Annotated in this window: 107 protein-coding genes and 1 pseudogene (2 of these 108 only partly in view); 47 read left to right on the top strand and 61 right to left on the bottom strand. The window is 69.7% G+C overall.

Annotated features, from left to right (window positions below; genetic code table 11):
• Together AC07DF_RS00815 and AC07DF_RS00810 are read right to left on the bottom strand one after the other, a co-directional pair.
• Nucleotides 1–443, bottom strand: the 5' portion of a protein-coding gene (locus AC07DF_RS00815; protein WP_478965700.1) for a prepilin peptidase. It extends 286 nt beyond the left edge of the window; 443 of the gene's 729 nt are visible here — the first part of the coding sequence; it begins with the start codon at nt 441–443; the stop codon falls past the left edge of the window.
• Complete coding sequence (locus AC07DF_RS00810) at nt 440–3433, bottom strand: BTAD domain-containing putative transcriptional regulator (protein ID WP_478965698.1); 2994 nt, start codon at nt 3431–3433, stop codon at nt 440–442. The genes AC07DF_RS00815 and AC07DF_RS00810 overlap by 4 nt, the downstream gene beginning before the upstream one ends.
• Before the next feature lie 318 nt (nt 3434–3751).
• On the opposite strand from AC07DF_RS00810, the gene AC07DF_RS00805 reads away from it, so the two are divergent.
• The 8 genes from AC07DF_RS00805 to AC07DF_RS00770 all read left to right on the top strand — a co-directional run bounded on the left by AC07DF_RS00805 (nt 3752) and on the right by AC07DF_RS00770 (nt 10527).
• Complete coding sequence (locus tag AC07DF_RS00805) at nt 3752–4399, top strand: hypothetical protein (protein ID WP_478965696.1); 648 nt, start codon at nt 3752–3754, stop codon at nt 4397–4399.
• Nucleotides 4399–5478 carry a hypothetical protein gene (locus AC07DF_RS00800; protein ID WP_478967530.1) on the top strand — a complete coding sequence of 360 codons (1080 nt, stop codon included), beginning with the start codon at nt 4399–4401 and terminating at the stop codon, nt 5476–5478. The genes AC07DF_RS00805 and AC07DF_RS00800 overlap by 1 nt, the downstream gene beginning before the upstream one ends.
• Before the next feature lie 146 nt (nt 5479–5624).
• Nucleotides 5625–6272, top strand: a complete 648-nt coding sequence (locus AC07DF_RS00795; RefSeq protein WP_478965694.1) for a hypothetical protein — start codon at nt 5625–5627, stop codon at nt 6270–6272.
• Nucleotides 6269–7321 carry a hypothetical protein gene (locus AC07DF_RS00790; RefSeq protein WP_478965693.1) on the top strand — a complete coding sequence of 351 codons (1053 nt, stop codon included), beginning with the start codon at nt 6269–6271 and terminating at the stop codon, nt 7319–7321. The genes AC07DF_RS00795 and AC07DF_RS00790 overlap by 4 nt, the downstream gene beginning before the upstream one ends.
• A gap of 177 nt (nt 7322–7498) precedes the next feature.
• Entirely contained in the window at nt 7499–9079 is a 1581-nt protein-coding gene (locus AC07DF_RS00785) for a putative T7SS-secreted protein (RefSeq protein ID WP_478965691.1), read from the top strand.
• A gap of 26 nt (nt 9080–9105) precedes the next feature.
• On the top strand, nt 9106–9501 hold the full coding sequence (locus AC07DF_RS00780) for a hypothetical protein (RefSeq protein ID WP_478965689.1): 396 nt from the start codon (nt 9106–9108) through the stop codon (nt 9499–9501).
• Between the two features lie 30 nt (nt 9502–9531).
• A complete protein-coding gene (locus AC07DF_RS00775; RefSeq protein ID WP_478965685.1) occupies nt 9532–10137 on the top strand; it encodes a hypothetical protein in 606 nt (201 codons plus the stop codon).
• A 27-nt stretch (nt 10138–10164) separates the two neighbouring features.
• Nucleotides 10165–10527, top strand: coding sequence for a hypothetical protein (locus AC07DF_RS00770; RefSeq protein ID WP_478965681.1), 363 nt, complete (start codon nt 10165–10167; stop codon nt 10525–10527).
• A 66-nt stretch (nt 10528–10593) separates the two neighbouring features.
• Here AC07DF_RS00770 and AC07DF_RS00765 read toward each other — a convergent pair whose 3' ends face one another.
• From AC07DF_RS00765 to AC07DF_RS00710, 12 genes are all read right to left on the bottom strand, one after another.
• Nucleotides 10594–10821 carry a hypothetical protein gene (locus AC07DF_RS00765; protein ID WP_478965679.1) on the bottom strand — a complete coding sequence of 76 codons (228 nt, stop codon included), beginning with the start codon at nt 10819–10821 and terminating at the stop codon, nt 10594–10596.
• A 290-nt stretch (nt 10822–11111) separates the two neighbouring features.
• On the bottom strand, nt 11112–12161 hold the full coding sequence (locus AC07DF_RS00760) for a hypothetical protein (protein WP_478965677.1): 1050 nt from the start codon (nt 12159–12161) through the stop codon (nt 11112–11114).
• On the bottom strand, nt 12161–12826 hold the full coding sequence (locus tag AC07DF_RS00755; RefSeq protein WP_478965675.1) for a hypothetical protein: 666 nt from the start codon (nt 12824–12826) through the stop codon (nt 12161–12163). The genes AC07DF_RS00760 and AC07DF_RS00755 overlap by 1 nt, the downstream gene beginning before the upstream one ends.
• A gap of 53 nt (nt 12827–12879) precedes the next feature.
• Nucleotides 12880–13350: a pilus assembly protein TadG-related protein gene (locus AC07DF_RS00750; protein ID WP_478965674.1), complete on the bottom strand. Its 471-nt coding sequence runs from the start codon at nt 13348–13350 to the stop codon at nt 12880–12882.
• Nucleotides 13347–13787 carry a TadE/TadG family type IV pilus assembly protein gene (locus AC07DF_RS00745; RefSeq protein WP_478965672.1) on the bottom strand — a complete coding sequence of 147 codons (441 nt, stop codon included), beginning with the start codon at nt 13785–13787 and terminating at the stop codon, nt 13347–13349. The genes AC07DF_RS00750 and AC07DF_RS00745 overlap by 4 nt, the downstream gene beginning before the upstream one ends.
• Nucleotides 13787–14221, bottom strand: a complete 435-nt coding sequence (locus AC07DF_RS00740; protein ID WP_478967528.1) for a TadE family protein — start codon at nt 14219–14221, stop codon at nt 13787–13789. Before AC07DF_RS00740 ends, AC07DF_RS00745 begins: the two co-directional genes overlap by 1 nt.
• 82 nt (nt 14222–14303) lie before the next feature.
• The gene (locus AC07DF_RS00735) at nt 14304–14555 is read right to left on the bottom strand and encodes a hypothetical protein (protein ID WP_010041603.1); all 252 of its coding nucleotides are present in this window, start codon (nt 14553–14555) and stop codon (nt 14304–14306) included.
• A 70-nt stretch (nt 14556–14625) separates the two neighbouring features.
• Nucleotides 14626–15549 (bottom strand): type II secretion system F family protein, encoded by a 924-nt coding sequence (locus AC07DF_RS00730; protein WP_478965669.1) that lies wholly within the window; start codon nt 15547–15549, stop codon nt 14626–14628.
• Entirely contained in the window at nt 15546–16502 is a 957-nt protein-coding gene (locus AC07DF_RS00725; protein WP_478967526.1) for a type II secretion system F family protein, read from the bottom strand. Before AC07DF_RS00725 ends, AC07DF_RS00730 begins: the two co-directional genes overlap by 4 nt.
• A 44-nt stretch (nt 16503–16546) precedes the next feature.
• A complete protein-coding gene (locus AC07DF_RS00720) occupies nt 16547–17854 on the bottom strand; it encodes a CpaF family protein (protein ID WP_478965667.1) in 1308 nt (435 codons plus the stop codon).
• Nucleotides 17851–18735: a hypothetical protein gene (locus AC07DF_RS00715; protein WP_382489149.1), complete on the bottom strand. Its 885-nt coding sequence runs from the start codon at nt 18733–18735 to the stop codon at nt 17851–17853. Before AC07DF_RS00715 ends, AC07DF_RS00720 begins: the two co-directional genes overlap by 4 nt.
• 17 nt (nt 18736–18752) lie before the next feature.
• Entirely contained in the window at nt 18753–19478 is a 726-nt protein-coding gene (locus AC07DF_RS00710; RefSeq protein WP_478965665.1) for a hypothetical protein, read from the bottom strand.
• Between the two features lie 441 nt (nt 19479–19919).
• Here AC07DF_RS00710 and AC07DF_RS00705 point away from each other — a divergent pair, with 441 nt between their 5' ends.
• The 4 genes from AC07DF_RS00705 (at nt 19920) to AC07DF_RS00690 (ending at nt 25302) form a co-directional block, all read left to right on the top strand.
• Nucleotides 19920–20642, top strand: coding sequence for a hypothetical protein (locus AC07DF_RS00705; protein ID WP_478965663.1), 723 nt, complete (start codon nt 19920–19922; stop codon nt 20640–20642).
• Between the two features lie 167 nt (nt 20643–20809).
• Entirely contained in the window at nt 20810–22810 is a 2001-nt protein-coding gene (locus AC07DF_RS00700) for a hypothetical protein (RefSeq protein WP_478965661.1), read from the top strand.
• A complete protein-coding gene (locus AC07DF_RS00695; protein WP_478965659.1) occupies nt 22800–24065 on the top strand; it encodes a PIN domain-containing protein in 1266 nt (421 codons plus the stop codon). Before AC07DF_RS00700 ends, AC07DF_RS00695 begins: the two co-directional genes overlap by 11 nt.
• 31 nt (nt 24066–24096) lie before the next feature.
• Nucleotides 24097–25302 carry an acyl-CoA dehydrogenase family protein gene (locus AC07DF_RS00690; RefSeq protein WP_478965656.1) on the top strand — a complete coding sequence of 402 codons (1206 nt, stop codon included), beginning with the start codon at nt 24097–24099 and terminating at the stop codon, nt 25300–25302.
• A 13-nt stretch (nt 25303–25315) separates the two neighbouring features.
• Here AC07DF_RS00690 and AC07DF_RS00685 read toward each other — a convergent pair whose 3' ends face one another.
• Both AC07DF_RS00685 and AC07DF_RS00680 read right to left on the bottom strand, forming a co-directional pair.
• Entirely contained in the window at nt 25316–26272 is a 957-nt protein-coding gene (locus tag AC07DF_RS00685) for an LCP family protein (protein WP_478965651.1), read from the bottom strand.
• A 313-nt stretch (nt 26273–26585) separates the two neighbouring features.
• Entirely contained in the window at nt 26586–28511 is a 1926-nt protein-coding gene (locus AC07DF_RS00680) for a bifunctional polysaccharide deacetylase/glycosyltransferase family 2 protein (RefSeq protein WP_478965649.1), read from the bottom strand.
• Nucleotides 28512–28899: 388 nt separating this feature from the next.
• Here AC07DF_RS00680 and AC07DF_RS00675 point away from each other — a divergent pair, with 388 nt between their 5' ends.
• The 3 genes from AC07DF_RS00675 (at nt 28900) to AC07DF_RS00665 (ending at nt 31942) form a co-directional block, all read left to right on the top strand.
• A complete protein-coding gene (locus AC07DF_RS00675; RefSeq protein ID WP_478965647.1) occupies nt 28900–29814 on the top strand; it encodes a hypothetical protein in 915 nt (304 codons plus the stop codon).
• Nucleotides 29815–30257: 443 nt separating this feature from the next.
• Complete coding sequence (locus AC07DF_RS00670; protein WP_478965645.1) at nt 30258–30905, top strand: hypothetical protein; 648 nt, start codon at nt 30258–30260, stop codon at nt 30903–30905.
• Nucleotides 30902–31942: a hypothetical protein gene (locus tag AC07DF_RS00665; protein ID WP_478965643.1), complete on the top strand. Its 1041-nt coding sequence runs from the start codon at nt 30902–30904 to the stop codon at nt 31940–31942. The genes AC07DF_RS00670 and AC07DF_RS00665 overlap by 4 nt, the downstream gene beginning before the upstream one ends.
• A gap of 77 nt (nt 31943–32019) precedes the next feature.
• On the opposite strand, the gene AC07DF_RS00660 is transcribed toward AC07DF_RS00665, so the two are convergent.
• Nucleotides 32020–32313 (bottom strand): hypothetical protein, encoded by a 294-nt coding sequence (locus AC07DF_RS00660; protein WP_478965641.1) that lies wholly within the window; start codon nt 32311–32313, stop codon nt 32020–32022.
• Nucleotides 32314–32975: 662 nt separating this feature from the next.
• On the opposite strand from AC07DF_RS00660, the gene AC07DF_RS00655 reads away from it, so the two are divergent.
• The 4 genes from AC07DF_RS00655 to AC07DF_RS00640 are packed head-to-tail and all read left to right on the top strand — an operon-like array spanning nt 32976 to nt 36125.
• A complete protein-coding gene (locus AC07DF_RS00655) occupies nt 32976–33281 on the top strand; it encodes a hypothetical protein (protein WP_471552276.1) in 306 nt (101 codons plus the stop codon).
• Nucleotides 33278–34540, top strand: coding sequence for a putative T7SS-secreted protein (locus AC07DF_RS00650; RefSeq protein WP_478965639.1), 1263 nt, complete (start codon nt 33278–33280; stop codon nt 34538–34540). The genes AC07DF_RS00655 and AC07DF_RS00650 overlap by 4 nt, the downstream gene beginning before the upstream one ends.
• A gap of 17 nt (nt 34541–34557) precedes the next feature.
• Nucleotides 34558–35436 (top strand): hypothetical protein, encoded by an 879-nt coding sequence (locus tag AC07DF_RS00645; RefSeq protein WP_478965637.1) that lies wholly within the window; start codon nt 34558–34560, stop codon nt 35434–35436.
• A 2-nt stretch (nt 35437–35438) separates the two neighbouring features.
• Nucleotides 35439–36125 carry a hypothetical protein gene (locus AC07DF_RS00640; RefSeq protein ID WP_478965635.1) on the top strand — a complete coding sequence of 229 codons (687 nt, stop codon included), beginning with the start codon at nt 35439–35441 and terminating at the stop codon, nt 36123–36125.
• Between the two features lie 393 nt (nt 36126–36518).
• Here the strand turns inward: AC07DF_RS00640 and AC07DF_RS00635 are convergent, their stop codons facing one another.
• The 6 genes from AC07DF_RS00635 to AC07DF_RS00610 form a co-directional block, all read right to left on the bottom strand.
• The gene (locus tag AC07DF_RS00635; protein ID WP_478965633.1) at nt 36519–36992 is read right to left on the bottom strand and encodes a hypothetical protein; all 474 of its coding nucleotides are present in this window, start codon (nt 36990–36992) and stop codon (nt 36519–36521) included.
• A 208-nt stretch (nt 36993–37200) separates the two neighbouring features.
• The gene (locus AC07DF_RS00630; RefSeq protein WP_478965631.1) at nt 37201–37809 is read right to left on the bottom strand and encodes a hypothetical protein; all 609 of its coding nucleotides are present in this window, start codon (nt 37807–37809) and stop codon (nt 37201–37203) included.
• Nucleotides 37802–38443, bottom strand: coding sequence for a hypothetical protein (locus tag AC07DF_RS00625; protein WP_478965629.1), 642 nt, complete (start codon nt 38441–38443; stop codon nt 37802–37804). Before AC07DF_RS00625 ends, AC07DF_RS00630 begins: the two co-directional genes overlap by 8 nt.
• Nucleotides 38444–38452: 9 nt before the next feature.
• Entirely contained in the window at nt 38453–39811 is a 1359-nt protein-coding gene (locus AC07DF_RS00620) for a hypothetical protein (RefSeq protein WP_478965627.1), read from the bottom strand.
• A 6-nt stretch (nt 39812–39817) separates the two neighbouring features.
• Complete coding sequence (locus tag AC07DF_RS00615) at nt 39818–40135, bottom strand: hypothetical protein (RefSeq protein WP_478965625.1); 318 nt, start codon at nt 40133–40135, stop codon at nt 39818–39820.
• Between the two features lie 358 nt (nt 40136–40493).
• Nucleotides 40494–40796 (bottom strand): WXG100 family type VII secretion target, encoded by a 303-nt coding sequence (locus AC07DF_RS00610; RefSeq protein WP_030840100.1) that lies wholly within the window; start codon nt 40794–40796, stop codon nt 40494–40496.
• A gap of 363 nt (nt 40797–41159) precedes the next feature.
• Here AC07DF_RS00610 and AC07DF_RS00605 point away from each other — a divergent pair, with 363 nt between their 5' ends.
• Nucleotides 41160–45818 (top strand): FtsK/SpoIIIE domain-containing protein, encoded by a 4659-nt coding sequence (locus AC07DF_RS00605; RefSeq protein WP_478965623.1) that lies wholly within the window; start codon nt 41160–41162, stop codon nt 45816–45818.
• Nucleotides 45819–45896: 78 nt separating this feature from the next.
• Here AC07DF_RS00605 and AC07DF_RS00600 read toward each other — a convergent pair whose 3' ends face one another.
• Entirely contained in the window at nt 45897–47630 is a 1734-nt protein-coding gene (locus AC07DF_RS00600; protein WP_478965621.1) for a serine/threonine-protein kinase, read from the bottom strand.
• 91 nt (nt 47631–47721) lie between these two features.
• Nucleotides 47722–48570 carry a menaquinone biosynthetic enzyme MqnA/MqnD family protein gene (locus AC07DF_RS00595; protein WP_478965619.1) on the bottom strand — a complete coding sequence of 283 codons (849 nt, stop codon included), beginning with the start codon at nt 48568–48570 and terminating at the stop codon, nt 47722–47724.
• Nucleotides 48571–48890: 320 nt separating this feature from the next.
• Here AC07DF_RS00595 and AC07DF_RS00590 point away from each other — a divergent pair, with 320 nt between their 5' ends.
• The 3 genes from AC07DF_RS00590 to AC07DF_RS00580 all read left to right on the top strand — a co-directional run bounded on the left by AC07DF_RS00590 (nt 48891) and on the right by AC07DF_RS00580 (nt 50602).
• On the top strand, nt 48891–49094 hold the full coding sequence (locus AC07DF_RS00590) for a cold-shock protein (protein ID WP_003992177.1): 204 nt from the start codon (nt 48891–48893) through the stop codon (nt 49092–49094).
• Between the two features lie 187 nt (nt 49095–49281).
• Nucleotides 49282–49581 (top strand): hypothetical protein, encoded by a 300-nt coding sequence (locus AC07DF_RS00585; RefSeq protein WP_478965617.1) that lies wholly within the window; start codon nt 49282–49284, stop codon nt 49579–49581.
• A 358-nt stretch (nt 49582–49939) separates the two neighbouring features.
• Nucleotides 49940–50602: a class I SAM-dependent methyltransferase gene (locus AC07DF_RS00580; protein ID WP_478965615.1), complete on the top strand. Its 663-nt coding sequence runs from the start codon at nt 49940–49942 to the stop codon at nt 50600–50602.
• Between the two features lie 42 nt (nt 50603–50644).
• Here the strand turns inward: AC07DF_RS00580 and kstD are convergent, their stop codons facing one another.
• The 4 genes from kstD to AC07DF_RS00560 form a co-directional block, all read right to left on the bottom strand.
• Nucleotides 50645–52363 (bottom strand): 3-oxosteroid 1-dehydrogenase, encoded by a 1719-nt coding sequence (gene kstD / locus AC07DF_RS00575; RefSeq protein WP_478965613.1) that lies wholly within the window; start codon nt 52361–52363, stop codon nt 50645–50647.
• Between the two features lie 165 nt (nt 52364–52528).
• Nucleotides 52529–53620, bottom strand: coding sequence for a sugar ABC transporter substrate-binding protein (locus AC07DF_RS00570; protein ID WP_478965611.1), 1092 nt, complete (start codon nt 53618–53620; stop codon nt 52529–52531).
• A 154-nt stretch (nt 53621–53774) separates the two neighbouring features.
• Nucleotides 53775–55694, bottom strand: a complete 1920-nt coding sequence (locus tag AC07DF_RS00565) for an AMP-dependent synthetase/ligase (RefSeq protein ID WP_478965609.1) — start codon at nt 55692–55694, stop codon at nt 53775–53777.
• Nucleotides 55695–55926: 232 nt separating this feature from the next.
• Nucleotides 55927–57210: an acetyl-CoA C-acetyltransferase gene (locus tag AC07DF_RS00560; protein ID WP_478965607.1), complete on the bottom strand. Its 1284-nt coding sequence runs from the start codon at nt 57208–57210 to the stop codon at nt 55927–55929.
• A 95-nt stretch (nt 57211–57305) separates the two neighbouring features.
• Here AC07DF_RS00560 and AC07DF_RS00555 point away from each other — a divergent pair, with 95 nt between their 5' ends.
• Together AC07DF_RS00555 and AC07DF_RS00550 are read left to right on the top strand one after the other, a co-directional pair.
• Nucleotides 57306–58622, top strand: coding sequence for a 3-oxoacyl-ACP reductase (locus AC07DF_RS00555; RefSeq protein ID WP_478965605.1), 1317 nt, complete (start codon nt 57306–57308; stop codon nt 58620–58622).
• Nucleotides 58622–59512, top strand: coding sequence for a MaoC family dehydratase (locus AC07DF_RS00550; RefSeq protein WP_478965603.1), 891 nt, complete (start codon nt 58622–58624; stop codon nt 59510–59512). Before AC07DF_RS00555 ends, AC07DF_RS00550 begins: the two co-directional genes overlap by 1 nt.
• Here the strand turns inward: AC07DF_RS00550 and AC07DF_RS00545 are convergent.
• The 8 genes from AC07DF_RS00545 to AC07DF_RS00510 all read right to left on the bottom strand — a co-directional run bounded on the left by AC07DF_RS00545 (nt 59500) and on the right by AC07DF_RS00510 (nt 66011).
• On the bottom strand, nt 59500–60228 hold the full coding sequence (locus AC07DF_RS00545; RefSeq protein WP_478965601.1) for a TetR/AcrR family transcriptional regulator: 729 nt from the start codon (nt 60226–60228) through the stop codon (nt 59500–59502). The genes AC07DF_RS00550 and AC07DF_RS00545 overlap by 13 nt on opposite strands.
• Before the next feature lie 75 nt (nt 60229–60303).
• Nucleotides 60304–61617: a dicarboxylate/amino acid:cation symporter gene (locus tag AC07DF_RS00540; RefSeq protein WP_478965599.1), complete on the bottom strand. Its 1314-nt coding sequence runs from the start codon at nt 61615–61617 to the stop codon at nt 60304–60306.
• A gap of 327 nt (nt 61618–61944) precedes the next feature.
• Complete coding sequence (locus AC07DF_RS00535) at nt 61945–62244, bottom strand: DUF4229 domain-containing protein (protein ID WP_478965597.1); 300 nt, start codon at nt 62242–62244, stop codon at nt 61945–61947.
• An 88-nt stretch (nt 62245–62332) separates the two neighbouring features.
• Complete coding sequence (locus AC07DF_RS00530) at nt 62333–62857, bottom strand: N-acetyltransferase family protein (RefSeq protein ID WP_478965595.1); 525 nt, start codon at nt 62855–62857, stop codon at nt 62333–62335.
• Nucleotides 62858–62873: 16 nt separating this feature from the next.
• A complete protein-coding gene (locus AC07DF_RS00525; protein ID WP_478965593.1) occupies nt 62874–63524 on the bottom strand; it encodes a UdgX family uracil-DNA binding protein in 651 nt (216 codons plus the stop codon).
• A gap of 70 nt (nt 63525–63594) precedes the next feature.
• Nucleotides 63595–64758: an aminofutalosine synthase MqnE gene (gene mqnE / locus AC07DF_RS00520; RefSeq protein ID WP_478965591.1), complete on the bottom strand. Its 1164-nt coding sequence runs from the start codon at nt 64756–64758 to the stop codon at nt 63595–63597.
• Between the two features lie 46 nt (nt 64759–64804).
• Complete coding sequence (locus AC07DF_RS00515) at nt 64805–65260, bottom strand: Lrp/AsnC family transcriptional regulator (protein WP_031103084.1); 456 nt, start codon at nt 65258–65260, stop codon at nt 64805–64807.
• Nucleotides 65261–65318: 58 nt separating this feature from the next.
• Entirely contained in the window at nt 65319–66011 is a 693-nt protein-coding gene (locus AC07DF_RS00510) for a UbiX family flavin prenyltransferase (RefSeq protein ID WP_478965589.1), read from the bottom strand.
• A gap of 91 nt (nt 66012–66102) precedes the next feature.
• Here AC07DF_RS00510 and AC07DF_RS00505 point away from each other — a divergent pair, with 91 nt between their 5' ends.
• The gene (locus AC07DF_RS00505; RefSeq protein WP_478965587.1) at nt 66103–66711 is read left to right on the top strand and encodes a rhomboid family intramembrane serine protease; all 609 of its coding nucleotides are present in this window, start codon (nt 66103–66105) and stop codon (nt 66709–66711) included.
• On the opposite strand, the gene mqnP is transcribed toward AC07DF_RS00505, so the two are convergent.
• Together mqnP and AC07DF_RS00495 are read right to left on the bottom strand one after the other, a co-directional pair.
• Nucleotides 66712–67614, bottom strand: coding sequence for a menaquinone biosynthesis prenyltransferase MqnP (gene mqnP, locus AC07DF_RS00500; protein WP_478965585.1), 903 nt, complete (start codon nt 67612–67614; stop codon nt 66712–66714).
• On the bottom strand, nt 67611–69062 hold the full coding sequence (locus AC07DF_RS00495; RefSeq protein ID WP_391103189.1) for a menaquinone biosynthesis decarboxylase: 1452 nt from the start codon (nt 69060–69062) through the stop codon (nt 67611–67613). The genes mqnP and AC07DF_RS00495 overlap by 4 nt, the downstream gene beginning before the upstream one ends.
• Before the next feature lie 67 nt (nt 69063–69129).
• Between AC07DF_RS00495 and AC07DF_RS00490 the strand changes: the two genes are divergently transcribed.
• Complete coding sequence (locus AC07DF_RS00490) at nt 69130–69447, top strand: PLD nuclease N-terminal domain-containing protein (RefSeq protein WP_403882206.1); 318 nt, start codon at nt 69130–69132, stop codon at nt 69445–69447.
• Between the two features lie 15 nt (nt 69448–69462).
• Here the strand turns inward: AC07DF_RS00490 and AC07DF_RS00485 are convergent, their stop codons facing one another.
• Genes AC07DF_RS00485 through AC07DF_RS00475 form a run of 3 tightly spaced genes read right to left on the bottom strand, consistent with a single transcriptional unit; the run spans nt 69463 to nt 72141 of the window.
• Nucleotides 69463–71133 (bottom strand): protein kinase domain-containing protein, encoded by a 1671-nt coding sequence (locus AC07DF_RS00485; RefSeq protein ID WP_478965582.1) that lies wholly within the window; start codon nt 71131–71133, stop codon nt 69463–69465.
• On the bottom strand, nt 71121–71234 hold the full coding sequence (locus tag AC07DF_RS00480; protein ID WP_478967524.1) for a DUF397 domain-containing protein: 114 nt from the start codon (nt 71232–71234) through the stop codon (nt 71121–71123). Before AC07DF_RS00480 ends, AC07DF_RS00485 begins: the two co-directional genes overlap by 13 nt.
• Nucleotides 71197–72141 (bottom strand): helix-turn-helix domain-containing protein, encoded by a 945-nt coding sequence (locus AC07DF_RS00475; RefSeq protein WP_478965580.1) that lies wholly within the window; start codon nt 72139–72141, stop codon nt 71197–71199. Before AC07DF_RS00475 ends, AC07DF_RS00480 begins: the two co-directional genes overlap by 38 nt.
• 104 nt (nt 72142–72245) lie before the next feature.
• Between AC07DF_RS00475 and AC07DF_RS00470 the strand changes: the two genes are divergently transcribed.
• Nucleotides 72246–72851: a DUF7848 domain-containing protein gene (locus tag AC07DF_RS00470; RefSeq protein WP_478965578.1), complete on the top strand. Its 606-nt coding sequence runs from the start codon at nt 72246–72248 to the stop codon at nt 72849–72851.
• A gap of 10 nt (nt 72852–72861) precedes the next feature.
• On the opposite strand, the gene AC07DF_RS00465 is transcribed toward AC07DF_RS00470, so the two are convergent.
• Together AC07DF_RS00465 and uvrA are read right to left on the bottom strand one after the other, a co-directional pair.
• Nucleotides 72862–73284 (bottom strand): DUF6281 family protein, encoded by a 423-nt coding sequence (locus AC07DF_RS00465; protein ID WP_478965576.1) that lies wholly within the window; start codon nt 73282–73284, stop codon nt 72862–72864.
• A 75-nt stretch (nt 73285–73359) separates the two neighbouring features.
• Entirely contained in the window at nt 73360–75816 is a 2457-nt protein-coding gene (gene uvrA / locus AC07DF_RS00460) for an excinuclease ABC subunit UvrA (protein ID WP_478965574.1), read from the bottom strand.
• Between the two features lie 82 nt (nt 75817–75898).
• Here uvrA and AC07DF_RS00455 point away from each other — a divergent pair, with 82 nt between their 5' ends.
• The 3 genes from AC07DF_RS00455 (at nt 75899) to AC07DF_RS00445 (ending at nt 78636) form a co-directional block, all read left to right on the top strand.
• Nucleotides 75899–76630, top strand: a complete 732-nt coding sequence (locus AC07DF_RS00455) for a MerR family transcriptional regulator (protein WP_478965572.1) — start codon at nt 75899–75901, stop codon at nt 76628–76630.
• Entirely contained in the window at nt 76627–77091 is a 465-nt protein-coding gene (locus AC07DF_RS00450; protein WP_478965570.1) for a nucleoside deaminase, read from the top strand. The genes AC07DF_RS00455 and AC07DF_RS00450 overlap by 4 nt, the downstream gene beginning before the upstream one ends.
• Before the next feature lie 135 nt (nt 77092–77226).
• The gene (locus AC07DF_RS00445) at nt 77227–78636 is read left to right on the top strand and encodes a condensation domain-containing protein (protein WP_478965568.1); all 1410 of its coding nucleotides are present in this window, start codon (nt 77227–77229) and stop codon (nt 78634–78636) included.
• Nucleotides 78637–78728: 92 nt separating this feature from the next.
• Here AC07DF_RS00445 and ccsB read toward each other — a convergent pair whose 3' ends face one another.
• The 7 genes from ccsB to hemL form a co-directional block, all read right to left on the bottom strand.
• A complete protein-coding gene (gene ccsB / locus AC07DF_RS00440) occupies nt 78729–79808 on the bottom strand; it encodes a c-type cytochrome biogenesis protein CcsB (protein ID WP_478965566.1) in 1080 nt (359 codons plus the stop codon).
• Nucleotides 79805–81547 carry a cytochrome c biogenesis protein ResB gene (gene resB, locus AC07DF_RS00435; RefSeq protein WP_478965564.1) on the bottom strand — a complete coding sequence of 581 codons (1743 nt, stop codon included), beginning with the start codon at nt 81545–81547 and terminating at the stop codon, nt 79805–79807. Before resB ends, ccsB begins: the two co-directional genes overlap by 4 nt.
• Nucleotides 81548–81550: 3 nt before the next feature.
• Entirely contained in the window at nt 81551–82324 is a 774-nt protein-coding gene (locus tag AC07DF_RS00430) for a cytochrome c biogenesis CcdA family protein (protein WP_478965562.1), read from the bottom strand.
• Between the two features lies 1 nt (nt 82325).
• Nucleotides 82326–82982, bottom strand: a complete 657-nt coding sequence (locus AC07DF_RS00425; protein WP_478965560.1) for a TlpA family protein disulfide reductase — start codon at nt 82980–82982, stop codon at nt 82326–82328.
• 66 nt (nt 82983–83048) lie between these two features.
• Nucleotides 83049–84338 (bottom strand): polysaccharide deacetylase family protein, encoded by a 1290-nt coding sequence (locus AC07DF_RS00420; protein ID WP_478965558.1) that lies wholly within the window; start codon nt 84336–84338, stop codon nt 83049–83051.
• 129 nt (nt 84339–84467) lie between these two features.
• A complete protein-coding gene (locus AC07DF_RS00415; RefSeq protein ID WP_478965556.1) occupies nt 84468–85169 on the bottom strand; it encodes a histidine phosphatase family protein in 702 nt (233 codons plus the stop codon).
• Nucleotides 85166–86482 carry a glutamate-1-semialdehyde 2,1-aminomutase gene (gene hemL / locus AC07DF_RS00410; RefSeq protein WP_478965554.1) on the bottom strand — a complete coding sequence of 439 codons (1317 nt, stop codon included), beginning with the start codon at nt 86480–86482 and terminating at the stop codon, nt 85166–85168. The genes AC07DF_RS00415 and hemL overlap by 4 nt, the downstream gene beginning before the upstream one ends.
• A gap of 600 nt (nt 86483–87082) precedes the next feature.
• Here hemL and AC07DF_RS00405 point away from each other — a divergent pair.
• Both AC07DF_RS00405 and AC07DF_RS00400 read left to right on the top strand, forming a co-directional pair.
• Nucleotides 87083–87520 carry a hypothetical protein gene (locus AC07DF_RS00405; protein ID WP_149512092.1) on the top strand — a complete coding sequence of 146 codons (438 nt, stop codon included), beginning with the start codon at nt 87083–87085 and terminating at the stop codon, nt 87518–87520.
• Nucleotides 87521–87719: 199 nt separating this feature from the next.
• The gene (locus AC07DF_RS00400; protein WP_478965551.1) at nt 87720–88361 is read left to right on the top strand and encodes a hypothetical protein; all 642 of its coding nucleotides are present in this window, start codon (nt 87720–87722) and stop codon (nt 88359–88361) included.
• On the opposite strand, the gene AC07DF_RS00395 is transcribed toward AC07DF_RS00400, so the two are convergent.
• Complete coding sequence (locus tag AC07DF_RS00395) at nt 88308–88973, bottom strand: helix-turn-helix transcriptional regulator (protein ID WP_478965549.1); 666 nt, start codon at nt 88971–88973, stop codon at nt 88308–88310. The two genes, AC07DF_RS00400 and AC07DF_RS00395, sit on opposite strands and share 54 nt — an antisense overlap.
• 226 nt (nt 88974–89199) lie before the next feature.
• Here AC07DF_RS00395 and AC07DF_RS00390 point away from each other — a divergent pair, with 226 nt between their 5' ends.
• Entirely contained in the window at nt 89200–89826 is a 627-nt protein-coding gene (locus AC07DF_RS00390; protein ID WP_478965547.1) for an NAD(P)-dependent oxidoreductase, read from the top strand.
• A gap of 323 nt (nt 89827–90149) precedes the next feature.
• Here AC07DF_RS00390 and AC07DF_RS00385 read toward each other — a convergent pair whose 3' ends face one another.
• The gene (locus AC07DF_RS00385) at nt 90150–90827 is read right to left on the bottom strand and encodes a TetR/AcrR family transcriptional regulator (RefSeq protein WP_478965545.1); all 678 of its coding nucleotides are present in this window, start codon (nt 90825–90827) and stop codon (nt 90150–90152) included.
• 100 nt (nt 90828–90927) lie between these two features.
• On the opposite strand from AC07DF_RS00385, the gene AC07DF_RS00380 reads away from it, so the two are divergent.
• The 3 genes from AC07DF_RS00380 to AC07DF_RS00370 all read left to right on the top strand — a co-directional run bounded on the left by AC07DF_RS00380 (nt 90928) and on the right by AC07DF_RS00370 (nt 93832).
• Nucleotides 90928–91317: a VOC family protein gene (locus tag AC07DF_RS00380; RefSeq protein WP_478965543.1), complete on the top strand. Its 390-nt coding sequence runs from the start codon at nt 90928–90930 to the stop codon at nt 91315–91317.
• 50 nt (nt 91318–91367) lie between these two features.
• Nucleotides 91368–91967 (top strand): dihydrofolate reductase family protein, encoded by a 600-nt coding sequence (locus tag AC07DF_RS00375; RefSeq protein WP_478965541.1) that lies wholly within the window; start codon nt 91368–91370, stop codon nt 91965–91967.
• Nucleotides 91968–92101: 134 nt separating this feature from the next.
• On the top strand, nt 92102–93832 hold the full coding sequence (locus AC07DF_RS00370) for a sensor histidine kinase (protein ID WP_478965539.1): 1731 nt from the start codon (nt 92102–92104) through the stop codon (nt 93830–93832).
• A gap of 778 nt (nt 93833–94610) precedes the next feature.
• On the opposite strand, the gene AC07DF_RS00365 is transcribed toward AC07DF_RS00370, so the two are convergent.
• The gene (locus AC07DF_RS00365; RefSeq protein WP_478965537.1) at nt 94611–95312 is read right to left on the bottom strand and encodes a response regulator; all 702 of its coding nucleotides are present in this window, start codon (nt 95310–95312) and stop codon (nt 94611–94613) included.
• A 243-nt stretch (nt 95313–95555) separates the two neighbouring features.
• On the opposite strand from AC07DF_RS00365, the gene AC07DF_RS00360 reads away from it, so the two are divergent.
• On the top strand, nt 95556–96461 hold the full coding sequence (locus AC07DF_RS00360) for a universal stress protein (protein ID WP_478965535.1): 906 nt from the start codon (nt 95556–95558) through the stop codon (nt 96459–96461).
• 77 nt (nt 96462–96538) lie between these two features.
• The gene (locus AC07DF_RS00355) at nt 96539–97033 is read left to right on the top strand and encodes a flavodoxin domain-containing protein (RefSeq protein WP_478965533.1); all 495 of its coding nucleotides are present in this window, start codon (nt 96539–96541) and stop codon (nt 97031–97033) included.
• Here the strand turns inward: AC07DF_RS00355 and AC07DF_RS00350 are convergent.
• Entirely contained in the window at nt 97015–97425 is a 411-nt protein-coding gene (locus AC07DF_RS00350) for an STAS domain-containing protein (protein WP_478965531.1), read from the bottom strand. The genes AC07DF_RS00355 and AC07DF_RS00350 overlap by 19 nt on opposite strands.
• A 150-nt stretch (nt 97426–97575) precedes the next feature.
• Between AC07DF_RS00350 and AC07DF_RS00345 the strand changes: the two genes are divergently transcribed.
• Nucleotides 97576–98649 (top strand): zinc-dependent alcohol dehydrogenase family protein, encoded by a 1074-nt coding sequence (locus AC07DF_RS00345; protein WP_478965529.1) that lies wholly within the window; start codon nt 97576–97578, stop codon nt 98647–98649.
• A gap of 117 nt (nt 98650–98766) precedes the next feature.
• Here the strand turns inward: AC07DF_RS00345 and AC07DF_RS00340 are convergent, their stop codons facing one another.
• A complete protein-coding gene (locus AC07DF_RS00340; RefSeq protein WP_478965527.1) occupies nt 98767–99225 on the bottom strand; it encodes a Crp/Fnr family transcriptional regulator in 459 nt (152 codons plus the stop codon).
• A gap of 227 nt (nt 99226–99452) precedes the next feature.
• On the opposite strand from AC07DF_RS00340, the gene AC07DF_RS00335 reads away from it, so the two are divergent.
• Entirely contained in the window at nt 99453–100328 is an 876-nt protein-coding gene (locus AC07DF_RS00335; RefSeq protein WP_478967522.1) for a universal stress protein, read from the top strand.
• A gap of 92 nt (nt 100329–100420) precedes the next feature.
• On the top strand, nt 100421–102808 hold the full coding sequence (locus tag AC07DF_RS00330) for a glycoside hydrolase family 65 protein (RefSeq protein WP_478965525.1): 2388 nt from the start codon (nt 100421–100423) through the stop codon (nt 102806–102808).
• A gap of 11 nt (nt 102809–102819) precedes the next feature.
• On the opposite strand, the gene AC07DF_RS00325 is transcribed toward AC07DF_RS00330, so the two are convergent.
• From AC07DF_RS00325 to AC07DF_RS00315, 3 genes are all read right to left on the bottom strand, one after another.
• On the bottom strand, nt 102820–103311 hold the full coding sequence (locus tag AC07DF_RS00325) for a hemerythrin domain-containing protein (RefSeq protein ID WP_478965523.1): 492 nt from the start codon (nt 103309–103311) through the stop codon (nt 102820–102822).
• 63 nt (nt 103312–103374) lie between these two features.
• Nucleotides 103375–104562 carry a M20 family metallopeptidase gene (locus AC07DF_RS00320; RefSeq protein ID WP_478965521.1) on the bottom strand — a complete coding sequence of 396 codons (1188 nt, stop codon included), beginning with the start codon at nt 104560–104562 and terminating at the stop codon, nt 103375–103377.
• A gap of 67 nt (nt 104563–104629) precedes the next feature.
• On the bottom strand, nt 104630–106183 hold the full coding sequence (locus AC07DF_RS00315) for an AbgT family transporter (RefSeq protein WP_478965519.1): 1554 nt from the start codon (nt 106181–106183) through the stop codon (nt 104630–104632).
• Nucleotides 106184–106332: 149 nt separating this feature from the next.
• Here AC07DF_RS00315 and AC07DF_RS00310 point away from each other — a divergent pair, with 149 nt between their 5' ends.
• From AC07DF_RS00310 to AC07DF_RS00300, 3 genes and pseudogenes are all read left to right on the top strand, one after another.
• Complete coding sequence (locus AC07DF_RS00310) at nt 106333–107367, top strand: Lrp/AsnC ligand binding domain-containing protein (protein ID WP_478965517.1); 1035 nt, start codon at nt 106333–106335, stop codon at nt 107365–107367.
• A gap of 424 nt (nt 107368–107791) precedes the next feature.
• Complete coding sequence (locus AC07DF_RS00305) at nt 107792–108211, top strand: SHOCT domain-containing protein (RefSeq protein WP_478965515.1); 420 nt, start codon at nt 107792–107794, stop codon at nt 108209–108211.
• A 140-nt stretch (nt 108212–108351) separates the two neighbouring features.
• Nucleotides 108352–108981 (top strand): annotated as a pseudogene (locus AC07DF_RS00300) (NADPH-dependent F420 reductase); the annotation flags it as partial.
• 7 nt (nt 108982–108988) lie between these two features.
• On the opposite strand, the gene AC07DF_RS00295 reads toward AC07DF_RS00300, so the two are convergent.
• Nucleotides 108989–109225 (bottom strand): hypothetical protein, encoded by a 237-nt coding sequence (locus AC07DF_RS00295; protein ID WP_478965513.1) that lies wholly within the window; start codon nt 109223–109225, stop codon nt 108989–108991.
• Between the two features lie 161 nt (nt 109226–109386).
• Between AC07DF_RS00295 and AC07DF_RS00290 the strand changes: the two genes are divergently transcribed.
• Nucleotides 109387–110187 (top strand): GNAT family N-acetyltransferase, encoded by an 801-nt coding sequence (locus AC07DF_RS00290; protein WP_478965511.1) that lies wholly within the window; start codon nt 109387–109389, stop codon nt 110185–110187.
• Here AC07DF_RS00290 and AC07DF_RS00285 read toward each other — a convergent pair whose 3' ends face one another.
• Nucleotides 110188–111234 (bottom strand): LacI family DNA-binding transcriptional regulator, encoded by a 1047-nt coding sequence (locus tag AC07DF_RS00285; protein ID WP_478967520.1) that lies wholly within the window; start codon nt 111232–111234, stop codon nt 110188–110190.
• Between the two features lie 273 nt (nt 111235–111507).
• On the opposite strand from AC07DF_RS00285, the gene AC07DF_RS00280 reads away from it, so the two are divergent.
• Nucleotides 111508–112047: the beginning of an ABC transporter substrate-binding protein gene (locus AC07DF_RS00280; protein WP_478965509.1), read on the top strand. The gene runs 747 nt beyond the window's last position; 540 of the gene's 1287 nt are visible here — the first part of the coding sequence; the start codon lies at nt 111508–111510; its stop codon lies beyond the right edge, outside the window.

Below are 112047 nucleotides of genomic sequence, written 5' to 3'. Positions count from 1 at the left end.
AGCAGGGCGGTCGTCCACTCCCCCGCGTGCTCGGGCACCAGCGCGGTGAGGCCGAGCAGGGCGAGCGCGGACCCGGCGAACGGGAGCGTGAGCGGGTCGGGCAGCCGCCGCACCCGGAAGTCGACCACCGTCAGCAGGACCCCGACGGGGGCGAGCAGCAGCCAGACGCCGAGCTCGGGGCGGGTGCCGGTGGCGGCGGCGAGGGCGGCGCACACGAGGGCGGTGGCGATCACCAGAGGGGCCGTACGCGGCCCGTATCCGATCCCCGTGCACTCCGGGCACCTCGCCCGGCCGAGCCACCCCTTGAGGGCGTGCCCGCCGGGGCAGCTGTCCCGCCACGGCTCGCCCGCCGGGGCCGAGAAGCGATAGGCCGCGCGCGGCAGGAACGACCCCGCCGCCGCGCCCCAGAGCGCGGCGGCGACGATCAGCAGACCGGTGTTCATCCCACCGCGGCGATCGCGTCGCGCCACGTCGGCAGCAGCTCGTCGAGCAGTGCCTCGGTGCGCGGCGGCAGGCCCCGGGCGCCACTGCGGCCGATGAGATCGGTGGCGAGCGCGGTGAGCTGGGACGTGTCGCCGGTGGCGTGGGTGGCGCGCAGCAGCTCGTGCCACAGGCGCTCGTCGGCCGGGGCGGTGCGCAGCGCCGCGTTGAGGGCCTCGATGGCCTTCTCCGCGCGGTTCTTCTCCATGTGGAACTCGCACAGCGCGAGTCCGGTGTCCGCGACGAGCAGGGGGAGCTGGGCGTCGACGATCTCGTGGGTGAGCCACCGGTAGCGGCCCTCGGGCCGGTCGGCGAGCAGCGGCCCGCGCACCAGCACGAGCGCGTCGGTGAGCAGCCGCCCGCGCACGGCCCGGCTGTCGGTGCCCTTGCCCTGCGTGGCCTCGTGGTAGAGCGAACGCAGCACGTCCAGGTCGGAGACGACGGACTTGGCGAGCGTGAGCCGCCCCGTCCGGTCCCGGCCGAGGCGGGGCGTGCCGTCCGGGTCGGCGCCGAGCCACACCCGCAACCGGTCAAGGAGCGCGTCCCGTACGTCGTCGGTGACGCCGCGCGGCCACAGCGCGGAGGCCAGCACCCGCGGGTGCACGCCCTCGCGGTGCAGGAGCAGCAGGGCGAGCGCCTCGTGCAGCAGCGCGCTGCGCTCCCCGTCCGGGGTGTCCAGGCCGATGATCTCGTACGGCCCGACGAGCCGGGCGTAGACGGCGGGCCGGCCGTGCTCGCTGATGTCGACGAGGAACGGCGGCGTGGTCACGGGCCCGTTCGTCTCGCGCTCGGGGTCGGCGTCGGTGAACAGCTCGACCACGGCGCGCTGTTGGGCGGCGGGCAGCAGCTGGGCGTCGAGTTCGAGCCCGAGGAGCGGCGCGAGGAGCTTGCCCTGGCCGGTGATCTCCATCTCCCAGGCGGCGCCCGGCAGATCGCCGGTCTCGGTGCCGACGAGGTAGCCGATACCCAGACGCCCGGCGTCGGCGGCCAGTTCGGCGAGTGTGACGGCGTCCTCGGCGGACGGCTGGGCGGCGAGCAGGACGAGGTGCGGGGCCCAGCGGGTGTGCTGGGCGGGCCCGGTGCGGCCGGTGAGCACGGAGTCGTGCCCGGCCGCGCCCAGCGCGCCCCGCCGCTGCCACGTCTCGGCCTCCATGGTCTCGACGAGCGCCTCGATGTCCTCGAGGTGCCGGATCCGGTTCGGGGCGAGCGGCGTCAGGTCCTCGCCGAAGCCGACGAGGGTGATGGTCATGCGGTCGGACCACCCGTTGGTCGCCAACTCGGCTGCGACGGACGCGAACACGGCGGCCCGGTCGGCCTCCCGGCCGCTCAGCGAGACGATGCCGGGCACCGCCTCCAGGTTGAGCAGCAACCGCGAGTCGTCCATGGTGCCGAGGCTGACGAGCCCGGGGTAGGGCGCGGCCGTGTCCGTGTCCTCGTAGCGCTCGGCGTCGGTCCTGGCCAGCATCCAGAAGGTCTGGTCCTGCCCCTGCTGCCAGGGGGCGGGCGGCTTCCCGGCGGGCTGGGCGAGCTGGAGGTGCAGGTCGCCGTTGCTCAGCCAGGCCGCGTAGACGACCGGCAGCGCGCGCGACTCCTCGGCGAGGGAGGCGGCGAGCCCCCGCAGACTCCGGTCGAGCAGCCGTACGCCCTCGGGGTCGGCGCCGACGAGCAGCGCGTCCTGGACGTCCTGGGCGTCGCCGGTCGGCGTGGGCGGCTCCATACCGCGCCGCCCGCCGACGGCCCCGAACGCCGACTGCCACAGCGCCTGCCGGCGCCGCCGCCCCAGGGCGCCGAGGAGACCGGCCGCGAGGAGAGGGGCCGTGAGCAGGGCCTCGGGGAGGCCGAAGGAGCTGTCGGACTCGGCGTCGACGCTGGTGGCCTGCTGGTGGCCGGTGTCCGGGGCGGGCCGCTGCTCGGGCAGGGACACCTGGGAGGCGCCGCCGCCGACGTGCTCGTTGCCGCCGCCCTGGGCGCCGGAGCCGCCTCCGCCCTGGGCGTGATCGCCGCTCTGGGCGTAGTCGCTGATCTGCTGCTGCACATCGGGCGACACGGCGGGAGCCTCGTCGGGCATCTCGACGAGGTCGCCGCCGCGCGCGTCGCCCGGCATCTCCATGATCCAGCCGGGCCGGATGAGGCTGGCCTCGGAGAGCTTGGACCCGTCCGGCTGGACCCGGTCCTTGTTGAGCTCGAAGATCTCCTTGTAGCGACGCCCGTCACCGAGGTGGCGGTCGGCTATCTCCCACAGGGAGTCGTGGTGACGCCCCTCGGGCGGCTGGATCCGGTAGTACTTCGTGTCGCCCTGCTTGGCGGTGCTGCCGCCGGCCTCGGCGTGCGAGGCGGCGTGCGAGGCCTGCTCGGCGAGGGCGGACGCGGTGTCGGCGGCCTGCTCCTGCTGCTGGGCGAAGAGACCGCCCGGGGTCTGCTGGGCCGAGGCCACGGTGGGCTTCTGGTTGCCGTCGTACGTCTGCCCGAGCTGCGACAGTCCGGGCGCGAAGCTGGCGGCCGTGGCGCCGACGAGCAGCAGCGCGGCGACGAGCTGCCGCGCGAGCAACTGGCTGGGCCCGGCGCCGGGTACGCGCCCCGGCACGCCGACACCGGACAGCGCGGCCTTCATCTCGACGAGCACGCAGGCGGTGAACTGGGCCCACGCCAGCCACACCACGACGGTGAGGATGTTCAGAAACGTCTGAACGGTGATCTCTTGCTGCAGCCAGTCGAGGCTCGGCACCCCGTTCGGCAACGGCCACCCGATCTGCGTGGCCAGCGCGCCCGGCACGCCGACGAGCAGAACGGCCAGGGCGACAAAGGCGAAGAACGCCTTGACGAAGTCCCCGAACGACCGCCGCCGGATCCTCACCGGCTGCGGCGTCCGATTCCTCGGGGCCGTGGTCGGGGCCGTCGCTCCCGTCGTACTTCCCGTCGAGCTTGACGAGCTTGAGGTGCGGCGTCGCGGCATGGCGGGTGTCCTGGGGTCGTGTGTGGAGTGCCGTGAGGCAGAGCTGTGAAGTAAGGGGTGTGCTGAGCCTACAGAGATCTTATGGACTCGTATTGAGGTCGTCGAAGGGCGGCGGGGAGGAAGGCTGTTGACTTCCGTTTTGCCCCTGTTGCTGCTCGAGGCGACACGGCCGGACGGAACACCAGGATCACCCCCTTCGCAACTGCCACGCACACCCCTCACGTACTCCACACAATCCCCCAAGGCCACCCAAGGGGGCCCACCCGGCCCCTGATAGCTTCGTTCCCTGTCGCACACGCCAACCTCGGGGGAGAAACAGTGGCCCGCCGCGCCCTGACCACCACAGCTGCCGCGCTGACCGCGACAGCAGCCCTGCTGCTCACCGCCTGCGGCGGGGGCGAGGAAAAGTCATCGGGTGGCATCGAGGGAGCGGACACGGGTGCGAGCCCGTCAGCTTCCGTCTCGGCGTCAACGCCCTCCGGAGTAAAGCGGCCCGAGGTCACCCTTCCGAGCAGCTTCCAGTTGACCTTCAAGGACTGGACGAGCAGCGACCCGGCGGAGCAGGCGGTCCTCAACGACGGCAAGGAACAGCTCCGAGCCGGCTACGCGGCGATCATCGAGAACAAGCCCGACGGCGGCAACGCCCTCGCCTTCTACGACACGGAGGCCGGCCTCTCCCAGGACCGTGAGTGGCTCAAGTCCTACACCGACAAGAACGTCACCGTCATCGGCGAGCTACCTGTCTTCGATCCTGAGACCACGCTTTTCGCGAAGAAGACGAAGGCCCAGCTCAGGTACTGCACGGACGAGAGCAAGGCGCAGACGAAGCACCGGAAGACGGGCGAGGTCGTCGGAAATCCTCCAGGGACTGACCCCCACGTGGCCTACATCGTCACGATGCAGAAGAGCGAGCAGGGCGTGTGGCAGACCGTGTCCACGAACTCGAAGAGGGGCGGTTGCTCCTGATGACGCGGTGCAAGGGAGCCCTGACCACGATGGTCGGGACGGCTTTGACGGTCGCGCTCTCCACCACGCCCGCTCATGCCGTCGGCGTGGGAAACGACAAAAAGCCTTCCAGCGTCGACACCTCGGGAAACGCCGGCAGCGACGGAACCCTTTCGGCATCCGTCTCCGGCATCCAAGTCTCCTACCCCGAGGGTGGAGACGGCGGCGGCAAGAAGGGGAACCTCGGCGCCGTTGACCCCAATTGGGAACCGCCCGCCTGCTGGTACGAACCCGCCATGACCTCCGAGCAGCTCAAGAGGTTCGTGGACACGGACAGCGGCGGCGACGTCGGAATCCACCATTCCTGGTGGGGCAAGGGTCTGTGGACCGACCACTACAGGGACGGCAAGCCCGCAGAGAATTTCGATCTGCACTCGCCCAAGAACAGCGTCTCCGAGGGATACAAGAACTACAACCTCGGCAAGGACGGCTACTTCTGGCGCGGGGTGGCACCGGACCCGAATGCCTCCGACTCCTGGGACTGCGGCCGCATCATGTTCTGGGTGGACGCCGGCGAAGTCCCGGACGACCCGAACACGCCCACCCCGAAGACGCTCGCCGAGTACTCCTACGACAAGGTCAAGGTCCCGGAAACGAAGGTCGACCTGAAGCCAGCGGCCAAGTCCACGGTCAATCTGCCCACTTGGGTGTGGCTGGACAAGGGCACCTTCCAGGACGTCAAGGTCCGCGCCGAACTCCCCAACACAGACCTGTGGGCCGAGACGACCGCAAAGCCGGTCGCCCTCCACCTGGAGCCGGGCACGGACGACGCCGAGACCTTCCCCGCCTCCGGCGACTGCCAGATCAACGACGACGGCAGTATCGGCACCCCGTACAGCAAGGGCAGCGGCGACAGGACCCCGCCGTGCGGCATCCGCTACCTCCGCGCCACCAACGGCACCCCGTACCAACTCTCCGCCAGCGTCACCTGGCAGATCACCTGGGAAGGCTCGGGTGGCACCGGCGGCGACCTGCCCGACGGCACCTTCGAGACCACGCAGGAGATGAACGTCCAGGAAATCCAGTCGATCAACCGCTGACCACCGGATCCCAAGTCGTTCGCAACCGCCACGCCACACTCCTCACCTTCCCCACACAATCCCCTCCTGCCTCTCAAGGGCCCAATCCCCTCCCCTGGTAGCTTCGTTCTCTGTCGCGTACACCGAAACTACGGGGGAGATCAACTGTGGCCCGCCGCGCACTGACCACCGCTGCCGCAGCGTTCGCCACGACGGCGGCGCTGCTCCTGACCGCCTGTGGCGGGGGCGGCGATTCGCCATCGGACGACATCAAGGGAGCAGGCAACGGCTCGAGCAGCCCGTCGGCGTCGGCGTCGTCCGCGGCCCCCGGCGTCAAGCGCCCGGTGATCAAGCTCCCCAGCAGCTTCCAGCTGACCTTCCAGAACTGGACGAGCAGCGACCCCGTCGAGCAGGCCGTGCTCAACGACGGCAAGGAACAGCTCCGGGCGGGGTACGCGGCGATCATCGAGAACGACCCCGACAGCAAGGCCCGCGCCTTCTACGACACCGAGAACGGCTTCTTGCAAAGCCAGCAGTGGATCAGGACCTACACGGACAAGAACCTCACCGTCGTCGGCAAGTTGCCCGTGTTCGACCCCAAGGTCACCCTCGCCAAGGACAAGGCGGCGGCGTCCCTCTCCTACTGCACCGACGAGAGCAAGGCCTCCACGAAGAACCGCAAGACCGGCGAGGTCAAGGGGAACCCGGCAGGCACGGACCCCGAGGTCCTCTACGTGATCTCCATGGGCAAGAACGCCCAGGGCGTGTGGCAGGCAGTGTCCGCCCACTCGGAGAGGGGTGGCTGCGCCAAGTGAGGTCCTCACACGTCTCCCGGCCTCTCACGGTCTTCTCACTCACCGCCGCTCTCCTCGCACCCGTCCCTGCCCTCGCCCTCGGCGGCGAGGGCAGTTACGGCGGCGGAGCCAAGAACAACGAGATCTCCGCTTCCGCCTCGCAGTCCCGGATCAAGGTCACGCAGACCAGCGGCCCCACCGGCGGCAAGCAGGGCACTGTCGCGTCGACGGACGTGAACTGGGAGCCGCCGCCCTGCTGGTACGAGCCTGTCTTCACCCCGGAGCAGCTGAAGAACTTCTCCGAGAACGACGGCAGCGGCGACGCCGGTCTGCGTGACGGCTGGTACGGCTCGGAGCTCTGGACCGACCACTTCAGGGACGAGAAGGACGCCACCACCATCTTCACTAAGCCGGCCACAGTGAAGGGGTACACGAACTACAACCTCGGCAAGAAGGGCTACTTCTGGCGCGGAGTGTCACCGGATGTCACCAAAGTCGACGACACCTCGCTGTGCAGTCGGCTGATGTTCTGGCAGGACGCCGGCGACATCCCCGACGAACCCAACGCCCCCACCCCGGAAACCCTCGCCGACTACGCCTACGACAAGGTCAAGGTCCCCGAGACCAAGGTGGAGTTGAAGCCGGCGGCCAAGTCGACGGTGAACCTTCCCACCTGGGCGTGGCTGGACAAGGGAACCTTCCAGGACGTCAAGGTCCGCGCCGAACTCCCCGGAACAGGCCTGTGGGCGGAGACGACGGCCAAGCCGGTCGCTCTGCACCTGGAGCCGGGCACGGACGACGCCGAGGTCTACCCCGCCTCCGGCGACTGCCAGATCAACGACGACGGCAGCATCGGCACGCCCTACACCAAGGGCAACGCCGACAAGACCCCACCCTGCGGCATCCGCTACCTCCGCGCCACCAACGGCACCCCGTACCAACTCTCCGCCAGCGTCACCTGGCAGATCACCTGGGAAGGCTCCGACGGCTCCCGCGGCGACCTCCCCAACGGCACCTTCGAGACCACTCAGGACATGAACGTCCAGGAAATCCAGTCGATCAACCGCTGATACCCACGACAGCGCCTCGGCTGCCGCGCGATGCCGTCGCGCGCGCAGTCGAGTCGCAACTCGGCTTCCCTCATAGCCCTGTCGCGGAACCGACTGTCCCGCGGACCTCGACCTGCCGTGCGATAAGTTCGGCACACGCTCTGATGAAGACGTTGCGGGTGCTATGGGGGAACACACGTGTCACACAGGCCGACCGACTGGCACATAATCGACCTGGACGCGGACCCGACTCCGGGCGACCCACAGCGCATCCGCAAACTCGCCGGTACCCTGCACGACTTCGCCGACGATGTCGGCGATGCCCTGCGTGACCTCAGAGGCATCGCCAAGGAGGACGAGATCCTCTCATGGGCGGGGAAGACGGCGGATGTGTTCGCGGAAGAGTTCGCGGACGCCCCGAAGAGGCTGCGGAAGCTGAAGAAGTCGTACGACCTCGCAGGCGACGCCCTGGCCTCCTTCTGGCCGGACCTGGAGACCGCGCAGGACAAGGCCGACAAGGCACTGCGCGACGGGCGAAAGGCGCGCGCCGAACTCACCACCGCTCAAACGGCCCTGTCCGGTGCCAACGACTGGGTACGGACGGCGACCGAGAAGACCGACTCCTACGACCCGTCGAAGAACGGCGGCAGGGAGGTCCCCAAGCCGGACGAGTCAGAGGTCCGCCGCGCCACCCGGAACGCCCAGCACGCCAAGGCGCGCCAGGACGCGGCCGAGCGCGAGGTCCAGACCGCGCAGAACGCCCTCGACGCGGCGAAGAAACTCGCCGGCCAGGCGAAGCGGATGCGCGAGGAAGCCGCCGGCCGCACGGTCACCAAGCTGCGGGAAGCCTCCGACGCCGGGATCCCCAACCGCCACTGGTGGGAGGAGATCGGCGACTGGGTCTCCGACAACTGGGACGAGATCGTCACCGTCTGCAAGTGGATCGTGACCGTCGTCGGCATCATCGTGATGATCATCGGCGGCCCACTGGGATGGCTGGTCTTCGCGGCTGCCCTGATCGTTCTCGCGGACACGCTGAGAAAAGTCATCAAGGGGCAAGCCGGCTGGGGTGACCTGCTATGGGCGGCACTGGACTGCATTCCTGCCACGAAAGGATTCACGAGTCTCGCCAAGCTGGGCAGTCTGTGGAAGGCCGGGGGACTGAAGGCGCTCGGCACCGGCTTCATGGGCGGCATCGGTGGCGGCTTGAATAATGTCGGGAACAGCGTGCGCGCGCTCAAGGATGTCCGGCTCCTGACCTTCAGCATGATGGGAAAGAGTCGGTGGTGGAAGGCCGACTCCCCTCGCGTGAGTTCTCCCACCAGGGCGGCGGACGACGCTCTCCCCTCAGATATTCCCGTGTACCACAGGGACGGGGCGACGGCCATTGGGTACGACCCCGCCACTCTCAGGAACTTCGATGTGGCGGAGCGAATTCCGGGCTATCAGGACGTCATCATTCACGGAACGACAGACGGACGCATGATTGCCGGGGAGGCGAACAGAGCAGGACTGAGGGCGGGTGGTCACACCGTCCACCCGAACCATGTCCTCGATACGATCAACCAAATACCCGGCTACAATGGCGAGCCCGTCCGGATGCTCACCTGTCATTCCGGGGCCGCCCAGCCGCAAGTAATCCAAGAGATGGCGAACTCCTTGGGAGTTCCCGTCAAGGCTCCTACCAACGCAGTCGGTGTGCCGAGCTTCGGCGAGGGCCCCTTCACACCACACATCAGGGACGGCGGAGTGTGGCTCACTTTTCTTCCCATGGCCTGAAGACGGCGGCACTACAAGGAGTTTCGATGATTCGGCCCGTAGGATTCTTTTCCGAACTCTCTCCCGGCTGGGGGCTGGCCGAGACCGGCTCGATCAGGGATGCCGTAAGGCCCTCAGGCGAGTCGGACGAGAACAGCATCCTCGAGTACCTCAGAAAGGGAACCGGGATCTGGAGCGAGATGAGTGCCGGACCGGACGTCCTGGACCCTGACGCAGCGGACCTGCCCGGCGTGGGATCGCTCTTCACCGATGGCACGTGGCTCTGGCGCGAGGATCTGCCTTATTACGTGGCTAAGTACCATGTGTCGCTGCCTGACGAGTTCGTCGAGCACATCAGGGCCCGGAGCTACGAGGCACCGCCAGTACCCGAAACCAGGCTGATCGAAATTGCGACACAGGACCTCGGAATCAGCATGGGATAGGAACACTGACCAACAAGATAGGTTGCATTGATGCCCAGTTTCTCGCTGGCGGTCCCAGAGTCTTGGTGGGAGTTCGACGTCCGCCCCGAAGGCCGTGAGGCCACGATCAGGTCCCTCGTCGACGAGCGGGTCCGGAAGATGCCCGAACTCGCCGCGTATCGCACCGAGATGAACTCCATGCTCCGCAAGATGGCCAAGGACGCCCACGACTCCGGTGCCCTCTACCTGGGCTGCATGGCGGAGAACTTCGACGGCATCCCGCTGTCCGCGACCGTCACGGTCTCGGTCCTCGGCGCGAGGAACAGACAGGGCGTGGCTCTGTCCACGGACCCGCGTGCCATCGCCGACAGCCTGCGCACCATCACGCCTCGCCGCGAAGGCGACGCCTGGCGCAAGGTCACGACCGTGGAGATCCCGGAAGTCGGTCCGGCCGCGCGCACATACGGTGTCGAGGACGTTCCCGTCGCCGACGGGGACAGCCGTACGCTGCGTATGGTGCTGTCCCAGACGTACGTGCCCGTACCAGGAACCACCGACCAGGTCGTGCTCGTCTCGGGTGCGAGCCCCGTGCTGGACCTGGCCGAGGCGTTCCATGACATCTTCGACGCTGTGACGGGCACGTTCCGTTTCATCTGAGTCGTCCGACCGGCTGGGGGAATCCACATGGGCAAAGGCAAGAGCGACCTCGCGCTCCCGCTGAGCGAGCTGGAGGGCTACGGGCGCCGGCTTCGTTCCATCAAGACCCGTCTGAATCACACAAAGAAGCTCTTCGAGTCCTACAAGGACGACATCGGCGACGGCAGTGTCAATGACGCGCTCGGGGATTTCGAGTCCAACTGGGAAGACGGGCGCGAGGACATCACGCAGCAGCTCGATGCGTTGGCGAGTATGTCCGATGCCGTTGTTCGCGAGTTCAAGAAGCTTGATGACGAGCTTGCCAAGAAGGCGAACGACGCCATGAAGACCGAGGACAAGCGGGGCGGTAAGGGCGGTAAAGGTGGCAAGGGGGACGGCGGGGGTAAGTAGCCCGCTGTCCTGGAGGCATGGAAAAGGCCCCGGATCCGGAGATCCGGGGCCTTTCGCGTGCCTTCGTCAGGAAGCGACCGCGGCGTTGAGGTGCAGGTCCGCCGCGATGCCCTGGGGGGAGACGGCGAGGCCCGCGCCGCCGCCGATGCCGGCGTTGAGGCCGGCGGCCGAGGTCTCGACGTAGAGACCGGCCGCGGCGCCGGCGCCCGCGGCGGCACCCGCCTGGCCGCCGGCGATGGTGTCCAGCTCGGCGTCGGACATCTGGGCGGTGTCGATCTGCGGGGTGAAGGCCATGGGGGGCGGTTCCCTTCGTTCAATAATTCGAAGTGCTCGAGCGCAACCGATCCAAGCACGTCGGGAGAAGGGACGGCCAGTCAGTGGTTATGGGGGTGCGGTGGATTTCGGGGGCCGAATTCATGGGTGTGACCGTTCGGTCACCGGGGAACCCGCCCTCTTCACATCTTCCGCCACTTCGCGATACAGGAATGTATTGCGCGGCGATGGAAATGAGCCGAGAGCGGGTCCTGCCCGGGATGCCTACGACGCCGCGGTGAACGGTGTGCAGATCCGTCGAATGTTCCGGATCAGCGGTTCACCGACTGGATCTCCTGCACCGTCACGTCCTGTGTCGTACCGAATGTGCCGTCGGGGAGGTCGCCGCCGTCGCCGTTCGTGCTCGTCCAGTTGATCTTCCAGGTGATCGTGGCGCTCAGCGGGTAGGACTCGTCGTCGCCCGTGGAGCGCAGGTAGCTCACGCCGCAGGGAGGTGTCTCGCCGGCCTTGCCCTTCGCATACGGTTCGCCGATGCTGCCGTCCTCGTTGATCGCGCATTCACCGGAGGCGGGATAGGTCTCGGCGTCGGCCGTGCCCGGTTCGATGTGCAGGGAGAGGGGTTCGGCGGTGGTGGTCGCCGACAGGCCCGTGCCGGGGAGGCTCGCCGTCACCGAGAGCTTCTTGAACTTGGCCTTGTCGAGCCAGATCCAGGTGGGCAGATTGACGGTCGACTTGCCTGTCGGCGCCATCTTGATCTCGGTGTCGGGCACGGGGAGTTCGTCGTAGGCGTACTCGGCGAGGACCTGAGGGGAGACGGCCAGGGGTTCCTTGGGGGGTTCACCCTCGTCGACCCAGAAGGGCTGCTTGTCGCAGGAGTTGGCTTCCGGGTCGTCCTTGCGCTTCGGGTTCTTCACCGCCGCCCAGAACATTCCCTCGCCCTGTTTGTCGAGGTTGTAGTCCTTGTAGGGGTGGCCGTTCTTGTAGCGGTGGTCCATCATGTCGCCGACGAAGTTGCCGACCCCGCGGAGCACGAACCCGTCGATACTCCGCCACGCGTTCACCGCTGTCTCGATCTCCTTGGGCGAGAACGAGGGCTCGTACCAGCAGGCGGGCGGTGTCCAGTTGCTGTTCGAGGGAGTCAAGGTGCCCGTGGAGGGCCGGGAAGCGCCGTCGGTGTTGACCGTGACCCTGGTCTTGGCCCTGATGACACCGTCCTTCGAAGAGCCCTCGGCGCTGCCTTCGTAGCCACCCTTCTCGCCGCCGCCCCTTCCGCCACCCGCTGTGGCCGTGGACGGCACGGCCGCAACAGCGACCGCCAGAGCCGACGCCGCGACGGCGCGCAGCACAGTCGTACGGCTCATCACATGCACCTCTTGGCGGCCTCCGTGGACGAGACCGTGACGGTCTGCCACACGCCCTTCGCGTTCTTCTCCAGGCGGGTGCTGTAGAAGACGTAGTCGCTGGGGGACGCCTTGACCGACTTGTCGACCTTGTCGGTCGTGCCGTCCTTCGGGTACGTCCGTGTCGCGTCCATGCAGTACGTGACAGAGGCGGCGCCGTCCTCGTGGAACGTGACCTCGCGGTCGTAGTACCGGGTCTCGCCGGTGAAGCTCCGGTTCTCCTCACGGAAGGACTTGATGTAGGACGCCGCCGAGGCCAGCGCGTCGTCCTGGGAGTAGAACTTCAGGGCGGGGTACTTCTTGGCGTCGGCGGTGATCGCCTCGTCGATGGAGTTGATGCGCCGCTCGTTGTCGGCCAGGATCGCGTCCTTCTTCGCGTCACCGGTCGCGCCGCCCTCGAAGACGTTCTGCACATCAGCCGGCAGCTTGATCTCCGGTCGTTCGATGTTGTCGGCCGGGGCCGACGCCGACGGGTTCGCCGTCCCCGACCCCGTGTCCGCGCCCGCGATCTTGTCGCCGTCGCCGTCCTTCTTGTCCGCCGTGTCCGAGCCTCCGCAGCCCGTCAGCAGCAGCGCCACCGCCGCGGTCAGGGCGGTCGCGGCCGCCGTGGTCGTGCGTGTGCGCATGGGGGTGTACCTCCAGTGGGGGGGGATCGGTGCTCAGGGAAGCCCAGAGGGCCTCACTGGACCTCGTTCTGTGCCACCGCCTGCCCGTGGACGACCACGTCGCCGCCGTAGAACATCCCCGTGAAGACCGGGGAGTAGGTGAGCTGTACGTCGACCTCCACCTGCTCGGCGTCCGCCGCCACGCAGTGGGTCGCCGCGATGTCCGCGCCCGTCATGTCCATCTCGCGGGCGAAGGCCTTCACGCGGGCGTTGCAGTTCTGGAAGTTGATCGGGGCGGGGCCGCCCTCGTTCTCGTAGAGGGCGTCGCGGTCGATGTCCTGGGCGGCGAAACGGGCCGCCTGTTCCGCGATGTCGGCCGCCCGTTCCCGCTTGGAGATGGACAGACCGCCGTCGATGACGAACGCGGAGAGGGAGAGGAAGACCAGCGTGAAGATGATGACCGCGCCGGCGCCCGAGCCGCGGTCGTCCAGACGCGCGCTGCGGGACGCCCACCAGGAGCGCGGGGAGGGGCGGTGGTGGCTCACGCCGACCTCCGGAACGGGTCCAGCGGAGAGCTGAAGCTCGCCGTCAGCGTGGTCGGGACGTCGAGGCCGAGCATGGCGAGGCCTCGCACCTCGCAGCTCACCTCGACCGTGAAGATGGTGTCGGGCTCGAAGCCCTGGCTCGTCTGGACGACCGACACGGGGCCCGCGCAGACGTCTGCCAGGTTCGCCTCCGCGGCCTTCTTCGCCTCGGCCATGGCGGTGGCGTGGTCCTTCTGGATCGAGCCCGCGCGGGCCGCGTCCCTGGCCGCTCCGTCGAGCGCCCCGCGGCCGTCCACGAGCTGGCCGAAGGCCACCAGGACGAGGATGAACAGGATCATCACCGGTGCGAGGATCACGACCTCGACCGTGGACAGGCCCCGGTCGTCGCCCATGGACCGGCCCTTCTTCCGGAAGAAGGCAGGAGGGGAGAGTGTCATCAGTTCTCCTCCTGTACGAACCGTTCCACCGGGCCCGCCGACTGCGCGTGCACCGTCAGGTTCAGCCCGGGGAACACCGTCGGCACCCGCGCCGCGATCTCCACGCCCACCGTGTTCTGGTCCGGCTGGAGCATCGTCACGTCCGGCCCCAGCACCAGTTGCGGGCCCAGCTGGCGGATGTACGCGTCCACCACGTCCTGCGCCTCGCCCCGCCAGGCGCCCGGGCGTTCGTCGGCCGTGGCACGCGCCTTGCGGGCTCCCGCCTGGGCCGCGGCCTGGGCGACGTGGTCCGCGAAGAAGTACAGGGCGAACTGCACCGTCGCGAAGATCATGAAGAAGAGGACAGGGGTGAGCAGCACGAACTCGATCGCGGTCATGCCGGAGTCGCCGCGGGCCGCCGCCGCTCTCCGCGCGGCCCGCACCCTGCGGCACATCCGTCTGCTCACATCCGTCAGCATCCCCGTGACCCCGTTGTCCCTGTCCGTCCCTGTGCCTGTCTCTACGACGATCAGGCGATCAGCAGGTCTTGCCGGCGTCCGCGCCCTTGATGCAGTCGCCGACCTTGTTGGCGCCCTCGCTCAGCGCGGCGTTGATGATGGCGGCCACGACACCGACGATCGCCACGACGACCGCGGAGATGATGACCCACTCGACCGCGGAGGCACCGCGGTCCAGCTCGCCGGAGCGGGCCCGCTCGGTGCGGGCCTGCAGGAAGGTGACCAGGAAGTCCACGGCGGGGATGCCGGTGTGGAAGTTGCGTCCGTTCATGACGTCTTGTCCTTTCGAAATCGGATCCGGGAAGTTCTGGAGTTGTGAAGGTCGGCGAACTGCGGGCGGTTCACTGCACCTGGAACACCCGCATCGCCGCCGGAAAGATCAGGAACACCAGGAACCCGGCGCACAGCAGCAGCTGCGCCACGAGCATCGACTGGGACTTCTCACCCGCGCTGCCCTCGATCTCGGCGAGTTCGCGGTGCCGCATGGTCTCGGCGCGGGAAGCGAGGGACTCACGGACCTTCGCTCCGTCGTCCGCGACCAGGGCAAGGGAGGCGGAGAGGTCCTTGAGCTCCTCGACGCCGATCTCCTCGCCGAGCTGGCCGAGCGCCTGCCACTGGCTGAGGCCGGTGATACGGGCGTCGGACAGGGCGTTGCGGATGCGCTGGTTGGCCCAGCCGTCCGACACCTCCGCCGCCGCCATCAGGGCCTCCGGCAGACCGCGTCCGCCGGCCAGGCTCATCGACACCAGGTCGAGGTACGCGCCGATCACGCGCCGCAGGTCACGCCGCTTGTCCGCGGCGTCCCGCCGTACCTCGAGGTCGGGCAGGAAGAAGAAGACCACCGCGAACAGCAGCGCCAGCCACACTGGGATGATCGGGCTCTTGCCGACACCCAGGGTGTAGACGATGGCGAACAGGAACGGGCCGAAGAACAGGCCCGCCACACCCAGCAGCACCTTCGTCGCCAGGAACTTCTCCCAGCTGCGCTCCAGCACCGCCAGGTCCGCGCGCAGCGAGCGCTGCTCCCAGCCCTGCTGCAGATAGAACTCGGAGACCCGCAGGCCGACTTCGGCCCGCAGCGCGCCGAGGCGCCCCTTCTCCCGTTCGCGGCGCGCCGATTCGTACGCCGAGCCGCGCGCCCGCATCGCGTCGATCCGCGCGACCTGCGAGATCGCGCTCCGCTTGCTGGGCATGAGGGCGCGGACCAGGGCGTAGATGCCCAGGCCGATGACGGCGCCGACGACGAGCGGCATCGTGAGGTTCATCGGCGTGCCCCCTCTTCCTGCGGCAGTTGCTGGGACTGCTGCGACTGCTGCGACGGCGTCCCGGGACGGACGAACTGGACGGCTGCCTCGTCCCGCACCAGGAAGCGCTCGGGCGTCTCGATGGTGGACAGCTTGCGCAGCCACCAGAAGCCGAGCGCGAACAGGCCGCAGACACAGGCCAGGACGAGCTGGCCGGCGGGAGTGCCGTACGGCTCCACGAATTCACGGTTGAAGATCGACAGGCCGAGGACGAAGGAGATCGAGACCGCTACGACGATCTGCACCGACCGCCGCGTGGACGACCGCTGCGCCATCACGCGCTGCCGCATGTCGACCTCCTCGCGGGCCGACTTGGCGAGGGCGCCGAGCACCTGGCGCAGACCGGGGCCGCGCAGGCGGGCGTTGAGGATCAGGGCCGCGACGATGATGTCGGCGGAGGCGTCGTCGATCTCGTCGGCGAGCTGCTGGAGCGCCTCGGGCAGCGGGGTGCGGGCGCGCAGGCGGTCGACGAGGGCGTCGAGGTGGGGGCGCAGGACCGGGGCGGCGGCGCGGGCGGAGGCCGGGATGGCCTGTTCGAGGCCCACCGCGCCGGCGATGGTGTCGCGCAGGGACTCCGTCCAGGAGGCCAGGGCCTCCACGCGGCGCATGGCGGCCCGTTCCTCGCCGGCGCCGCCGAACAGGCGGTCCCAGAAGAATACGAGGACACCGGCGGCGATGCCCGCGACCGCCCAGCGGGTGAGGAGCAGGACGACGAGGCCGACGATGGCCGCGAGCGAGCCGCGCTGTCCGGCGAAGCGGATGAGTTCGCTCGCCCGCTCGGCGGCCTTCTGCTTCTCGTGGTCGGGCTTGGCGGGCAGGCCGCGTACGGCGACGAGCAGGAGCGCGATGCCTCCGCCGACGGCGACGCCGCTGCCCATCGAGTACAGAACGGTGGTGGAGAACAGGCCGCCCATGGAGCCGAGCGAGCCGAGTGCGGCGAGTGTCGTGTGCATCCCCGTCACCCCCAGGTCCCGGTCGGCCGGTAGCCGTGTGCCATCAGTTCCTCCAGGCAGGCGATGGGGGCGTGCGGCACGACCCGGCCGTCGGGAGCCTCCGCGAACACCTCGCTGGACAGGACGCGTCCGTCCACGCCGTTGACCTCGCGGACGGAGGTGACCATGCGCTGGAGGCGGCCGCCGTTGCCGTAGTTGTTGCGCCGCTGGATGAAGACGACGAAGTTCACCGCGCCCGCGATCAGCATCTGGCTGGCCTCGATGGGCAGCCGTTCGGAGGCCTGCAACGCGTAGGTGGAGATACGGTTGAAGACCTCGTGCGAGCTGTTGGCGTGGATCGTGGACAGCGAGCCGTCGTTGCCCTGCGACATCGCGTTGAGCATCGTGACGATCTCGTCGCCGAGGACCTCACCGACGATGACGCGTGAGGGGTTCATACGCAGCGAGCGTCGCACCAGCTCCGCCATCGAGATCATGCCCTGACCCTCGGAGTTGGGCAGGCGTTCCTCGAAGGCGACGACGTTGGGGTGCAGGTCGGAGAAGGTGTCGAGGCCGAGCTCCAGGGCCCGCTCGACGGTGATGAGGCGCTCGTTCGGGGGGATCTCGTTGGCGAGGGCCCGAAGGAGCGTGGTCTTGCCGGCGTTGGTGGCGCCCGCGATCATGATGTTCTTGCGGGCGCGGACCGCGCAGGCCATGAAGTGGGCGACCTCGGGCGTCACCGTGCCGTTGCCGACGAGGTCGGAGATGAACACCTTGCCCATGCGCGCGCGGCGGATGGACAGGGCGGGGCGCCGGGTGACGTCCATGACGGCCGACAGACGCGAACCGTCGGGGAGCCGGAGGTCGAGCTGCGGGTTGGCCGAGTCGAAGGGGCGGGAGGACAGACCCGAGTACGCGCCCAGTACCTGGATGAGCTCGATGAGCTCCTCGTCGGTCTCGGCGACGGGGTCGCCCTTCACCTCGCGGCCGTCGGCGTATCCGACGAACACCTGGTCGTAGCCGTTGATGTCGATGTTCTCGACGTCGGGGTTGTCCAGCAGCGGCTGGAGCCGGCCGACGCCGAACAGCGCGGCGTGCACGGCGGCCGCGTACTGCTCCTCGGTCTCGGCGTCCAGCGGCGTACGGCCCGCGTTGATCTCGGCGCGGGCGTACTCCTCCAGTATCTGGGCTATGACGGCACGCGCGTAGTGCCGCTCGTCCTCCGTGGACATCGGAGTGACGTTGTTGACCTGGTCCTGTCGGCGCTGCTCGGCGATACGGTCGCCGGCGTCCTGGCGGAACCGCTTGACCAACTGGTGGTCGACAGCGGTCATGCGCCGGCCCCCGCGTGGCCCTGCATCTGGCCCGGGTGGTGGTGCTGGGCCTGGTGGGCCTGGTTCGCCTGGGCGGAGGCGGCCCAGGCGGCGCCGTACTGCTGGTAGATGTCGGCCGAGACCTTGCGGGCCGAGCGGATCAGCAGCGACTTGTCGAGCCGGCCGCGCCTGCGGCCCGCCAGCTGGTCGGCGCCGGCCGGGTCGTCGGCGATGGTGCCGACCACGCGGGCGCCGGTCTGGGCGTGCACGAGCATGTCGTTGACCTGCGAGGCGAGCTTGGCCGCCGTGCCCGTGTCGGCGATCAGGACGACGCCGATCATCGGGGTGCCGAGGCTCGCGGCGCCGCGCGATCCGCCGTGCAGCTTGCCGGCGAGGGCGGCGGCGCGGTCGCGGACCCGGGCGATGGCCTCCGGCTCGGTGCGCGAGATGAGCAGCACGAGCGAGGCGTGCGGGAACAGTTCGACGGCGGGGGTGTCCCCGCTGACGCGTCCGCAGTCGGCGATGACGTCGGCGGCGGCGTTCGGGGAGTCGGCGAGGGAGGCGAAGGCGTGCCCGAGGGTCGGCCACAGTCCCGCGAGTCCGGCCGCCTGCTCGGCGATACCGAGCCCGACGAGCACCTCGAGGCCGCCGCTCAACGGCTGGACGTGGTCCCAGAGCTGGTCCGGCACGAGTCCGCGGCGCGCGGTGGCGGCGATGGACAGCATGCCGGTGTTGGGATTGAGCGGTCCGCCGTGCGCGGCGGCACTGCGGTAGACGAGGTCACCGCCCGCCGGGTCCGCCTCGGCGAGCAGGACACGGCGCGGCCAGACCGCCGAGAGAGCGACGGCCGCGGTGGTGACGCCGGGGGAACCCTTGTCGGCGGCGAGAGCGATGAGCGCCATGGAATGGGTGCCGCCTTCTAGTTGCCGGGGACGTGCACGATGGCGACCTGGTTCGCGGCCGCCGCGGAGGCGAGCGCGGCCGCGTCGGCCTCGTCGACGAGGACGGTGAGCGAGAGGTTGCCGGTGCTCACGGTCGCGTCGTCGTCCTCGGCCACGTTGTTCACGCGCGCGTCGTCGACGATGGCACCACCGGAGGACGAAGTGCCGCCCGAACCGGTGCTGTCGCCGGTGCTGTTCGAGGGGGAGCCGCTGGTGCTGACGCGGTAGGCGGCGACGACGTCGCCGGCCTTGATGTCGGCGGGGTACTGGCCCTCCTTGAGGGCGAGCCCGACGGAGGCCTTGCCGGCGGGGAGGCTGGCCTTCTTGGCGAACATCTCACCGACCGCGAGGGTCCCCGGGTAGATCGTGGACTTGGCCTTGTAGCCCTGGATGGTCTTCAGCTGCGACCACTCGACGTAGTGGATGCTCTCGTCCTTGGCGACCATCACGGAGGTCACGTCGGCGTCCTCGAGGGACTCTCCGGCCTGGACCTCGTTCTTCACCTTGACGACCTCGATCCGGTCACCGGCCTGCAGCACGAGCATCGTCGCGCCCAGCGCACCCACCAGGATGAGCAGCACCGCGAGCGCGGCGAGGGCCGGTTTGCGCTCGCGAGGCGGTGCGGGAAGGCGGTCGCCGACCGACGGCTGAGCCGGAGAGGCGGAACGTCCCGCGCCCGCCCCCGTACGCTCTTGGATCTTCACGCAACCGCTCCCCGTACACCCAAGATGATGTCTGTCAATTTGCCTTCAAAATTGGACACTTCACCCGCGCCTGCTCCGCACGGAATCCACGGAACGGGCCGGACGCACCCGCCCTACCTGGGCGAATAGCCAGCGCTGGGGGTGAGTGTCAAGCCATCGCACCGTATCAGCCGCACATAAGCCCCTCAAGGCGCGTCCTACGTCCTGAACCTCACTGCGCGCACCGTTACCCATCTGCAACTTCCGGCCAGGACAAACCCGTTGATGGCGGCACACGGACGGGCCGTTCGCTGTGCGGCAGCGAATCCACCACGGGCCGACGGGCGCACGGCCACCGGCGCTTTCGTCACGCCACGGACATGAGGCCCACACGATTCACTCACGTGGGACCGCAACCGCCGTGCCATGATCGTCGGCCTGTCCCCCCAACGAGGAGCCTCCATGAAGCGAGCCGTGCTCGCCGCGTCCACCCTGTCCCTGCTCTCCCTCGCCACGCTCACGGCGTGCGGCGGGAACGCCGACTCGGATGCGGCAACCGGTGAGCCCGAGCCCACCGCGTCCCGGGCGAAGCAGGTGACTCCGGCCGAGCGGCTGGCGAAGCTCATGATCACGTCGGCGGACGTGCCCGGCCTGGAGGTGAAGCCCCCGTCCAAGCAGGACGACAAGTACGTCTTCGCCAAGTCCCCCGAGGACGTCAAGACCGACAAGCCGGTCTGTGCGCCACTGGCCCTCGCGATGAACCAGCTGGCCCTCGGCGAGCCGCGGGCCGACCTGACCCATCATGTTCCGCAGAACAGTGAGTTCACGTACATCTCGCTCATGTCCTACGACTCCCCGGACAAGGCCGAGTCGGCGTTCGCCGGGCTGTCCAAGGGCGTCGACGCGTGTGGCGACGGCTTCACGGCGAAGGCGAAGGGGAGCATCACATACGGTTCCGTCACCGCCGAGAAGCCGGTCGCACAGGGCGGGGACGAGTCGCTCGCGTTCCAGGCCACGACGCCCTTCCGCGGTGTCACCCACACCCTGCACGCCCAGGCGGTCCGCAGCGGCGACGTCGTCGCCGTCTACTTCGCCGTCAACGGCTCGGCCATGGTCCAGAACAGGCCCGGCAACGCGAAGCTCCCGGCAGCGCTGGTGAAGGCCCAGAACGCGAAACTGGGCTGAGCCGCCGGCTTCCGCTCCCACGCCCCCGGGCCCGAGCCGCAGCCCGGCGACCTGTAGCACTCGCGAATCCCCGAGTAGAGTGCCGCCCGGGCAGCGATCGGAACACGGGGGGCACACCGGTGAGAGCAGTCACGACAAACAGGGCATACGCAGTGCGTCTACCGGAGTTGAGCAGTGACCGGCTGCGAGTACTCCGGCTGCTGCTCGCCCTCTGTGCCGTAGCGGGTGTCTTCGCAACCGCCACCCCGGCCCGGGCGGCGGAGGCCGCGCCCGTCACCCAGGCCGCCTATCTCGCCGAGCGTCTGCGCGAGAACCCGGTCCACGTCACCGACCAGCTCCCCCGCGAGGTCCCGCGGTCCACCGCCCCCGCCTTCGCCGGGATCGCGAAGAAGACCGGCGTGCCGACCTACGTCCTGGTCCTGCCCATGCAGGTCGGCACGGACGGCGAGCAGTTGCTCGGCGCGGTGCACGACCGGCTCGGGCGCGACGGACTGTACGTCCTGTTCGAGGGGGCGGACCTCGCGGCGGCCACGGCCTACGGCGTCCGCGTCCCCGCCGACGCGGCCATCACTGTCACGCGGTACGAACTCCCTTACGACGCGGGCCCGTTGCGCAGCTTCGAGCGGTTCGCCGAGGTCATCGCCCTGGGCAGCGACAAGGCCGGCGCCCGTGCCGAGGCGGCTCGCGAGAAGTACCAGGACGACGAGCCCGCCGACATGTACATCGGTCCCTCCGACCGCAACAACCAGTCGTTCCTCACGGGCATCCTGCTGACCGGCGTACCGCTGATGATCGTACTGACGGCCTGGTACGCGCGGCGCCACCGCCGGCGTTCCGGAGCCGAGCGGCGCGTCCCCCGGTGGGTCGTGCCCGGCGCGGCCGCCCTCACCGCCGCGACGATCGCCCTCGCCGCCCCCGTCGTCTTCGACCAGACCAGGTCGAGCGCGGCGAAGCCACCCACCCCCGCCGAACTGTCCGCCCGTGTCGAACGCGTCGCGGCGGGCCTGAAGCAGGACGCCGTCTACGCCGACCCGGAGAGCCCGCGCGTACTCGACTCGCGCCAACTGGCCCGGCTGCACGAGCGGATCCGGGACTTTCGGCGTTCCGACGGCGGCGGCCCGGTGTACATCACCCTCGTGCCGCAGACACCCGCGAGCGAGTCGGCCGGAGACTCGTGGCTGTTCGCCGCCGCTGTGCACGCGGCGTCGCGCCAGGACGGTCTGTACGTCGTGGCCGACCCGGAGGACGGCACGATCGACGTCTACAACTACGGCGTGCGCCTCACCGAGAGCCTGTCCTACGACCTGCCGGACGCGGTCACGCTCGGCGACAGCAGGGCGGACGAGGCCGACGACCATCTCCTCGGCGAGCGCCTCGACACGCTCATGACCTTCCTCGACAAGGCCCCGCGCACGGACCGTCCGGTATTCGAGTCCACGCCGGCCGCCGCCCCGAACGCCGAGGAGGAGTACGCCCTTCCGCCCCTGTTCGCCACCGACTTCTGGCCCGGCCTGTTCGTGGGCGCCTTCGCGGCACTCCTGCTGTCCGGTGTCGTGGCGGGCGGGATGTGGATCGTCGGCGGCCTGACCGGACGGCGCCGGACGGCACCCGAACCGGCGCACCTGCTGCCCGTCACGGCCCCCACCGAGCCGTCGGTCTCCTACCTCCGGCGCACCGCCCACACCGAACTCACCTCCCTGGTCGGCGCGTTCAGCGACCCGGACGACCGCACCCGCGCCTGGGACCACCTCGACGCGGCGATGCTCCTGGTCGACGGCGACCCCGACCGCGCCCGGAGATCCGGGACCGACCCCGCGACCCTGGTCGCCGTCATCGTGCTCGCCCGGGCGGGCCGTGCCGCGCTCACCGGCGACGAGACCGACCTGTGCTGTGGCGTCAACCCCCTGCACGGCCCCGGCGTGCGCCTCTCCCACGTGCGGGTCTCCGCCGAGGGCACCAGCCGGCGGCTGCTTCCCGTCTGCGCGCTGTGCCGCGACGCGGCCATCGCCGATCCGCTCGGGATGCCGGACCGGCTGATGAGGCTGCCCGCCCCTTCGGGCAGCGGCCGCCTGCCCTACTACGACGCGACCGACGGTCCGCTGACCGCCCTACCCAAGGGAATCGCCCGGCTGATCGACAAGGTGAGGGAGACCGCAGGTGTCCACTGACGTCAAGCGCCTGACCACCGTCCTCGCGGCCCTGCTGCTGACCGCGCTCACCACCACAGCGAGTCCCGCCCGGGCGGCGGACGGCGACGCCCCGAGCGCCGGGCAGCGCATCGCGAGCGCCCTGCGCAGCTCCCCCGTCTACGTCGACGAGGCGTACGCCGATGCCGTACCGCCGTCCCGGCAGCGGGAGCTGGCGCAGCAGATCCGCCGGACGGGCCTGCCGATCAAAGTGGTGCTCAGGCCCCTCGCCAAGGGCGACGCCTTCGACGGCGACTCAGGCGTCCTCGCCGCGACGGTCCGCGACCGGCTGCCGGACCAGCGCGAGCTCGTCCTCATCACCACGGACGGCGACTTCGCGGACTCCCTTGAGGGTTACGAGTGGCCCGCCGACACCCACCAGACGCGGGACGCCGTGGCCGCCGCCGGCTTCCTGGACGAGACACGGGACGCGGGACTCGCCGACCTGACCGGCAAGGCCGTGGAGCTGGTGGCGGAGGGGAAGGGCACGCAGCGGTACGAGGAAGCGACGAAGGACCTGGGCGGCTCGGCGTCGCCCTCCACCCCGTCCGACCCGGACGGCTCGGAGGCGTCCTCGGACGCGTCGTACTCGGTCGGCTCCGCCTGGTGGCTGCTCGTCGGCGTACCGGCCCTGGCCCTGGCGGCGGCCCTCGCGGCCCGCGGCGGCATCCGTTCCCGCAGGACGGCCCCGGCCGTTCCCCAGCTGGTGTTCGCCACGGCCCGCGCGGCCGACGAGGCGGAGCTGCGGCGCCGGGCGGAGGCGGAGGTCCTGGCGCTCGGCGAGGCCACCCGGGCCGCAGACCTCACCACGACACCAGGACTCCAGCACGCCCTCGACGCGTACGCCGCCGCCGGCACGGTCCTCGACGAGGCCCGGGGCCTGCCGGACCTGGCGGGCGTCCTGGCCCTGGCCCAAGAGGGCCAGGACTCCCTGACCGGCTCGGACACGGCCCTCCCCCGCTGCTTCTTCCACCCCCTGCACGGCCGCGCCGCCCTGCGCACCGGCTGGCGTCCGCTCGGCCGCCGGGAGCGGCTGGACGTGGCGGTGTGCCAGGAGTGCGCGGACGCCCTGCGGGACCGCCGCGCCCCGGAGGTGCTCACCGACACCGACGAGGACGGCCGTACCGTCCCCTACTTCGAGCTGCCGGCCGAGCGGAGCGTGTGGGCCGCGACCGGGTACGGCTCGCTGACGGCGGTGCTGGCCGGGATCAACTCCCGACGGGTCAGGGCCCGTTGACACCGGGCCGGTGGGAGGTCACCGTGCAGCCATGACTTCGGGCACGCGAGACACCGTTCTGCCTGTACCTCCCACCGACGCCGGCCTGGTCGAGCGCGTCCGCGAGCTCGCGCCCCTCGTCCGCGGGCACGCCCTGCGGACCGAGCGGGAGCGGCGGGTGACGCGGGAAGTCGTGGAGGCACTGACCGGGACCGGCATCCAGCGGATGAACGTGCCCCGGCGGTACGGCGGTTACCAGAGCAGCCTGCGGACCCAGGTCGACGCGCTGGCGGAGCTCTCCGCCGCTTGCGGTTCGGCCGGTTTCATGACGCTGATCCAGGCCGGATGCGCGTACGTCGCCGCGCTCTTCCCGGACGAGGCGCAGGACGAGATCTTCACCAGCCCCGACGTGCGCGTCGGCGGCAGCCTGGTCCCGAGCGCGACAGCGGTCCCGACGGGTGACGGCGGCTACGTCGTCAACGGGACCTCCCCCTTCGCCACCGGCTGCCGGGACGCCGACTGGCATCTGCTCACCGCCCGGGTCGAGGGACGGCCCGAGTCGGTGTGGACCGCCGTGCCCGTGTCCGAGCTGGAGATCCTCGACGACTGGCGGGTGTCGGGTCTCGCGGGCAGCGGCAGCAACAGTGTCGTGGCGCGCGATGTCGTCGTACCGGCCCATCGCGTGCTGCCGGTCGCCCCGCTGCTCGGCGGTGAGTTCGCGTCGAAGGCCAACGCCGACGACCCGTTCTACCGGGTGCCGGTGCTGCTGATGTTCTGCGCCTGGGCGACCCCGAACGCCCTCGGCCTCGCCCGCTCGGCGCTGGCGGAGTTCCGCGAGCGGATCCACCGGCGGGGCATCACGTACACCTTCTACGAGCGGCAGAACGAGGCGCCCGTCACACATCTGCAGACGGCCGAGGCGGCGTTGAAGATCTCCTGCGCCGAGCATCTGACGGACGAGATCGTCACGCTGCTCGATACGCGGGCGGCGAGCGGCGGTCCGTCCACTCCGTACACGACCGAGGAACGGGCCGGGGTCCGGGCGCGCAGCGGCTATGTGGCCAGGCTCTGTCTGGAGGCAGCCGACCTGCTGGGCTCGGCCTCGGGCGCCTCCTCCCTCCACGAGGAGGTGCCGATCCAGCGCGCCGTGCGCGATCTGCGGGCGCTGAACCTGCACGCCTTCGTCCATCCGGCGACCAACCTGGAGCTGTACGGCAGGGTGCTGGCGGGGCTGGAGCCGGGGACGCCGTTCATCTAGCCCCCTGCCTGCCTCATGTACCGGGCGGCCGGTCCTCCCGTATCGCCGCGAACAGGGCGCGGGCCCGCCGGTCGTCCCACTTCACCGCGCTGCCCTTGGAGGTCCGCAGGTCGGGATCGGCCACGGGCACGTTGAGCTGTCTGCCGCCACCGGCCGCGGCCTTCTTCAGGGCCTCGAACAGTTTCATGAGGTCGGGCAGCTCCGTACCCTCGTCCACGATGAGCGTGTCGAGGCCGGCGCTCAGGGTCGGGAAGGACTTGGACGGGTCGGCGAGGGTGGACGGGGTGGCCGCCTTGTCGGCCAGCGCGGCGAGGAACTTCTGCTGGTTGCGGGTGCGCCCCAGGTCGCCCTGGGCCTCCTGCTTGCGCTGCCGTACGAAGGCCAGGGCCTCGGAGCCGTCGAGGGTCTGGCAGCCCGCGGGCAGATCGGCTCCGGAGTCCTTGTCCCGTACGGCCTTGTCCAGGCACATGTCCACGCCGCCGACCGCGTCCACCACCCCCACGAAGCCGGCGAAGCCGATCTCCGCGTAGTGGTCGATGTGCACGCCGGTGTTGCGTTCCACGGTCTGCACGAGCAGGTCCGGGCCGCCCAGCGAGAACGCCGCGTTCAGTTTGTTCGGCGTGGCCCGGTAGCTCCTGCCGGTGTCGGGATCGACGTAGGGCGGGAGGGTCACCCAGGAGTCACGCGGCAGGCTGAGCATCGTGGCGCCGTTCGCCCCGGTGTGCAGCAGGATGACCGAGTCGGTACGGCGGCCGCCGGTCGAGCCGGTGTTGAGGTCCTTCTTGTCCTTCTCCGACAGGCCGTCACGACTGTCGGAGCCCACGACCAGGTAGTTGGTGCCCTCGCCGGGCGGCACCCGGGCGCTGAGCGCGCCGAGGTCGACGTCCTGGTTGAGCCGGGTGTCGGCCCAGACGTACGTACCGGCGCCGGCGAGCGTCAGGACGGCCGACAGGACGGCGGCCGTACGCACGAACCGGCGGCTGCGTCCGGCCCGGCGGCGGGGGTTCCTGCTGCCGGGGCTTCTGCTGCCGGGGTTCCTGCTGCCGGGGTTTTTGTTGCTGCCTCTTCGGCCTCCCTCGCTCCTTCGGCCACGCTCCTCGACGCTGCTGTCGTAGCGTCCGGGCGCGGCCTGCGAGGACATGCCGGGCAGGGGGGCGGTACGGGTCGAGGGCGGGGGTACCAGCGGGGACGCGGACGGGACCCTTCTCGGGTCCCGCCCCGCCCGGTGGTCTCCCGGATGGTCGGTCCAGTCGCTCATCGGCCCCTCGAAGGTGCTGTGGGTGTCAGCGCATCGGCACGCTCTTATACGGAACGGGGCCACCGATCTGTTCAGCGGCCGTGCCCGAGCGCTGCATCCGCTGCCACCTGAGCCGGCTGCCGACCAGCAGCGCGACCAGTGACTGGATCACGACGAGATACATCAACTGCCGGTAGACGACGATCTGGAACGGCATCGACCACAGGGCGCGTACCGGCTCGCCGTCGAGTCTGAGCGCGTAGCCCGAGCAGACGATCTGCACGCCGAAGAAGGCGAACCACACTCCGGCCGATTCCACCGGGTCGCGGAACAGCACGCCGTACAGGGCATAGACGTCGATGACGGGCGCGAGCAGCGGCAGGGCGACCTGGAAGAGCGCGAGGTAGGTCAGCCCGCGCCGCCCGAACCGCCCGGCGGGCCCGGTGCCGAAGAGCGCACCGCGGTGCTTCCACATGGCCTGGAGCGTGCCGTAGCACCACCGGTACCGCTGCCGCCACAACTGCCTGACGCTGGTGGGCACTTCGGTCCAGGCGACGGCGGACTCCTCGTACAGCACCCGCCAGCCGGCCCGCCACAGGGCCATCGTCAGGTCGGTGTCCTCGGCGAGGGTGTCTTCGCTGACCCCGCCGACGCCGATCACGGCGTCCCGGCGGAAGGCCCCGATGGCGCCCGGGACGGTCGGCATGCACTCCAGCACCTCGAACATGCGCCGGTCGAGGTTGAAGCCGAAGACGTACTCGAGGTGCTGCCATCTGCCCAGCAGGGTGCGCCGGTTGCCGACCTTGGTGTTGCCGCTGACGGCGCCCACGGCGGGATGCGCGAGCGGCTGGACGATCCGCTCGATGGCGTCGGGCTCGAAGACGGTGTCGGCGTCGACCATCACGACGATGTCGTACCGGGCGTGCGCGAGCCCGGTGTTGAGGGCGGCGGCTTTTCCGGAGTTGGGCTGCCGTACGACTTCTACACGGGGGTCACCCATGTTCTCGGCGATGTCGGCGGTCCGGTCGGTCGACCCGTCATCGATGACGATGACCTGGAGCTCCTGATGACTGGAGTCGAGCAGCGACCGCAGGGTCGACCCGATCCCGGCCTCCTCGTTGTACGCCGGGACGAGCACGGTCACCGGCCCGGACGTGTCGCGCATCCAGGGCGCCCCGGTCCGGAACCGCTCCAGCCGGCGCACATGCGCCCGCGCGAACAGGGCCAGCAGCAACAGCCGCAGCACGCCGAGTCCACCGGCGACACCGAGGATCCAGATCATGGCGGTGGAGAAGACCTGCCCGATCCGCGTGATCCAGATCAGCGCCTCCCCCGACCACCGCTCGACGAAGGAGGCGGACTTGTACGGCACGAGCCGCAGCCCGTCGGACACGGTGGTGAACCGGTCGACGCCGGGGTTCTTCAGCAGCCTGCGCGCCTCCGCGTAGGCACTCTCCGTCTGGCTCAACTGCCGGACGATCCCCTGCGCGGGCTTCCTCGCGCCTTTGTCGGCGGCGACGAGCACGTACCCGTACCCGGTGGCCTTGCGCGCCGCCTGCCACTCCCTCCCGCACAGGGTGTCGGGGGTCGTCGTCCGCGGCATCCGCAGCAGATTGGTCCGCTGCCCGGTGGTCCCGGCCAGAGCGCTCTGGGTCAGTTCGAGCTCGGCCTCGAAACGGGGCGCGGACGACTCCCCCAGCACGGCCCCGGTGTACGTGTTGGACCCGATCTCATGCCCCTCGGACCGGATCCGCCGTACGAGATCCGGATGCCGGGCGGCCTGCGCGCCGTGCACGAAGAAGGTGGCACGCGCGTTGTTCCTGCGGAGCAGGTCAAGCAGCCGCGGGGTCCACACGGGGTCCGGCCCCCCGTCGAAGGTGAGCGCGACGGTCCGGGCGGGCATCGCCCCGGTCCGTATCCCGTCCCGGTTGATCCCGATCACGGGCCCGCCCTTCGCGACGGCCTCCGGCACGGGCGAGGCACAGGGCGTCCGCGTCTTGGCGGCGTCGACCTCGTGCTGGGTCCAGCCCTCGAAGATCAGAAAGGCGAAGACGAGGGGGAGGGTGAGGGCGAGAAGCAGCCAGTGGGCCCGGGGGTCGCGGGACTGTTTGTGGCGGGCGCGGGGTTTGGAACTGGCCTTGGCCTTGGCGCGGCTCAGGTTGCGTCACCGCCCCCGGGCGCGGACCACACCCCGCCTCCCGCGAGCCGTCTTCTCCCGCACCTCGCGCCGGGGAGCCTTCCGCACGAAAGGGGCGCCGACTTCGCTTGCACGCTGCGGGAGTTACGCATGGGGCGCGAGTGTAGTTTCGGAGCGGTTGGCGTATGGGCGGAACGGCGAGCTTCACAGGAGATGGCCAGGGATGAACTCGGCGACGGGCACGGACAGACCCCGTGGGACGCGGCGAGCCAAGATCGCCCGGATCACGGCAGGCACGACAGCGGCGGTCGCCTCCCTGATCCTGGCACTGCTGCTGCCCACACCGCCGGACCTCCTCGATGCGATCCGGACCGAGAACCGCGCCTCCGACGCTTTCATCTTCGCCTGGGCCCTGATCGCAATCCCCGTGGCAGGCCTGCTCCACACTCCCCTGGCACTGGCCCGACGCGCCCGGATCGGCACGGGCTGGGCACTGATCACCGGTTACTGGCTGTACGTCGTGCTGATGGCCGCGCTGGCGTGGCGGGTGCAGGGCTTCTTCCCGACTTCGGACGCCCCGGGCAAGAACGGCGGCCTGTTCGGCGCGGCGATTCTGATGGTGATCGGCGTGCCGCTGTTCATCGTCGGCTCGGGAGGGGTGTTCCGCGAGACACGGGGCGACGGCGAGGGAACCCTTTCCACCCAGGTCCGAGACCAGCTCACAGCGGTCACCGTGCTCTGCTGCACCTTCATCGGCGTGGTGGCAGGCATGGCAAGCGGCTACGCCTTCAACTTCCCCCGCGACGGCTTCCCGGCGGTGTTTCTCCCGGGCGGCGCACTCTGGGGCCTTTTGGCGGGCGCCACCGTCGGCAACGTCCTCGGCGCACTACTGCCGCGCTCCGCGGACAGCCGGCGCACGATGACCGCCCACGCGGGGTCGTTCGCCCGTACATCCGCGGGCCTGTTGGCGTGCTGCCTGTGCCTGTCGCAGCTGGGCTGGTTCCTACCGGCGTGGGCGGTGGCGCTGATCGGCCTTCCGGCGCCGTTCGTGCTGTTCGTGCTGGCGGGTCGCTATGAGTGGCTGGGGCAGTGGGTGGAGTACCGGCAGATCGAAGTGCCGAAGGGCGCGCTGTACTGAGCGCGTGCGTTCACTCACACGGGGACGTACTTCCTGTCCCACCGGCTCTGACGCACACCTCCCCAGGTGCCCATCACGACGGCGAGGACGAAGAGGAAGGAGCAGGGCCACCCCGCGAACGGGGCTCTACAGCGGCACGACAGGCCCGAGCCAGGCGAGCCCCAGCGAGCCACCGGCACACACGAGCCCTCCCTGCGCCTGACCGCGAATTAGGCACCCGCACTAGCGAATCGTTCCTCGCAAGGTCATAGCACCGGACTCTGGACACCACGGCATCCGAGCCCTCACCTGCTCGGGCACGATCAGGACACAGCCAGCCCTCCGAGAGCCCCATACGCCCCGGATTACCCCTGTTCCCATAGAACTTCGCCCTGGTGAAACCGGAAACCCCACCGGTAACGTCAGGGCGATTACTGAACTTCTGTCTCTCACGGGGAGCCACTGTGAAGCGCCGCCCATTGCCCGTTGCTGCCGCACTGGCGGCAACGGCAGCACTGCTGTTGACGGCCTGCGGTAGCGGGGACGACAAGTCCAGCGACAACGACAAGATCGCCGGCGCCGACTCTGCAGAGTCCACATCACCGACTCCGCCCAGCGCATCCGACGCGAAGCGCCCGAGCGTGAAACTTCCCAAGGACGTCAAGGAAACGTTCGAGGGCTGGACCACCGGAGACGCCACGAAGGACGCAGTCCTGGCGGACGCGGGACGAGCGCAATCAGTCGTGACCTACGCAGTCACGCAGGGCGATCCGGAGTCCCCGGCCCTGAGCTTCTATCAGGTGGGCAGCGCCCTGGCAGGCAGCCAGGACTGGGTCAAGGGAATCGTGGACTCCGGATTGACCTACTACGGGACGGTCCGCTACTTCGCGCCCGATATCAGCGTGTTCGACAAGAAGTCCGCAGGCGTCTCGTACTGCGCAGACGAAAGCAAGGCCTTCAACAAGAACCGCAAGACCAACAAGGTTGACAAGACACCCGCCTCTGACAACTCCTTCGTGCGCTACAGCACACGTCTGGAGAAGAACAGCAACGGCGTCTGGCAGACGACGAAGCTTGAGTCGGAGCGGGGGAACAAGACGTGCCTGCGATGAGAGTTCAGCGTCGATGGATCGTAGCCACGACGACTGCCGGCGTTCTCGCCCTCGCACCGGCCACTGCGTTCGCATGGGGCACGCCGGGCAAGTCCAACGGCCAGAAGGCCACCCCTAGCGGCGGTCGGGACGGAACCAGCCTCGTCTCCAAGGTCACCTTCAGCGGTTCGAGTGCCGGCAAGTCGGGTGGCGGCGCCGGCAGCCTGCAGCCAGTGGGCAACTGGTCACCGCCCGCCTGTTGGTACGAGCCCCGAAGCGCTGAGGAATTCGCGAAGTACGTCGAGGGGCAGTACAACGAGACCATCAACACGCCCGGCCAGCACAGCTACGCCAAGGCCTCGGTCGGCATGTTCCGCAATACCTACAAGGACGGCAAGTACAAGAACTACAACCTCGACAAGAAAGACGAGGGAAATTGGTGGGTGGCCGTCCGCGACGAAGACCGCTGGATGGAGCCAGAGGCCCAGGCGTGCGACCGGAAGCCCTTCTGGGCCGAGACAGGCGACGCTCCGCCCGTAGAGAACGCGGTAACCCCTCAGGTCCTTGCTGAACTCGCCTACAACCGCATCGAGTTGCCGACCACCGAGGTATCCCTCGCGCCCGAGGCCGCCACCAAGGTCAATCTCCCCACATGGGCCTGGCTCGACAAGGCCAAGTTCAAGGAAGTTTCTGTCACAGCCCAGATCAATGCCGGAAGCCTGAACATACAGGCCACCACCACCGCCAAGCCTGTCTCCCTCAAACTGGAGCCCGGTACGCCCGACGCCGAGACCTACCCCGCATCCGGCGAGTGCACGATCAACGACGACGGATCAATCGGCGAGCCGTACGCCAAGGGCAAGGCCGACCTGACCCCGCCCTGCGGCGTCGGATACCTCCGCTCCTCCGGAAACGGCACGTTCAAGCTCCAAGCCACCATCACCTGGGAGATCACCTGGACCGGGACGGGCAGCCCCAACCCGACACAGCTCCCCAACGGCACCTTCGGCAACGACCAGGACGTGACCGTCCAGGAAATCCAGTCCGTCAACAGGTGAGAGGCCGAGAAGGAGGCAGAGAGCGTCGGAGGTGCGACTGACGCCGACGCGGCGGTGAAGATTCCCCTTCACGCCGCTCACTCCCCAACGTGCTCCCTGTCCCACCGACTCTGCCGCACACCACCCCACGTGCCCATCCCTACCGCGAGCACGAACAGGACGGCGAGGATCCCGGCCTCAGAGCCGGTCTCCTCGTCGGTGGTCGGCCTGGCAACACCCGCAGGGTCAAACCGGACCGGCAGCTTGGAGCCCGCCGTCACCCACTTCCAGCACCCCTCGTCTTCCGAGAGCGCGGGCGAGATGTCGCGCCCATCGGCTGTGCGCAGGTCGCAGTAGTCGGTCTTCCCGCTGTCGTCCTTGCGTACGACCACGGCACCGCTCCACGTGCCCCGCTCCGCCAGGGCAGCCTGGTCACCGGCCGCCCTGCCCAGCGGACCCGGTGCGGTCGTGTGACCTTTGTGAAGACCTCTTCACGACGGGGATCGCCCGCATCGACGAACCTTCACCAGCTGCACGTCTCAGGAATGACGCCGTCACTTATGCGCACCGCCAAATCCACCTGCAAGCACAGGAATCACCCCACTTCTCCGACGGGCTCTCCCCGAGGAACCGCAGAAGCCAGCAGATACCGTCAGCGCATCTGGCACACCGTTCTCGTTCCTCGGGGGGAGTTTGACATGAGCGCTGGGTGGCCCGGATTGGGACAGACCCTCATCACCCGTGCCCCTCTGGCTTTCAGAACGGGCGCGGCCGCACAGGTCAAGAGGATGCGTTGGTTTCGCGACGCAGAGCGCTACGGCGCCCAGGACGAACTCGACGGCCGGTCCGTAGGTACGCCTCTCCGCCGTATGACGTACCTCCGCACGTCCGGCGACCCCGCGCACGGCCTCAAGGCGCTGCTACGGAGACGCCGGCACACTGCCCGACGGGACGTTCAGGACCAGACAGCGCGTGGTCGCCCAGGGAAGCCAAGCCGTTAATCGTTGATCGCACGGCTTCAGTACAGAATGACCAGCCCGGCCGGAGAGTAAGCATGGCGAACGACTCAGATCTCAGGGTGAACGTCGACCTTCTTGTGGAGTCGGAGTCCCGGCTCCGAAAAATCAAGAAGGAGTTCAAGAACCTCGGCAACCATCGTGACGACATGCGCGAGCACTGGGGCAGCGGTGACGTCACAGGTGCCATGGACGAATTCGTGGACAACTGGGACGACTACCGTGAAAGCCTGCTCACACACATCGACACCGTAGGAAAACTGATCAAGGCTACTGTCGACGGGTTCACAGGGTTGGACGCCGAGCTCGCCAAGGAACTGCGCAAGAAGGAAAAGAAGAAGTGACGACGGCTCCCAAGGCCCGGCCCCGCGACTGGCATCCCCTCGCGGAGGCCGACCCCGTCCCTGGAGATCCGGACGAGATTCGCTCCGAAGTCAAGCGCATGAAGGGCGTGGCGAGCTCTCTGCGTGAGCAGGCCCGACTACTTCGTGGCATAGGCGACGACAACGAGCTCAAGGGCAAGTACGCGAACTCCCTGCGGGACGAGTCCGAAGGGCTGGAGAAGAAGCTTGGCGAGGTAGCGGGACGCTACGAGAACGTACACGGCTATCTGACCAGCTGGGCCGGCGAGCTGGAGGACTTCCAGATCCAGGCCGACAAGGTCCTCGCCAACGCGAAGAAGGCTCAGGAAGAGGCTGACGCCGACAAGAAGAAGGCCACCACGAACAAGCCGGGTCCGGGCGAGCCGAGCCCGTCACCGAGCGGCACGGAACACGACCCGCTCATCGAGTATCGGCTCCAGCTCAACCGCATCACCTCCGAGCGGGACGAGCGCGCCTCACACTATGCGGACAAGATCCGCGACGAACTCGACGACGCCATCGAGGACAGCTTCTGGGACGACACCAAGGGCTGGCTCCATGACAACGCCGACCTCCTCAAGACGATCGGTGACCTGGTCGGAGACCTGAGTGGCATCCTCGGCATGCTGGCCATCATCACGATGCCGTTCCCGCCCTTGGGAGCCATCTTCGCGACCGCTGCCGCAGTGACCAGCGGTATCGCCCTCATCAGCCATCTCCTGGCCAAGGCAGGCGGCGCCGACGTCAGTTGGTTCAGCATGGGGCTCGAGGCCCTAGGAGCCATTCCGGGTATCACCGCCTTCGCCAAGGGAGTCAAGGTCGCGGACGGCGCGGTGGCAGCGGCACGGGCGACTCAGCTAGGCAGCGGTTTCCGTGGCGTCACGACGATCGGCCGGAACATCGTCGGTATCGGCGACAACGTCGCGGGAGCCGCCAGCTTCACCGTCAAGGGCAAGACCATCGGTTTGTGGGGTCTCAAGCACGGTGGCCTGATCAAGGCCGAGGGACTCATGGGACGGATGACGCTGGTCGCCGAGCAGACCGTCCACAACGGGCAGTGGATCGGTACCCGTGGTCTCGACCTGGTCAGCCGCGGCCGCTGGGCCATCGACCCCATGAGCAACCTGGGACGCGGCATCGACGCCGGCCTCAAGATCGCTCCTAAGCTGGTGTCGATCCCCACCCATGTCGGAGAGCTCATCAATCCCGGCGACCGCTTCCAGGAATCGGTCGCCTCCTGACGAGGACGGAAAACCCTGTGGACTGGCACCCGAATTCCGGTGAGAAGACACTGGCGCGCCATCCGGTCTCGTTCGCGACCGGAACCGCCGCGTCCGTAGACGGACGGCGCTCTTTCCGCGACCGCCGACGTAACGACATCGAGGCCGATTTGGCCGACTGGCCCGAGGGACGCGGCTTTGCGGTTCGCGGCCTCCCCGGCAGGATCGGCGTATATGGGCGTACGGCCGCTTCCGGCGTCTTCGCCGTGGTCGGAGGCATCCTCTCCGACCTGCTCGGTGGAAGCACAATCAATCCCGAGCCAGGTCGTGGGAAGGTGGAGGAGCGTGAGAACGAAGTAGACGACTTCCCCGTGATGTGGGCCGATGCCGGTGACACCGCCCGCACTCTGCCCTGGCAGCTCGACCCTTCCCGGCGCCCGCAGGGTCACGTCACCGAGCTCGTGCTTACCTCACAGCGCCTTCTTGTCATCGGGTCCGGCACGGCATTGTGGGAAACCCCTCGGGAGAACGTCACCGAAGCGGCGATCAAGCAGTTCAGCATCGGCCGCAAGGACTTCCGAATCACCTTCCGGGATGGTTCATGGACACGGCTGACGACCGGCGTTTCCTATCACAGCACCGAGCTGGTCGGATTGCTTACCGGCAGCTACCAACGACTGTCCGAGTCCGACCTCTCGAGTGAGCAGCACGAGCGGCTCTCCGGCTTTGCGTCGTCCTTGCCCACCGGTGCCACACCGCCCGTCATCACACGGTTGCCGAGCGGACTGGTACGAGTCGACTCCACACTTCCCGGCCGAGCAAAGGGCGTCGTCTCCGAGTCACGAGGTTTCGTCATGGACGAGGCCGGCCGGGACGCCACCCCAGCCCCCGGAGACATCGGACCCAGCAAGGCGTGAACGTGATCACCAACGACATGCAGTCATCCGGCATCCCGACCGTTCTCGACGGTCCGGCGATTCCTCCTCTGTGGTTCGTGGCACCGGAGGGCTTCCACGCCCTGCCCGTCGACGCGGAGCCGGACGCCCGAATATCCGCCGCTGCCGAGTTTGCTCGTGGACTGTTCCCCGAGGGGGACGCCCATCTATGGGAGTCGGCGGCGCCCTTCTACGCCGGCCTCACCGAAGTCTTCGCGGACTCCGGTCTGGCCTATTCGGCCATGGGTGTGTTCGGCGACGACAATGGCGGCGTCGTGCATTTCTCCTTCACCGTGGGCGCCATCGAATCCCCCTATGCGACCTCCGAAGAGGCCGCTCGCGCGATCGCGCAGTCCCTCGGCCGGGACCCGGGGAACGACAGCCGTCGCATCACCTTGCCCTGTGGTCCGGCCGTATCGAATATCAGCGTTCGCGAGGTCACCGTTGGTGCGGAGCTCACCTCGACGGGAGAAGAAGCGAAACTCCTCACGGGCCAGATCCAGATCTTCCTCCCCTTCCCGGATGCCCCTTTCATCGCGGTCTTCACGCTGGATACGGCTGCCATGGAGTACTGGGGGGAAATCTGCGACATGACGGCTTCCGTCCTGGAAACGGTATCCTTCGGCACTCCGTCCGACGATTCGAATGATCGGGCCCAGGATCACACATGATCTTCTTCGAGTTCGAGGCCGATCCTGCCGAGTGGTTGCCGTCACGTGTACGGAGATCGTTCATGAACGCCACAAGCGGTGGGTGACGGCGGCCCAAGCGACTTGCGAGCGCCGATCACTTTCTTCAACTGGCCGAGCCCCATCCGATCCCGGACCTTCCAGCGCACCAAACCTTCGTCTATGACGGTGACCCCGACCGGGTCCCGCAACCTTTCAACGCTGTCGCCGGGCAGTCGGAGGGCAAGGACCGGGGGCGGAACTCCACATGATGGTTCAAGCGACGGGTGACCATCCCGTTCGCTGGACCGACCTTGCGGAGTTTAACTCCGACCGTCTGGGGCGAGGACTGGGCCTTCGCTCGAAGCACGACAGGGCCGGCATTCGAAGTCCGTGCTACCGCGGACGTGCCGCCCGGCTCTTCCCCTTGCCCTTCTTCCGAAGCCTCCGCATCCGTTCCCGCTCCCGCGCCTCTTGCTCCTGGGTTCGCGCGCTGATCCAACGGTGGAGTAGCAATCCCACCAGAACAGCGCTGATGGCGTAGGCCAGAAATGCGCTGCCGGTACCGGAGATGTAGGCGCAACTCCCCGAATGGCAGTTCTTGGCGGGCAGGCCACTCAGCAGATAGAAGAGCGGCCCCAGCGCCGCAAAGCTGCAGGCCGCCGTACTCGCAGCGTGCAAGCCACGCGCCACCTGTGTCCGGCCCGAATCTCCAGATGCACTCCACAACCCCCCGGTTGCCCCGAGCACTGTGATCACGCCGAGGACGCCTCCGACCACCCACGAGCCCCCGGGCAAGTCCACCAGCGCCGGGAACGTCTCGCGGGCGAACCTCTTCCAGACGCCCATGACCAGCAGAATGAGGCTCATGCCGAGCATCAGGCAGAGAATCACTCCGGCGATACCCAAGCCCGCTCGCGCCCGATTCGGACGGTTGGCTCCTGTGTCGTCCGCCTGTCTCTGCACCTGTCGTTCCCCTTCCTCGCCGCTGTGCTTCTCGATCGCGGGATCTCGCCCGTGGCTGTCGTGCGCAGGCCCTCGGGATCACGGCAGCCGCGACAAGAGCTTGAAGCCGGGATCAGCTCCAGTGCAACGTGTCCGCCACTGCATCGAAGAGCCCCACCATCTGCCGTGCCAGCGGATCCAGCGGTGTGGAAAACGACAGGATCAGCCACTCCTCAGTCGCCGGGACAGGGACGTAGAACTTGACTGTCGTCGTGGGGAGCTCGTTGCCCAGTTGTGTGCCGGGGGAAGCCGCTTCGGAGCGGAACTCACGGACCACCCTGCCAGCGGCGGAGAGTTCGACCACTGCGGCTTCCGTCCCACGTCGGCCAAGGGCTTCCTTGAACGTGTGAATGTCCGAGGACGATGGCATCGTCCCCGGCATGGGGAAACTGACCAGAAGCGATGAGGAGAGCGGCAGAGGTCCGACCCGCAAGGTCGACACGTACAGCTCGATGCCGCCGGCCTGGTAGGCGTCTTTCGCTGTTTTCTGCAACTCACGCATCACCTGCTCTTTGAGTAGAGGAGCGTTGTCGACGCCGTGAAACTGTTGCTCCGCCAGCGCGATGATGCTGCGATCGCGGTGCTCCGGTTCGAGCGACAACTTGAACCAGCCATCGGGGACGACCAGGTTGTAGTCCTTCGGCGGCGTAGTGGTGTCCTCGTCCTTCCAAGGCTCAGGCATCAGGGGTACCCCCCTCCCGGATCACGTTGCCCTCGGCGTCTAGGGGCACGAAGCGCAGCGTGGGAATCAACGCATCGATCTCTTCGGTGAGTTGATCGCTGTGTTCTATGGCGCTCCAGTTCATCGTGGCCAAGAGCACGTCAGAGGTCTCGGGGACCAACAGGGCGTACGAGACCGCCTCTGAGAGCTTCTTGCCGAACCCCAGGACCCCCTTGGACTGGTACATGGCCTGCAGCCGGACTGCCGACCCGACGGGCAGGTCGACCCTGCTCACAAGTGGCTCCCCGGCGATCTCCTTGTGGCCACGCAGCCTGTTCTCGACCTCGTCCAAGGAAAGAGCCACCCCGTCCTCGCCGAAGATCTGGACGTCGAAGGTGGCGTAGTGTGCTCCACCCAACGCGAAGAAGGCTGCAGCGAGAACCGCCTGATTCTTCTCGGCGGCTCGCGCAAGGTGAATCAGATCCTTCTCGACGGACTCCTTCGATGCCACTAGATCCAGCGGGTTGAAGGACTCAACGACATCCCGCGCCCAAGCGGTCTTCCCCTCGGAATCAAGTCCGGTACCGGCCGTCAGATCGACCCAACCGTCTGAAAAGTCCAGCCGACAGGTCCAGTCGTCGATTTCAACTGTCATGTCGATCTCCTAAAGAGCCGGTCGGGTGTTTTCGTCAAGATAGATGTTTCCGCCGGTCACAGCATATCCGATACCAGTCAGAACGTTGACCGTGGTCTTTACGCCGTTCAGCCCGGGAATGTTGGGGAAGCTGGCAGCCATAGGTTTGATCGACTTGAGGCTGGCGGCAACTTCAGCGTCCACCAAGGATACGGACTTCGCCACTCCACCGTTCGCGGAGATCGCTTCCTTTGCGCCCCGCCAGCTGTTCATATTGAAGACGGTCTTGGCGTTGTCTGCGAAGCCCTTCCAGCCGCTCTTCGTGACCAGCTCGGTGAAGGGGCTTGCCATCGTCTTGCCGAGCTCCTTCGGCGTCATCGAAAACACCTTCGTGAAGCCCTGCGAACCCAGCCTGTTCAGCTTCTGGCGGTCACGCTTAAAGGCCTTACCGATACCCGGTGTCTTGCTCGACTTCATCCTGTTGAGTCGCTTGAGAACAGTCCCTGCGTACTTGCCGGCAAGCTTCGAGAACGCCTTGCCGACCCCGATCATGAGGAACCCCAGAGCCGCCTCACCGAGGTCCATCAGGTCGGCATTCCCGCGTAGGTATAGGACTGCGGTGCAGATGAACCCGACCAGCGACATGACGAGTGCGATAGTGCCGAGGATGCCAGCCAGCGCCTGTCCGATCACCGGAATCCAGCCGACCATCAAAGACAACACCCCGCACACGGTGGCGATGAGGCCAGTGATGTCCGCGATGTCATCGAGGAGACTGTCCCAGAAGCCGTCCTTCAGAGAATCATCGGAAATGACCTCGTCGATCGCGTCGCATGCCCGCTTCGCCGCGGCGTCTCGGATGCGCTTCGCCTCTTCGATCTTCTCCTGGGCAGCCTTGACCACATCGTCGGCCGCCTTCTCTTGCTCCTCGAGTTCCTTCTTCTTCGAATCGTCTTCTGCATCGGCGAGCTTCGTCCCGACGGCACGTTTGTCGTCTTCCGCCGACTGGGCCTCCTTGAGGGCCTGGTCAGCAATCTGCTGTGCGCGGTTCAGGTCGGATGCGTAGTCCTTGGCCGAGGCATGGACCTTGTCCGCGTAACCGCCGCCGACGTCGACGACCTTGTCTCCGAGTGCCGCCGCTGCGGTGGCGTAGCGCTTTCGTGCCGCTTCGAGTTTCCCCGTTGAGCCTTCGGCCCGCTTGCGGAATTCCCTGCCCGCATCACTGTCCCAGGAGTCGACCTCAGAGATTGCCTTGAGATTCTTTACCTGACGCTCAAGCTCCTCAGCGGTCTTTCTTAGTTTCTTCCCCAGGCCCGCTACCCTGTCCGGGTCGCCGGGAACCGGGTCGAACCAACACAGCGGCGACCAGTCTCGAGGTCGTCCTCCCACGGCAACTCACTTACCCTTCTTGTTGCCGGAGCTCTGGGATTCTCGGATCGCCTTGGCCAACTCGTGGTCCATCTTGCTGTACGTCTTCGCCGCAGCCAGCGCATACTCCGAGAGGAACTTGATCTCTTCCTGAAGCTTGTCTCGATTCAGGTTCCAATTGGACTCGAAGTCCTCAAACTTGTCGGACAGATCGTCGTGCCCGAAGTCCTCTCCATACGACTCCACGATGTCCGGCAGTCCCTCGAACGCCTTGCCAATCCGCCCGAGGCCCTTCCCCATCTCCCGGATGACCTCAAGGTCGTCGATCCGCACACGGTCAGCCATGATTCACCGCCGCAAGCACACTCTTAATCACTTCGATCCCCCGATTGCGCGGACTCCGCGCTCAGCAATGTGAAGTGCCGAAACTTTACTAACCCTTGGCACTTCATGCCAACCCATACCCCTCTCCCCCACACACAACCCGCCCCGGGTAAGTCCCACCGTTGCCTGGCCAAGCGGCCGTCCAGCGGCGAGTCGATTGCCGAGCCCTGGGAAGTAGAGGCAAACTTGCATCAGTCGAGTGGGAGCCCTAAGGGCGTCGCCCTCATCAACCAGCCGGAGCGGCGCAGCGGCGTAGCGCGTACGCCACCCCACCGCACCGTCCCGCCGCTGCAGCCGCAGGGCTCCCTTCAGCAGAAGGTCACTTGCTCCGAGCCTGCTTGGCCAGCTCGTCATCGATCTGCTCGAACTTGTCCGCGGCCATGGTCAGGTAGTCACCCATGCCGTCGAGACCGTCCAGCGTGTCCTTCATGCCGCGCACGAACTCGTCGAAGTTCTCGTCGAACGCCTTCGACGAGCTCTTCGTGACGTAGCCACCCTGCACAAGGTTGTTGATGTACTTCTTGAGGCCCTCGAGCTTCTCCTGGAGCTTTTCCTTCTCCTTCACGACATGCTTGGCAGCATCCCGCATGTCCTGATAAGTGACATCAAGGTCCTTGGCCATGAAGCCGCTCCCTCTCACAACGCCGCAGGGCCAACCCCCGTGGCTCCCTGTTTGCGGACTCATCTGCCCGTAGGCCGAGTTGCTGGTCGCGCGTGGCAACCAGTGTGATCGTCCGCTCTTGCGTCTGCAGCTTACGGGTGGGGCCTGGGATGCCACATCCCAGGCTTGTGAACGAGACGTCATGAAGTCGTGTACGACGTTGCCATCGGGAACGTCTCGGTGCCTCCCCATTGCCCCACTGTCGTACCGAACGGATATCGTCCCTTACGACTGTGACCCGCGTGACTGAAGCGAACAGACAGCGGACGCAGCGACAGAAACCACCGCGGCCACACCGGCCCAGTGGCACGGGGAGGACTAGTCGTGCGCCTGACTCTGACCGTCGTCGACCCGTACGGCGGTGGTACCGCCGACGTCGTGCTCGATGCCGATCCTGAGTCCACTGTGGGGGACATCGCCCAGGAGCTGGCCAAGCAGGTCGGGCACAGCGGGGCGCAGGTCATCCCGCTCGGGCAGCACCGGCACGCGCCGGTCAACAACGCGCCCCTCGTGTACGTGGACGGGTACGCCGTCGATCCCAGCGCCACCGTCGTCGGGTCACCCCTGCGCGAGGGTGCCGTCGTCAGCCTCCAGGATCCGTCCGGGTGCCTGCCGGGTGAGCCCACCGGGCTCGTCGAGCTGCGCGTCGTCGGCGGGCCCGCCGCCGGGTTCGTGCACCGGCTCGGGGTCGGGCGCTACGACATCGGCAGCGGGGCCGCCTCGTACGTCCGTATCGACGATCCCGAGATCGACGCCCGGGCCCTCACCCTCTCCGTCTCCACCGACGGCACCTGCCAGGTCGCCGTGCACATGGACAAGGCGACCGTCACCCTCGACGGCACGTCCTTCGCCGGCGAGGACACGGAGGAGAAGAAGGACCAGGACAAGAAGCGCGGCAAGAAGAAAGCCCAGGAGAAGGAGAAGAACAAGGAGAAGGAGGGGAAGAAGGACGGGCCCGTCGAGTGGCCTCTCGGGGGGCAGATCGCCCTCGGTAACACCCTTCTCGAACTGGCCCGGTACACGCCTCCGAACGCCGCCCTCAAGTGGTCTGACGACGGTGCCGGACTCGACTACAACCGGCCTCCCCGGCTGCGTCCGCCCGAGCGGCAGACCAACTTCCGGCTTCCCTCCCCGCCCCGCGAGTACGAGGCCCGGCCACTGCCCTGGCTGATGGCGTTCACGCCGCTGGTCGGCGCCCTCGTATCGGTGATGATCTTCCAGAAGTGGTACTACCTGATCATGGCCGCGCTGAGCCCGATCCTGCTCTTCGCGAACTACCACAACGACAAGAAGCACGGGCGCAAGTCCCACGCCAAGCAGGTCGAGGAGTACGAGGAGCAGAAGGAGCGGATCGAGAAGGACGCGCAGGAGGCCCTGGTCGCCGAGCGGAACGACCGGCGACACGCCATTCCCGACCCGGCCACGATCCTCGCCCTCGGGACCGGGCCGCGCACCCGTCTCTGGGAGCGGCGGCGGACCGACCGCGATCACCTTCTCGTCCGTCTCGGGACCGGGCAGCTGCCCTCCGCGGTCGTGCTCGACGACCCCGAGCAGGACGACCACCGCCGCCAGGTCACCTGGAAGATCGAGGACGCCCCGGTCGCGCTGCACCTGCGCACCCTCGGTGTCATCGGCATGGCCGGACCCGGCGACTCCGCCCGGGCCCTCGGACGGTGGGCGATCGCGCAGACTGCGGCGCTGCACAGCCCGATGGACGTGCAGTTCTACGTGCTCAGCGAGAACGCCGCGCAGGAGTCCTGGGACTGGGTGCGCTGGCTGCCGCACTCCCGGCCGTCCGGCGGGCAGGACGTCAACGCGCTCATCGGGACCGACGCCGAGACCGTCGGTGCCCGCATCGGCGAACTGACGCAGATCCTCGACGCGCGCAAGAAGGCAGCCGAGCAGAACAAGTCGCAGGCCGGTTCGAGCTTCAGCGACCCCGACATCGTCGTCGTGTGGGACGGGTCGCGGCGGCTGCGGTCACTCCCGGGTGTGGTGCGGCTGCTGCGCGAGGGTCCGGCCGTGTCCATGTTCGCCATCTGCCTGGACGCGGAGGAGCGGTTCCTGCCCGGTGAGTGCCAGGCGTACGTCGTCGCCGAGCCGAAGGCCCGGGAGTACGAGCCCGCCCAGCAGGTTCAGCAGCAGTCCCAGCAGCAGGTCGCCGGTGGTTTCCCCTCCTTCCAGGCCTGGCACACCACCGCGCAGCAGCCAGAACAGGCCGACCGCACCGAGCAGTTGAGGCTGCGCGTAGAGGAGGCCGGTGCCGAGCGGCTGAAGGACGTACGGCCCGACTTCGTCTCCGCCGCCTGGTGCCTGCGGCTCGCCCGGTCGCTGTCGCCGCTGCGGGACATCAGCGGTGAGACCGAGGACTCGGCGCTCCCGGGTTCGAGCCGGCTGCTGGACGTGCTGCAGCTGGAGCCGCCGACGAGCGACGCGATCGTGGCGCGATGGCGGATGGGCGGGCAGTCGACGCTGGCCGTCATCGGTGAGTCGTACGACGGGCCGTTCGGGCTGGACATCCGCAAGGACGGTCCGCACGGTCTCATCGCCGGTACGACGGGTTCCGGTAAGTCGGAGCTGCTGCAGACCATCGTGGCGGCGCTGGCCGTGGCGAACACGCCCGAGAACATGACCTTCGTGCTGGTCGACTACAAGGGTGGCGCGGCCTTCAAGGACTGTGTGCATCTGCCGCACACGGTCGGCATGGTGACCGACCTCGACGCGCACCTGGTGGAGCGCGCCCTGGAGTCGCTGGGTGCCGAGCTGCACCGGCGCGAGCACATCCTGGCCTCGGCCGACACCAAGGACATCGAGGATTATCAGGATCTCGTGCGCCGGGATCCGTCGCATCAGCCCGTGCCCCGACTGCTCATCGTCATCGACGAGTTCGCCTCGATGGTGCGTGACCTGCCCGACTTCGTGACGGGGCTCGTGAACATCGCCCAGCGAGGCCGTTCGCTCGGTATCCATCTGCTGCTGGCCACGCAGCGGCCGAGCGGTGTCGTGTCGCCCGAGATCCGCGCCAACACCAACCTCCGTATCGCGCTGCGCGTGACGGACGGCGGTGAGTCGTCCGACGTCATCGACTCGCCCGAGGCCGGGCACATCTCCAAGAACACCCCGGGTCGCGCCTACGCCCGGCTCGGTCACGCCTCCCTGGTCCCCTTCCAGTCGGGACGCGTGGGTGGCCGCCGGCCCGGTGCGGCCGACCCGGCCGTGCTCATGCCCTGGGTGGGCCCGCTGACCTGGGAGGACCTGGGCCGTTCTGCGCTGGTCAAGCCCAAGGCGGAGGCCCGTGAGGAAGAGGAGATCACCGACCTGAAGGTCCTCGTCGACACGATCCGCGACGCCAACAGCTCGCTCGGCATCCCGCCGCAGCACAGTCCGTGGCTGCCCGCGCTCGACGAGACGCTGCTGCTGGACGACGTGGAACTCCCCGCGTTCGTGGGCGGCCCCGGCAAGCTGCCGCCTGCCCCGTACGGCATCGAGGACCTGCCCGCCAGCCAGGCCCGCCGCCCGGTCGCCGTGGACTTCTCCTCCTTCGGCCACCTGATGATCGGCGGTGCCCCGCGCAGCGGCCGTTCCCAGGTGCTGCGCACCCTCGCGGGTTCGATCGCCCGTACGCACTCGATCGCCGACGTGCACCTCTACGGCATCGACTGCGGCAATGGCGCGCTCAACGCCCTGACGCGGCTGCCGCACTGCGGCGCGGTCGTCGGACGTAACCAGACCGAGCGGGTCGTACGGCTCGTGAACCGGCTCAAGGGCGAGATGGGCCGCCGCCAGGACCTGCTGGCTGACAAGGGTTTCGCGGACATCGGTGAGCAGCGGTCCTCGGTGGCCGAGGACGAGCGGCTGCCGCACATCGTGGTGCTGCTGGACCGCTGGGAGGGCTGGGTGCCCACGCTCGGCGAGATCGACCACGGCTCGCTCACGGACGAGTTGCAGACGATGATGCGCGAGGGCGCGAGCGTCGGCATCCACCTGGTGCTCACGGGTGACCGGACCCTGCTCGTGGGCCGTATCGCGACGCTCACCGAGGACAAGTACGGCCTGCGGCTGGCCGACCGCAGCGACTTCTCCTCGCTCGGCATTCCGGCCCGCAAGGTGCCCGAGGAGATCCCGCCGGGGCGTGCCTTCCGCAACGAGTTCGGTACGGAGACGCAGTTCGCGCTGCTCGCCGAGGACACCACCGGTCAGGGGCAGGCCGCCGCGCTGGCGGCGATCGGCGAGGCGGCGGCGGCCCGGGACGCCGATGTCCCGCGTTCGCGGCGTCCGTTCCGTGTGGACAGCCTGCCCAGCCGCATCTCCTTCCCGGAGGCCTGGGAAATGCGCGACCCGGACGCGTCCCGTTCGCGGCTGTGGGGCCTGGTCGGTATCGGCGGCGACGAGATCGTCGGCTTTGGACCGGACCTGGCGGAGGGTGTGCCGGCGTTCGTCGTCGCGGGTCCGGCCAAGTCGGGCCGTTCCACGGTGCTGTTGAACTTCGCCCACTCGTTCCTGGCGCAGGGCACGCGTCTGGTGATCGCGGCGCCGCGCCAGTCGCCCCTCCGTCAACTCGAAGGCGCGGAAGGCGTACTGAAGGTCTTCACCGGCGACGACATCGACGAGGACGAGTTCGAGGAGCTCATCGACCAGGCGTCCCTGGAGGAGCCGATCGCGGTCCTCATCGACGACGGCGAGCTCCTGGAGGACTGTGACGCCGAGAGCCAGATGAAGAAGCTGGTCTCCCGCGGTGCCGAACGCGGCCTCGCCATGGTCATCGCCGGTGACGAGGAGGACGTCTGCAGCGGCTTCTCCGGCTGGCAGGTCGACGCCAAGAAGGCCCGCCGCGGCATCCTGCTCTCCCCGCAGGAGTCCTCCAGCGGCGACCTCATCGGCGTACGCCTGAACCGCAGCATGGTCGGCGGCCAGGTCGCCCCGGGCAAGGGCATGCTGCACCTCGGGGACGGGGAGCTGCGGACGGTCGTCATCCCGGGGTGAGGTGTTGAGCGGGGGTCCGGCTCCCGCATGGCCCGGCGGTGTTTGCGCCGCCGGGCCGGCTCAGCCACCGGTCCTCCCCTACCGCACCTTCGACATCCGAGCCTGAGGCCGCCCCGACTCCTCGCTCTCCGAGCGGTACTGGAGGTCGTCGCCCACCGGGCTGAGTCGGATGGTGGTGGCGGCCGGGTTGCAGCCGCTGTGGTTGGTCTTCGCGCCCACGGACGTCGCGACGAGCTCCTTCTTCGTCACCTGCTTCAGGGTCAGTACGTCGATACAGACGCCGCCGATCTGGTCGGTCTGGCGGAGTCGGCCCAGCTCCTGGCCGACGGCGGCCCGTTCGACGGTGATCCGGAACGTGCCGAGGGGCAGGTTGCCGTCCAGGGCGGTGCCCTGGCCCTCCCAGGTGCCGAGGTAGGCGGCGGGCACCGTGCCGGGGGCGCCGCTGCTCGCCGACGGTGCGGAGTGGTCGGCGCCCGGGGCGGCCCCGTCCCTGTCGTCATCGGTGTTGCGGCCGCCCGGCAGCAGGTCGAACACGAGCACCGACCCGATCGTCACGGCCGCCATCGCCCCGGCGACCGCCAGGGCGACCGAGCAGCTCAGCCTCCGCACCCGCCCGCCGCCCTCCGGCGTGGACGTCGCCGCCACGGAGACGGTGACCTTGCCGGGGCGGCGCCCGGTGGACGACGGGGCCGGGTCCTGCGGGCCGGCGTCACGGGGTGCGGGTACGGCGGCGGAGGAGGTCGCCGGCGTGGGGACGACCGACGGCGGTATGACCGGTGGCGGCATGACCGGTGGCGGGCCAAACACTCCTGCCTCTGCCACCCCGGTGCCCTCAGCCGCCTCCCCCGTCTCGACCACACCCACCGAAGGACTGCTGAACCCCACCGGCCCCGAAGGCCCCCCGGCCCCCGGCCCGGCCGCCTCCAGGTTCAGCAGTTGCACGGCGCTGCGGCTCACCTGCTCCACCAGCGCCCCGGGCAGCCACCCGCCCGTCATCAGCCGGGCCGCTCCTTCGGGGGCCAGTCGTCGGGCCGCCTCCGCCGGGGCGGGTCGTGCGCCCGGGTCCTTCGTCAGGCAGGCGGCCGTCAGGGACCGCAGCTCCCCGTCCAGAAGACCGAGTTCCGGCTCCTCGTGGACGACCTTGTAGAGCAGGGCCGCCGAGGAGTCACCAGGGAAGGGCGGTTCGCCGGTCGCCGCGTACGCGAGGACCGCGCCCAGTGAGAAGACGTCCGCCGCGCCCGTGACGCCCTTGCCCAGGATCTGCTCGGGCGACATGTAGCCGGGCGAGCCGATCGACACACCCGTGGACGTCAGGGACGCCGTACCGTCCGTGGCCCGGGCGATGCCGAAGTCGATCAGCAGGGGGCCGTCGAGCGTGAGCAGCACGTTCGACGGTTTCACGTCCCGGTGCACCAGGCCCAGCTCGTGCACCGCCGACAGCGCCTCGGCGAGCCCCGCTCCCAGGACCCGTACGGTGTGGGCCGGCAAGGGGCCGAAGTCCGCCACCGCTGCCGACAGCGACGGGCCCGCCGCGTACGCCGTCGCCACCCACGGCACCCGTGCCTCCGGGTCCGCGTCCAGGACCGGCGCCGTCCACGCGCCACCCACCCGGCGCGCGGCTACGACCTCGCGCCGGAAACGCGCACGGAACTCCTCGTCCAGCGCGAAGTGCGGGTGCACGATCTTCACGGCGACCGTACGGCCCCCGGCGCTGCGGCCCAGATAGACCCGGCCCATCCCGCCGGAGCCCAGCCTGCCGAGCAGCCGGTAGGGCCCCACGACGGTGGGTTCGTCGACTTCGAGCGGCCGCATGGCGTCACCCCTCCCCCGTAGGCGTACGGAAGCCCGGCCGGGCCCCCGTCCGCCTGCACTCCCAGCAGAGTAGTGCGGGAGGAGCGCACGCTCACGGCTGAAGCAGGTCCACCTTCACGTCCGCCGGGAAGCCGGTCGTCGGGCCGACGCGGCGGGCGAACTCGGCCACCGCCTCCAGCTGCGGGCCGCCGAAGCGGAAGTCGAGCGTCGTGAAGTACTGGGCGAGGGTCTCCTCGTCGAAGTCCTCCCAGCGGGCGGCCTGCTCGGCGACCTTGGCGACCTCCTCAAGGGAGAGGTTGCGGGATTCGAGGAAGGCCTCGTGCACCTTGCGCGTGAGGACCGGTTCGCGCTCCAGGTAGTCGCGGCGCGCCGCCCAGACCGCGAAGACGAACGGCAGGCCCGTCCACTCCTTCCACAGGGCGCCCAGGTCGTGCACGGCCAGGCCGAAGCGCGGCCCGTCGAGCATGTTCGCGCGCAGTGCCGCGTCACCGATGAGGACGGCTGCGTCGGCCTCCTGCATCATCAGGCTGAGGTCGGGCGGGCACGTGTAGTAGTCCGGGCGTACGCCGTAGCGCTCGGCGAGGAGCAGCTGGGCGAGGCGGACGGAGGTGCGGGAGGTCGACCCGAGGGCGACGCGGGCGCCGTCCAGCCGGTCCAGCGGGACCTGCGAGACGATCACGCACGACATCACCGGGCCGTCGCAGCCGACGGCGATGTCGGGGAAGGCGACCAGTTGGTCCGCGTGCTTGAGGAACTCGACCAGGGTGATCGGTGCGATGTCGAGTTCGCCCTGCACCAGCTTCTCGCTGAGCTTCTCCGGGGTGTCCTTCGTCAGCTCGAAGTCGAGGAGCGTGCCCGTTCTGGCGAGCCCCCAGTACAGGGGCAGGCAGTTCAGGAACTGGATGTGGCCGACGCGCGGCCGGGTGCGAGGATTGTCCACATCGTGAGGCTAGCCCTCTCGGCCCAGTGGTCTGCGTCCGGCCCCGCCGTGGGTTCGTGATCGCCGCCAGAGGCCCTCTCCGCCAGTCGGCGGCGGGATGTTCAAACATTCGGGTGACGTGATCTTGACCCCTATTGCATTCCGGGGCCTGCGTGCTAGGCTCATCGCAAGTTGCAGTTTGGTTTCCCTTGCAGTACAGAGCCTGCGGAGCATGTGACCGCGGGCTCTCGTCATTCTCAGACGTATGCAGTTGTGCAGAATTCATCTTCACACTTGCTGGTTCTGGAGCAGGGCAACCCTTTTGGGCCCAAGGAGGGCTTATGGCTACCGGAACCGTGAAGTGGTTCAACGCCGAAAAGGGCTTTGGTTTCATCGCCCAGGAGGGCGGCGGCCCCGACGTCTTCGTCCACTACTCCGCGATCAACGCGAGCGGCTTCCGCTCCCTCGAGGAGAACCAGCAGGTGTCCTTCGACGTCACGCAGGGCCCGAAGGGTCCGCAGGCTGAGAACGTCACCCCGGTCTGATCAGTAGTACCCAAGGAGCCCCGCGCCGTCAGGCGTCGGGGCTCCTGCCTTTTCCCGTCCTCTTCCGGTTCTGTCGTTCCCGGAGAGGTCGATGAATTTCCGGCGAATTCTGCGGGTCGCTCCGCTGTGGCGGGGACGGACCCGGGGGCCTGGCCTGCTCGGGCACGGGCCGGGAGAAGATGTCCGGATGCAGGGACATGAAGAGAACGGCGAGAACGGCGAGAACGGCGAGAACGGCGAGCGGGATAGCGGAACTCGCCCGCACAACCATCTGGCGACCGGCGTGTCCCTCGGACTGTCGCTCGGCACGGCGCTCGGGCTGTCCCTCGGCATGACCGTCTTCGACAACATCGGCCTCGGACTGGCCCTGGGCCTGGGCCTGGGCACGGCGATCGGAGCGGCGGCGGGCGCCGGGGCGATGAGGGCGGCCGAGGGGCAGGGGAACGGCCAGTCGGGCGAGGGCCGGGGAGACGAGCCGACCAGCTAGGGGCGCAGGGGAGCGGGCAGGCCGGGGCCATGGGGCCGACGCGGCCCCCCGAGGCCAGGGGAAGAGCACGCAGGCGTGGGCGGGGGCCCGAGCACGCAGGCGACGGGCACGCGGGCCGACGGCAGCGGGACCTGGCCGCAGGGCCCCAGCAGGCATGCGTGCTGCACGGGGCGGGCAGACACACCAAGTCCGGAGAGGCCAGCAGGCCGGCATGCCGCACGACCCGCGTCGACACGCCGAGCCACAGAGACCGACAGACAGGCAGGCAACCCCCACCCCCGCCGACACACCCAGCCGACGAGACCGGGCAGGCGAACGGCGGGCGGGCCGGCGCGACCCCGCAGTAGGGTCTCGGGGCATGACCGATGCCGACTTCGTGCGCGAGACCCGTACCTTCTACGACACCGTGGCCGAGGACTACGCCGCCTATTTCCCTGGGCTGCACGGGGCCACGCCCCTGGACCGGGGGCTGCTGGCCGGTTTCGCGGAGCTGGTGGGTGAGGGGGGCGAGGTCGCCGACCTGGGGTGCGGGCCCGGGCGGGTGACGGCGTTTCTGGCAGAGCGAGGGCTGTCGGTCTTCGGCCTCGACCTGTCGGAGTCGATGCTCGCGATCGCCCGTCGCGAGAACCCCGCCCTGCGGTTCGAGCAGGGGTCGATCCTGGAGCTGGACCTGCCGGACGACTCGCTCGACGGGGTCCTGTCCTGGTACTCGATCATCCACACCCCCCTGGACCACCTGCCCGGCGTCTTCGCCGGGTTCCACCGCGTGCTGCGGCCCGGCGGGCATCTGCTGCTCGGCTTCCAGGCCGGGGACGAGCCCCGCCGCTACGAGGAGGCCTTCGGACACCGGGTGGCGGTGGAGTTCCGGCGGCGCCGGCCGGAGCAGATCATCCCCCTGCTCGAAGCCGCCGGATTCGTCCTGCGCTCCCGGACCGTACGGGAGGCCGACGAGGAGCTCGGCGAGCCGGCCGCCCAGGCGTGCCTCGTGGCCCGCAAGCCACCGAAGCCCCCCACTCCCTAGAGAACCCCTTAGAGAACCCCTAAAAACCCCCTGGAGAACCCCCTACAGCGCCCCCGCGATGTCCCTCGCCGCGATGTACCCGAACGTCATCGCCGGGCCGATGGTCGAGCCCGCGCCCGCGTAGCTGTGGCCCATGACCGCAGCGCTGGCGTTGCCCGCGGCGTAGAGGCCCGGGATGACCGAGCCGTCCTCCCGCTGGACGCGGGCACGGGCGTCCGTCCGCATCCCGCCCTTCGTGCCGAGGTCGCCGGGGACGATGCGGAAGGCGTGGTACGGGGGCAGCCACAGGGGGGCCAGGCAGGAGTTCGGGAGGACGGACGGGTCCGTGTAGTAGTGGTCGTAGGCGCTGTCACCGCGGTGGAAGTCGGGGTCCTGGCCCCGCCGTGCCTGGGAGTTGAAGCGGTCGACGGTCGTGCGCAGGGCAGCCGCCGGGACGCCGATCGAGGCCGCGAGCGCGTCCAGTGCCCAGGCCTTGTGGGCGGCGCCCGAGTCGTACCAGGCGCCGGGGAGGGGCAGGGTCGGCAGGACGTCCTTGAAGAGGTACCGGTTGCGGTAGTTCTGGTCGGTGATCAGCCAGGCCGGGATGGCCCCGCGCTCCTCGTACATGGTGTGGACGACGTCGCTGTAGGGGGCGGCCTCGTTGACGAAGCGCCGGCCGGACCCGTCGACCAGGAGGCCGCCGGGGAGGGTGCGTTCGGCGAGGCAGAAGTACGGCTGGCCCGGGACCGGGATCGCCGGGCCCCACCAGGCGTCGTCCATCAGGTCGAGGGCCGCGCCGAGCCGCTCCCCCGCCAGGATGCCGTCGCCGGTGTTCTCCTTGGCGCCGACGGTCCAGTCCGTGCCGATGGGCTGCCGCTGGAAGCGCTCGCGCATCGCCGCGTTGTGCTCGAAGCCTCCGGAGCCGACGATCACGCCCCGGCGGGCACGGACCAGTCCGGGTCCGCCGTTGCGGGTGACCACCGCTCCGCTGACGGTGCCGCCCTCGACGTACAGGTCGGTGAGCGGAGTGTCGAGCCACACCGGCACCCCGGCCGACCGCAGTCCCGCACGCAGCCCGGCCGCCAGTGACTGGCCCATGGTCAGCGGCTTCTCGCCGCGCAGCGCCGCCGCCGTGCCCCGTGCCAGACACTGGGCCGCGACGGCCGCGCCCTTGGCGTTCACGGCGGCCAGGGTGACCCACTTGTAGTCGGCGCTGAAGACGACCATCCCGGCGGGCACGTCCATGTACGGCGGGTTCAGACGGGCCAGCTCCGGGCCCAGGATGCGGCCGTCGAGCTGGTCGGGCTCGATGGAGCGGCCGTTCGGCAGACCGCCGGGCAGCTCCGGGTAGTAGTCGCTGTAGCCCTCCATCCAGCGGAAGCGCAGGGGGCTGTGGGACATGACGTAGGAGATTGTGGCCGGGCCGTGGGCGAGGAAGGCGCGCTGCCGGTCGGCGGTGACGTCCGGGCCGACGACGGCGGCGAGGTAGGCGGCGGCCTTCGCGGGCGTGTCCGGGACGTCGGCCGCCAGGAGGACCGGGTTGTTGGGGATCCAGATCCCGGCGCCGGAGCGGGCGGCCGAGCCGCCGAAGGTCGGGGCCTTCTCCAGGACGACGCAACTCAGCCCCTGCCCGGCGGCGGTCAGCGCGGCGGTCATGCCCGCCGCGCCGGAGCCGATGACGACGACGTCGTACGTGCCGAGCAGGGGTAAGTCGGCTGCCTGGGCGCCCTGTTGCACTCCGGCGGCGACCGCGAGCCCGGCACCCGCGGCACCGGCCAGCACTCGTCTTCGGGAAGGAGCCCGTGAAGGACCCCGGGAAGGAGCCCGGGAAGGAGCCCGGGAAGGGGATCCAGCGGGTGGTGCGGAGTTCGTGTCAGTGGTCATGACGGCTCCAGCGCGACAGATGGGGGTGGGGAATGTCGCGCGGGCACCCCGCGAAGTCAAGGGCTACTCGAGGCCGATCGCCGCGCAGTCCGCCTTGTACTTCGCGGTGCAGATGTCCTTCACCGTGTAGACGCCGTCCGTGATCACCGTCTCCTTGATGTTGTCCTTGGTGAGGGCGACCACCGGCACCAGCATCGCCGGGATGGTCTTCGCCGTCGGGCTGTCGACGGTCTCCCGGGTCAGTGCGGCGAACTCGATCTGACGGCCCTGGACCTTGGCCACCGCGATCTTCGCGGCGTTCGTCGCCTCCAGCAGGAAGGACTTGTAGACGGTCATGTACTGCTCCCCCGACACGACCCGCTGCACCGCGTCCAGGTTGGCGTCCTGCCCGGTCACCGGCGGCATCTTGGTGGCGCCGGCCTCCTCCATCGCCTCGATGACGGCGCCCGCCATGCCGTCGTTGGCCGAGTAGACGGCGGCGATGTTGTTCAGCCCGACGGCCTTGATGGCCTTCTCCATGTTCGCCTTGGCGATGGAGGGCTTCCACTCCTTGGTGTCGTACTGCTCGACGATGTCCACCTGGCCCTGGAGCTCGCTCAGCGCGCCGTCCTTGAACCGGGCCGTGTTGGGGTCGCCGGGGTCGCCGTTCATCATGACGACCTTGCTCTTCTCGGAGTTCTCGCCGAGCTCGCTCATGATGGCGCGGCCCTGCACCTGCCCGACGAGTTCGTTGTCGTGGGAGACGTAGGCGTCGATCGGGCCCTCGGCGAGCCGGTCGTAGGCGATGACCGGGATGCCGGCGTCCTTGGCCTTCTGGACGTCCGTGGCGATCTTCTTGGAGTTCAGCGCGTCCACCAGGATGACGTCGACCTTGTCGTCGATCATCTGCTGGAACTGCCGGCTCTGTCTGGACACGCTCGCCTCGGCGTTGGCGTAGCGCACCTTGCCCTTGTTCTCGGTGAGGGACGCGACCTCGTCCCTGATCAGGGGGTAGTCGAACTTCTCGAAGCGAGCCGTGTCCCGGTCGGGCAGCAGCAGGCCCACCGTGATGTCGTTGCCCTTCCGCACGGCGCTGTCGTCACTCCCGTCGTCGCCGCACGCGGTGAGGGACAGGGCCGATACGGAGACCGCCAGGGCTATGGCGACAGGGCGCACAGCGGTCCGACGGGTGTTACGCGCTTTCACTGGTGGTGCCTTCCGATGGGGGGAGCATCGCGACGGGATTGCTCGAAAGCCAAAGGGGAGACGGCGTACGACGTCAAGAAAATCGTGTGAAGACATCGCAAAGGCCGCCTCACAGCAGGCCGCCTCAGCGTGCGTACAGCCCCTCGACTTCCTCTGTGAACGCACGCAGTACCGCCTGGCGGCGGAGCTTCATCGACGGGGTCAGGTGGCCTGCCTCCTCGGTGAAGTCCTCGGCGAGGATGGCGAAGGCGCGGATGGACTCCGGGCGGGACACCATCTTGTTGGCCTCGTCGACGGCGCGCTGGAGGACGGCCCGCAGCTCCTCGTCGTCGACCAGGAGCTTGGGCGGTACGGGGTGTTTGCCGTTCATCTGGCGCCAGTGGGTGATGCCGTCCGGGTCGAGGGTGATCAGGGCCGAGACGAAGGGGCGGCCGTCGCCCAGGACGATGCACTGGGAGATGAGCGGGTGGGAGCGCAGCCAGTTCTCCAGGGGGGCCGGGGCGACGCTCTTGCCGCCCGCGGTGATCAGCAGTTCCTTCTTGCGGCCGGTGATCGTCAGATAGCCCTCGTCGTCGAGTTCGCCGAGGTCGCCGGTGGCGAGCCAGCCGTCGGGGGCGGCGGGGACCACGCCGCCGGCCTGGGGGTCCCAGTAGCCGCGCAGCACGTGCTCGCCGGCGAGGAGGATCTCGCCGTCGGCGGCGATCCGCACGCGGGTGCCGGGCAGCGGCCAGCCGACCGTGCCCAGGCGGGGCTTGAGGGGCGGGGTGACGGTGGAGGCGCCGGTGGTCTCCGTCAGGCCGTAGCCCTCGAAGATCTCGATGCCGGCGCCGGCGTAGAACGCGGCGAGGCGGCGGCCGAGCGGTGAGCCGCCGCAGATCGCGTAGCGGACCCGGCCGCCCATGGCGTTGCGGATACGGCGGAAGACCAGGGGGTCGTAGAAGGCCCGGGCGGTCTTCAGGGCGCGGGAGGGGCCCGGTCCTGTGCCCGTCTGCTGGGCCTCCATCGCCTCGCCGTAGCGCTGCGCCACCGACACCGCGCGGTCGAACGAGGTCACCCGGCCGCCGGCCTCGGCCTTGGCGCGGGCCGAGTTGAAGACCTTCTCCAGCATGTACGGGATGGCCAGCAGACAGGTCGGCCGGAAGCTCGCCAGGTCAGGCAGCAGGTGGTCGGCCTTGATGCTCGGCGCGTGGCCCAGCCGTACCCGGGCGCGGATGCAGGCGATCGCGACCATGCGGCCGAAGACGTGGGACATCGGCAGGAACAGCAGGACCGAGGCCTCTTCCCTGGTCTTCGCCCTGAAGACGGGGTAGAGGAGCTCGATGGCGTTGTCGACCTCGGCGAAGAAGTTGCCGTGGGTGAGGGCGCAGCCCTTGGGGCGGCCCGTGGTGCCCGAGGTGTAGACGAGGGTGGAGAGCGTGTCGGGGCCGAGCATGCCGCGCCGCACCTCGACCTCGTGGTCGGCCAGGTGCGCCCCGGCTTCCGCGAGCCGGTCCACGTGGCCCTTCTCGACGACCCACATGTGGTGGAGGTCCGGCAGGCGTTCGCGCTCCGGGCCGAGGGCGGCGGCCTGCGCGGCGGTCTCGGTGACCAGGGCGACCGCACCCGAGTCCTGGAGGATCCAGCGGGCCTGGAAGACGGAGGACGTGGGATAGATGGGGACGGTGACCAGTCCGGCCGACCAGGCCGCGAAGTCCAGGACCGTCCACTCGTAGATCGTGCGGGCCATCACGGCGACCCGGTCGCCCGGCATCAGGCCTTCGGAGATCAGCCCCTTCGCCACGGCGAGCACCTGGGCGGCGAACTCGGCCGCCGTGACATCGCTCCAGCGTCCCTCGGCGTCCTTGCGGCTGAGCACCACGGCACCCGGCTCCGCGCTCGCGTTGTCGAACGGCAGGTCGGCGAGCGACCCGTGCGTCCACGGCGGCGCCAGCGGCGGTACGGCGGCCTCCCGCACCACCCCGTCCAGCCGCCGCGTCTCGGGCTCGACCAGGACCGGTCCTCCGTACACGTCGCCGTAGGCGGAGGAGGGATACGCAGTGGACACGGGCGGCTCCTGGGGCGTGCAGCGAAAAACTGCTTGCTGCGTGGACGTACGTGCCTCGCACGCCGAGGCGCTCAACCGGCTGAACCCCCAGAAAGGGGTTACTGCCGGTAGGAACGGGATCGTACGGCTCTCACGTGGCGGGTTTGTGCGGGTTCGGGGATGGTCCGGAGCCGGGCCTGTGCATTCTCGGGGGTTACGTGAGGGACCTTCAGTTTTGGTGCCTCGTTGGCCTTCACGCCCGCTCCAGGACGGCCGTCACCCCCTGCCCGCCCGCCGCGCACACCGAGATCAGTCCGCGTGCGGGGGCGTCCCGTTCGGCGAGGAGACGGGCCAGCGTGGTCACGATCCGGGCGCCGGTGGCGGCGAAGGGGTGACCGGTGGCGAGGGACGAGCCGGCGACGTTCAGCCGGTCGCGGTCCACCGTGCCGAGGCCCCGCTTCTCCCAGGCGGCGAGTGTCGCCAGCACCTGGGAGGCGAACGCCTCGTGGATCTCGATCAGTTGGAAATCGGCCAAGTTCAGCCCGGCCCGCTCCAGCATCCGCGGGACCGCGTACGCCGGCGCCATGAGCAGGCCGTCCTCGCCGCCCGCCACATCGCCCTCCACGAAGTCCACGGCGGCCGTCTCGTACGCGGTCAGGTACGCCAGCGGTGTCAGGCCGCGCTCCCGGGCCCACTCCTCGCTCGCCAGCAGGACGGTGGCGGCCCCGTCCGTCAGCGGGGTCGAGTTCCCGGCGGTCATGGTCGGGCCGGGATGGTCCAGGCCGAACACCGGTTTCAGGGAGGCCAGTTTCTCCACGGTCGAGCCGGGGCGCAGGTTCTGGTCACGGGCCAGCCCCCGGAAGGGGACCACCAGGTCCTGGAAGAAGCCGCGTTCGTACGCCGCCGCCAGCCGTTGGTGGCTCGCCGCGGCCAGTTCGTCCTGGGCCTCGCGGCCGATGTCCCAGGCCCGGGCGGTGACGGCGGCGTGTTCGCCCATGGACAGGCCGGTGCGCGGCTCGGCGTTGCGCGGGATGTCGGGGACGAGATGGGACGGGCGCACCTTCGCCAAGGCCCTCAGACGGGCGCCCGTCGACTTCGCGCGCCGGGCCTCCAGCAGGATGCGGCGCAGGGTGTCGTTGACGCCCAGGGGCGCGTCGCTGGCCGTGTCGGCGCCGCCCGCGACCGCCGATTCCGTCTGGCCGAGGGCGATCTTGTTGGCGGCGGCGATGACGGCCTGGAGTCCGGTGCCGCAGGCCTGCTGGATGTCGTAGGCCGGGGTGCGCGGATGCAGCGTCGAGCCGAGGACCGTCTCGCGGGCGAGGTTGAAGTCGCGGCTGTGCTTGAGGACGGCGCCGGCGACGAACTCACCCACCGCGCCGGGTTCCTGGAGTCCGTACCGCTCGACGAGGCCGTCGAGGGCGGCGGTGAGCATCTGCTGGTTGGAGGCGGTGGCGTAGGGCCCGTCGGAGCGGGCGAACGGGATGCGCGTTCCGCCGATGACCGCCACGCGCCGCACCGACGTCTTCTGGGGGCTCATCTCGACCTGCTCCTCGCCTGTGACATAGCCTTACCTCCGGTAACCTTACTCCAGAGTAAGGAAGAACGCGCATCATCCGGGAGCTGGGAGTTGGAATGGCCGACCGCTATCTGCGTTTCACCGGTACCGCACCCGGCCGCTTCCTCACCCGCAGACTCGGCCTGCCCCAGCCCGCGGCGCTGACCCGCTGGTCCCCCGAGCGCCCGGCCCTGGACGGCGGCCTGCGTCACCTCACCGCCGGCCGGTCCGCCCTCGGCCTGGCACCGGTCCTCGCCCGTACGGGACTCCCCCCGGCCCGCCCCGACCGGTCGGCCGCCGTCGTCCTGGACGCGAGCGGGGTAGGGGACGTCGAAGGGCTGGCCGACGTCCACGCGGCACTGCATCCCGTCCTACGGTCCGTCACCCCGAGCGGGCGCGTGGTCGTGCTCGGCGCGCCGCTCGACCCGGCCGACCACCACCAGGCCGCGGCCCAGCAGGCCCTGGAGGGCTTCACACGCTCCCTCGGCAAGGAGATCGGCCGGGGCAGGACGGTGAACCTGGTCCGGCTCACGGACGCGTCCGCAGCGGAATCCACGCTCCGTTTCCTGCTCTCACCCAAGTCGGCGTACGTCAGCGGGCAGGTGATCGAGGTGGGCACGCCCCAGGAGCCCGGGGAACCCCAGGCGGCACCGGACGGGGACCGCCCCCTGACCGGCCGGACCGCCCTGGTCACCGGTGCCGCGCGCGGTATCGGTGAGGCGGTCGCCGAGACACTCGCCAGGGACGGGGCCCGGGTCGTCGTCCTCGATGTGCCGGGGGCCGAACAGGACGCCCGGCGCGTCGCCGACCGGCTCGGCGGCAGCGCGCTGCTCCTGGACATCACGGCGGCCGACGCGGGCGCGCGGATCGCCGAGGCCCTGCCGGACGGGCTTGACCTGCTGATCCACAACGCGGGCATCACCCGCGACCGGCGGCTGGTGAACATGCCGGCCGAGCGCTGGATCTCGGTGCTGGAGGTGAACCTGGCGAGCGTGCTGCGCACCACGGACGCACTGCTGAAGGCCGGGACGCTGAAGCGGGGCGGCCGGATCGTGGCGACAGCCTCGATCGCGGGCCTCGCCGGGAACGCGGGGCAGACCAACTACGGGGCGAGCAAGGCGGGCGTCGTGGGCCTGGTCCGCTCGCTCGCGCCACGCGCACTCGCGGAGCACGGGGTGACGGTCAACGCGGTCGCGCCGGGCTTCATCGAGACGAAGATGACGGCCGCCGTCCCGCTGTTCATCCGCGAGGCGGGGCGCCGCATGAACTCCCTCGCCCAGGGCGGTCTTCCGGTCGACGTCGCCGAGACCACCGCCTGGCTCGCGCACCCGGCCTCGGGCGCGGTCAACGGCCAGGTCGTGCGCGTCTGCGGCCAGAGCCTGCTGGGGGCGTGATGACCGACGCCGCCGCACTCGTCCTCACCGGGTCCCCCTCCCTCGCACCGCTCCTGGTCCGCGGTGCCCTGCTGTCCCCCCTCAAACGGCCCGCCCCCGACGCGGAGTTCCCGCGCACCCGGCTGGTCCTGCCCGGTCTGCGCGTCGACCTCGCGCGGCTGGCGGCGTACGAGCGGGTCTGCGGGTTCCCGACCGGGGAGGACGCGCTGCCGCTGACGTATCCGCACGTGCTCGGATTCCCCCTGGCCATGCGGCTGATGAGCGGCCGGGACTTCCCACTGCCGCTGCTGGGCCTGGTCCACACGTCGATCACGCTCACCCGGCACCGGGGAATGCCGGCGACGGGCGCGTACGAACTCGCGGTGCGGGTCGCGGGTCTGGCACCGCACCGGCGCGGCACACAGGCCACGGTCGTCACGGAGGTGCGGGAAGGCGGGGACGTCGTCTGGGAGTCGAGCAGCACGTACCTCGCCCGGCACCGCACGCCACGGCCCGCCGGGTCTCCCGGAGAGGGTCCCGGATCTTCCGGAGGGGTCCCCGGGTCTCCCGCAGAGGAGGTCCGCAAGCCGCTGCCCGCCGTCGCCGAGTGGCGGCTCGCCGAGGATGTCGGGCGTCGTTACGGCGCCGCCTCCGGGGACCGCAACCCGATCCACCTCCACCCGCTCACCGCCCGCCTGTTCGGCTTCCCCCGGGCCATCGCCCACGGCATGTGGACGCTCGCCCGCTGCCTCGCCGCGCACGGCACGCCGGACTCCTGCCACGTGCGCGCGGAGTTCAAGGCGCCGGTGCTGCTGCCCGGAATCGTGACGTACGCGGCGGAGGATGGCCGGTTCGAACTGCGGGACGGGAACGAGCGGATACACGTGACGGGAGATGTCTACCCGGCCTGAGCGCCCGCCTGCTCCTCCTCCGCCTGCTCCTCCTCCGCCTGCTCATCGCCCGTCCGCTCATCCCCCGCCCGCTCATCCCCCGGCGGCGACCACGGTCGCCCCGCCATGAGGTCGCCCAGGCCCGCCCACGCGAAGTTCATCATCGTGGCCGCGGCCTGACGGGCCGTGATGCCCGGGGTGGCGTTGGCCCAGGCGGCGAGGGACTCGGCGGCGCCGACCAGGGCCTCGGCGAGACCGGCGACCTCGCGCTCCGGCAGGTCGGGGTCGTGGTGGGCCTCCCGGGCGCCGGTGAGGATCAGCTGCGTCACGAACGCGACGATCTCCTCGCGCATCGCGGCGACCTCGGCGGCGAAGGGCTCGCCGTGCGTCCGGGCCTGGAGGTGCAGGACCGACCAGGCGTCCTGGTTGCGCCCGGTGTGGGCGAAGAACGCCCCGAGCCCTTCCCAGAGTTGCCGGTCGGCGGGCAGATCGGGACGGACCCCGGCCCGCACCGCCGCCACGAGGGCCTTGGCCTCGCGGCGGATGCAGGCGGTGAAGAGGTCTTCCTTGGAGTTCAGGTACAGATAGACCAACGGCTTGGAGACACCCGCCAGTTCGGCTATCTCGTCCATCGACGCGGCCATGTAGCCCCGTTGGCCGAAGATCCGCACGGCGGCGTCCAGCATCTGCTGTTCACGGACCGCACGCGGCATCCGCTTGGTCTTCACGGCACCCATACGGCTTAGCGTACGGGCCCCCTGGCCTGCCCTCGGTCGTGAACCGAAGCGGACCGGCCAGGGGACGTCACCCCGTCACGCCGCGGCAGGCACCTGCTCGCGCTCCGCGTCCCGCTTCTCGTCCCACGGGTCGTCCAGGGAGGAGCCGTCCGCCGTGGCGTAGGCCTCGCGGTCGAGCAGGTTCTCCCGGGCGGAGACCAGGACCGGGATGAGGGCCTGGCCGGCGACGTTGGTCGCGGTGCGGATCATGTCGAGGATCGGGTCGATCGCGAGGAGCAGACCGACGCCCTCCATCGGCAGGCCGAGGGTGGAGAGGGTCAGGGTCAGCATGACCGTCGCACCGGTCAGTCCGGCCGTGGCGGCGGAGCCGACCACCGAGACGAACGCGATCAGCAGGTAGTCGCCGACACCCAGCTGGATGTCGAAGATCTGGGCGACGAAGATCGCGGCGATCGCGGGGTAGATCGCGGCGCAGCCGTCCATCTTGGTCGTCGCGCCGAACGGCACCGCGAAGGACGCGTACTCCTTCGGCACGCCGAGCCGCTCGGTGACCTTCTGCGTCAGCGGCATCGTGCCCACGGAGGAGCGGGAGACGAAGGCCAGCTGGATCGCGGGCCAGGCACCCTTGAAGAACTGGATCGGGTTGGCCTTGGCGACGGTCGCGAGCAGCGCCGGGTAGACGCCGAACAGCACGATCAGGCAGCCGATGTAGATGTCGGCGGTGAACGTCGCGTACTTGCCGATCAGGTCCCAGCCGTAGGTGGCGATGGCGTTGCCGATGAGGCCGACCGTACCGATCGGGGCGAGGCGGATGACCCACCACAGCGCCTTCTGGAGCAGCTCCAGGACGGACTCGCTCAGGTTGAGGATCGGCTGGGCCTTCTCGCCGAGCTGGAGGGCGGCGATACCGGCGACGGCGGCCATGAAGACGATCTGGAGCACGTTCAGCTCGGTGAACGGCGTGATGACGTCCGTCGGCACGATGCCGGTGAGGAAGTCGATCCAGGAGCCGGTCTCCTCGGGCTTGGCGCCGTCCTTGGGCGTGAGGCCGGTACCGGCGCCCGGGTTGGTGAGCAGGCCGATGACGAGACCGATGCTCACCGCGATGAGCGACGTGACCATGAACCACAGGAGGGTGCGCGAGGCCAGGCGGGCCGCGTTGTTGACCTTCCGCAGATTGGTGATCGAGACCAGGATCGCGAAGAAGACGAGCGGGGCGACGGCGAGCTTCAGCAGGCCGATGAAGGTGTCGCCGACCTTCTCCAGGGTGGTGGTCAGCCAGGACAGGTCCTGGTTGCGGGCGAGCCAGCCGAGCAGCACGCCCAGGACGAGACCGGCGAGTATCTGGGCCCAGAAGGGCACCTTGAAGGACTTCGTGTATGAGGACACGGACTGACTCCGTTGGGGGGACGCGTTGGGGGGAGCTGACGTGGGAGACGACGGGGGTTGGCGTTACGTCAGAGACGACAGTTGGCGGACGCGCACCGACAGAGATCCACGTGCAGCCGCGCGAAGAGCGCAAGCCTTCGGAGCGGAACGCTCCGGGGCGGAAGAGGCACGACTGCTGAGTTCATAACAGCGACACCTTAACACCTGAACTTTGAGGACCCCAAAGCCTCGCTTTGACAGGCAGGAACACGCAGGCACCCATACAAGGCAAAGCGCCCCGTTTCCGAGCATGTACGGAAACGGGGCGCTGCGCGCGTGTGAGGAACCTTACGAGGCCTGGCCCTGCGCCCGGCTCGTCTCGTCGGCCGAGTCCTCCTGGCTGCGGTTGGCCTCCATGTTGGCCTTCATACGGTCGACCCGGCCCACGATCTGCACGGAGGCGCGGTCGCGCTCCTTGCGCAGCACGACGAAGCTGATCGGCGCGGAGAGCAGCAGGGCGAGGGTCACGATCCACAGGCCGTTGCTGTCGCCGAGGCCGCGCGGGGCAAGGCCGGAGTAGACGAGGCCCCAGACGACCACGAGGCAGCCCACGAAGATCCCGAGGCGCATCAGTGTGTAGCGGAGCATCTCAATCCACTCTTCCGATTCCAAAACAGGCCAGTGTTCAGTGAAGCACGCCCGGCGGTCGATCTTTGAGGGGGGTGGCTCAAGGGGGTCAGTGCAACGGCAGGAGCATGATCACGTCGTCCCGGTCGTCGCCCGGCGCGACCCTGATGGCACCAGGGATCCGGCCGACCTCCTTGTAGCCGCAGGATTCGTAGAACCGCTCAAGACCGATCCCGCCCCGGCAGGTCAGCCGGATCGCCTCGATGCCCTCGATGCCCCGGGCCCCGTCCGCCGCCGCGCCCAGCAGGTCACGGCCGTACCCCTTTCCCTGGTGACGCGGATGCACCATCACCGTGTACAGCCACAGCCAGTGCGTCATCAGGTGGTGCGTGTTGAGGGTCAGGAACGCGGTCGCCGCGACCCGCCCCTCCTCGTCGTGCCCGACGAGCAGCCTGACCTTGTCCTCCGCCATCGACGCGAAGTGCTTCAGCAGCGAGGGCCGGATGTCCTCCCGCGTCACGGGCGGAACGAACCCGACGGCTCCCCCCGCGTTGGAGACGTCGGCCCACAGGTCGAGAATGCCGTCACGCAGGTCGGGGGTGACGGCGGGGTCGAGCGTGAAGGTAAGGGGCATGCGGGGATTGTAGCCATTACGACAAGGCCCGCGCCGCCACTTCCAGATCGGACACGAGGCCCCGGTACGCGGCCTCCCGGTCGTCCGCCCGCAGCACCGCCGACGGATGCACCGTGGGCACCAGCCGCTCGGCCCTCCCGTGGATCTCCTCCTCCAGCACGGTGCCCCGCACCTGCGTGACCCGGAACGAGGACCCGAGCAGCGCCTTACCCGCCGTGGCCCCCAGTACGACGATCAGCTCCGGCTCCACGACCGCGAGCTCGGCGGCCAGCCAGGGCCCGCACGCGGTCATCTCCCGGAGGTTCGGCGCCTTGTGAATACGCCGCTTCCGGGGCTCGGCCTGCGTGAACTTGAAGTGCTTCACGGCATTTGTGACGTAGGCCTCGCCCGGATCGATGCCGGCTTCCTGCAGCGCCCGGTCCAAGAGCCGCCCGGCAGGCCCGACGAACGGCTCCCCCTGCCGGTCCTCCTGATCCCCGGGCTGCTCCCCCACGAGCATCACGCGAGCGTCCTTGCTCCCTTTCCCGAAGACGGTCTGCGTGGCGTCACGGTGCAACGGGCAGCCCCGGCACTCGGCAGCGGCCCGCCGCAGCGCGGGCAACCCACCGCGACCGGGAAGGAAGGGCTCAGCGGTATAGGCATCCTCAGGAGCCTGGGTCCTGACCATGCCCCCCCGGGTACCCACCCCAGGGGCGCGGGGAACTGCGCGACCAGCCCCCACGCACCTGGCGCCGCAATCACACCCGCATCGGCTGCGGCGATTCGCGACGCTCCGGGTCGGGCCCGTCATACTCCCGAAGGATCTCGTACCGCGTATTCCGCTCCACCGGCCGGAATCCGGCATCGCGAATAAGATCCAGCAGATCCTCACGCGTCAGCTTGTTCGGCGTCCCGAAGTCGTCCGCGTCATGCGTGATCTTGTACTCGACGACAGACCCGTCCATGTCATCGGCCCCGTGCTGCAAGGCCAACTGCGCCGTCTGCACCCCGTGCATCACCCAGAAGACCTTGACGTGCGGCACGTTGTCGAACAGCAGCCGCGACACCGCGAAGGTCTTCAGCGCCTCCGCCCCCGTCGCCATCTGCGTCCGCGCCTGAAGACGGTTCCGTACCTTCCCGTCCTTCATGTCGACGAAGTCGTGCTGGTACCGCAGCGGGATGAAGACCTGGAAGCCGCCGGTCTCGTCCTGCAGCTCACGCAGCCGCAGCACGTGGTCCACACGGTGGCGCGGCTCCTCGATGTGGCCGTAGAGCATGGTGGCCGGGGTCTTCAGACCCTTCTCGTGGGCGAGCCGGTGGATGCGCGCCCAGTCCTCCCAGTGGGTGCGGTGGTCGACGATGTGCTGCCGGACCTCCCAGTCGAAGATCTCCGCACCGCCACCGGTCAGCGACTCCAGACCGGCCTCGATCAGCTCGTCGAGGATCTCGGAGGCCGGCATCCCGGAGATCGTCTCGAAGTGGTGGATCTCGGTGGCCGTGAACGCCTTGAGCGAGACGCCGGGCAGCGCCTTCTTCAGCTCGCTCAGCGACCGGGGGTAGTACCGCCACGGCAGGTTCGGGTGCAGCCCGTTGACGATGTGCAGCTCGGTGAGGTTCTCGCCCTCCATCGCCTTGGCGAGCTTCACGGCCTCCTCGATGCGCATCGTGTACGCGTCCTTCTCCCCCGGCTTGCGCTGGAAGGAGCAGTACGCGCAGGAGGCCGTGCACACGTTGGTCATGTTGAGGTGACGGTTGACGTTGAAGTGCACGACGTCGCCGTTCTTGCGGGTGCGCACCTCGTGCGCGAGGCCGCCGAGCCAGGCCAGGTCGTCCGACTCGTACAGCGCGATGCCGTCCTCACGGGTCAGACGGACGCCCGTCCTGACCTTCTCCTCCAGCTCGCGCTTGAGCCCGAGATCCATGCCCACACCTTTCTACGAAGAACGCCCCAACCGTACGACTACTCCCCTACTCCTCTTCGGGCAGCTCCCCGACCCGGTTCTCCCACTTGGTGGAGAGCACGATGGTCGTACGCGTCCGGGAGACGCCCTTGGTTCCACTGAGCCGCCGGATCATCTTCTCCAGGCCGTCCACGTCCGCCGCCCGCACCTTGAGCATGTACGAGTCGTCGCCCGCGATGAACCAGCAGTCCTCGATCTCCGAGAGGTCCTTCAGCCGCTGCGCCACGTCCTCGTGGTCGGTGGCGTCGGAGAGCGAGATGCCGACGAGGGCGGTGACGCCGAGGCCGAGCGAGGCGGCGTCGACGGTGGCCCGGTAGCCGGTGATGACTCCGGCCGCCTCCAGCCGGTTGATGCGGTCGGTGACACTGGGTCCCGACAGTCCGACGAGGCGTCCCAGCTCCGCGTAGGAGGCCCGGCCGTTCTCCCTCAGGGCCTGGATGAGCTGCCTGTCCACCGCGTCCATTGCGATCGAAGCCTTCCGCTGAAGTTGTCTGTGGTCCGATGAGGTTTCGGGGTCGTGCTCACTGGGAGCCGGCGCGGTGCGACCCGCCGCCGAGCTCTCCTTGCCAACGGCGGTAGAGCCGGTGCGGCACGCCCGCCGCGTCGAGTACGCGTCCGGCGACGAAGTCCACCAGGTCCTGGATGTGCGTCGCGCCCGCGTAGAAGGCGGGTGAGGCCGGTACGACGCTCGCGCCCGCGTCGTCGAGGGTGACCAGGTGCCGCAGGGTCTGGCCGTTCAGCGGGGTCTCGCGTACGGCCACGACGAGGCAGCGGCCCTCCTTCAGGGTCACGCTCGCCGCCCGCTGCAGCAGGTCCTTCGACAGCCCGAGCGCGACCCCGGCCACGCTCGCCGTCGAGGCGGGCACGATCAGCATGCCCTTGGTGGGGTACGACCCCGAGGAGGGCCCGGCGGCCAGGTCGCCGGCGCTCCAGTGCCGTACGGCGTCGAGGTCGACGGAGAAGGTGTCCGGCTTGCCCTCGGCGCCACGGGACAGCCATTCCCGCAGGTCGTCGCGCCAGTGGGCGTCCCGGAAGGAGATCCCGGTCTCGTCCAGCAGGGTGAGCCGGGAGGCCCGGGAGACCACGAGATCGACGCTCTCGCCGGCCGCGAGGAGGGCCCGCAGCACGGCAGCGGCATACGGGGTGCCGGAGGCCCCGGACACCCCTACGATCCAAGGCGTACGTGGGGTCTCGCCTGGCTTGACTGGGTTCACAACACCGAGCCTATAGGGCGTCACAGGGTGGGAACCGGTGCAGGGGTGCGGGCCGTTGGATGGAGGGGACGAGCGAGCACTGGGGGTCGCCATGTCCGGTCCGGAAGCAGGGTGGTCACAGAGCGACCGCGCGATGGCCGCGGGCAAGCTGATGCTGGCCTGGGTGGCGCTGTTGTGGCTGCTGGAAGTGGTGGACGTGGCGACCGGCCACGCGCTGGACGGCTTCGGGGTCACCCCGCGCGACCCCTCCGAGCTGGTCGACGTCGTCCCGTCGTCCTTCATCCACTTCGGCTTCGCCCATCTGGCCGCGAACACGATCCCGTTGCTGGTCCTCGGCTTCCTCGCGGCGCTCGCGGGGCTGCGCCGCTTCCTGCTGGTCTGCGCGCTGATCATCCTCGTCGACGGTCTGGGCGTCTGGCTCATAGCCCCGGCCCACACCAACACCGCGGGCGCCTCCGGCCTGATCTTCGGCCTCTTCGGCTTCCTGCTGGTCAGCGGCTTCGTGGAGCGCCGCCCCCTGGGCATCCTGGCCGGTGTGCTGATCGCCGCGATCTGGGGCGGCTCGATCCTCGCCGGCCTGGCCCCGACGCAGACGGGCGTCAGCTGGCAGGGGCATCTGCTCGGCCTGCTGGCGGGCGTGGCGGCGGCGTTGGTGTTCCGCCGCCGCCCGAAGTCGGGCCGCGCCCTCACCGCACCGTGATCAGACGGTCAGACCCCGCACCAGCAGATCCAGCAGCGCGCACACGAACAGGGCGATGCCGATGAAGCCGTTGACGCTGAAGAAGGCGCGGTTCACGCGGGACAGGTCGTTCGGTCGGACGATCGAGTGCTCGTAGAGGAACGCGCCCGCGACGATCAGCAGGCCCAGCCAGAAGAAGGCGCCCGCGCCGGTGGTCAGGGCGTACCAGACGAACAGGGCCGTGGTCGTCGCGTGACAGACCCGTGCTCCCCAGACCGCCGCCGGGATGCCGAAGCGGGCCGGGACGGACATGACGCCGATCTCGCGGTCCGTCTCGACGTCCTGGCAGGCGTAGATCAGGTCGAAGCCGCCGATCCAGACGCCGACCGCGAGTCCGAGTATCACCGCGTCCCAGGACCAGAAACCGGTGATCGCCAGCCAGCCGCCGACCGGGCCCATCGCCTGGGCGAGACCCAGGATGGCCTGGGGGAAGTTCGTGAACCGCTTGCCGTAGGGGTAGACCACCATCGGGATCACCGCGATGGGGGCCAGCGCGAGGCACAGGGGGTTCAGCAGGGCCGCCGCGCCCAGGAAGACGACGAGGGCGACGAGCGCGCCCGTCCACGCATGGCGAACCGACATCGCGCCCGTCACCAGCTCGCGCTGCGCCGTACGCGGGTTACGGGCGTCGATCTCCCGGTCGATGATCCGGTTGACCGCCATGGCGAAGGTACGCAGCCCCACCATGCAGACGGTGACCAGCAGCAGCCGCCCCCAGTGGATGTTCCGGTCGACCTGGAACATCGCGGTGAGCGCGGCGATGTAGGCGAAGGGCAGCGCGAAGACCGAGTGCTCGATCATCACCAGGCGCAGGAAGGCCTTCGTGCGTCCCGGCTGGGGGATCGCGGCGGATGCGGAGCTCACAGCCCGTACTCCTTCCACCGGCGGTCCACTTTCGCCGCCGTCTCCGGGTCGGACTCCACCATGTCGGGCCAGCCGCCGTCGCGGGTGTAGCCCTCCTCGGGCCACTTCTTCGTCGCGTCGATGCCCGCCTTGCCGCCCCAGAACTGCTGGTAGGAGGCGTGGTCGAGGTGGTCGACGGGGCCCTCGACGATCGACAGGTCACGGGCGTAGTCCGTGTTGCCGAGGGCCCGCCAGGCGACCTCGTGCAGGTCGTGGACGTCGCAGTCGGAGTCGACGACCACGATCAGCTTGGTCAGCGACATCATGTGCGCGCCCCAGATGGCGTGCATGACCTTCTGCGCGTGCTTCGGGTACTTCTTGTCGATCGAGACGATCGCGCAGTTGTGGAAGCCGCCCGCCTCCGGCAGGTGGTAGTCCACGATGTCCGGGATGATGATCTTCAGGAGCGGAAGGAAGAAGCGTTCCGTCGCGCGGCCCAGGGGGCCGTCCTCCGTCGGGGGACGGCCTACGACGATCGACTGGAGCAGCGGCCGCTTCCGCATCGTCACGCAGTCGATCTTCAGCGCGGGGAAGGGCTCCTGCGGCGTGTAGAAGCCGGTGTGGTCACCGAACGGCCCCTCCGGCAGCATCTCGCCGGGCTCCAGCCAGCCCTCGATGACGACCTCCGCCTGCGCCGGCACCTGGAGCGGCACGGTCTTGCAGTCGACCATCTCGATCCGCTTGCCCGCGAGGAACCCGGCGAACAGGTACTCGTCGATGTCCCCGGGCAGCGGGGCCGTGGACGCGTACGTCACGGCGGGCGGACACCCGAAGGCGATGGCGACGGGCAGCCGCTCCCCGCGCCTGGCCGCCACCTGGTAGTGGTTGCGGCTGTCCTTGTGGATCTGCCAGTGCATGCCGATGGTGCGCTTGTCGTGACGCTGGAGGCGGTACAGCCCGAGATTGCGGACGCCGCTCTCCGGGTCCTTGGTGTGGGTGAGCCCCAGATTGAAGAAGGAGCCGCCGTCCTTCGGCCAGGTGAACAGGGCGGGGAGCTGGTCGAGGTCGACGTCGTCCCCGGTCAGGACGACTTCCTGCACCGGGCCGTCCTTGACCTTCTTCGGCGGGACGTGGGTCATCGAGCCGAGCTTGCCGAAGGCCTCGCGCACGCCGACGAACCCGTGCGGCAGCTCGGGCTTCAGCAGCCCGCCGATCCGCTCGGAGATCTCGCCGTACGACTTCAGCTCCAGCGCCTTCAGCAGCCGCCGGTCCGTGCCGAACACGTTCATCGCGAGCGGCATGCTCGACCCGCGCACGTTCTCGAAGAGCAGCGCGGGGCCGCCGGCCTTCTGCACCCGGTCGACGATCTCCCCGACCTCGAGATACGGGTCCACCTCGGCCTTGATGCGCTTGAGGTCGCCCTCGCGCTCCAGCGCCCTGAGCAGGGAGCGAAGATCGTCGTAAGCCATGCGGTCCAGTATCCCCGAGCGGCTACCCTGGCCCTGAACCGCCCACCCGCTTTCGCTGAGAGGCCGCATGCTCCGGGTACTCATGTTCCTCGTGCCGCTGGCGCTGAGCGTGTACGCGTTCATCGACTGCATCAGTACCAAGGACGACGACATCCGCCATATGCCCAAGCCGCTTTGGGCGCTGCTCGTGCTGGTGTTCCCGCTCGTCGGTTCGATCTCCTGGCTCATCGCCGGCAAGAAGCGCCGCCCGGCCGCCGAGGGCTGGTCCGGCGTCCGGGGCGGCCGCTCCCGGCAGTGGGTCGCGCCCGACGACAACCCCGACTTCCTCAAGTCCCTCGACGAGGACCCGAAGAGGGACGACGACCCGAAGCGCGACGAGCCCTGACCGTCGCCGCGCCGCTCACACCAGCGTCTTGATCCGGGCGCTGGTGAGGGCCTTGTCGAAGACGCGTACGTCCCTGATCGCGCCGGGGAAGAAGTCGCTGGGGCGCCCGTCGAAGGTCGCGCGGCCGATCATCAGGCCGCCGGGCGCGGGCAGCGGGCGAGTGTCACGGGTCTCCGCCTGCTGCACGCCGTCGACGTAGAGCCGCAACTTGCGTCCGGGCCCGTCGCAGACGCCCACCAGGTGCGTCCAGGTGTTCACGGCGGGCACGGAGTACCCCACGGCGCGCTGTCCGGGCCGGGCGAAGGCCCAGCGCTTCTCGTCGCTGGAGTACTGGAGGTAAAAGCCGCTGGCGTCACCGGCCTCCTGGCTGACGGCGGTGGCGAAGTGGTCCGGCTCGGTGGCCAGCCGCACCCAGGCAGCGACCGTGAAGCTCCGCCCGGCACCGGTCCTCAGCACCGGCACCTCGGTGATGATCTGGCTGCCGCTCCCGTCGAACTCGGCCGCCCCCTGGCCGCCCGACCGCCACCTGACCCCGGACGCGGTGCCGTCGTTGTCACCGGCGGTGTCCCGGGCGAGCGCGCCCGAGGCCTCGTCGAGGGGCCAGGCACCGATCGGCCGGGCCGGGGCCGGGGCACCGGCCCGGGGTGGATCCGCGGTGTCGCCCTCGGCCTCGGGCCTGCTGAGCCAGACCCCGGCACCGGCGCCGAGCGCGGCGACCGCACCGGCTCCGGAGAGCAGGAACGCGCGTCGGTTACGACGGGCAGGTGCCGGAGTGGGGGCGACGCGGGTGTCCGGTCGCACCGGTTGGGGCGCGACAGCCTCACGCGTGGGCCTGACCGGGCGCCCTGGTGCGACGCGCGGCAGCGCCATCGTGCTCTCGGCGTCGGCCGGGCCGACCCGGGCGAGGATGTCGCGCGGCGTGGGGCGGTCGGCGGGGTCCTTCGCGAGGCACGCGGAGATCAGGGCCCGCAGCTCCGGGTCCGAGACGGCGGTGACATCGGGCTCGTTGTGCACGACCCGGTAGAGCAGGGCGGGCGTGGGTCCGGCACCGAACGGGTTGCCGCCGGTCGCCGCGAAGGCCAGGACCGCGCCCAGGCAGAAGACGTCACTGGCGGGCGTGATCTCGTCGCCGCTCACCTGCTCCGGCGCCATGAACCCGGGCGAGCCCGCCATGTGCCCGGTCCCGGTGATCGAGTCGCCCTCGACACTGCGCACGATCCCGAAGTCGATGACGCGCGGCCCGTCCTGAGCGAGCAGCACGTTGGACGGCTTGAGGTCACGGTGGACCAGGTTCACCGAGTGGATCGACACGAGCGCCTCGGCGAGCCCCGCCGCGAGGCGCCGTACGGCGTCGGTGCCGAAGGGGCCCTGCTCTGCGACCGCCTGCTCCAGCGACGGACCCGCGATGTAACTGGTGACCAGCCACGGCAGCTGCGCGTCCGGGTCGGCGTCGATGACAGGGGCGGTGAAGGCTCCGCTGACCAACCGGGCCGCCTCCACCTCCCGGCGGAACCGGGACCGGAACTCCGGCCTACGCACCAGCTCGGCATGCACGACCTTGACGGCGACGTCCCGCCCACCCGGCGAACGCCCCAGATATACCCGGCCCATTCCGCCTGCGCCCAGCCGCCCCAGCAGCTGGTAGTCGCCTATGGAGCGCGGGTCCTCCGGCCTCAGCGAAGACACGAAGTGAACGCCGCCCAGGCTTCACGAGACACCAACAGCACAGCTCTGTCAGGGGCTTTGCTGTCACGGACCGGGACGGTGCTGGGGAAACCGGGGGCTATTTCTATGCAGTTGCCGCCGTTGTCGTCGCTGTAGCTGCTCTTGATCCAAGACGCCGCGCTGAGTCGGTAGCTGTCCATGCTGCTCGTACCTCTCCATCACGTCGCTGATCAGGGCGGCGGACTGCCGAGCTGACAAGATGTCTGCCCTGAGCACATCATAGGTGTGCGAATGCCGCGCATAGAGGGCCGGATCGTTGTTGAAGTGGCCACGGTCCAACGACTCCGAGTACACCCATCGCTCATCGGCCAGTTCGATCAGCGACATGGAACCTCTCGGACGTACCAGCCCGAAGAGGTCGGCCGGGGCGACCTGGACGCGGATGTTGGGGCGCTGCCCGACGCTCAGCAGGTGCGCGCACTGCTGCCGCATGACCGCCGGGCTTCCCACCGCGTTGCGCAGGCAGCTTTCGTCGAGGATGGCGACGTACAGCGGGCCCCCGTCAGCCAGGAAGCGTTGCTGTCGGCTCATGCGCGCGCGGACGCGTGACTCGATCTCGTGCGCGTCCGCACGGCGGCGGCTGAACAGCGCCTGCGCGTATTCAGGGGTCTGCAACAAGCCCGGAATCACCCGCTCCTGGTACTCCCGCAAGGCAACGGCCACCTCATCCATCTCAGCCCGCCGCCGGAACCAATCAGGATGCTCCACCTGCGGATACCAGTCGATGCGGCCCCACAACCGCGTCAACACCCCACCCGTCGACAGGAGCTCATCGCACGTCTTGGCGAAACCGTCCGTCGGAACCCTCGTCCCCGCCTCCACCCGGGCCACATGCGAGCGGTCGCACGGGATGCGCCCCGCCAAGCCCTCCTGCGTGAGCAACGCGGCCTCGCGGAAGTGCTTGAGCACCTCCCCGAAGACAGCCGCCGTGCTGGCCCCCGCCCCCACCCCGCCATTCCGTCGACTCACGGCTCCCCCTCCGTGACAGTGCTCCACCCGCACGCCCGAAACATTGATCCGGCCCATTCCCCTGCGCAACGCTCGATACACCCAGAGTTACGGAGGAGCAGGAAATGGAACCGGGAACGCTCGTCTACGACCCCCACACGCACAAGGTCGGCGAGTACCAGGACAAGACCGGCCCGTACGTGATGCTGCGCCCGGTCGGCGGCGGCCGGGAGTGGCAGGCCGACCCGGCACGGATCCGCGAGGCGACACCGGAGGAACGGCTCAGCGCGGGCGTACGCGCGGCCAACGACCGTTCAAGGGATGGACTGTCGGCGGACCCGAACCGACCACCCGTGCCGATGCCGGGGTGCGCGGCATGTGAGGAGTTGGCCCTCCGCCGGGACAAGGCCCGCGCGTCGTTCGACGGAAGTGCCGTGACGGACGCGAACGTCCTGCTGCGCAAGCACCAACGCGACGAACACGGTGGGGAATCGGCAGGACGCAGGCTCTTCCGGTACGTCCCGTACACGATCGTGCAGGACGCGTCCGCCCTGCCCGAGTACGAGGCGTACTGCGTCTCGGGCGAGGACACGGACTGCGGGGCCGGCTCCGGGCCCTGCTCGGCCCCGGCCGAGGTCGAGGAGTGGCAGCGCAGGCACACCCAGGAGACCAGGCACCTGCGCTACCGCCGCAGCTTCGCCGACTACGCGGTGCTGGAGAGGCAGGGCTGAGGCTCCCGGGTCAGGAGCGGTCGGTCAGCTTCTTCAACTCGGGCGGGAGTTCCTTGACCGTGTCGGCGACGACCAGACGGTACTCGTCGGTGTCCTCGGCCACGGCGATGGCGACGCCGGGGTCCACGCCCTGCACGGCGAACGCGGTCATCAGGGCCGGGTCCTCCCCGTCGTCGCCGTCGCCAGGGGTGTCGTCGCACGCCGCGCGGGTCGCACCGCCGAGCGACGTGCCCACGGGGACGTCGGTCTCCTCTCTCCCGAGGTAGCTGCGGCCGTCGTACTCGACGACGTAGGCGCAGGACGCCTCGGGCCGCGCGCCGTCGCCGTCGTCCGACGACGACACCGACGTGCAGCCCACCGGCAACGGGGCGAGGGCCGCCGCCAGCAGCGCCCAGGCGGGTCCGCGACCGGCCCGCGGGATTGACGCCTTCATCGGTACGCCTCCTTCTGGAGCCTCGGCTCCGGCCGTGTGGATACGCAACGAAGACGTGCGCGGCTGCGGATCGGTTCAGGTTCCGGGTGCGCCCTGCCACACCAGCCGCCCACCGCTCGAACCGCCCTGGGGGCCCAGGTCGATCAGCCAGTCCGAGGCATGGATGACGTCGAGGTTGTGCTCGATGGTGACGACGGAGTGTCCGCCGTCGACGAGGCGTTGGAGGACGGCGAGGAGGCGGGCGGTGTCGGCGGCGTGCAGGCCGGTGGTGGGCTCGTCCAGAAGGTAGAGGGTGCGGCCCGTGGTGCGGCGGCCCAGTTCCTTGGCCAGTTTGAGACGTTGTGCCTCTCCGCCGGAGAGAGTGGTGGCGGGCTGGCCCAGGGGGAGGTAGCCGAGGCCCACGTCCACCATGCGCCGGAGCCTGGAGGCGACCGCCGGGACGCCCGCGAAGACCGTCAGTGCCTCCTCCACCGTGGCCGCGAGGAGCTCGGCGATGTCGTGGCCCTCGTAGCGCACGGCCAGCACCTCGGGCCGGAAGCGGCGCCCCTGGCAAGCGGGGCAGCGCACCTCCACGGCCGGGAGGAAGTGCATGGGGACGGTGAGCACACCGGCGCCCTCGCAGCGTTCGCAGCGGCCTCCGGGGACGTTGAAGGAGAAGTGGCCGGGCGTGAGGGCGCTTTTGGAGTGGGTCGCGTAGGTCTCCCGGACGGGGGTGAAGACGTCGGAGTACGTCGCGGCGTTGGAGCGCGGGACCCTGCCGATCGGCTCCTGGTCGATCAGGACCACCTTGGACAGGTGCTCCCAGCCGTCGATGCCGTCATGCTCACCCGGGCGCTCACCGGCCCCATGAAAGTGGCGGCGGGCGGCCCGGCCCAGGACGTCCAGGATCAGCGTGGACTTGCCCGAGCCGGACGGTCCGGTGACCGTGACCAGGCGGCCGAGCGGAATCCGGGCGGTGACGTCCTTGAGGTTGTGCGCCCTTGCGCCGTGGATCACCAGCGCCTTGTCGGCGTCCGCGCGGCCCCGCGACGCCGGGGCGGGCAGCCGGCCCGACAGGTACGCCCCGGTTACCGAGCCCTCGGTCCGCGCCACTTCCTCCGGCGACCCCTGGGCGACGATCCGGCCCCCGTCGCGTCCCGCTCCCGGGCCGACGTCCACGACGTGGTCCGCCGCCCGCAGCACATCCAGGTCGTGTTCGATGACCAGCACCGTGTTGCCCAGGTCGCGCAGCCTGCGCAGGACACGGACCAGCCGCTCGGTGTCGGACGGGTGCAGTCCGATCGTCGGCTCGTCGAGGACGTAGAGGACGCCGGTGAGGCCCGAGCCCAGCAGGGCGGCGAGGCGCAGGCGCTGGGTCTCGCCCGCCGAGAGGCTCGGTGTCGCCTGGTCCAGGGTGAGGTAGCCGACGCCGACGTCCACCAGCCGCCGCACCCGCTCCTCCAGGTCGGCGACGACCGGTTCCACGAGCAGCCACTCGTCCCCGCCCGACCGCTCCCGCAGACCGGCCAGCCAGGTGTCGAGGTCGGTCAGGGGAAGCCGGGCGGCCTCGACGATGGTGTGTCCGTGGACGGTCACCGCCCGGCTCTCCGGCCGCAGCCGGGTCCCGCCGCACTCCCCGCAGGGCTGTTTCAGCAGGCCCTGCTGTTCGGCCCGTTCGCGGTAGTCGGGGTCGTCGGCACGGTCGTTGTAGCGGCGCAGCAGCGCCGTCGCGACCCCTTCGAAACGGCCCCCCGACACCGTCGCCGGCGGATCGGTGTCCGGGAAGTGCCGTCGGAACTCGGGGCTTTCGACGCCGTGGAGCAGCAGGTCCCTCGGGATGTCGCCCAGTTCGTCGACCGGTGCGTCCGCGTCGAAGGTGAAGCCGTAGTGGCCGGCGGCGGCCCGCAGCACGGGGATGCTCCAGTCGGTGTACTTCGCGTTCCAGCCCCTCACCGCGCCCTGGGCGACCGACTTCCCGCCGTCGACCAGGCGCCGTACGTCGGGCCGGATCACCTCGCCCAGGCCGGTGCAGGCCGGGCAGGCTCCGGCGGGCTTGTTGAACGAGAAGGAGCCCATCACGAGTTCGGCCACGGGCGTGCCGCAGTGCGGGCAGGGCCGCTGCTCGGCCTCGGAGTCCTCGGCGTCCTCGCCGCCCTCGGCGCCCTCGGCGTGCGACGGCGGGATGTCCTTCCCGCAGTCCGGGCAGGGCCGTACCCCGATGCGCGACCACAGCAGGCGGAGGTAGGTGAACACCTCGGTGACCGTGCCGACCGTGGAGCGGGGGCTGCGGTTGGTGTGGTGCTGGTCGACGCTGATCGACGGGGACAGGCCGGTGATCGAGTCGACGGCGGGCTTGCTGACGAAGCCGGTGACCATGCCCAGCGACTCCAGGTACTGCCGCTGGCCCTCCCGGTGGAGGGTGTCGAAGGCGAGAGTGGACTTGCCGGAACCGGACAGGCCGGTCAGGACGACGAGCTTGTTCTTCGGGAGGGAGAGGGAGACGTTCCTGAGGTTGTGGAGACGTGCGCCGGTGACGCGAATGCAGGTGTCCATTCCTTCAAGTGTTCCATTTAAGTGCGGTATTGAGACTTTTCCTCCCTTCAACGGCTCGCTCCCTGCCGTAACCTTCAAATCCGTGACGAACGAACGCCGTCTCCGTCCCGTCGATCTCGCCCGGCTGGCCGGTGTCTCGACGCAGCAGATCCGCAACTACGAGGACGCCGGGGTGCTCCCGCCGGCCTCCCGGACCGCGTCCGGCTACCGCGCCTTCACCGAGGTGCACCGAGGAGCGCTGCTGGCGTACCGGACCCTGATGCGGGGCTACGGTCCGGTGCCGGCGACACGCATCATGCGGACCCTGCACGAGGGGGACGTCGCGGGCGCGCTCGCGCTGGTCGACGCCGCGCACGCCGCCCTGCACGAGGAGCGCGTCTCCCTGCGCGCCGCGAGCGAGGCCCTGGAACTGCTGGCGGCCGAGCCCCCGGCCCCGCTCCCCCGGTCCGGCGGGCTGCGCATCGGGGAGGTGGCCGCGCTGCTGGGCATACGGACGTCCGCGCTGCGGGTATGGGAGGGCGCCGGGCTGCTCGCGCCCCGGCGCGAGCGCGCCACCGGATACCGGCTCTACGAACCGGCCGACATGCGGGACGCCCGGCTCGTGCACACCCTGCGCCGCAGTCACTATCTGTTCGACCAGATCCGGCCGGTGCTGGAGGGGTTGCGGAGGGAGGGCAGCAGCGATGCCCTGCGCGCCGCCGTCGCGGCCCGCGGGGAAGCTCTGACCGCTCGCACCAGGACCATGATCGAGGGCTCCGGGGCCCTCCACACCTACCTCGGCCGGCTCACCGAAGCGACGAAGGAGACCCGATGAACGAGGCCCTGGACCAGGCACAGGCACGCGCATGGCTCGCCACCGCCGTCGAGGAGGCCCGCGCCGGGCTCGCCGAGGGCGGCATCCCGATCGGCGCCGCCCTCTACGGGGCCGACAGCACCCTGCTGGGCCGGGGCCACAACCGGCGCGTGCAGGACGGCGACCCCAGCCTGCACGCGGAGACGGCCGCCTTCCGCGCGGCCGGGCGGCAGCGCTCCTACCGGGGCACGACGATGGTGACGACCCTGTCCCCCTGCTGGTACTGCTCCGGCCTGGTCCGGCAGTTCGGCATCTCCCGGGTGGTGATCGGCGAGGCGGCCACCTTCCACGGGGGTCACGACTGGCTCTCCGAACACGGTGTGGAGATCGTGTTGCTGGACGACGCGGAGTGCACCGGCCTCATGCGGGACTTCATCGCGAGCAGCCCGGAGCTGTGGAACGAGGACATCGGCGTCAACTGAGCGCACCGCTCAGGGTTCGTATCGCCGTTCGAGATGCCATCCGTTCCATTGAAATGTGGCGAAAGCCAGTGTCGCCGATGGCGAGTTCGGCATTCCTCTGGTCGGGTCTATCCCACCTGCGAACGGAGACGCCCTGTGCGAATGACTGACATCCAGCGTTGCGAGGTGCGACCTGGGCGACTCGTCGAATGGACACTCAGTCCGGCGACCGTCGCGACGGCGAAGGCGCTGCCGGAGGACTCCAGGCCGCCGGCGTACATCCAGGAGTCGCACCTCCGGACGGCACGGTCCGTGCGCGAGGACGGACTGTTCGTGCCGACCTGGCTGGGCGCGGCGTTCGACATCCCCGGGCGGGCCGATCTGGACGCGCTGGGCGAGGCGCTGCGCGCCTGGACCCTGCGGCACGAGACCCTGCGCAGCGGCTTCCGCTGGGCGGGCGGTCCCGGCGACTCGATCCGCCGCTTCACGCTCGACGCGTCCTCGGTGTCCCTGCACCGCGAGGAGGCCGGCGACTTCACCGACCCGGCGGCCCTGGCCCAGCACCTCCAGGACCGCTTCGACACCACGGCGGACGCGCTGCGCTGGCCCAACCTCATCTACACGGCGGTGGTCCGGGACGACTGCACCAGCGTCTACATGGCGTTCGACCACAGCAATGTCGACGCCTACTCCATCCACCGCATCCCCGCCGAGATCCACGAGCTGTACGAGGCCGGCCGGGCGGGCGGCGAGGTGGCGGCCGTGCCGGAGCCGGAACCGGTGGGCAGCTACGTCGACTTCTGCGAGGCCGAGCGGGCGGACGCCGACCGCATCGACGCGGACCACGACATCGTCGCCCGCTGGCGGGAGTTCATCCACCGCTGCGACGGACGGCTGCCGAGCTTCCCGATCGACCTGGGGCTGGATCCCGAAGGCGGGCTGCCCACGCAGAAGTTCATGCGCGAGATGCTGGTGGACGCGGACACCGCAGCCGCGTTCGAGGCGTACTGCCGCCCGTACGGCGGGAGCCTCGTCGGAGTTCTCGCGGCCACCGCCCTGATCGTCCACGAGATCGGCGGCGAGCCCGTCTACCGCACGGTCGTGCCGTTCCACACCCGCGTGAAGTCCCAGTGGTCGCAGTCGGTCGGCTGGTACGTGGGCGGCGCCCCGATCGAGATCCCCATGTCCGAGGCCCCCGACTTCCCGAGCGCCCTGCGCACCGTACGCGCCGCCCTCCAGGCCAACCGGCGGCTCGCGCGCATTCCCCTCGCCCGGGTCCTCCACCTCCTCGGCGCCGACTTCCGCCCCACCTCCCCCGACCTGTACTCGATCGTCTCCTTCGTCGACACCCGCGCCATCCCCGGCTCCGGCGACTGGACGGACCAGAACGCGTACGGGCTGCTCCGGGTGTCCTACGGCGACCAGGTGTGCGCCTGGATCACCCGGCTGCACGAGGGCCTGTGGTTCGCCAGCCGCTACCCGGACACGGACATCGCCCACAAGAACCTGCGGCTGTACGCGGAGCGGTTGCGGGACGTCATCACGAGTACCACCGGGCCACACTAGGAGAGGCGCCCGGAGACGGCGAAGGCCGGTTCCCGTGACGTGGAGTCGCGGGAGCCGGCCTTCGGTGTCGTCCGGGGCGGGGCGGGGCGGGCTCAGACGCCCGCGTAGGAGTGCTTGCCGGAGACGAAGATGTTCACGCCGTAGTAGTTGAACAGCCAGCAGCCGAAGGCGAGGAGGGCCAGGTAGGCGGCCTTGCGGCCCTTCCAGCCGGCGGTGGCGCGGGCGTGCAGGTAGCCGGCGTAGGCGACCCAGGTGATGAAGGACCAGGTCTCCTTCGGGTCCCAGCCCCAGTAGCGGCCCCAGGCGTCACCGGCCCAGATGGCGCCCGCGATGATCGTGAACGTCCACAGCGGGAAGACGGCCGCGTTGACGCGGTAGGAGAACTTGTCGAGCGAGGCCGAGGAGGGCAGCCGCTCCAGGACGGAGGTCGCGAAGGTGCCGGGCGTGCCGCCGCTCGCGAGCTTGTTCTCGTAGGAGTCCTTGAAGAGGTACAGGATCGTGGCGACCGCGGCCACGTAGAAGGTCGCTCCGCAGAAGATCGCGGTCGAGACGTGGATGTACAGCCAGTACGAGTGCAGCGCCGGGACGAGCTGGTCGCTGGCCGTGTAGAGGACCGTGACGGCCAGGCCCAGGTCGAGCAGGACCGTGGTGACCAGGAACAGGCCGAGCCAGCGGACGTTCTTCTTCAGGGCTAGCAGCGCGAGGTACACGCCGACCGCGACCGTGGAGAAGGTGATGTTGAACTCGTACATGTTGCCCCACGGCGCCCGCTCCACCGAGAGGGCGCGGGTGAGGACACCGCCGAACTCGACCAGGAAGGCGAGCACGGTGAGGGAGATGGCGATCCGGCCGTACAGGTCACCCTGCTCGTCCCCGCCGGCCGCGCCGGGCCCGTCCGGCACGTCCCGCTGACCGGTCGCGGCCCGTACGGTGACCTTCGGCCGCTCCAGGACGGCGGTGCCGCCGGCCTTGTTCACGGTGACGGCCGGGGCCGCCTTCTTCTCTGCCTGCCCGGTGAGCGCGGCGGCGGTACGGGCCACCTTGCTGCGGCTGCCGAAGATCCACTCGGCGATATAGGCGAAGAAGGCCAGGGTGTAGACGGCCATCGAGGAGTAGATCAGCACATTGCTGATACTCGCGAGGTTTTCGTTGGTGGCGGCGGCGAGAGTCACTTCTCAGCCCCTTCGGCAGGTACGGGGGTGTCGGTACCCGGCTCCTGGTCGGCGTCGGGGGAATCTGCGGGGTCGTCGGGGCCGGGCGCGCCCGGGGCCTGGTCGTAGAGGATTCCGGCGAGGTCGCCCAGTTCCTCCGGGACCTTGGCGGACTCGCTGCGGCCGAGGCCGGCCATCTCGACGACGGTGACGCCGTCGGCGCCCCGGACCGCGCGCACCCAGACGCGGCGGCGCTGGATGAACAGGGAGGCGGCGAGGCCGCCGATCGCGGCGATGGATCCGGCGAGGGCCCAGCCGCCGCCGGGCTCCTGGACGACCTGGAAGCCGGCCCACTCCTTGACGGTCTTGCCGAAGGTGACCGAGCCTGCGCCGTTCGGGAGGGTCATGGAGTCGCCGGGCCGCAGCAGCCTCTTGAACAGCTTGCCCTTGGAGTCCTTGAACTCCTTCATGTTGGTCTTGTCCATCTGGTACACGCTCTGCGGGATGCCCGAGTCGGCCCCCAGGTCGCCGTGGTAGGCGGACAGTGCGAGCACCGGGGAGTCCAGCGCGGGGAACTGCGACAGCATCGTGCCGCTGGCGTGGCCGCCGTAGGTCGGCACGAGGAACGCGTTGAAGCCGAGCTGTTCCTTCTTGCCCTGGGCGTTGCGGTAGCCGTCGAGGACCTTGACGACTCCGGAGGAGGTGACGTTGGCGTCCAGTGGCAGCAGCGGTACGGCGTCGTCGTAGACGACCTTGCCCTGGGCGTCGCGGACGGTGATGACCGGGGCGTAGCCGTGGCTGACGAGGTAGACCTTGGAGTCGCCGATCTCCAGGGGGTGGTTCACCTCGACGGTGGTGTTCCGGTCCTTGCCGTAGGGGCCGTCGCTGTAGGTGAGGTCGGCCTTGTAAACGCGCGGGGTGCCCTTGTTGGGGCCGGTGCGCTCGTAGGTGCCGGTGAAGTTCTTCAGGTTGAAGCTGAACGGCACCAGGTCGTCGGACGAGAAGAGGTTGCCGGACTTGAAGTCGTCGTACTGGGTGAGGGTGTTGGAGAAGCCGGCGCCCTCGACGACGAGTTTGTTGCCCTCGGACTTGTAGAGCTGGCCCCAGGCGAAGGCGACCAGCATCACGATGAGGGCGATGTGGAAGACGAGGTTGCCCAGCTCGCGCACGTAGCCCTTCTCGGCGGCGACGGCGTCACCGGCGAGGTGGGCGCGGAAGCGGCGCTTCTTCAGCAGGGCCAGGGCGGCCTCGTGGACCTGCTCGGGTTCGGCCGTGGTGCGCCAGCTGGTGTGGGCGGGCAGCCGGTTCAGCCGCTTGGGGGCGCCCGGCGGGCGGCCGCGCAGCTGGCCCACGAACTGCCAGGTGCGGGGCACGATGCAGCCGATGAGGGAGATGAACAGCAGGATGTAGATCGCGGAGAACCACACCGAGCCGTAGACGTGGAACAGGCCGAGCTTGTCGTAGATCTCGCCGAGCGTCTCGTGGTTCTTGCGGAAGTCGGCGACCTTCGTCTCGTCCTGGCCCGACTGCGGGATGAGCGAGCCGGGGATCGCGCCGAGGGAGAGCAGCAGGAGCAGCAGCAGCGCGACCCGCATGGAGGTGAGCTGGCGCCAGAACCAGCGGGCCCAGCCGATGACGCCCAGGGCGGGCAGGTTGGGCAGGTCCTCCTTGGGGGCGGTGGACAGCTGGGAGCCGGCGGCGCCCAGGTCCTGGTCCTCGGCTGCGGAGGGGGCCGGGTCGGAGGCGGTGGTCTTGCTCATCGATCAGATCCCCACAGTGAAGCCGTCGGACCAGACCTGCATCTCCTGCACGATGCGGTCCCACGCGCCGGTCAGCAGCAGCAGACCGGTCACGATCATCATGGTGCCGCCGACCCGCATCACCCAGACGTAATGGCGCTTGATCCACCCGAAGGCTCCGAGGGCCTTGCGGAAGGCGACCGCGGCGAGCACGAACGGCACGCCCAGCCCCAGACAGTACGCGACGGTCAGGAGGGCGCCGCGTCCGGCGCTGCCCTGGTTCAGGGCGAGGGTCTGTACGGCGGCGAGCGTCGGGCCGATGCAGGGTGTCCAGCCGATGCCGAACAGGGCGCCCAGCACGGGAGCGCCGACCAGGCCGGCCGCGGGCCTGTGGTGGAAGCGGAACTCGCGCTGGGTGAGCCAGGGCATCAGGCCCATGAAGAAGATCCCCATGAGGATCATGAAGACGCCCAGCACCTTCGACAGGACGCCGCGCTCCTCCTGGAGCGTCTGGCCGAAGTAGCCGAAGAAGGCGCCGCCGGAGACGAAGACCGCCGTGAAGCCGAGCACGAACAGCGAGGCACCGGCGACCATCCGGCCCCGCCTGGCCTCGGCCAGGTCGGTGCCGCTGACGCCGGTGACGTACGACAGATAGCCCGGCACGAGCGGCAGCACACACGGCGAGAAGAAGGAGACGAGGCCGCCGAGCAGGGCGAGGGGCAGGGCCGCCAGCAGCGCGCCGTTGAGCACTGTGCCGTTGGGGTCCGTGACCGCCGCGAGGGTGGTGACGTCCGTCACGTCACTTCTCCGCGACTACGGGCTTGAGCATCTTCAGCAGGCGTTCCTCGCTGAGCGCGGACAGCGAGCGGGCCGCGATCTTCCCGTCCCGGTCGAGGACGAGGGTGGAGGGGATCGCCTGCGGGTTGAGCGTGCCCTTCTCGAAGCGCAGCAGCAGCTTGCCGGTCGGGTCGTAGAGGCTGGGGTAGGTGATGCCCCAGTCCTTCTCGAAGGCGAGGGCGGCGCCGGTGGAGGTGTCACGGGTGTTGATGCCGACGAACTGCACGCCCTTGCCGGCGTACGCCTTGGAGACCTTCGCGAAGTACTTGGCCTCGGCGCGGCAGGGGTTGCACCAGGAGCCCCAGACGTTGAGGACGACGACCTTGCCCTTGAAGTCGGCGACGTCGAGCGTCTTGCCGGCGATGGTCTTGCCGGACAGGTCGGGGGCGGGGGTGCGCTCACCCTTGGCGACCGTGGAGGTGCCGTCGGAGCCGGTGACGAAGTTGGTGTTGCCGCCCCCGCCGGAGGTGCCGCCCGAGCCGCACGCGGAGACGAGCAGTGCGGCCGCGGCGGCACCGGCGGTCAGGGCGGCGCGGCGACGGACCCGGGGTGAGCGGGTGTTCCGGGTCGTGCGGGGCGAGCTGTTCGAGCCCAGGGGGGCGCGGCTGGCGGCACTCATGTGAAAAGTTTCGCATGCCCGTTCCGGGGCTCTCGCCCACCCCCCTTGCGGGTGGAAAACCGCATTTCAGGCAGCGTTTCGCGAGGGCGTCCCGGCCCTCTGCGGGGTCTTCTCGACGAACCCCTTCCAGCCACCGGCCGGTTGCTGCCCGACCTCGAGCGTGCGCAGCTTGGCCAGCACCTCGGGCTTCTGGACGTCCAGCCAGTCGGTGAACTGCCGGAAGGAGACGAGGCGCACATCCGCGCCCTTGTCCTTCTCACGCGCGATGTGCTTGAAGGCCTCCTCCACGGCGTCCATGTAGATGCCGCCGTTCCACTGCTCGAAGTGGTTGCCGATGAAGAGGGGCGCGCGGTTCGACTCGTAGGCCCGCTGGAAGCCCTGGATGTACGCCTGGGCCGACTGCTTCCGCCAGCCCGGGTAGTTGTGGGCGGGCGCCTTTGTGGTGCTTATGGACTGGTTTGCCAGCATGTTGTAGTCCATGGAGAGGACCTCGAAGCCCCGGCCGGGGAAAGGTATCTGCTGCAGGGGCAGGTCCCAGATCCCCTGCCGCTTCACGGGCCAGACCTGGCGGCCGCCGGGTGAGGAGGCGTCGTAGCGCCAGCCGAGCTCGCGGGCGGTGGGCAGCAGGTTGTCCTGGCCTAGCAGACAGGGTGTACGGCCGCCGACGAGCTCCTTGTCGTAGTCGAACGGCAGCGACGGCAGGTCGGTCCAGCCGGTGTTGGTGCGCCACTCCTTCACGAAGGACTTCGCCTGGCCGATCTCGCTGCGCCACTGCCGGGGCGTCCAGTTCTTGACCGAGCCGTGGGTCTCGCCGCAGAAGTGCCCGTTGAAGTGGGTGCCGATCTCGTGGCCCTCCAGCCAGGCCCGGCGGACGTTCTTCAGCGTGTCCTTGACGTGCGCGTCGGTGAGGTAGCCGATGTCGGAGGCGCCGCGCGGGTTGTTCGGCGGGTCGTAGAGACGCTTCTTCGACTCGGGCAGCAGATACAGCCCGGACAGGAAGAAGGTCATGCTCGCGCCGTGCTCCTTGGCGAGGTCCAGGAAGCGCGGGAAGAGGCCGTTGCCGACCTCGCCGGCGCCGTCCCAGGAGAACACGACGAACTGCGGCGGGGTCTGGCCCGGCTCCAGCGGCTCGGGCTTGCCGGGCTGGTGGGGCTGCTTGCCGGTGTGGGCGGTGGAGCCGTCGCCGATGGGCCGGGCGGTGGGCTTGGGCTTGGAGCCGCCCTGCGCGGAGTCACCGGAACCGTCGGCGTGGCTGGACTCGTCCGAGCCCGTGAGGCCACCGCAGCCGGCGAGTGAGACAGCGGCGGCGGCTCCCGCGCCGATTCCGAGCATTCCCCTACGGGTGAGAGCGCGCATGGCATCCCCGATTCATCACGTCGTGCTGGTCACCCAGTCAGAGGACGTGACGAACGGGGAGGTTCCGCCGATATTTGCAGTTTCCGTAACGGATCGATCGGAAACGACTCGGAAGCGAACAGAAAGGGCTTACGCGCCGAAGGCCTTGTCCTTCCCCTTCACCGGCTTGGCACCGGCGAGGAGATGCGCCGGGACGAGATCGCGGGCCGGTTCGGTGTAGCCGACGGAGACGATCCGGTCGCCCCGGAAGGTGAAGGTCGTCAGCGAGGCGAGCGTGCACTGCCGCTTGCGCGGGTCGTGCCACAGCCGCCGCCGCTCGACGTACGACCGCACGATCCAGATCGGCAGCTGATGGCTGACCACGACCGCCTCGTGCCCCCGGGCCCGGTCCTTCGCCGTGCTCAGCGCGCTCATCATGCGGACGACCTGGTCGACGTACGGCTCGCCCCAGGACGGCCGGAGGGGGTTGACCAGGTGCTTCCAGTTGCCCGGTCTGCGCAGCGCTCCGTCCCCGACGCCGAACGTCTTCCCCTGGAAGATGTTGTCCGCCTCGATCAGCCGCTCGTCGGTGGCGAGGTCGAGGCCGTGCGCCTTGGCGATCGGCTCGGCCGTCTCCTGCGCCCGCTCCAGCGGGGAGGAGACGACGTGGGTCACATCGCGGTCCGAGAGGTGCTCGGCGACCCGGTCCGCCATGCGCCGGCCCAGCTCGGAGAGGTGGTAGCCGGGGAGGCGGCCGTAGAGGATGCCGTCCGGGTTGGCGACCTCGCCGTGGCGCATGACGTGGACGACGGTGATGTCACCGTTCACCTCGTTGTTCCTCTCGTCGCTCATGCCGTCGCCTCCGCGGCCGCGCGGGCCGCTGCCGGGAGGGCGTCGGCGATGCGCTGCACGGCACGCTCGTCGTGCGCGGCGGAGACGAACCAGGACTCGAAGGACGACGGCGGCAGGTAGACGCCGTCGGCGAGCAGCGAGTGGAAGAAGGCGGTGAAGCGGAAGGACTCCTGCGCCTTGGCGTCCTCGTAGTTCCTGACCGGGCGGTCGGTGAAGAACACGGAGAACATGTTGGAGGCGTTCTGCAGCGTGTGCGCGACGCCCTCCTTGGTCAGGGCGTCGGTGACGAGGCCCTGGATCTGCTTCGAGACGGCGTCGACCTTGGCGTAGGCGGCGTCGTCGAGCAGCCGCAGCTGGGCGAGACCGGCCGCGGTGGCGACGGGGTTCCCGGACAGCGTGCCGGCCTGGTAGACGGGCCCGGCGGGCGCGAGGTGTGCCATCACATCGGCACGCCCGCCGAAGGCCGCGGCGGGGAAGCCGCCGCCCATGACCTTGCCGAAGGTCATCAGGTCGGGGACGACGCCGTCGATCCCGAACCATCCGGCGCGGCTGGTCCGGAAGCCGGTCATGACCTCGTCGGAGATGTAGAGGGCGCCGTTCTCGGTACAGAGGTCCTTGAGCCCCTGGTTGAAGCCGTCCGCGGGCGGCACGACGCCCATGTTGCCCGGGGAGGCCTCGGTGATCACGCAGGCGATCTCGCCGGGGTGCGCCCGGAAGGCCTCGCGTACGGCGTCCAGGTCGTTGTAGGGGAGGACGACGGTGTCGCCGGCCTGGGCGCCGGTGACGCCCGGGGTGTCGGGCAGCGCGAAGGTGGCGACGCCGCTGCCGGCCGCGGCGAGCAGCGAGTCGACGTGGCCGTGGTAGCACCCGGCGAACTTGATCACCTTGGTGCGCTGTGTGAACCCGCGCGCCAGCCGGATCGCCGACATGGTCGCCTCGGTGCCGCTGGACACGAGCCGGACCTGCTCCAGCGGCGCGACGCGGGCCACCATCTCCTCGGCGAGCGCGACCTCGCCCTCACCGGGCGTACCGAAGGACGTACCGCGGGCGACGGCGTCCTGGACGGCGGCGATGACCTCGGGGTGCGAGTGCCCGAGGATCATGGGCCCCCAGGAGCACACGAGATCCACGTACTCGCGTCCGTCGGCGTCCGTCAGATACGGGCCGGTGCCGGACACCATGAACCGCGGCGTGCCGCCGACGGCGCGGAAGGCCCGTACCGGTGAGTTCACACCGCCGGGCGTGACGGCCGCCGCACGGTCGAACAGAGCCTGCGAGGCCGGTGCTTCATACGGATATGCGAGTTCACTCATGACCTGCGACTTCTCCGACCTTCTCCGACGTTGTCGGGCTCCGGGTGCCAGTGACCTGTTCAGGGTAGGCCAGGGGCGGTTGCGGGGCGGACGGGCCAACGGACGAGCGAGGTGTGAGCGAGCCCGCATCCGGCCCGCGATCCCCGGCCGTCTGCGAGACTGGACCTGATACACACAGATCAAACGGCCCAGGGTGGTCAGAGGCTGCGAAGATCCTGCGGACAGATGTTTCGGCGCACGTTTCGGCGAGCGGCCGCGGGGGAGGTCACTGACACGATGATCGGGTCGCGCGGCGGGGGCGACGCGTCCTAGAAAAAGCAGTCGGGTGGAGATATGCATCGCGGTGGCGGACTGGGCGAGGGGACCGATGACCTGGGTCCTCGACGTGCCAGGCGGGGCAGGCACCGGCGCGAGGCGGAGGACACTCAGGAAACTCGACAGACGCAGGGTCCGCAGAGTGAACCGGAGCGGTCCGACGGACGTACTGAACATCGGCTGGACGATCTTCGGGCAGAACGTCGGGGTGAGCGTCGCGTGGATGAATTTCAGGCTGAGCGCCGGGTGGACGATCTTCGTGCGGGGAGCAGGAATGGTGGCCGGGTGGGGGTGACGTACAAGTACTTCGGCGCGCCCGACGGCGCGACAGCGGCCCGCGTCCCGATCTCGATGCGCCCCGAGGAGCTCGGCGGCGACGAGCTCGGCATGAACGGCATGTTCACCAAGATCAAGCCGGAGACCATGGCGGCGATGGTCCTGACGGGCATCGAGGGCATCCCCCTGCACAAGGTCCCACCCCTGGAACTGGTCGTCCTGCACCCCGACTACGCGGTGGTGAAGCTCCCCATGACCGTCGTCGACCCCCTCCGGGGCATCGGCGAGGAGGCGGTGGGCGCGGCGGCCTTCATCTGGTCGACGGTGCCGGACCGGGGCGGGCCCCGGGACGCGTTCAACGTGTACCAACTGCTGCACGAGTGGCAGGACTTCTCGCATCGGCTGCATGAGGCGGGGCATCAGCCTTATTGCCTTGTGTGGCCCTGAGCCGGGGTTTCGTGGAGTGCGGGCGGGGTCTTCGGGCCTCGCCCTTTTTGTGCCGGGGAGGGGCCGTCAGGCGGGCCCGTCCGGTGATTGAACCTCACTCAGGTCTTCCCTCAGCGGGTCCGCCCTCCGCCGTACGGCGGAGACGGTCCGCCGTTGCGGACGACGCACGGCTGCCATGTCCACGGCCAGCATGTAGATCATGACGACAGCAACCGCTCCTGTCCCCGCCGCGCCTGTCTGGGTCCGCCGCGCCGCCCACGCCATCGCCCTGTGCGCCGTCCCGTCCGGCCTGTGGCGCGTTGCCATGGCATCCGGTGTCTATGTCGGCTACAGCGACCGGGTCCTGCGGGACGTCTTCGACATTCCGGGCTGGGGCGTCGCGTACGTCGTCGGCCTCTCCGTCTCCACCGAGCTGGCCGCCCTGTTCCCGCTGCTCCTCGTCAGTGACCGGTGGCGGCCGCTGCGCCCCCGGGCCCTCGCCGCGCTGGCCTGGACCGCGTCGTCTGTCCTGGTCCTGGTGGCACTGTGGCAGCTCGTGGTCGCCTTCACCGTCGAGAGCCGGACGTACATGTCGAGCGGTACGGCACAGACTGTCTGGGGCTTCACCTTCGCCCCGTTGTTCGCCATCCCGGTCCTGATGACCGCGGTGACCTGGTCGTACACGAAGCGGCACCGGGCACGGGGCAGCATCGGCGCTGCTTCAGCCGGCGCCGGGGCGTGCCGGTCGGTCGGTTGCTGTGCGGCCGCCGCGCTCGCAGGTGCACCGGCTCGTCCCCTACCGTGCGGATCACCTCTGGGTCAGGCCCAACTCCCCCACGCGTACTCCAGCCTGGAAACGTGAGGCCGCGTCCAGGCTGGCCAGCAGCTCCGCCACCCTGCGGCGGTAGGTGCGCAGCGACATGCCCAGTTCTCGTGCTGCCGCCTCGTCGGTGGCGCCGGAGCCCAGGGCACGCAGGATCTTGGCGGTCCGCTCATCGATGCGGGGCCGGCTCGAGTCGAGGATGGCCGTCAGATCGGAGGCGCTTTCCCAAGCGGCTTCGAACAGCGCATAGGCTCCGCCGATCAGGGCCGGTGAGGCACTCATGGTGTAGGTGCGCAGGCCATGAGCCGCCCCTGCGGTGGGCACCGGATCGGTGAGGATCATGGTCTTCCGGCCGATGATGACGGTTCCCTGCGGAAGCGGGGCGGTGGCGATCCGCACCTGGAAGCCATGGGCAGCCATCTCGCACAGTGCCTCCCGGTCGCGTGCGTCGGCGAGGACCGCAGGGCTGTACAGCTTCCGCCCGCGAGATGCTCCACCCCGACGCATCTGCCGGCGCGCGGCCTCACGCGCACCGGGCCAGGTGTCGAGGTCGCGGGCGATGTGGACCCATTCCACCTCGTCCGACTCCGTCAAGGGCTTGATCCGAGCCCAGAACTCGACATCACCCCGGAGCTCCATGACCTGTGGCATACGTCCATTGTGCCGCTTGGCAGCAAGCTGCCACGGGCTCGCCCAGGGGGGCGCGCACCCGCAGGCTCAGGTCCATGAGCGACAGATTCCGCCTCGGTGGCGACCTGAAGTTCCCACCTGAGAGGAGAACATGGCCGCCGCCGCGATCACCCTCACCGAGGAAGACCTGGCCGACCTCGACTGAAGCCGGTTCCGTCCCACCTCACACACGAAGGATGCACACCCCATGAAGCTCTTGATCCTCGGTGCGACCGGCCCCACCGGCCGCCACGTCATCGACCTGGCCCTCGGCGCAGGCGACACGGTCACCGTCCTGGCCCGCAGACCGGAGGCGCTGGACGATTTGGCAGACCGGGTCACCGTGGTCGCCGGAGACGCCACCTCGCACAAGGATGTCGCGAAGGCCTTGATCGGGCAGGACGTCGTCATCTCGGCTCTCGGCAGGAGCACATCTGTGCGTGCCGATGACCTGTTCAGCCGCGCCGCAGCGGCCGTGATCGGCGCGGCGAAGGAACAGGGCGTGTCGCGCCTTGTGTGGCTGTCCTCGTTCGGCGTGGGCGACACCTACCGGTCGGCGAGCGCCGTACAGAAGGTCATGTACCGCACGTTCCTCCGGAACATCTATGCGAACAAGGAGATCTCCGAGCAGGCGATCCGCTCCAGCGGCCTGAACTGGACGCTGGTCTATCCGACCATGCTGACCAAGGACCCCGCCAAGGGCAGCTACCTCGTCGGCGAACGTCTTCCCATGAAGGGCAACCCGACGATCAGCCGCGCGGACGTCGCCGATTTCCTGCACAAGGCGGCCCACAGCCCCGAGTGGATTCACCGCGACGCCGTCATCACGGACTGACGAGCCCGCCACCCTGGTTCCTCGTCCATCGCGTCGAACGCATCGGCTCGCTGGTCGTCCGCGGCGAGCCCGAGGCCGGTCAGCTCGTGCCACATCACACGGCGCAGTCCCGCCCGCGAGATAGACGATGTGCTTGGGGCAGGTCCGACCAGAAATTCAGGAGGTCGGGCAGTTCCGTGGCTGCTCTTCCAGTGGCGCGCTGCGCCGGCAACACCCCTGCTGAAGGAACGCACGGAAGACCTTGCCGTGCTGCTGGTCGACGTGACGCATCCCAAGGTGCATGGTCAAGTCCCTGCGAGGTTGGCCACGTTCGCCGGGCAGCCTCAGGCGACCGCGTAGGCATGGAGGGCCGGTTCGAGCAGGTCGAAGGCCTCGGTCGCTTCCTTCGTGATCGTCTTGGCGATCTCGTCGTTGGTGTGCCCGGCCAGGGTCAGGTCCTGGATGCGCTGGAACAGGACGCGGTGGGTGGCGCCGAGGAGCGCGGCGGTCGTGCGGACGGTGATGTCGTCCGGCTGTGCGCCGACGGTCTCGGCGAGGGCCTCGGCCAGTGCCTGTTCGCGCTGGTCGTGCAGGTTGCGCAGGCACGCCGACAAGGTGGGGCTGTCGGTGACCATGCGGGAGAAGTCCGGGCCGGCGAATCCGGCGACCGGGTCCTGCGCCGCGACGGCGGCCTCGAAGGCACGGCGCAGCGCCGCGAGGGCGGACTCCCCGGGGCGGCGTGACGTCACGACGCGCGCCAGCGCGGCGCTGAACTCGTCCTGGTGGTCGAGGGCCAAGTCCTCCTTGCGCGCGAAGTAGTTGGTCACCGTCTTCTTCGCGACGCGGGAGGCCGCCGCGATCTCGGCGATGGTGGTGTTCTCGAAGCCCTGCTCGAGGAAGAGCCGGGTCGCATGGTCGGAGATCAGCTGTCGCGTCTCCTGCTTCTTCGTCTCCCGCAGGCCCAGCGGGGCGGTGACGGCGGCTGTGGCGGCACTCGCTGCGGCGCTCGTCTCGGTGTCCATGAGGAGAATCTTACCCCTGTAGTAAAAATATGTTTACAGCAGGGAGTGGATGGGAGTAATCTTACTACCGACGTAAGATCAGCCCCGAAGGGAACCCCACTTGAGGATCACCGCCTCCACCGTCTCCCTCACAGTCGAAGACGTCGCGGCCTCCCGCAGCTTCTTCACCGAGCACTTCGGCTACCGGGAACAGGCCGCGGCCGAAGGATTCGCCTCCCTCACCCGTGACGATGCCGCCGTCGACATCGTCCTGCTCCGGCGAGGCATCGACGTCCTGCCGCCCGAGCAGCGCGACCGGCACGCCGGTGGACTGATCCTCGCCTTCACCGTCACCGGCCTCGAAGCCGAGGAGAAGCGGCTGCGTTCCGAAGGCGTCGACATCACGATGCCCCTGCGTGAAGAGCCATGGGGAGAACGCCTGTTCCAGGTAACCGACCCCAACGGGGTCATCGTCCAGCTCGTCGAATGGACCGCACCGGACCATTCCTGATCGCCCGATCCCCCCCGCCGCTCACGCAGACCCGACAGAGAGAGCACCGCATGCGAAAGCTCGTGTACTACATCGCCACCACGCTGGACGGTTTCATCGCGGGTCCGGACGGCGCCGATCCCACGGGCCCGGACGGCTTCTGGCCGATCCCCGGGGACTACATCCAGTACCTCGTGACGGAGTACCCGGAGACCTTGCCCGTCCAGGCCCGGGCGGCGCTGTCCGTCACCGCGCCGGGCACGCGCTTCGACACCGTGCTGGAAGGACGGCGCAGCTACGAGATCGGTCTCAAGGCCGGCATCACCGATGCCTACCCCCACCTGCGTCACCTGGTCTTCTCCCGGACCCTCACCGAGAGCCCGGACCCGGCCGTCGAACTGGTCGCCGACGACCCTGTGGACAAGGTGCGGCAGTTGAAGCAGGAGGACGGCAAGGACATCTGGCTGATAGGCGGCGCGGAACTGGCCGGTGCCCTGTACGGCGAGATCGACCAGCTCATCTTCAAGATGGCACCGCTGACCATCGGCGCCGGAATCCCGGTCTTCTCCCACAAGGCCGCCTTCGATCCGCGCGGCTGGCAGCTCACCGGCCACACCGTGCTCGACAGCGGCGCGGCCTTCCTCACCTACGCGCGCGCCACCGGGGACTGAAGACGTCCGTCAAGATCCGGCCGCGTGGCTGCGCGGGCATTCAGGGCGCCCTCCTACCAGGGCGCCACGCACTATCGTGAGGGAAGGAAGGCGCCTGATCCGGGTGCGTCCGCGTGAGCCGGTCGGAGGCGACGATGAGCGGGGAACGGCCCGGTCGATCCGAGCAGCACCTGCCCAAGCTGCGGCTGGACGAACTGCTGGACGAGCTGCAGGCACGGATCGACGCGGCGCGGGGTGCCCAGGACCGTGTGCACAGCCTGCTGGAGGCGGTGCTGTCGGTCGGCCGGGAGCTGGATCTCGCCCAGGTGCTCCGGCGTATCGTCGAGGCGGCCGTGGTGCTCGTGGACGCCGAGTACGGGGCCCTGGGAGTCATCGGCGACGACCGGATGCTCTCCGAGTTCCACACCGTCGGCATCAGCGACGAGCAGCGGGCCCGGATCGGGGACCTGCCCAGCGGGCACGGCATCCTGGGCGAGCTGATCCGGCACCCCGAGCCGCTGCGGCTGACGGAGATCTCGGAGCACGCGGCCTCGTACGGCTTCCCGCCGCATCATCCTCCGATGCACTCCTTCCTGGGCGTGCCCATCCGGGTGCGTGACCAGGTGTTCGGCAACCTCTACCTCACGGAGAAGCGCAGCGCGGAGGAGTTCGACGCCGAGGACGAGTCGGTGCTCGCCACCCTCGCGGTGGCGGCGGGGGTGGCCATCGAGAACGCCCGTCTGTTCGAGGAGACGCGGCTGCGTGAGCGTTGGGTGGGGGCGAGTTCCGAGGTCACGCGGGCCCTGCTGTCGGGCGCTCCGAGCACGGACGTCCTCGAACTGATCGTGGAGCAGGCGCGTCAGATCGCCGACGCCGATGCCGGGATGATCGCCGAGCGGGTGCCCGAGGAGACCGCGCTGCGGCCGTTGCTCGCCGTCGGGCTGGACGCCGAGCGGCGCAGCGGTCTGGTGATGTCCGGCACGGACGGATTCGTGGCGACCGTCCTGACGACGGCGGAGCCCGCGGTGAGCGCCGACATCCAGGAGGACTCGCGGACCAGCGGGGACGCGGCGCAGTGGGTCGGGCTCGGACCCGTGGTCGGTGTTCCGCTGGAGGCCGGGGGCAAGGCCGGTGGTGTGTTGCTGCTGGGGCGAGCGGTGGGGCGTACGCCGTTCACGGACGCCGATACGCGTCCCCTCCTCGGGTTCGCCGGGCAGGCGGCGCTGGCACTGGAGCTGGCCGAGCGGCGCCGGGACGCCGAGCAGATCACACTGCTGCGGGACCGTGACCGCATCGCCCGCGACCTTCACGATCTCGCCATCCAGCGGCTGTTCGCGGCGGGGATGACGCTGCAGAGCACCCAGCGTTTCATCGACCATCCGGAGGCTGTGGAGAGGTTGTCGCGAACCGTGGACGACCTGGACGAGACCATCAAGATCATTCGGTCCACGATCTTCGGCTTGCGGACGCACGGCGGGGCGCGGGAAGGCAGCGGTCTGCGCGGCCGGGTGTCGGACGCGGTGACGGCGGCGGTTTCGTCTCTGGGCTTCGCTCCCGCGGTGCGGATCGAGGGGCTGGTGGACACGGAGGTGCCGGGCGATGTCGCTGACCACACGCTCGCGGTGCTCGGCGAGGCGCTGAGCAATGTCGCCCGGCACGCCGGGGCCCGTTCCGTGGACGTGCACCTGAGGTGCGCGAAGGGCGAGTTGACGCTCACGGTGACGGATGACGGGCGTGGAATTCCGGAGGGTGTCGCGCGCAGCGGCCTGAGGAACATGGAGGAGCGCGCGCTGACTCTCGGCGGCGAACTCCACCTCGGTGAGCACCCGGAGGGCGGCGGCACGCGGGTGGAGTGGCGGGTGCCGGTGCGGCCGCCCCGAGGGTGACGAAGGGTGGTCGGCGGCCCAGGGCCGTGGGACGGCGGTCGACCGGTGGCACCGGGGCCGTGGGGCGGTGGCTGGCCGGTGGCCCCGGCACAGCCTGACGACGGCTCGTCGGCGGCCCGGGGCGTGTGACCGCGGCTCGTCGGCGGCCCCGGGACCCTGGGACGGCGGCTGGCCGGTGGCCCCGGCGCAGCCTGACGACAGCTCGTCGGCGGCCCGGGGCGTGTGACCGCGGCTCGTCGGCGGCCCCGGGACCCTGGGACGGCGGCTGGCCGGTGGCCCCGGCACAGCCTGACGACAGCTCGTCGGCGGCCCGGGGCCGTGTGACCGCGGCTCGTCGGCGGCCCCAGGGCCCCGGGACGGCGGCTGGCCGGTGGCCCCGGCACAGCCTGACGACAGCTCGTCGGCGGGGGCCCGGGGCCGTGTAACCGCGGCTCGTCGGCGGCCCGGGGCCGTTGTAACCGCGGCTCGTCGGCGCCCCAGGGCCCTGGGACGGCGGCTGGCCGGTGGCCCCGGCGCAGCCTGACGACAGCTCGTCGGCGGCCCGGGGCGTGTGACCGCGGCTCGTCGGCGGCCCGGGGCCGTTGTAACCGCGGCTCGTCGGCGGCCCCGGCGCAGCCTGACGACGGCTCGTCGACACCCCCGGCCCAACACGACCACGGCTCATCGACACCCCCGGCCCCGCATGACCGCCGCAGCCCCGGCCCCGCATGACCGCCGCAGCCCCGGCCCCCGCACAACCGCCGCAGCCCCCAACCAACACGACCGCCGCAGCCCCGGCTCAACGTGACGGCTGCTCGTTCGTCCCAGGGTGTTCCCACTGCGACGCGAGGACCGCCGCCTGGACCCGTCGTTGGACGCCGAGCTTGGCCAGGAGACGGGAGATGTGGTTCTTGACGGTCTTCTCGGAGAGGTAGAGCTTCCCGCCGATCTCGCGGTTGGTGAGCCCGTCGCCGATCAGGGCGAGGATCTCCCGCTCGCGCGGCGACAGGCTCGCCAGCTCGGGGGCGACGGCCGGTTCCTCGGACGGGTCGGCGCGCAGCGAGCGCATCAGCCGGGCCGTGGTCTCCGGGTCCAGCATGGACCGCCCGGAGGCGACCGTGCGTACCGCCGAGATCAGGTCGGAGCCCCTGATCTGCTTGAGGACATAGCCGGACGCCCCGGCCATGATCGCGTCGAGCAGGGCCTCCTCGTCGTCGAACGAGGTCAGCATGAGACAGGCCAGCCCGGGCATCCGGCTGCGCAGTTCGCGGCAGACGGTGATGCCGTCGCCATCCGGCAGGCGTACGTCGAGGACGGCGACGTCGGGGCGGAGCGCCGGGCCCCGGGTGAGCGCGTGCTCGACGTTCTCGGCGTCCCCGACCACCGAGATGCCGGGCTCGGCGTCCAGCAGGTCGGCCAGGCCGCGCCGCACGACCTCGTGGTCGTCGAGCAGGAAGACCCGGATCGGGTGCTCCTCGGTGAACGTGCGCGGCTCGGTCATCTCGACCCCTCGTCGGCCGGAGGGCGGAGCGAACCGCCCGTGACCACGATCATTTCGTGCGGTGGCCGGACGCGCTAGGGCCGATCGGCCCAAGGCGGGTCAGGGGCGGAGTACCGCCGCGCCGGCTGTTTCGACGGTGCCGTAGGGCCCTTCGGTCCCGGCCGGGGACCTGTGACCCCTCCACCGCGACGGCCCGTAGGAGCGACGCTCGTATGGAGAGCTTCTACTCCGGAGGAGGAGACCATGTCCCGCACGGTCACCGTGGGTCTGGACGGCTCGCCCGAGAGCCGCGCCGCCGCCGAATGGGCTGCCCGTGAGGCGGCGCACCGCCGGCTGCCGGTGAAGCTCCTCCATGTGTGGGAGCCGGCTCCGGAGCCCATCGAGCAGGCCCCACAGCTGGGTGTCGAGACCCAGCGGGACTGGGGCGAGAAGATTCCCCGCGAAACCGCCGAAGGGCTCGCTCTGCGTCATCCCGGCGTCGAGGTGACCTCCGAGCACGTGACCGGTCACCCCGGCAAGGTGCTGAGCGAGGCCGCCGAGGAAGCCGAGCTGCTCGTCCTGGGCTCGCGGGGTCTGGGCGGCATCAGCGGGTTCCTGGTGGGTTCGGTCGGCCTGGCCGTGGTGGCGCGCGCCCGGCGTCCCGTGGTCCTGGTGCGGGCCGGTGCGCAGGCGGCCGACGAGCACGAGAGGGACGCGGCGGGCATTCCGTCGGCCGCCACGCGGTACCGGCCGGTCGTGCTCGGCGTCGACACCGGCCATCTCGACCCGACGGTGATCGACTTCGCTTTCGACGCGGCCGCCCGGCGCGGAACCTTCCTGCGGGCCGTGCACGGCTGGCATCTGCCGCTGTGGTTCGTCTACGGCGGAGCCGGCGACGTGTACCGGTACGACCACGTCGTCCGCTCGCACGCCGGCGCGCTCACCGACACGCTGCGTCTGTGGAGGGACAAGTATCCGTCGGTCGAGGTGGTCGAGGTGTCCCGTTCGGGCGGCGCGGCGGCGCATCTGATCGAGGCGTCTCGCCAGGCGTCGCTGGTCGTCGTGGGGCGGCGGGCGCGCCACGGCCCGTTCGGGACGCACATCGGTCCCGTCACCCACGCGGTGTTGCACCACGCCGCCGCCCCGGTCGCCGTCGTACCGCACGACTGACGCGATCAATCCGCCCGTCGTCCCCGAGCGAGTGGCCGGCGACCGGCGGCGCGAACTGTGAGAGGAGGCGGACCATCATGGTGAAGAACGTGCTGGTCGCCTACGGAACGACGAACGGCTCCACGGCGGAGATCGCCGAGACCGTCGCGGAGGTTCTGCGCAAGGAAGGACTGACGGCCGAGGCGCGTCCCGCCCGTGCCGTGGCGAGCGCGGAGTCGTACGACGCTGTCGTGGTCGGCGGCGGGCTGTACGCCGGCCGCTGGCACAAGGACGCCCGCCGCTTCGTCCGGCGTCATGGCAGGGTCCTGGCCGAACGCCCCCTGTGGTTCTTCAGCAGCGGCCCGCTCGATCCCTCGGCCTCGGAGCGGGACATCCCACCCGTGCCCGGCGTGAAGAAGGCCATGGTGCGGCTCGACGTCAGGGAGCACGTCACCTTCGGAGGCCGCCTGGAGGAGGGTGCGAAGGGCTGGGTCGCGCGGGTGATTCTCCGTAACGGCAAGGGCGGGGACTTCCGGGACTTCGAGCGGATCGAGGCGTGGGCGGCGCGCATCGGTCACGAGCTGGCGGGTTGACTCCCGTGTGACCGCGCCTCCGGCACCGAAGCCTCCGGACGTTCGCACTCCGGAGGCAGCCGGTGAAGCACCTCGAAGACGCCCGCCAGCCCCGTGTGCCGCAGAAGGCGGCGGAAGCCGGCGCTGTCGGAGACCAGGCGCAGCCGGCCGTGCCGGGCCAGCACGCGGTTCCGCGCCCGGCACAGGATCCCGAGCCCGGCGCAGTCGATGAAGACCACCGGACGCAGGTCCAGCACCAGGTCGGGGCGAGGGCCGGCGGTCAGCGCGTCGAGGCGTGCCGCCAGGCCCGGTGCCGTGAGCACATCCATCTCGCCGCGCAGCGTCACGACCGTGCACTCGCCGTCCGTGCGCTCCGCGGGAGGCTGCGCGGACCTGACGGGGTTCTCGGACATGGTCCGAGCAAAGCCCGGAAGGACGGATCCGCGATAGGGCCGACCGGCCCAAGCGCCTTCCGCCGACCCGCGCCAAGCTGGAAGAGCGGTGCGATTTCCGGCGTCGCGCCCACACCTGAGAAAGGCCCACACCGGAAAGGTGGGAGTGCCATGAAGGGCTACGTCTTCCACGGCCCCGGACAGTCCGCCTGGGAGGACGTCCCGGACCCCGGCATCAAGGAGCCGACCGACGTCATCGTGCGGGTGGACGCCGTCACCATCTGCGGAACGGACCTGCACATCCTCAAGGGCGACGTTCCCGAGGTACGCCCCGGCACGGTGCTGGGGCACGAGGCGGTCGGTGAGGTCGTCGACATCGGCGGTGACGTGCGCACCGTGGCGCCGGGAGACCGGGTCCTGGTCTCCTGCATCACCGCCTGCGGCCGCTGCCGCTACTGCCGCGAGAGCGTGTACGGCCAGTGCCGGGGCGGCGGGGGCTGGATCCTGGGCCACCTGATCGACGGCACCCAGGCCGAGTACGTCCGCGTGCCGTACGCCGACCTGTCCGTGCACCCCCTGCCCAGCGCCCTGGACAGCAAGGACGCCGTGCTGCTGGCCGATATCTTCCCGACCGGGTACGAGGTGGGCGTGCTCAACGGGCGCGTCCGGCCCGGGGACACCGTCGCCGTCGTGGGAGCCGGCCCCATCGGGCTCGCGGTCATCGCGACCGCCCGGCTGTTCGCTCCGGAGCGGATCGTCGCCGTGGATCTGGCCGCAGCGCGCCTGGAAGCGGCCAAGCGGCTCGGCGCGGACGCGGTGGCGGACGCCCGGGAAGGCCCCGAGCTGCTGGTCTCGGACCTCACCGACGGACTGGGCGCCGATGTGGTCGTGGAGGCCGTGGGCGTCCCGGAGACGTTCGAGCTCTGCACCCGCATGGTGCGGCCGGGCGGGCAGGTGGCCAACGTCGGCGTGCACGGGAAGCCCGCGACCCTGCACCTGGAAGACCTGTGGATCAAGAACGTCACCATCACCACGGGCCTGGTGGACACGTACTCCACCCCCACACTGCTCCGGATGGCCGCCGCCGGCCGGCTGCCCACCGGGCAGTTGGTCACGCACAGCTTCCCGCAGGCCCGTATGGAGGAGGCGTACGACGTCTTCGGTCGGGCCGCGGACACCGGTGCGCTCAAGGTCGTGCTGGGCGAGGAGGGGCACGAGGAGATCGTCCCCCTGAGGGCGGCCTGACGCAGCAGAGGCCTGACGCAGGAGAGGAGAGCTCTCCTCGGGATGGTCAGGGGCGGCGGACGGCGGGGGTGTTCGGCAGGGCCGTGATCGCTCATGCCGGGCTCCCGCTGCCGTAGCTCATGCCGGGCTCCCGCTGCCGTAGGGGGCGTACAGATCGAGCAACCGGACTCGCGACGCCTGCAGCCGGTCGGCGACCGCACGGCCGACCCAGACCGCGATCGCGCGGCCGAACTCGGCGTCCTGGGCGCACATCGCCCGCACCGCCTCCGCGTCGAACTCGAAGGCGCGCACCGGGCTCATCGCCTCCGCGCCCAGGTGCCACACGTGCGGCGGGAAGTGCCACGACCAGCCGACCAGTTCGCCCTGTCCCAGGGACTCGACGACAGCGGCCCGCCGGCCCGGGACATGGAGGTCGAGCACGACGGTCCCCGTCCGCACGATCCAGAACCGGTCGGCACGCCGGCCTTCCTCGAACAGGCGGGCACCCGCGTCGAAGGACACCTCGCGGGCGACGCGCATCAGCCGTTCGCGCTGCGCGGCCGGGAGGGCCACGGCCAGTCTGGTGGTGGAGGTCATCGCTCCGGCTCCCTTCCGCCGTCCTGCCGGGGGCTTGCTGATTACAGGGTGTGCCGGGCGGTCCGCGGTGCACCACGGGCCGCCCGGACCCGGCCGGGGGCCGTCAGGCCCTGGGGCCGAGCGGGCCCGGCCGGGGCCGGTCAGCCCCTCGTGTCCGGCCGCCACGGGTGCGACCGTGGGAGTGGATGTGCGGACTGCCCGGTGACGAGGCGGTGGGAACGATGACGATGGAACTGCCCCTGATCGTGGGGGTCGACGGATCGGACGGCAGTCTGCCGGCGGTCGACTGGGCGGTGGACGAAGCGGCCCGGCACGGTCTGCCGGTGCGGCTGGTCCATGCCTCCCTCTGGGAGCGGTACGAGGGCGTCACACCGTCCATCGGTTCGGACCGCCCGGCAGGGCAGGTACTGGCCGACCACATCGTGGCCTCCGCCGCGGAGCGTGCCGGGCGGCGCAACCCCGGCGTGAAGGTGTCCACCGACGTCCTCCTGGCCGAAGCGGCGGACTCGCTCCTGCACGAGGGCAACAACGCCACCGCCCTGATCACCGGGTCGCGAGGCCGCGGCGAGCTGAAGGGACTGCTGCTCGGCTCCGTGGGCCTGGCCGTCGCGGCCCGCGCCCACTGCCCGGTGATCGTGGTGCGGGGCGACAGGGCCGGACTGGCCGGTACCCATGAGCGGATCCTTCTCGGCGCCGGGGACCCCGCGACGAGCGGGGAAGCCGTCCGGTTCGCCTTCCGTGAGGCCGAGGCCCGGGGGTGCGAGCTCGACGTGGTCCGGACCTGGCGCTGCCCCGCACACGAGGCCGACGACACGGCCGCGCTCGCCGAGGCACCCGACCGGTCCTACGAGGAGCGGGCCCGCGGCGAGCTCGACGAACTGCTCCGTGACGCGGTGGCCGAACACCCGGGCGTCCGGGTGCGCCGTACGACGCCGGAGGGACCCGCCCGCAAGGTGCTGGTGCACCTGTCGGCCGCGGCCGACCTCGTGATCGTCGGGGCGCAGCGCCGGCAGGGCCACTTCGGGCTCCAGCTCGGCAGGGTGGCCCACACGCTGCTGCACCATGCCCAGTGCCCCGTGGCCGTCGTGCCTCAGCGGGTCTGAGCGCGCCCACACCGAAGAGCGCGGCGGGCCCCGCGAGGAGAGAATAAGAGGGCGCCGGGCCTCGCCGCCCTTTTCGCAGAGGAGACAGCCTCGTGACGGACCGGACGCGGGAGCACGACGGGACCTGGGAATACGAGGGCTACCGCCCTGGGGACGAGCGGCTGAGGGAGTCGCTGTGCACCCTGGGCAACGGTTGCTTCGCCACCCGCGGGGCCCTGCCCGAGTGCGCGGCGGACGACATCCACTATCCGGGCACGTACATCGCCGGCTGCTACAACCGGCTCGCCTCCGAGGTCTCGGGACGCCGGGTGGAGAACGAGGACCTGGTCAACGTCCCCAACTGGCTCCCGCTGCGCTTCCGGCTCACGGACGGGGAGTGGCTCACCCCCGACACGGGGACCGTCCTGGAACACCGTCAGAGCCTCCACCTGGACTCGGGAGTGCTGGAGCGCCGCACCCGGTACGACCTCGGTGAGGGGCGGGCGCTGTCCGTACGGCAGGAACGACTGGTGCACATGGGCGATCCCCATCTCGCGGCGCTGCGCACCGAGTTCACCGCCGAGGGCTTCACCGGTGATCTGGAGGTCGAGGCCGCGCTCGACGGCGGCGTCGCCAACGCCGGGGTGCCGCGCTACCGGGACCTGGACGGCCGCCACCTGACCCATGTGCACACCGGTACGGCGGCGCCCGGCACGGTGTGGCTGCGCTGCCGGACCCGCACCTCGGACATCCGTATCGGCATGGCCGCCCGGCTGACGGCCCGGGCACCGGTCACGGACGCGCACGAACCGTCGCGCGCGGTGCAGCGCCTCGTACCGGCCCTGGCACCCGGCCGCACCGTCACCGTCGACAAGACCATCGCCCTGCACACCTCGCGCGACCCCGCGATCAGTGACCCCCTTCGGGCAACGGTGGACCGGGTGAGCGCGGCACCGGGCTTCGACGACCTGCTGGAAGCCCACCGCACCGCCTGGAACCAGCTGTGGCGCCGGGCCGAACTCGACGTCCCCGGGGAAGCGGGCCACATCTTGCGCCTGCACCTCTTCCACGTGCTCCAGACCCTCTCCCCGCACACCGCCGACCTGGACGTGGGCGTCTCGGCCCGGGGACTGCACGGCGAGGCCTACCGCGGGCACGTCTTCTGGGACGAGTTGTTCGTGCTGCCGTATCTGAACCTGCACTTCCCCGAGGTGTCCCGCGCCCTGCTCCGCTACCGCCACCGGCGCCTGGAGCGGGCCCGCGTCGCTGCTCGGGCCATCGGCCGGCGGGGCGCGCTGTATCCGTGGCAGAGCGGCAGCGACGGACGCGAGGAGACACAGCAACTGCACCTCAACCCGCGCTCGGGCCGCTGGCTGCCCGACCACACGCACCTTCAGCACCACGTCGGATCGGCGATCGCCTACAACGTGTGGCAGTACTGCGAGGCGAGCGGGGACGCCGAGTTCCTGCACACCAAGGGCGCCGAGATGTTGCTGCACATCGCGCGTTTCTGGGCCGACTCGGCCACCTGGGACGACGCGCTCGGACGGCACCGTATCCGGGGCGTGGTCGGCCCCGATGAGTACCACGAGGCCTACCCCGGCGCCGAGAGGCCGGGCCTGGACGACAACGCGTACACGAACGTCATGGCCGCCTGGGTCCTCACCCGCACCCTGGAGGTGCTGCGTACGCTGCCCGAACCCCGCCGCCGTGAACTCGCCGAGCGCACAGCTCTGGACGACAGCGAACCGGACCACTGGGAGGACGTCTCGCGGACCCTTCACGTGCCGTTCCACGACGGAGTCATCAGCCAGTTCGAGGGCTACGGCGACCTGCCGGAACTCGACTGGGACGACTATCGCAAGCGGTACGACGACATCCGGCGCCTGGACCGGATCCTGGAGGCGGAGGGGGACACGGTCAATCGCTACAAGGCCTCCAAGCAGGCCGATGTGCTCATGCTCGGCTATCTCTTCTCTCCGGCCGAACTCCAGGGACTCTTCGCCCGGTTGGGCCACCCGCTGGACGAGGACACCTGGCGGCGGACGGTCGACTACTACCTGCGCCGCACCAGCCATGGCTCCACCCTCAGCGGCCTGGTCCACGGCTGGGTCCTGGCCCGTTGCCGACGCACGGAAGCATGGACGTTCTGCCAGGAGGCCCTGCGCGGCGACATCGCCGACCTGCAGGGCGGCACCACCGGCGAGGGCATCCACCTGGGCGCCATGGCCGGCACCCTCGACCTCGTCCAGCGAGGTCTGCCAGGCCTGGAGACCCGCTCCGGAGCCCTGTGGCTGGACCCCGTCCCGCTGCCCGAGCTGTCCTCGTACGGCTTCTCCATCAGCTACCAGGGCCACTGGGGCATCACGCTGCGGCTGACACACGGACAACTGGAGATCGCCGTGCCGCCGTCCGACCTGATGCCGATCGACATCGAACTGCCCGACCGCGCGGTCAGCGTCCAGCCGGGAGAGACGTCCCGGCTCTTCCTCGCGGACTGAGGGTGGAGCGGTCAGGCGCGGACGATACGGCGCACGTTCTCCACAGCGCCGCAGCCTTCCTTCAGCCGGCGCTCCCGTTCCGCCAGGAACGCCCTGCCCAGTTCCTCCCGGCGGTCCATGGCGACGTTCTCGCGGGCTCCGTTGAGGATGGTGCGCTCTTCCTCGTCGGTGTGGTGGTTGACGGCCTCCACGAGGGCTTCGAGCTTCTCGTCCCACTCCTCGGAGCCGACCTCGTCGACCTCCAGGAGTGCGAGCAGTGCCTCGTTGCCCTCCTCGTGCTCCTCCTCGCCGTGCTCGACCTCGTCGTCGTCGATCTTCTTGTAGCGCTTGAGGGCGGGGTACACCTCGGATTCCTCCGCCAGGGCGTGCGCGACCAGCAGATCGGCGAACTCCCGCAGGGCGGCCGTGCGGTCGGCTTCGACGCTGCGCATCAGATGGAAGAGGTCCTCCATTCTCCTGTGGTCCTGGAGGATGAGTTCGACGACGTCTCGTGTCTCGGCCATGGGTCGGGCGTCACTTCCGTACGAGGGAACCTTGCCGGACCCGACTACCCCCGCCCGCCGCGTTCAGCCACGCAGCGGCTCCGTCAGCCGGGCCAGCAGGCCGGCGACCAGGGCCGTCTGGGCGGGCACCGTGTCGGGGTGGATGTACTCGCCCTGGGCGTGGGCTCCGTCGCCGATCGCGCCCATGCCGCACAGGACCGGCAGGCCGAGGGCCGCGACGAAGTTGGCGTCGCTTGCACCGCCGACGGCGGCGGTGGGAAGGCCGGAGCGGCCTTGCGCGCGGGCGACTTCGCGGGCGAGGGCGAGAAGCGGGGCGGAGGCGGAATTCAGGGTCATGGGCGGCCGGTTCCAGGCATGGTCGACCTCGATGCGTACCCGGGGGTCGCTGACCGCGAGGGCGGCGAACTCGGCGTCCACACGCTCCTGTTCGGGCTCGCTGCTGATCCGGATGTCGACGCTGGCGGTGGCCAGACCGGCGACGACGTTGGTGGCCGAACCGCCGGTGATCAGGCCGGTGTTGATGGTCGTGCCCTTCTCGGGGCGGGCGATCTTCGCCGCGGCGAGGACGAACTCGGACAGCGCGGTGATCGCGCTCGCCCCGTCCTCGGGCGCCAGTCCGGCGTGCGCCTCAACCCCGGTGGCGGTGACCTTGAAGATCCCGGAGCCCTTGCGGGCGGTCTTGACCGCGCCGTGGGCGGTGGGCTCCAGGACCAGCGTGGCGTCGGCCTTCCGGGCGGTCTCCTCGATCACCGGGCGCGAGGACAGGGAGCCGATCTCCTCGTCGCCGTTGAAGAGGAAGGTGACGGTGGGCAGGGGCGTTCCGGTCTCGCGGGCCAGCTTCAGGGCCCAGATGCCCTGTGCCAGGCCGGTCTTCATGTCGAAGATGCCGGGCCCGCTGAGCTTCCCCCTGCCGTCGGGACCGGCAGGCGGCTGCTCCCATCCGGCGAGCGTGCCGGCCGGCCACACGGTGTCGTAGTGGCCGACGAGGGCGACGTGCCCGGGTCCGGTGCCGTGGTACGTCAGGGTCAGGGTGTCGCCGCACTCGCCACCGTCGTACCGCTGCTCGCGGTCGGGCTTCCCCAGCCTGTGGACGGCCAGTTCGCGCAGGAGGCCCAGGCCCGCCGCGAGTCCTGACAGGTCGTGGCTTCCGGTCTCCTGACGGACGAGGGTGAGGATGTCGGTGACGATCTGCGAGGAGACCTCCTGTGCGCGGGCGGTGACGGCGGCGGGTGCGGGTGACGAGGTGGTCATGACCGGCTTTCTCGTGTCTGCCGTACGTCTCGTACGACGGTGTCGTGGGGGCTGCTGCAGGGTCGGGTCAGCCGACGCCGAACGGGATGCCGAGCAGGTACCAGGCGACGAAGAAGGCGACCCAGACGATCCAGACGACGGCGGCGATGGGGATGGTGAAGGAGGCCAGCGTGCCGATGCCGGCGGACTTCTTGTGCTGCTGGATGAAGCCGAGGCACATGGCGAAGTAGGGGCTCATCGGAGTGACGCAGTTGGTGACGGAGTCGGCGACGCGGTAGACGGCCTGCGTGGTCTCGGGCTTGATGCCGATGAGCATCAACATCGGGATGAGCACCGGGGCGGCCAGCGCCCACAGGGCGGAGCCGCTGGTGATGACCAGGTTCATGAAGGTGATCAGTACGGCGATGCCGACCAGCACCGTCCAGCCGCCCAGGTGCATGTCCTTCAGCGTCTCGGCGCCCTCGACGGCGATGACGTTGCCGATGTTCGTCCACTTGAAGTAGGCGAGGAACTGGGAGATCGCGAAGAACAGCACGAGGATCGGGGCGAAGGTGCGGGTGCCCTCGACCAGCGCGTCCACGATGTCGTTGGCCGCGCGGAAGGTCCCCGTCATACGGCCGTAGACCCAGCCGAGCAGGGAGAAGAACAGGAACAGCACGATCGACATGCCGGAGATCACCGGGGACTCGACGAGGGAGCCGTGTTCGCCGCGCAGCGGAGAGTTCGCCGGGATCATGGCTGCCGCCAGGACCGCGAGGAAGCCGAGCGCCGTCAGGCCGGTCGTCCGCAGGGCGCGGCGCTGCTCCGGGGTGACCTCGATCGCCTTCGATTCCTCGGCGGTCAGCACCTTGACCGGCTCGTCGGGGTCCAGGTCCGAGCGCTTGGCGATGACCTTCTCGACGACGAGTGTGATGACCAGGGCGACCAGGACGGACGAGGCGAGGCCGAAGAAGTAGTTCGCCACCGGGGTGACGACGTAGTCCGGGTCGATGGTGTGGGCGGCGGCCGTGGAGATCGACGACAGCAGCACATCGGTGGTGGTGAGGGACGGGGAGGCGTCGTAGCCGGCGGAGATGGAGACGTAGGCGACGATGCAGCCGAGGACGGGGCTGCGACCGGCCGCGCGGAAGACGAGCGCGCCGAGCGGGATGAGCGTGACGTAGGCGGCGTCACCGGCGACGTGCGCGACCATCGCCGTCATCGACAGCGCGAAGGTGAGGTACTTGCCCGGCACGCGCGCGACCATGCGGCGCAGCAGGGTCGTGAACAGGCCGCTCGCCTGGGCCACGGAGATGCCGAAGCCGACGACGAGGATGGTGGCCAGCGGCGGGAAGGTCGCGAAGTTGTCGACGGCCCCCTCGACCATCGTCGTCAGCCCCGCCTTGCTGAGCAGGCTCTGCACCTCGATGGTGTCGTGCGTTCCGGGGTGCACGGTGCTGACACCGGCCGCCGCCAGGATCGCGCTGAGGACGATCACGACCCCGGCGAGGATCCAGAACAGCCAGAAGGGGTTGGGCAGCTTGTTGCCGACCTTCTCGATCGCGGCGAAGGCGCGGAACGCGGCCCGCAGGGCTCTCGACGGGGGCTCGGTGGGCTGGGGTTCGGTGGCGGTGGTGCTCATGGGTACCTCTTCGCGCATGAGGGGGAGGTTTCGAGGTAACGCGTGGGGGATGTTTCCGCAAACCATGACAGCGAAGTGGGATATTCTCTAGCCCCTGGATGTAACAGTGGGATTAATCGGCAGTCGCGCGCAGTCTAAGGTGGGACACCATGACGCGCCCTCTCCTCGACGAGCTCGACCGGCGCCTGATCGGGGCGCTGCACCTGGCCCCCCGGGCCACCTGGGACGACATCGGCGGGATCCTGTCCGCCGACGCCGGCACACTGAAGCGCCGCTTCGACCGGCTGCACGAGGCCCGGATGGTCCGCGTGATCGGGCAGGCCGACTGGGGCATGCATTCCACGGCGATGCCGGTCCACGTGTTTTTGGACATTACCGGCGAAACCCCGCTGGCCGTCCTGGACCGGCTGCGTGACCTCCCCCACCTCCAGCTCCTGGCGCAGATCTCCGGCGACTACCCCCTGTACGTCGTCGTCCACGCCCCGTCGGAGGCGGCCACGAGCGAGGCGATCGACCGGATGTTCTCGATCCCCGGGGTCCGCCGCGTCAACGCCCTGCCCGCGCTCAGCACCCTGCGCCGCGGCATCACCTGGGACCCGCAGTTCCTGACCGCCTCCGAGCGCGCCGGCCTGCTGGAGCTGACCGGCGCGCAGCCGGAGGGCACGGCGACGGCGACGCCCCCCGACAAGCCGCTGAGCGAGTCCGAGCGGGCGGTCGTCGCCCTGCTGCTGCGGGACGGTCGCGCCTCCGCCGCGAGCATCGCCCGGGCCGCGGACCTGGCCACGTCCACCGCGCACCGCGTCGTACGCCGGGCCCTGGACGAGCGCTGGGTCAAGCCCCGCCTGGAGATCGTGTCGGAGTGGCTCGGCTTCCGGACCCCGTTCATGCTGCGGCTGCGCGTCGACCCCGGCGAGACTCCCGAGGTCATGCGCCGCATCAACGTGCTCCCCCAGACCCGACTCGTCGCGCATGTCGCCAGCGACCTGTCCGTACTCGCGACCGGCCTGGTCACCGACCGCTCCGCCCTGGCCCGCTTCATCGACGGCGAGTTGGCGAGAATCCCCGGCGTCACCGCCGCCGGCGTGGCCGTCATGCTCGCGGAGCCGCGCCGCTACTGGCTGGACCGGGACCGGGACACGGGGCTCGGGGAGTTTCACGCGCCCGCTTTGCTGAAGTCGCAGTAGGCGGTACGTCCTGGCGGCAGCCGTGAGGGCCGGCCATGCGCCGTCCGCTCGACCTCGATAAAATCAGCAAGCAGGACAAACATACCCATAACGCATCACGGGGGAGATCCATGGATTCCTCCGATGGTTCCTCGTCCGCCTCGGAAGGTCGCGACCGCCCGGCAGGCGGACCTCCGTTGAGCATCACGGAACGCGAAGAGTACGAACGGCTGCGCAAGGCGGCCTCCGTTCACCAGACCGTCGCCCTGGTGCTGTGGAACTACGCCCCCCGGGTCCGTGGCGCTCGTCCTCGGCATCGCCGTCCTCGCAACCACCAGGGAAAGGAGCCCGTGATGGCTGAGCAAGAGACAGGGGCGGGCGGCGTCGCCGCTCTCGGGGTGGCCATGGCGTTCGGTCTTGACCTGCCCGGAGAGGAGGAGCGGTGATGGGCGACCACGTGAACCTGGCCTACGACTACCCGATCCTCGGGGCCTTCTGGACGATCATGTGGATCTTCCTGTGGGTCATGTGGATCTTCCTGCTCTTCCGCGTCATCGTGGACATCTTCCGCGACGACGCCCTGAGCGGCTGGGCCAAGACGGGATGGCTGGTCTTCACCATCGTCCTCCCCTTCCTGGGCGTCTTCGTCTACGTCGTCGCCAGGGGCAAGGGCATGGGCAAGCGTGAACAGGACCATGTGAAGGCCAAGCTGGACGAGACGGACCGCTACATCCGCGAGACCGTCGGCGCCACCGGGCCGGCCAGCGAGGCGGACCAGCTCGCCAAGCTCTCGCAGATCCGGGCCCGCGGCGACCTCTCCGACGAGGAGTTCCGCCGGGCCAAGGAGAAGGTCCTCCACCCGTGACGGCCGGGTACGCCCTCTGCTCCTGGCGGCCGGCCACCACCGCCGAATCCGGAGACGGACCACCGGACTAGGTCTTTCGTGCCGGGCCGGCCGGGCCCGAGGCCCGATCCGCCGCGGTCCCGGGAGCGGCTAGCGTCCCCGGCATGCGTATAGGACTCCTTGGCACAGGCAACGTCGCCCGAGCACTCGCCCACGGCTGGAGCGCGGCGGGGCATGACGTCCTTCTCGGCTCGCGCCGGCCCGCGCAGCGGTTGAATCTCGGGCTCCCCGTGGGCACCCTGAGCGAAGCCGCCGCTCACGCGGACGTACTGGTCAACGCCACCCCGGGGACCGTCTCCGTCGAGTTGCTGCGCTCGATCGGGGCCCCGGCACTGGCCGGCATCCCGCTGATCGATGTCGGGGTCGGTCTCTCCGACGACTTCGTCGAGCTCTCCCACCCCAACAGCAGTCTGGGGGAACAGATCCAGGACGCGTTCCCCCAAACCCCCGTCGTGAAGACGCTGTGCACCATGGACTCCACGGTGATGATCGCCCCGGGTGATCTGGACGGCCCGAGCACCGTCTTCCTCTCCGGCGACGACGCCGAGGCCAAGCGGACCACCGGCCGACTGCTCTCCGACCTCGGCTGGCCCGTGTCGTCCCAGCTCGACATCGGCGGTATCCGCACGGCGCGCGGACAGGAACACTTCGCCCTGCTCTTCATGGGCATCGCGGGCGGACTGGGTTCCCACACGTTCAACATCAACGTGGTCGCCCGCCCCGCTGCCTAGGGCAGGCTCAGTCCCCGACGCACTTGGGGTACTTCGAGCCCCGGTTGCAGTCGTGGTAGTCGTACTTGCTGACCCTGAACTTCGTCGCGTCACCGGCCTTGGCCGGATCGACGACCAGGTAGAACTTCTTCCCGTCCTTGACCTTCTCGGTGACCTTGCCCTCCGGGCCCTGGTCGAAGTCCTGTGCGCATCCGGCGAGTGCGAGGACGCTGACCGCCGCGAGAGCGGTGGCGTGGCGACGCATGTCGTGCTCCGATCATCTCGAAAACGCAGCTCACTGTAGGGGTGAGCGCCCGTCAGTTCATGATCGAGAATGTTCCCGGGTGTGGATGGGGATGGTCTGTGGAGGGCGGTGTACGCGGTGCGGACAACTCCCCTTTCCCAACGCCGATCTGAGGGGCTTTCATGCGCGACCTCGCGGACTCGATCGAATCGATGGAGCAGCTCGCCGCCGTCTGGCGGGTGATGGTGCTCGACCGGGATCCTCGGGCGGATGTCCGCGACCTTCCGGGCATCGCCGTCCGCTGGGCCGACTGCCGGTTCGCCTTCTGGAACTGCCTCACGCTGACCGACGTCGGCGCGGACGCGGGGCTGCTGAAGCAGCGGCTGAACGAGGCGGCAGGGGTCATGCGGTCGAAGGAGCGCCCCGGGTTCCTGTGGGTCTTCGAGGGCCTCCTCGACGGTGAGGCACGGGCCGTGCTCGGGGAGGCCGCCCAGGACGCGGGGCTCGACTACGCGTTTCCCGGCACCGGCATGGCGGGAGACCTGCTGCCCCTTCCCGAACCGGCTCACCCCGAGCTGACCTTCGCGCGCGTGACCGACGACGAACTGCTGCGGGCCTACGCGGACATCAACTCGCGTGCGTACGGGTTTCCGCTGGAGGACGGGCGGGACGGTCTCGGCACGTCCTCGCTGTGGAAGAGCCAGGTGCACGCCTATCTGGGGCTACGGGACGGGACGCCCGTGAGCTGTGCCGCCACGGTGGCGGCACAGGGCCGGCTCTTCGTCCTGATGGTCGCCACCGATCCGGCGTGGGAGCGGCGGGGGTACGGGGAGGCGGTGACGCGCAAGGCGCTGTACGAGGGCGCTCGTGCGACCGGACTGACCCGGGCGACGCTGCACGCGACCGCCGCCGGAGCGCCCGTGTATCCGCGCATCGGCTTCGAGCCGAACTCCCCGATGCGGTTCTACTCCCTCAGGGACTGATCAGCCTGGCTGATCAGCCGGTGACTGATCGGCCCGGGACCGATCGGCCGGCTGAGCCACCGGTGCCGTCGTGGAGCGGGGGATCACATGCGTCGGCAGGACCAGATGCCGGCCAGGTTCCCCCTCGGCGTCCTCGATGAGCTTCAGGGCCAGTTCGCCGGCCTCGCGCCCCATGTCCGACGGTGACTGGGCGACCGTGGACAGGTCGAACCAGTCCGCCAGCGGCTGGTCGTCGAAGCCGAGGACGGAGATGCGCTCCGGGACGGCGATCCGCGTCTTGCGCAGGTTCCAGATGAGGGCGACGGCGACCTCGTCCTGCTCGGCGAAGACGGCCGTCGGTGGCTCGCGCAGGCTCAGCAGCGTGCCGAGCACCTCGGCGGCGGCGCGCTTGTCGCCGACCCGGGTGGAGACCACCAGGTCGTCGTCGAGCGGGACGCCCGCCTCGGTGAGCGCCTGCTGGTAGCCAAGCAGCCGTTCGTTGGAGCTGAAGGTGAAGCCGCTCGCGCCCTGGGTCTGGACGAAGGCGATCCGGCGGTGGCCGAGATTGAGCAGATGCCGGGTGCCGTGCAGGGCGCCGGCCACGTCGTCGACGTAGACGCTCGGACGTCCGTCGACGTGCTGGCTGACGTAGATGACGGGCATGCCGAGGTCGTCCAGCCGGGCCGTCTCCTCGTCGGTGAGGTCGAAGGAGAACACCAGGAGCGCGTCGGCGTTGCGGCGTGCCGGGAGGTGTTCGAAGAAGTCCGTGCGCTCGGCCAGGTCCGGGATCTCGTAGACGTTCAGTTGCAGGCCGGCCGCCCGCAGCAGCGGGGCCAGGCTGGACAGGGCGGCTCCCATGAACCACGAGTCGAGCGTCGGGACCATCACCGCGACCGTCCCGGTCCGGCCCGTGACCAGGCTCGCGGCCTGCCGTGACACGGCGAAGTTCAGTTCGCGCGCGGCCTTCTCCACCCGGGCGCGCACCTCCGGCGACACCGTGGACAGGCCGCGCAGCGTGCGCGAGACGGTGGAGGTGGAGACCCCGGCCCGTTCGGCGACGTCGGCCATCGTGGGGTGCCGCTGAGCTGGAGGCATGGGCCGGACGTTAGCACAGGGATTCGCTCCCCTGCCTCTGATTGTGACAGCGCTTTCATGAGGATGAAACCCAAGCGGGCGGCCGATTACCGTCGCGTAACGCATTGACTTCGGCAAAACGCGCCCCTAGCTTGCAAGCGTTGTCCGAGCGGCCCTGAAGGGGTCTCTGCGAGACCCATCCTCAGCGTTCTGACCTGCATATTTTCTTCATTCATTCCATGACAACGCAGTCTCAGCAGGAGAGGCATGACGACCAGAACCACCACCAGAACCATCACGAGAGCCACCGCGCTCGCCGCCACCGGGCTCCTCCTCAGCGCTTGCGGCAGCGGCTCCGGGCAGGCCGGGCCGCCGTCGTTCGAAGGGCGCGGGCCCATCACCTACGTGGCCGGCAAGGACACCACGGGCACCGTCCAGCCGATGCTCGACCGCTGGAACAGGGCGCACCCGAAGGAGAAGGTCACCTTCATCCAGCTGCCGACGGACCCGGACGCGCAGCGCCGGCAGATGATCCAGAACGCGGAGACGAAGTCCGACGCCTACACGGTGCTGTCCCTCGACGCCGTGTGGACCTCGGAGTTCGCCGCCCACCGGTGGATCGACCGGCTGCCCGAGAAGCGGTTCCCGCTGGACAGGATGCTGAAGCCGGTGGTGGAGACCTCCCGGTACCGCGGCGGTCTGTACGCGGTACCGGGCAGCTCGGACGGCGGCCTGCTCTACTACCGCACCGATCTGCTGAAGAAGGCGGGTGTCACCCGCCCTCCGACCACCTGGGCGCAGATGACC

Source organism: Streptomyces sp. NPDC044719, from assembly GCF_056433405.1.
This window is presented reverse-complemented; position numbering and strand designations above follow the sequence as displayed.

What these genes read in the sequence shown, in the direction of transcription:
- AC07DF_RS00810 (WP_478965698.1), bottom strand. Translation starts at nt 3,433, where the DNA reads ATGCCGCGACGCCGCACCTCAAGCTCGTCAAGCTCGACGGGAAGTACG.
- AC07DF_RS00800 (WP_478967530.1), top strand. Translation starts at nt 4,399, where the DNA reads ATGACGCGGTGCAAGGGAGCCCTGACCACGATGGTCGGGACGGCTTTG.
- AC07DF_RS00780 (WP_478965689.1), top strand. Translation starts at nt 9,106, where the DNA reads ATGATTCGGCCCGTAGGATTCTTTTCCGAACTCTCTCCCGGCTGGGGG.
- AC07DF_RS00775 (WP_478965685.1), top strand. Translation starts at nt 9,532, where the DNA reads ATGCCCAGTTTCTCGCTGGCGGTCCCAGAGTCTTGGTGGGAGTTCGAC.
- AC07DF_RS00770 (WP_478965681.1), top strand. Translation starts at nt 10,165, where the DNA reads ATGGGCAAAGGCAAGAGCGACCTCGCGCTCCCGCTGAGCGAGCTGGAG.
- AC07DF_RS00765 (WP_478965679.1), bottom strand. Translation starts at nt 10,821, where the DNA reads ATGGCCTTCACCCCGCAGATCGACACCGCCCAGATGTCCGACGCCGAG.
- AC07DF_RS00760 (WP_478965677.1), bottom strand. Translation starts at nt 12,161, where the DNA reads ATGAGCCGTACGACTGTGCTGCGCGCCGTCGCGGCGTCGGCTCTGGCG.
- AC07DF_RS00755 (WP_478965675.1), bottom strand. Translation starts at nt 12,826, where the DNA reads ATGCGCACACGCACGACCACGGCGGCCGCGACCGCCCTGACCGCGGCG.
- AC07DF_RS00745 (WP_478965672.1), bottom strand. Translation starts at nt 13,787, where the DNA reads ATGACACTCTCCCCTCCTGCCTTCTTCCGGAAGAAGGGCCGGTCCATG.
- AC07DF_RS00740 (WP_478967528.1), bottom strand. Translation starts at nt 14,221, where the DNA reads ATGTGCCGCAGGGTGCGGGCCGCGCGGAGAGCGGCGGCGGCCCGCGGC.
- AC07DF_RS00735 (WP_010041603.1), bottom strand. Translation starts at nt 14,555, where the DNA reads ATGAACGGACGCAACTTCCACACCGGCATCCCCGCCGTGGACTTCCTG.
- AC07DF_RS00730 (WP_478965669.1), bottom strand. Translation starts at nt 15,549, where the DNA reads ATGAACCTCACGATGCCGCTCGTCGTCGGCGCCGTCATCGGCCTGGGC.
- AC07DF_RS00725 (WP_478967526.1), bottom strand. Translation starts at nt 16,502, where the DNA reads ATGGGCGGCCTGTTCTCCACCACCGTTCTGTACTCGATGGGCAGCGGC.
- AC07DF_RS00720 (WP_478965667.1), bottom strand. Translation starts at nt 17,854, where the DNA reads ATGACCGCTGTCGACCACCAGTTGGTCAAGCGGTTCCGCCAGGACGCC.
- AC07DF_RS00715 (WP_382489149.1), bottom strand. Translation starts at nt 18,735, where the DNA reads ATGGCGCTCATCGCTCTCGCCGCCGACAAGGGTTCCCCCGGCGTCACC.
- AC07DF_RS00705 (WP_478965663.1), top strand. Translation starts at nt 19,920, where the DNA reads ATGAAGCGAGCCGTGCTCGCCGCGTCCACCCTGTCCCTGCTCTCCCTC.
- AC07DF_RS00690 (WP_478965656.1), top strand. Translation starts at nt 24,097, where the DNA reads ATGACTTCGGGCACGCGAGACACCGTTCTGCCTGTACCTCCCACCGAC.
- AC07DF_RS00675 (WP_478965647.1), top strand. Translation starts at nt 28,900, where the DNA reads ATGAACTCGGCGACGGGCACGGACAGACCCCGTGGGACGCGGCGAGCC.
- AC07DF_RS00665 (WP_478965643.1), top strand. Translation starts at nt 30,902, where the DNA reads ATGAGAGTTCAGCGTCGATGGATCGTAGCCACGACGACTGCCGGCGTT.
- AC07DF_RS00655 (WP_471552276.1), top strand. Translation starts at nt 32,976, where the DNA reads ATGGCGAACGACTCAGATCTCAGGGTGAACGTCGACCTTCTTGTGGAG.
- AC07DF_RS00635 (WP_478965633.1), bottom strand. Translation starts at nt 36,992, where the DNA reads ATGAGCCTCATTCTGCTGGTCATGGGCGTCTGGAAGAGGTTCGCCCGC.
- AC07DF_RS00630 (WP_478965631.1), bottom strand. Translation starts at nt 37,809, where the DNA reads ATGCCTGAGCCTTGGAAGGACGAGGACACCACTACGCCGCCGAAGGAC.
- AC07DF_RS00625 (WP_478965629.1), bottom strand. Translation starts at nt 38,443, where the DNA reads ATGACAGTTGAAATCGACGACTGGACCTGTCGGCTGGACTTTTCAGAC.
- AC07DF_RS00615 (WP_478965625.1), bottom strand. Translation starts at nt 40,135, where the DNA reads ATGGCTGACCGTGTGCGGATCGACGACCTTGAGGTCATCCGGGAGATG.
- AC07DF_RS00610 (WP_030840100.1), bottom strand. Translation starts at nt 40,796, where the DNA reads ATGGCCAAGGACCTTGATGTCACTTATCAGGACATGCGGGATGCTGCC.
- AC07DF_RS00600 (WP_478965621.1), bottom strand. Translation starts at nt 47,630, where the DNA reads ATGCGGCCGCTCGAAGTCGACGAACCCACCGTCGTGGGGCCCTACCGG.
- AC07DF_RS00590 (WP_003992177.1), top strand. Translation starts at nt 48,891, where the DNA reads ATGGCTACCGGAACCGTGAAGTGGTTCAACGCCGAAAAGGGCTTTGGT.
- AC07DF_RS00585 (WP_478965617.1), top strand. Translation starts at nt 49,282, where the DNA reads ATGCAGGGACATGAAGAGAACGGCGAGAACGGCGAGAACGGCGAGAAC.
- AC07DF_RS00580 (WP_478965615.1), top strand. Translation starts at nt 49,940, where the DNA reads ATGACCGATGCCGACTTCGTGCGCGAGACCCGTACCTTCTACGACACC.
- AC07DF_RS00560 (WP_478965607.1), bottom strand. Translation starts at nt 57,210, where the DNA reads ATGAGCCCCCAGAAGACGTCGGTGCGGCGCGTGGCGGTCATCGGCGGA.
- AC07DF_RS00555 (WP_478965605.1), top strand. Translation starts at nt 57,306, where the DNA reads ATGGCCGACCGCTATCTGCGTTTCACCGGTACCGCACCCGGCCGCTTC.
- AC07DF_RS00550 (WP_478965603.1), top strand. Translation starts at nt 58,622, where the DNA reads ATGACCGACGCCGCCGCACTCGTCCTCACCGGGTCCCCCTCCCTCGCA.
- AC07DF_RS00545 (WP_478965601.1), bottom strand. Translation starts at nt 60,228, where the DNA reads ATGGGTGCCGTGAAGACCAAGCGGATGCCGCGTGCGGTCCGTGAACAG.
- AC07DF_RS00535 (WP_478965597.1), bottom strand. Translation starts at nt 62,244, where the DNA reads ATGCTCCGCTACACACTGATGCGCCTCGGGATCTTCGTGGGCTGCCTC.
- AC07DF_RS00530 (WP_478965595.1), bottom strand. Translation starts at nt 62,857, where the DNA reads ATGCCCCTTACCTTCACGCTCGACCCCGCCGTCACCCCCGACCTGCGT.
- AC07DF_RS00525 (WP_478965593.1), bottom strand. Translation starts at nt 63,524, where the DNA reads ATGGTCAGGACCCAGGCTCCTGAGGATGCCTATACCGCTGAGCCCTTC.
- mqnE (WP_478965591.1), bottom strand. Translation starts at nt 64,758, where the DNA reads ATGGATCTCGGGCTCAAGCGCGAGCTGGAGGAGAAGGTCAGGACGGGC.
- AC07DF_RS00515 (WP_031103084.1), bottom strand. Translation starts at nt 65,260, where the DNA reads ATGGACGCGGTGGACAGGCAGCTCATCCAGGCCCTGAGGGAGAACGGC.
- AC07DF_RS00505 (WP_478965587.1), top strand. Translation starts at nt 66,103, where the DNA reads ATGTCCGGTCCGGAAGCAGGGTGGTCACAGAGCGACCGCGCGATGGCC.
- AC07DF_RS00495 (WP_391103189.1), bottom strand. Translation starts at nt 69,062, where the DNA reads ATGGCTTACGACGATCTTCGCTCCCTGCTCAGGGCGCTGGAGCGCGAG.
- AC07DF_RS00490 (WP_403882206.1), top strand. Translation starts at nt 69,130, where the DNA reads ATGCTCCGGGTACTCATGTTCCTCGTGCCGCTGGCGCTGAGCGTGTAC.
- AC07DF_RS00470 (WP_478965578.1), top strand. Translation starts at nt 72,246, where the DNA reads ATGGAACCGGGAACGCTCGTCTACGACCCCCACACGCACAAGGTCGGC.
- AC07DF_RS00465 (WP_478965576.1), bottom strand. Translation starts at nt 73,284, where the DNA reads ATGAAGGCGTCAATCCCGCGGGCCGGTCGCGGACCCGCCTGGGCGCTG.
- uvrA (WP_478965574.1), bottom strand. Translation starts at nt 75,816, where the DNA reads ATGGACACCTGCATTCGCGTCACCGGCGCACGTCTCCACAACCTCAGG.
- AC07DF_RS00450 (WP_478965570.1), top strand. Translation starts at nt 76,627, where the DNA reads ATGAACGAGGCCCTGGACCAGGCACAGGCACGCGCATGGCTCGCCACC.
- resB (WP_478965564.1), bottom strand. Translation starts at nt 81,547, where the DNA reads ATGAGCAAGACCACCGCCTCCGACCCGGCCCCCTCCGCAGCCGAGGAC.
- AC07DF_RS00425 (WP_478965560.1), bottom strand. Translation starts at nt 82,982, where the DNA reads ATGAGTGCCGCCAGCCGCGCCCCCCTGGGCTCGAACAGCTCGCCCCGC.
- AC07DF_RS00420 (WP_478965558.1), bottom strand. Translation starts at nt 84,338, where the DNA reads ATGCGCGCTCTCACCCGTAGGGGAATGCTCGGAATCGGCGCGGGAGCC.
- AC07DF_RS00415 (WP_478965556.1), bottom strand. Translation starts at nt 85,169, where the DNA reads ATGAGCGACGAGAGGAACAACGAGGTGAACGGTGACATCACCGTCGTC.
- hemL (WP_478965554.1), bottom strand. Translation starts at nt 86,482, where the DNA reads ATGAGTGAACTCGCATATCCGTATGAAGCACCGGCCTCGCAGGCTCTG.
- AC07DF_RS00400 (WP_478965551.1), top strand. Translation starts at nt 87,720, where the DNA reads ATGACGACAGCAACCGCTCCTGTCCCCGCCGCGCCTGTCTGGGTCCGC.
- AC07DF_RS00395 (WP_478965549.1), bottom strand. Translation starts at nt 88,973, where the DNA reads ATGCCACAGGTCATGGAGCTCCGGGGTGATGTCGAGTTCTGGGCTCGG.
- AC07DF_RS00390 (WP_478965547.1), top strand. Translation starts at nt 89,200, where the DNA reads ATGAAGCTCTTGATCCTCGGTGCGACCGGCCCCACCGGCCGCCACGTC.
- AC07DF_RS00385 (WP_478965545.1), bottom strand. Translation starts at nt 90,827, where the DNA reads ATGGACACCGAGACGAGCGCCGCAGCGAGTGCCGCCACAGCCGCCGTC.
- AC07DF_RS00375 (WP_478965541.1), top strand. Translation starts at nt 91,368, where the DNA reads ATGCGAAAGCTCGTGTACTACATCGCCACCACGCTGGACGGTTTCATC.
- AC07DF_RS00370 (WP_478965539.1), top strand. Translation starts at nt 92,102, where the DNA reads ATGAGCGGGGAACGGCCCGGTCGATCCGAGCAGCACCTGCCCAAGCTG.
- AC07DF_RS00365 (WP_478965537.1), bottom strand. Translation starts at nt 95,312, where the DNA reads ATGACCGAGCCGCGCACGTTCACCGAGGAGCACCCGATCCGGGTCTTC.
- AC07DF_RS00360 (WP_478965535.1), top strand. Translation starts at nt 95,556, where the DNA reads ATGTCCCGCACGGTCACCGTGGGTCTGGACGGCTCGCCCGAGAGCCGC.
- AC07DF_RS00355 (WP_478965533.1), top strand. Translation starts at nt 96,539, where the DNA reads ATGGTGAAGAACGTGCTGGTCGCCTACGGAACGACGAACGGCTCCACG.
- AC07DF_RS00350 (WP_478965531.1), bottom strand. Translation starts at nt 97,425, where the DNA reads ATGTCCGAGAACCCCGTCAGGTCCGCGCAGCCTCCCGCGGAGCGCACG.
- AC07DF_RS00345 (WP_478965529.1), top strand. Translation starts at nt 97,576, where the DNA reads ATGAAGGGCTACGTCTTCCACGGCCCCGGACAGTCCGCCTGGGAGGAC.
- AC07DF_RS00340 (WP_478965527.1), bottom strand. Translation starts at nt 99,225, where the DNA reads ATGACCTCCACCACCAGACTGGCCGTGGCCCTCCCGGCCGCGCAGCGC.
- AC07DF_RS00335 (WP_478967522.1), top strand. Translation starts at nt 99,453, where the DNA reads ATGGAACTGCCCCTGATCGTGGGGGTCGACGGATCGGACGGCAGTCTG.
- AC07DF_RS00325 (WP_478965523.1), bottom strand. Translation starts at nt 103,311, where the DNA reads ATGGCCGAGACACGAGACGTCGTCGAACTCATCCTCCAGGACCACAGG.
- AC07DF_RS00320 (WP_478965521.1), bottom strand. Translation starts at nt 104,562, where the DNA reads ATGACCACCTCGTCACCCGCACCCGCCGCCGTCACCGCCCGCGCACAG.
- AC07DF_RS00315 (WP_478965519.1), bottom strand. Translation starts at nt 106,183, where the DNA reads ATGAGCACCACCGCCACCGAACCCCAGCCCACCGAGCCCCCGTCGAGA.
- AC07DF_RS00310 (WP_478965517.1), top strand. Translation starts at nt 106,333, where the DNA reads ATGACGCGCCCTCTCCTCGACGAGCTCGACCGGCGCCTGATCGGGGCG.
- AC07DF_RS00305 (WP_478965515.1), top strand. Translation starts at nt 107,792, where the DNA reads ATGGGCGACCACGTGAACCTGGCCTACGACTACCCGATCCTCGGGGCC.
- AC07DF_RS00295 (WP_478965513.1), bottom strand. Translation starts at nt 109,225, where the DNA reads ATGCGTCGCCACGCCACCGCTCTCGCGGCGGTCAGCGTCCTCGCACTC.
- AC07DF_RS00290 (WP_478965511.1), top strand. Translation starts at nt 109,387, where the DNA reads ATGCGCGACCTCGCGGACTCGATCGAATCGATGGAGCAGCTCGCCGCC.
- AC07DF_RS00285 (WP_478967520.1), bottom strand. Translation starts at nt 111,234, where the DNA reads ATGGCCGACGTCGCCGAACGGGCCGGGGTCTCCACCTCCACCGTCTCG.